Source organism: Salinibacterium sp. 10G20-15 (assembly GCF_057365065.1).
Genome location: NZ_CP195118.1, coordinates 1,832,395 through 1,947,737 on the forward strand (window position 1 = coordinate 1,832,395; position 115,343 = coordinate 1,947,737).

Here is a 115,343-nt window from a genome sequence, read left to right on the forward strand (position 1 = left end):
GCGGGCGCCCGTATTGCGGTTCTTGGTTTGGCGTTCAAGCCAGATTCCGATGACGTTCGTGATTCACCGGCCTTGGATGTTGCGGCACGCTTGGCTGAACTTGGTGCCGCTGTGCGGGCGACCGATCCGCAAGCGATCGAAACTTCGCGCCGCATCCGTCCCGAGCTTGACTATGTGGCGACGCCACTCGAGGCTGCGCGCGACGCGGACGTTGTTCTGGTACTCACCGAGTGGCGAGAGTACCGTGAGCTTGAGCCCGAAACCCTAGCGTCAGTCGTCGCGAAGCGTGCGATCCTCGACGGTCGAAACTGTCTGGACCCGGTGCAGTGGCGCGAAGCCGGCTGGGGATACCGGGCGTTGGGGCGCCACTAGCCCTGGAGCGTCTGGGCCCGAAGGTGCCTCGGTCTGCTCGGCAAACACCCACGTGCGATAACCCCAGAAGCGAAAGATCGTACCAAGGGCTAGGCCGATGACGTTGCTGGAGATGTTGTCGGCCAGCAGTGAGGTAAAGCCCAGAACGTAGTGCGAGACGACGAGGCAGCTGAGTCCGATGGCGATGCCTCCCAGACTCACCAGAGCAAATTTCAGCCCTTCGTGGACGGGATGCTGAAGGGTGGTTCGGCGAAAAGTCCAGTAACGGTTGCCGAGCCAGTTCGCAACGATTGCAACACCGGTTGAAGCGATCTTCGCGACGATGGGTCCTTCGTGCAGCAGTTCGGGTGCGAGCACGGTCGTGCGCAGAATATTGAAGATCGTGACGTCAATTACTACTCCCACGGCGCCGACAACTCCAAAGCGGCTGAGCTGAGTGATGAGTGAACGCACGAATCCGACCGATTGATAAGCAAAGATAGAGGGAGCGGTGAAATTGTAGCTGCGAAGTCTTGCACAATCCTGACAATCAGTCAGGGCTACCTCTGGAGAGTTCATGTCAGTAAAAGTCGGAGTTATTGGTGGCGGCCAGCTCGCGCGCATGATGATCCCGCCCGCCATTAACCTGGGGATCGACATCCGAGTGCTCGCAGAAGCGGAGGGCTCTCCGGCTGCTCTTGCTGCGACCGCCGTCGGTGACTACCGCTCGGTCGAGGAAGTTCTCGCGTTCGCGCGCCTCGTCGACGTCGTGACGTTCGATCATGAGCATGTTCCGCAAGAGGTTCTGGCCGCCATGGTAAACGAGGGCATCGCTGTGCACCCCGGCCCGCATGCTCTTCTCTTTGCCCAAGACAAATTGCTGATGCGCCAGCGACTCGAGCAGCTCGGGCTTCCCATGCCGGCGTGGGCAAAAGTCGCGACCGCCGCTGACGTCGAGGCGTTCCTCGATGCCCATGGCGGCGTCGGTGTTCTCAAGACGCCGCGCGGCGGTTATGACGGCAAGGGGGTCAAGATTGTGCGCGCGGCCTCTGAGGCAGCTGACTGGCTTGACTCTGGCGAGCTCCTCATCGAAGAACTTGTGGATTTCAGCCGCGAACTCGCTCAGTCAATTGCGCGTAATCGTTCAGGTGACGTGGCGTTGTGGCCTGTTGTTGAGAGCATCCAACGCGACAGTGTGTGTGCTGAAGTCATCGCTCCTGCGCCGGGTGTCAGCGCTGAACTCGCTGACGAGGCCGCCGCGATTGCTCGGATGATCGCCGAAGGGCTCGACGTGACGGGGGTGTTGGCGGTCGAACTCTTCGAAACTAGCGATGGGCGCATCGTGATCAACGAGCTTGCGATGCGGCCGCACAACACCGGACATTGGAGTATCGACGGCTGCCAGACCAGCCAGTTCGAGCAGCACCTCCGTGCAGTACTCGACTTGCCGCTTGGTGCCACGGCCCCCCGCGAACCGTGGTCGGTTATGGTGAATATTCTGGGTGGGCCCGTAGGGCAGCAATTTCACGAGCGCATCGGCGCGGCGACAGAAGCATCGCCGGCCACAAAGATTCACGACTATTCGAAGCACTCACGTCCGGGCCGCAAAGTGGGGCATGTCACGGCGTCGGGGTTGACTCTCGATGTTGTTCGCGACGCCGCTCGCGCGGCTGCGGCTCAGTTCGAGTAGTCCCACGCGGTGCTGGCTCGCCGTGTGTTGAGAACAGTGCATCCGAAACCGGCAGATAGGATCCTCATATGTCTTCACCGCTCGTCTCGATTGTCATGGGATCTGATTCCGATTGGTCCGTAATGCAGGGCGCAGCGCAGATCCTCGCCGAGTTTGATGTCGCTTGTGAGGTAGAAGTCGTTTCGGCGCACCGCACCCCTGAGCGAATGATCGAGTTCGGCCGTCAAGCGGCATCACGCGGGGTCAACGTGATTATCGCCGGTGCTGGCGGTGCGGCTCACCTGCCTGGCATGGTGGCATCGGTGACGACACTTCCGGTGGTCGGGGTTCCGGTTCCCCTCGCAAAACTTGACGGGCTTGACTCGTTATTGTCTATCGTCCAGATGCCTGCCGGGATTCCGGTGGCAACGGTCTCGATCGGCGGGGCCACCAACGCGGGGCTTCTCGCTCTTCGCATCATCGGCTCGACAGACGCCGCGGTGGCTGACAAGCTGCAGGCGTATGCCACGGGGCTTGAAGCGATGGTTGCCGAGAAGAATACCGCGCTGCAGCGACTGCTGTGAGTACTCCTAGCTCTTTACGGGCTCCCGACCTCTCATCGACGCCCGTGATGACTCGCCGGGCGTGGTGGCTCGTCGTGCTCAACGTTTTCGTGCCGGGCTCGGCGCAGATCCTTGCCGGCAGTCGACGGCTTGGACGTTTTGCGGTCGTAGTGACGTTACTTTTCTGGTTGTTCGTCGTCATCGCAATCGGTCTATTCTTCGGCGCTCGCGACCTCTTCTTGTCAGCGTTCACGAACGCTTTCGTGCTTGCCATCGTTGAAGTTGTTCTGGTGGCGTACGTGCTCCTCTGGATCGTGCTCGCTATTGATTCGCTGCGGTTGGCTCACCTTAAGCGGGCTAGCGCAGGAGCTCGGCCGTTTGTCGTCGGCTTCGCGCTGATGGCACTCGTGGCGTATTCGGGAGTGGCCGTGGCCGCGGTCAACATTGTGGACTCGGCCCGTTCAACGATTTCAGAAGTCTTCAGCAGTGCAGACTACGAAGAACCAACCGACGGTCGGTACAACATTCTGCTGTTGGGCGGTGATGCCGGTCCAGACCGTGTCGGGTTGCGGCCCGACAGTATCTCGGTCGCAAGTGTGGATGCCGAGACGGGGGAGACGACTCTCATTGGAATCCCGCGCAACCTTGAGTCGATTCCCTTTGTCGAGGGTTCGCCGCTCTATCAAGATTTTCCTTCCGGTTACGACTGCGGTGACGAATGCCTCATCAGCTACTTGTACACCTACGGTGAAGAGAACCCTGACCTGTATCCAGATGCCGAGGCGAATGCGAGTTCTGCGGGCGTCGAAGCAATGCGAGACGCAGTGGGGGGAGTGACAGGGCTGCACCTGCACTACTACGTGCTCATCGACATGAAGGGCTTCGATGATCTCATCGATGCCCTCGGCGGCGTGGTGATCAACGTGACGGAGCGGCAACCTATCGGTGGCGGTGAAGATGAATTTGGCCAGCCCATCAACGTGGATGGTTGGGTCGAGGTCGGTGAACGACGCCTCGGAGGATGGGAAGCGCTCTGGTACGCGCGAGCTCGGCACGGGTCGAACGACTACGATCGCATGCTCCGTCAGCGTGAAGTGCAGGAGGCGATTCTGCGCCAGTTCGAACCCGCGAACATCCTCTCCAAGTTTCGAAGCGTCGCGGATGCGGGCAAGCAAGTGGTGACCACCGACATCCCTAGTGTCATGTTGAGCGTGTTCACCCAACTGGCAACCAACGCTCGGGACATGCCAATAACCACCGTAGAACTTTCACCGCCGGCGATCGACGTCGGTAACCCTGACTTTGACTACATTCGCGAACTCATTTCAGAGTCGACGCAAGCGTCGGAGTCTGCCGACGAATGATTGCAGCGGAAAAGACTCGCCTGATTTAGAGGTCGGCGTGAAGCTGCCAAACTTTTTCTGCGGCTGTCTGCCAGCTGAACAGCTGCGCGCGATCGAATCCTTGGATGCTGAGGTTGCGTGCACGCTCGTCGTCGCCGACGATTTCGGATAGCGCGTGCGCCAGCCGTTCAGGGTAGCTTTCAGCGGGATACCGAGCGACAGCGAGGCTTGAATCTGCGCTAAGTTCCATAATCGCGGGAGCGTCGGAGTGGATGACCGGAACTTGCGCCGCGAACGCTTCGAGTACCGGCAGGCTGAAGCCTTCTGCGGTGCTTGGGTAGGCAAAGACGGTCGCATTGGTGAGTGCGACGGCGAGATCTGCGTCGCCGAGTACCCCGAGGTGGCGTATGCGTCCTGGCTCTATTCCGGCCTCGGCCATAGCGGTTTCGATGTCGTGTTTTCCCCATGCGGGTGGCCCCGAAATGAGGAGCGGAATCTCCGGAGCATCGGGATGTGCCATCGCGGTGATGAGGGCGTCTAGCCCCGTGTGTGGCGCCAAAGTTCCTGTGGTGAGAATGTAGCGCTCGGGTAGCTCCAGCGCATGTGCGCGGGCTTCCGCATTGAAGGGAAGAGCAAGGTGACCGCTAGCGGCACCAGAGATAACGCGAACCCGGTCGCCGAAGTCGACGATCTCACTGAGTTCGTCAGCCAGTGAATGGCAGGTCACCACGATGGCGTCAGCGTACTTGTGCGCCCGCTTGACCATGGCTTTGTTCCACGCTACTTGGGCGTTGGTCAACGACTCTGGACTGGTCCACGCGAGAGTGTCGTGAATCGTGACGACGGTTTGAGTGCCAATATCGTTCACGCGGTCGTGGCGCGAGAGCGGTGCAAACAAGCTGGGGGAGTGAACGAGTCCTTTGCCCGACATCCGTGTTGCGGGAATGGTCGTGACGCCGTGTTGCCAGGCTCTGAGCAGCGCGTCGTGGCTGAGGCGCAGCGTCGTGAGCTCAGCCAAGTGAGGAAACAGCTCGTCGATGACTTCGCTGTTGGTGCTATTGCTTGAAACGATCCCGGCTACAGCACAGTTCGGGGGAGCCACAGTGACGAGTTGCTTTACGAGTTCCTGCGAATAGCGGCGCAGATTGCGCGACGCTGGCGCAGCAATGTCGTCGAGAACGACTCTCAATGTGGTCATTGCCATGGGTTTCCTTTTGTTTGTTATTCACACGCAGCGATTTTGTATAGCCCTACGTCTCCGCTCGTGTACAGGGGCTCCACCGCATCCGAAGTTGCAAGCCGGGTGAGCCCCATGAAGTTGTGTTCGTCGTCGTGAACTTCGCGAGTACCGAAATCTAGCGCATACCCCACTTCGAGGGTCGCGAGGGCATCGCACACGCTAGTGTAGCTAGCGGCATCGCGCAGATGTTCGCCAATTAGCTGAGATTCTGGGGTGTCGAACCCGCCGACGTGGGGGAGCATCGCGCGGCGATCAGAAATGGCATAGACCAGTCCAGCTCCGGTCCACGGATTTCCTGCCACTACGGCACCTTCCGGCACGAAATCGTCAACGTGTTCGAGCACGTCTCGCTCGTCTGCAGTGAGTAGCGGCGCCTCGTTGTCTTCTTCTTCGTCGTCATCTTGGTGGGGGATGTCGTCAATGACGTAGTTGCTTCGAGCCTCAAGCGTTGCCACATGCAGGGAGTATCCCTGAGTCGACAAGAGCAGCAGGATCACGGCGGCGATTGTGTAGGAGCGCTGTCGCGCATCGCTGCCGGTGCCCCTGCTACCCAGGGTGGCGGTTCGAGTGCGGAGGCGGTCGTACAGCTGAACGAGGCCCATCGTGGCAAGGGGCAGTGCTACGACCGGCATGATTGACGCGAGCCGGTGGCTGTCGCCGTACCACGTTCCCACGAGCAGCGATTGGAGGAGAGAGTGAGGCATTGCGGCCGCGGCGATATACAGAATTGCAACGATGCCGAAGTTCACCAGCAACCACCCGAGTTGGCGCTGCTGACGAAGTTGGAGCGCTCCTACGATGACGAGTCCGGTGATGGTGACCGCGATCGGGAGTCCGTTCGTGGCGTTGGTCAGTACCTCGCCGAGGGCTTGCGCGGCGGTACGTGACGGCTTCCAGACGACGCTAACGCGAACGATGAGCCACGCTGCGACATAAGCTGCGAGCACAAGCAGGGTGGCAATGATGAGAGTTCGAACTCTGAACTGCGAAGCGCGCGCGGCGCGAAGTCGGGTGTATTCCCGGTGGGCTCCGACTACGACGAGAATGCTGCTCAGAGCTACAAATGCCATGGTGACGCTTGGATGGGCAAGCGTGATTCCGGGAAGCACGCCGAGCAGAGCGAACCACGCGCGAGAGGTGCGCATTTCGGGTTGATCGCTAAGCCGCGTTGCGATGACGGCGTAAGCGAGCGCGGTCGGAAGCAGGCTCACACCCAGCATGTACGGGTAGAGCACTCCGAAGTCGATGAGGCCGTAGGGAAACGCTCCAAACGCAGCCGACAGAACACCCGCACCCACGATGGCGATGGCCCGTGGTCCGAAAATTGCCCGTGCTAGAAAGACACAAGCAAGGGGCCAATAGACGGCGCCGATGAGAATTGAGACAAGGTTGACAGCGACGGGGATCGTCACGCCGCTGATGTTGGCGATTGCTGCGGTAAGCGCATGCCACCCTGCAGGGTAGAACGAGCCAACACCAGGATCGTCAATGTTGAGACCGCCGAGTGTTAGCGATGACGCATTGCCGCTGTCGATGACGTATCGCACGGCGTTGAGATGAAAGATGTTGTCGTAAGTCTGCGAGATGTTTTCCGGCTCGCCGAACGCCACGATGAATCTCATTGCGATGATCAGCGCGGCTACGCCGGTGCCGAGCGCGGCCCACGTGAGAAGCCGCGCCGGAGGACGAGCGAACGCCGCTTGAGGCCGCAGACGGTGCCACAGCAGTCTGAAAACGACCACGACAACGAGTAACACAAGGGTGACGGCGCCGATGGGGGCGAGTCCCCAAGGCGCACCAAAGAACGGTGCTGTGATCGACGCTAGGGTCACTGTCGTTAACGAGAACGCTGGGGCCGAGCCCAGCAGGGCGAGCCCTCGCAGTCCGAGAGCCCCTGACAGCAGCAGTCCCGGAGCCAATCCAATCGTGAGGACGACAAGGAATGCGGGAATGGTCTCCCACCAGGTCACTGAAGCCCTCCGGGCCGTGATTCGACGTTCTGCACGGGGTAATCCTATCTATAGGAGGTAGCTGCGCCCTGTAAAGTGTTCCTCGTGCGCTCTTCGTCTACGGTGAGTGTTGCCCTTCCCTCCGCGACAGTGAGATCGAGATACCTAAGATGCCGCAAGTTTCCCGTGTAGTTGCGGTGGTGGTGGCTTATAACCGTCGCGAACTGCTTATGGAAGCACTGGCCGCCCTCTGCGCGCAGTCACGTTCTTTAGACGCCATCGTGGTCGTCGACAATGCGTCAGACGATGGTTCGGGTGATGCGGTGCGGTCGAGTTTTCCGCAGGTCGATCTGGTTACCCTCGAGCGCAATACGGGTGGCGCAGGTGGTTTTGCCGCAGGAATGGCTCACGCTCTCGCTGTGCACGATCCCACATGGCTCTGGCTCATGGACGATGACACAATCCCCACGCCGTCCGCTGCAGCTGAACTGCTTGCCGCCGTTGACGCTCAACCTGAGGTGACAATCGCCGGATCCCGCGTGATCTGGACCGACGGACGCGATCATCCGATGAATACCCCGCGGGAGAAGCCATTCGTCAGCAAGACTGAGAGATCAGCGGCGAAGGCGGCAGGGACCCTTGCGGTTCGCAGCTCATCCTTCGTCTCCATGTTCGTCGCGGCGGACGCGGTACGGCGATGCGGTCTGCCCATCGCCGACTACTTCATCTGGAACGATGATTTCGAATTCTCGACACGTATCCTCCGTCGCACTAGGGGCGTTTTCGTTCCCGCGAGTGTTGTGGTTCATAAGACGAAGCTTCTCGGCTCGACCGATCTTGATCCGGGGGAGCGTTTTTTCTTCGAAGTTCGCAACAAAGTGTGGCTGATGCGACTCTCACGCGGGCTCACACCACGTGAGAAGGCGATGTACGGAGCGTCGAGCATCCGTCGCTGGATACGAACCATTCGTCGCTCACAACAGCGATCGGTCTTGTGGTCGGGATTGCGCCGTGGACTCGCGGAGGGCATTCGCACGCGGCCCCAGTCGAATGTAGATTTCTTCGCCGACCTCTCGGTCGTTGCCAAGGCCGTCGCCAGCATCGAGCGATCAGTGAGCACGCGATGACGGCTGACGATCAAGCCTTCTCGTTGCTCTTGCCGGTTTATGCGGGAGACCGGCCCGCCTTTCTTGAGCGGGCGTTTCGAAGTTGCATCGACGAACAGACCCTCAAACCCGCGGAAGTGGTGATCGTGCAAGACGGTCCTATTTCGCGGGAGTTGGGAGCGATGATGACGAAGCTTGTTGAGTCGTCATCCGTTCCCGCCAAGCTGGTGGTTTTGGAAAGCAATCGGGGGCTCGCTCACGCGCTCGAAGTGGGGCTCGCGGAATGTGCGTGCGACGTTGTGGCGCGGATGGATGCCGACGACGTGTCGTTGCCGACCCGTTTTGAGAAGCAGCGCGCTGCAATCGCGGGCGGGCTCGATCTGGTCGGCACGGCCATGTACGAGTTCGCGGAGGATGACGGCTCGGTCATTGGAAAGCGCATTCCTCCTCAAGGCCAGGAGGAAATCGCACGGTACTCGCGCTTTCACGATCCCTTCAACCATCCGACTGTTATGTATCGTCGGTCCGCGGTGCGGGCCGCGGGCGGTTACATCGACGTGGGACTGATGGAAGACTATTGGCTTTTCGCGCGCATGATTGATGCGAGGGCGAAGGTCGACAATTTGCAAGAAGCTTTGCTGATGTATCGAGTGAGCGCGGGAGCGTATACGCGCCGGGGTGGCCTCGGCCAACTCAAGGCAGAGTTGCGTTTGCAGAGGGAGTTTAGAAAGCTGGGGTTCACCACCCCGTTGCAGAATGTTCGTAATGTGATTGTGCGCGGAGGTTACCGTCTGGTGCCTGTCGCGATTCGTCGTATCGCTTACCGTCGGTTTATTGCCCGCGGCTTCCACTCCTAAAGGTTGTACTGTGACTCCAGATCTGCTCGTAGTTGGTTCCGGCTTTTTCGGTTTGACGATCGCTGAACGTGCCGCGAATGAGTTGGGCCTGAAGGTGCTCGTTATTGATCGCCGCTCGCACATTGGTGGCAACGCTTACAGCGAGATCGAGCCTGAGACGGGAATTGAGGTGCACCGCTACGGGGCACATTTGTTCCACACGTCGAACAAGCACGTGTGGGATTACGTGACACAGTTCACACAGTTCACCGATTACCAACACCGGGTGTATACGAACCACGGCGGCGAGGTCTTTCCTCTTCCCATCAATCTGGGCACGATCAACCAGTTCTTCCGTGCCGCTTTTGGGCCGGATGCCGCACGCGCGCTTGTGGCTGAGCAAGCGTCGGAGCTGGGCGATGCCGAACCGCAGAACTTGGAAGAGAAAGCGATTTCGCTCATCGGTCGCCCGCTCTATGAAGCCTTTATTCGCGATTACACCGCGAAGCAGTGGCAGACGGCTCCTACCGATTTGCCCGCCGAGGTCATTAGCCGCCTGCCCGTTCGTTACAGCTACGACAATCATTACTTCAATGACACTTACGAGGGTTTGCCTGTCGACGGCTACACCGCCTGGATTGAACGGATGGCGGATCACCCCAATATTGAGGTTCGACTCAACACTGATTTCTTTGACGAGTCTCAGCCGATTAATAAGCAGACAATGGTGGGCAAGGTTCCCGTTGTGTACACGGGGCCTGTTGACCGTTACTTCGACTTCGTCGAAGGCGAGTTGTCATGGCGCACACTCGATTTCGAGCAGGAGGTGCTTGAGGTGGGGGACTTCCAGGGCACATCTGTCATGAACTATGCGGATGCTGATGTGCCGTTCACGCGCATCCACGAGTTCCGTCATTTTCACCCCGAGCGGGACTATCAGTCGCAAAAGACTGTCATCATGCGTGAGTTTTCGCGTTTCGCGAACCGCGACGACGAGCCGTACTATCCGGTGAACACCCCGGAGGACCGTCAGCGCTTGCTGGAGTACCGCAAGCATGCGGATGCCGAGGTCGGTGTGTTCTTCGGCGGTCGCTTGGGTACATACCAGTACCTCGATATGCACATGGCGATTGCGTCGGCGCTGAGTATGTTCGAGAACAAATTGCGCCCGGTTCTTGCACAGGGTTAGTGCCGCGACCCCGTGCAGCGGGGGAACGCCGGCTGGTTAGATCTTCTCGCGCAGGCGCTCGAAGACGAGATCGTAGAGTTCAGCTACGCGCAGGCTGTCATTGCGCAGTTCGTCGATCTCTTGACGCAGTTCCGCGATTTCTTTCTCGTAGTTGACGATCCTACTGGCGAGGCCGGCGTCTTCGCTGGAGTGCACGAGCACCTTGATGGTGTTTGCAGTGCGTGGCGCGATCTTGTTGAGGATCCGTCCGATTAGGCGTTCCATGATGCTGCCTCCTTTTCAGTGTGGCTGGCGTGCGATCGTCGAATGACGACGGTTGCGGTTCGGCGGTGCCCGTTAGCGGTTCGCCGTTTTCCGGTGTGAAGTAGTTCTGCTGTGAGTCCGTGGGGTGTGATTTCGGCGTGCAGCCAGTCGAGGGGGTAATGCCAGGTGAGGGGGTTATCGCCGCGAAAATGGGTGACCGAGTAGTTGGTATCAAACGTTGTGATCGCGAGGCCGTCGGCATCCATCACGAGTTTCAAGAAGAGGAAAAGATTCGCTCGCCCCTCTTTAGTGAGTCCCGCCAGCAGATTCGTGGCGTTGAAATTCCAGGTTATGCCCTGCCTGACGAGTTCGGCTCCGAATGCCAGCAGCTCTCGGCGGTCATAGATGTTGAGGTAACGAAACTCGATCGAGGAAGAGGTTTTGGCTTCAGTTTGGGCACGGGCGTTCGCGCGCGATAGCGCTTTGTAGCTGTAGTCGATACCGATCACCGCGTGTCCGTGGTTGGCGATGGTGATGGCATCGGCACCATCGCCGGTACCGAAGTCCACGACGGCTGAGTGTGCAGGCAGCGTGGCCAGAATTGTGTCGAGCTCGCGCTTATGGGCGCGGGCGTCTCTGGTTGCAGAGGTCGCTGCTGCGGTATGTCGGGATTCCCAGAACACGCGATTGGTGTTTTGTGAGCCGAACCAGTTCTCGAAGCGTCGCCGCGTGTTCATGGGCGTGACAAATGCGAACGAGGGGTTCGGGATGCTCCACGCCGGTCCGTAACAGATCTCTAGCCAGGCTTCGGGGTCGGCGGGGCCGGGCATGCTGATTCCCGCGAATTCGATGGGTTTGAGGGGCAGGAGCGACTCGATCGGCAAGTGTCCCCGCACGTGAATCGGTTGGCAGAACTCGTTGGCGCTGCGATAGAACGCGGTGAAGATGTCGACGTAGTGGTCGATGCTTCCGTTTTGGGTGAAGTAGGTCAGTTGAAGGTGCGCCGTGGAGTGGCGCACTACGTCGTAGCCGAGGTCTTCTAGCTGGCGCTGCATCCGGTAGCTGGCGAGTGAGATGTCGGCGGGGTCGCTGTGGTCGAGAAGCACGCCGAGGTCGGTGTCATCGTCGTGGGGCAGTATGTCGCCGTCGCGTACAGCACCCAAAAGTGTTCCGCCGGTGATGTAGGCCGTGTATCCGAGTTTTTCGAGGTCCGTGAGAATCTCGTGCGTGTGGGCGATGAGGCGCTCGCGAAAAGAGTTGTCGACACCGGCGACGCTTACTCCTAGGCGACCCCACTTGTTGATGCTGAGCAGGCGACCTTCAGCGTCGCGCACTGAGACGGGCCGTGTAGCGAACCCGAATGTGACGGGGCCACTCGCGAGCAGCTCTCCGCTGCCCGAATCTGCGACCTCTAGCTGGGTACTTCCGCTGAGGTACGGCCGCAAAGCAACGGGCCACTCCAAAGCGACTGTCGGGGAGTCATTCGTTGCCGGCAGTTCTGTCGACCAGACTCGATGCCCGTCGAATCGCACATCTACCGCTTGGCCCGTGCTGTGGGCCTCAAACCGCAGCCTTCTGCGCGATGCGGTGAGTGAACTGGTCAAAGATTTCCGTATCTTAGGTTGCGAGCGAGGCCTGCTCAAGCCTCCGAAAGGGAACGTTGGATGAACGTTTGGAGGCTCTAAGCCTATCGGATACTCACTGATCAACCATGATTCCAACGCTGGAGCATCGGGGTATCTCGGCGCCATTCAGAGTGCAACATGTTAAGGTGCTATTCGCTTGCACTCTCTTCGCAAGGCGCTCCGCGTCACTCCATGTCATCAAGAAATGTAGGAAATGAAATTATTCTCCCGCTCATCGGAACGTGATCGAGGATCATTTGCGAAGCGCTTCGAGCAGGCGAATGGTCTCGAGCTCGTCGCGAATGCGCTTTCCGCCTTCAGCGTTGTGTCACTCTTGCTCGGTATCGAGTTGTGGGTCGCTCTTGCCACCGCGGGGATTTCGTTCGCTGTGATCGTAGCTTTCGGTCTGCCCGCGCTTCGTCGCGGAAGGGGGTGGCGTCAGTACGTGGGGAGATTCGTGCTTTCACGTGTGCTGGTGCTGTTCGCGATCGGCTACGCCTACGTGCGGACAAGCGATGACGTGCTCGTTTGGGTTTCCGTGGGCGTGCTCAGTCTCTTGATCGGCACTGAAGTTAATTGCGCCAAAGTTGCCGCCGGGGCCATTCCTTACGCAGTGAACCTACCTGGTATCTCGGTGCGCAATTTCCCTCTGTTTGGGGTCAATCTGATTTTCCTTGTGAACGTCATCGCTATGTTCGTTCTTGCGGGACTGGCGTGGTGGGGGGTGAATCCGTGGATTGGGATAGCGGTCACGCTCGTGGCTGCCGTTCCCACGGGTGTGGCTCTCGCAGACGGGATCCTTCGTGTTCGAAGCCGTCGGATTGCGGAACGGCAATTGTCGTCTTCGCTCGCGGCAGTGGGTCCCACTTTCGCCGTTCATTGGGATGCTCCCGCGAATACTGACTACCAGCTTGCGATGTGGCTGCCCTATCTTGAGCGTTTGAATAAGCCTTTCATCGTCGTCGCGCGTAACCGGGCAACCTTCGTCGCAGCCAGTAAGCTCACGAGCGCCCCGGTCTTACTCCGAAGCATCGTGGCCGACATGGATGGTGTGATCACACCAACGCTCAAGGCGGTGTTTTATGTGAACTCGAATGCGAAAAACGTGCACATGGCGCGATATACGCACCTCACTCATATCCAGTTGTTGCATGGAGAGAGCGACAAAGCACCGAGCTTCAACCCCGTATTACGAATGTTCGATAAGAATTTTGTGGCTGGTCAGGCAGCGATCGATCGTTTCGCCCGTGCGGGAATTGAGACGGCTCCTGAGTGGTTCTCGATCGTGGGTCGCCCTCAGGTGGAGAATATCGCCGTTGCGCGTGGGACTACTGCCGGTGGCGCGACCAAGACCGTGATGTATGCCCCCACTTGGGCTGGCTATTTTGCAGATTCGAACTACTCGTCGTTGCCGATTGGTGTCGCGATCGTCCAGTCGCTTCTGAACCGGGGCGCTCGCGTTGTCTTCCGTTCTCACCCCTACACGGGTGTGAACGCGGAGCACGCAGCGGCGGCAGAACGCATCAAGGAAATGCTGGCGTCGGACCGCGCTGTGTCGGGGCGTGAGCATTTATGGGGTCCGGCGGCGGAAAAAGATCTCTCGACTACAGAGTGTTTCAATGTCTCTGACGCACTAATCTCGGACGTCTCCAGTATTGTTCCAGACTTCCTTTACTCTGAGAAACCTTTTGCGATCGCGGCGATCGCTGCCTCGGACGATTTCGTCTCAGAGTTTCCGCTGGCTAAAGCGTCATATTTGCTCGCACGTGACGGCTCCAATATCGAACAGGTGCTCGATGAGCTGTTAGAACATGATTCGCTACTCGAAGAACGCCGCAATTGGAAGAAGTATTACTTGGGCGATTTCGCCCCTGAGGGCTATGTAGACGTTTTCCTCAACGAGGCCAAAAAGTACGTTTAGAAATTCTCGCGTTCACGTCGCGTTTTCAGTCTGTTCACCGTCCGTTCACGTTAGACTCGTGCGCAGGCTCGCCGTCGCGAGACCTGTTGCGGAGTTAGAGGAGTTTTTCCGTATGTACAGTCTCATTCTCCTAAACGGAGGAGTTGGAGCGCGGCTTGGGGCCGATTCACCCAAGCAGTTCCTAAAAGTTCACGGTATGCCGGTCTTGGTTTACTCATTAGTTTCAGCCGATGCAGTGCCAGAAATCGATCAGATTGTCCTGAACTACCCGGCCGGCTGGCTCGAGGAGGTCAAGGCGATTGTTCGCGACTATGCGATCGGTACGACGGTGACCTATGTCGAGGCAGGTTCCTCTCGCCACAACTCGGTCGCTCGCATGATCGATTCCTGCTCGAACGACCGGGTTCTCATTCACGAGTCGGCTCGTCCGATGGTGACGGCCGCAGACTTCAGCGAGCTCATCGCGGCGCCGTATGACAACTGCAGTTTTATGTCTCCAATCTCGTTCACGGTGGCGCCGGTTGATCCGCTCGCGAAACGAGTTACGGGCTATTTGGAGCGGGAGAACCTGCGCAATGTGCAGTTGCCGCAAAAATTCTTGCGTGCAGATTTGAAATCGAGCCACGACTTCGCGCTCGAGCGTGGTACCGAATATACGGAAGATGCCACGCTCGTTGCGGCTGCTGGCCACGATGTTCACTTCATCGACGGAGACGAGAGCAATCTCAAGGTCACTGGGCCTGTCGATGTTCAGATTGCGAATGTGTTGTTGCGGAGTAAGCAGGATGCTGATGAATAAGACTGTTCTCATTACGGGCGCATCCAAAGGTATTGGCCTTGCGACTGCGCGTGAGTTCTTGACAAACGAGCCTACGGTCTCAGACATTATTTTGGTCGCTCGCGAGAGTGAGCACTTCGTCGAGAACGTGAAGTGGCTTGAGACGTTGAACGACCGTGGGGCTCGAATTCACACGTACAACGTCGATTTGGGCGATCGCCCGCAAATTATCGCCGCAATGGCAGAGATCAACGCTGCGCACCCGAAGGTCGATATCCTCGTCAATAATGCGGGGTACACCAACCCAGTCGCATTCCAACAAGTCGAGTTTGAGGACTTCGAAAAAACGATCATGGTGAACGTCTACGCCCCGTTCACGGTCATTCAAGAGTTGCTTCACCACGGCAATAAGTTCGATTCAATCGTCAACATCGCTTCGACGGCGGGTATCACTGGCCGAGCAGGGTGGCTAACGTACTCGGCATCCAAGGCGGCGGTCATCAACATGAGTGACGTACTGCGCGAAGAGCTCGCCATTTATGGAACCCGCGTGGTGTCGTTGTCCCCTGGTCGTTGCGCGACTGATTTGCGCAAAACACTTGCTCCCGATGAGGATCCGTCGACGATCATGCAGCCCGAGCATGTGGCTTCGATCGTTCGCACCATGGTCTCTGGCGTCGGCCAGTATCTCGACAGCGCCAACTTGGTAGTTCGCCAATAGAAGTTTCGAAGGTTGTGCAGACCCTGACTCTCGTCAGGGTCTGCGGTGCGCAAAGGTGAGAGGTCTGTTGTGAAGGTTGAATCGGAATTGCGAACCGTCATGGTCATTTTGGCCGGTGGTATCGGGGTTCGAGCAGGCCTCGGGATGCCAAAGCAGCTAGCTCGCATCGCGGGAAAAACGATCCTTCAACACACTCTTGAAGCAGTCCACAGTTCCCCCGAGATTGACGAAATCATCGTGATGATGGAACCGGGGCATTTCGACGCGGTCGAAGAGATTCGCCAGTCCGGCGAGTTTCCGAAGCTTACTCGTGTGTTGGCTGGCGGCGCTACTCGCAACGACACATCGCGCAGGGCTGTAGAGGCTTTGGGCGATGACGAAGTGAAGGTGCTTTTTCACGACGCGGTTCGTCCATTCGTCAGCCACCGCATCCTCAAGGATTGCGTCGACGCTCTTGACACGTACAAAGCTGTAGATGTTGCTATCCCGTCTGCAGACACCATCATCAAGGTCGCCGGTAGCGGTCGAAAGATTCGGAAGATTCCGCCCCGCGATCGATTGCGCCGGGGACAAACCCCTCAAGGATTCATTCTCTCGACGATTCGCGAGGCCTATGAGCGGGCTGTTCTTGACCCGGACTTTGTCGCTAGCGACGACTGCACCGTGGTGCTGAAATATTCACCAAAGACACCAATAGCGGTCGTTTTGGGCGAAGAAGAGAACATGAAGGTTACGGCTGGCATTGATATTTTCATTGCCGACAAGCTCTTTCAGTTGCGTTCTGCCGACCATAGTTCGCTGGAGGCCTCTGAGCGTGAAGAGCAGTTGGCCGGCAAAACAATGGTCGTTTTCGGTGGTAGTGCAGGAATTGGCCGGGGCATCGTTGAGGCCGCGGAACGTTTCGGCGTTCACGTCGCGTCATTCAGCCGTTCAACCACAGGTACAGCGGTTGAGGATCGCGAATCTGTTGCTGCGGCTCTGAGATCAGCTCACGCGGAGTCTGGCCGGATTGACTACGTAGTAAATACCGCCGGTGTTCTGGAACTGGGAAGCGTCGAGCAGTTTGCTCCTGAGCAGGTGCGCAATATCTTGGATGTGAACCTCCTCGGACCGGTCATTATCGCTCAGGAATCGTTGAAGTATCTGCGTGAGACCAGCGGCCAGCTGCTGTTCTTCACCTCAAGTTCGTACACCCGAGGCCGTGCAAACTACGGCATGTACTCGGCGACAAAGGCAGCAACGGTGAATCTGACTCAGTCGCTGTCAGAAGAGTGGGCCGATTACGGCGTGCGGGTGAACTGCATCAACCCGGAGCGCACGAAGACGCAGATGCGTCTTGATGCGTTCGGCGAAGAACCAGAAGGTTCTCTGCTGGAACCGGAGCAGGTCGCAAATGCCTCGATTGACGTGCTTCTTGGAGATCTCACCGGCCAAGTCGTCAACGTGCGTCGCCACGGAAGTTGACTGAACAATAGTTACTCTGTTCAGCGCGCGCTGCCGGAAAAATTTTCCGCCGCTGTCCACCCTGCGTTCAGGCCAAGAGCTGTAGGCAACGACCTCGCTGGAACGGAACGCGTCTTCGGTGATGGCGAGCGAGGTCGCAGAGCGGTCAGGACCTGAGAACCTCTTCCCAGGCGAGAACTTTCTGTGCGATGAAACGAGACTATTGCTGATCGCGCCGGCTCCTCCCGCGACATTAATGCGATCGGGCTTGAGGCGTGCCAACTCTCGAGCAACGACGCTAGAAATCGAGTTCTTTGCGACCAACAGAAGCGGGCCGCCTTGGCCGGCCGCCGCGGAAGCAGCGCTCAGCGCATCGGGGTAGTCACATCAGGTAGCGATGTGAACGACGGGAACACCGGGAGCAAATCGCGATGTGGATATCTGTACCGCAGTCGGATAGCGGTCGCTTCTTGAAAGTCGCGACACCGACGTTGCTGCCTCAGCAGATCTAATCGGAGCTATGCCCGAGAACGCTACCGCCGTCACCAAAACGAGTGCGACCATACTCAGTGCTTTTTTCATCTGTTCCCCCAAACATTAGATCGACCCTATCGCACAGCGGCAATCACCAAGAGTTCACATAGAGTTCAACGCAAAGTGGATTCAGAATGCGGCCGATCACGGTCGGGCAGGGCACACTAGAAGCACAATGACTTCGAGTTCTCTCCCTACAACAATTCAACATGCGGTCTTCCCCGAGAAGCACGGTGATGAATTACTTCCCCTCTACGTGGATGCGGCAGACAGCGATGCGCTTTCTGTCACCGGGCGACACTCACTGACGGTGACCGCCGGCACCAGCATTTCGCTCGCCACATACTTCAATGCGTTTCCTGCAAGTTATTGGCAACGATGGACCACCGTGCAACGAGTTGTGGCGCGAGCTGAGCTGAGCGGGCGCGGCACGGTCTCAGTGATGAGATCGGACTCCACGGGGGCTGCCCATCTTGTGGAAGAGCGAAACATCGAGGGCGCCGAGAGTCTCGCCTTTGACCTGCCCCTAACCCCCTTCGCTGAAGGAGGCTGGTACTGGCTCGACCTAGCGGCACACACCGATCTGCAGCTCGTTCACCTCGAATGGACTGTGGATGAAGCCCCAGTGACTCCAGGGAAGGTGTCGCTAGGTATCACTACCTTCAACAAACCCGACTACTGCGTAGCGACCCTTCAAGTGCTCGCGGATAGCCCCGAGGTTCTTCCAGAGATCGACAAGATTTTTGTCGTTGATCAGGGGAACAAGCAGGTAGCAAAGCAAGAGGGGTACGCGGAGGTTGCGTCGGTGCTGGGAGACAAACTCCAGATTGTCCGCCAACCCAACTTGGGCGGCTCAGGTGGATTCTCTCGCGGCATGATGGAAACGCTCGACAGCCCTGAATCGGCGTTCGTCATGCTGTTGGACGACGACGTAGAGCTCGAGCCCGAGAGCATCTTTCGTGCCACCTGGTTTGCTCGATTCTGCGTGAGCCCTACCATCGTGGGTGGTCACATGCTCGACCTCGGCAAGCGCTCGGTTCTTCATGCCTTCGCTGAGGTGGTTGACCGCGACAAGTTCATGTGGGGTCCCGCTGATCGTGCCCACGAGCGTCACGATTTTGCCCTTCGTTCGCTTCGTGAGACTCCGTGGCTGCACTCACGGCAAGACGGCGACTACAACGGATGGTGGATGTGTCTTATTCCAACGTCGGTGGTGCGTGCAATAGGGCTCTCGCTACCTATCTTTATCAAATGGGACGATGCCGAATACGGACTTCGAGCTCAGGAAGCGGGATTCCCCACAGTATCGTTGCCCGGAGCAGCGCTGTGGCATATCTCTTGGGGAGATAAAGACGACACAGTCGACTGGCAGGCGTACTTTCACGCCCGCAATCGGCTCATTGTCGCTCTGCTGCATTCGAGAGCATCATCGCCCGCACGGGTGCTTGGCGAGTTCAGGAAGATCGACATCAAGCATCTGATTTCATTCCAGTATTACCCGGCTACGATTCGGAATCAGGCGTTTCGAGACGTTCTCAACGGCCCAGAGTCACTTCATGAGCTCATGCCAACGGCGTTGCAGCAATTGCGGGCGCAAGCTGGCGAGTTCGGCGAGATGCAGCACTATGCAGCAGCAAACGTTCCGAACAGTCGGGATGGACGTCATGTGTACGGCGAGGACTCTGTGGCGCCCTCTGGCGCTCTGGCGCTGGCGCTCTTCACAGCGCGAGCGGTGCTGCGTCACTGGTTCACTGACACCCCGGCCAGTCTTCGCACCCAGCCTCAAGTCGAGCTAGCGAAGCGAGAAGCAACCTGGTGGAGAGTGCCACTGCTCGACAGCGTGCTTATCGATACGGCTGACGGAAAGGCTGCGTCATGGTACGTGCGTGACCGCGCCTCGTTCCGGCGTTTGCTCAAGGAGAGTATTTCGCTCAATCGTCAGCTTGCTCGCGAATGGAAAACTCTCCAAAAACGGTACCAAGATCACGCGGATGCCCTGACTTCTGTTGAAGCGTGGTCGGATACCGTTCAGCGTTGAGGAGCAACTGACTAGCCCCACTAAGATTGTTGACGTTGTATCGGTGCGAGCCCCCGCTTGTAGCCGAAGAGATCCGCGAAAGAGAGCTTTAGCTTGTCCGCTACAGGAGATATCGACCTCACGGGGTATACCACTCCCGGTCGTGGCAGAGGGCTCCTCGACGTATTCCGACGCAGCTATCTGCTGCGCCTCTTGGTGCGAAAGGGCGTTTCGACTCGCTACCGCAACTCGGCGTTCGGTTGGGGCTGGTCGTACGTTAAACCGCTAAGCCAGTACCTCATCTACTTCTTCGTGATGGGCATCGTGCTCGGCCGTTCTCGTGGAATCGACAACTTCGCGGTGTACCTGCTCGCCGGCATCATCGTCATCAATCTCTTCAACGAAGCCTTCACAAACGCAACGACTTCGGTCGTCGACAACAAAGCTCTCGTAAAGAAGATCTATCTGCCGCGTGAGCTGTTTCCGGTTGCCGCAGTGATTGTCGCGTTCATACATTTCTTGCCGCAGGTAGTGGTCCTGTTGATTGCGACTATCCTCACGGGATGGCAGCCCGGAATCCTCGAGATAGCCGCAGTGCTGTTGGGTGCGCTCATCGTCATCATCTTCTCGACAGGCCTTGGACTCATTTTCGGTGCAGTAAACGTTTCGTATCGCGACGCCCAGAACCTGGTGGAGATCATCCGAATCTTTGCGACATGGGCGTCCCCCGTGCTTTACGGTTACGACAGTATTGCTGCCGTACTGCCGGGGTGGCTCTACGAGATCTATATGCTCAACCCTCTTACCTCAGCCGTTGAGCTCTTCCACTACGGTTTCTGGTATTCCTCTACCGCAGGCGCGCTACCCACGCCGCCCGACCTCCTACGTAACTCTCTTCTGGCGCTGCTCCTCGCTGTAGTGGTGACCCTCATCGGCCAGATGGTGTTCCGCAAGTTTGAGCGACGATTCGCGCAGGACCTCTAATGACACAATCACTCCGCACTCCAGATTCTCGCCCCAGCATCATCGTCGACGGCGTAAAAAAGACGTTCTTGCTGCGTCACACCCACTCGTTCAAAGAAGCGTTCATCGCCTGGACAAAGAAGAAAAAGATCTCTTCGTCTTTTGATGCGCTCAACGATGTCAGCTTCACTGTAGGAGCGGGGGAGTCGGTAGCGATTCTGGGCTACAACGGCTCGGGAAAATCCACTCTCCTCAAGCTCATCTCCGGCGTACTCGAACCCGACGCCGGTCGCGTGCGTACCCTGGGGCGTGTCGCCGGGCTCATTGAAGTCGGCGCTGGCTTCCACCCCGATCTTTCAGGCCGCGAGAACGTCTACCTCAACGCAGCGATTCTCGGGATGAGTAAGAAGGAGATCGACGCTCAGTTCGATGACATTGTTGCGTTCTCTGAGATTGAAGAGTTCATCGACAGCGAAGTGAAGCACTACTCGTCAGGTATGTTCCTGAGGCTTGCGTTCTCAGTGGCTATTCACGTGCAGCTTGACGTGCTCCTTGTGGATGAAATCTTGGGTGTCGGCGACGCGCCGTTCCGGGAAAAGTGCCGCAAAAAGATTCGTCAGCTTGTTGATGAGGGAAAGACGATGGTCGTCGTTAGCCACGACACCAAAACGGTTCGTGAGCTGTGCGAGCGCGGCATCGTCGTCAAGAAGGGCAAGAAGATCTTTGACGGGCCGGTCACCGAGGCGATCGACGTGCTCAAATCCTCCACCCGCTAAGCGGTGCCGATTACGCGGTAGGTCACATCGGGCCACTGATCGGCCGAGCTGACGCGGCGACCATCGATGAAGCTGCGGATGCCGGGCAGCTGGTCTGCAGCGATCGTGCGGTACTCGGCGTGGTCAGCTTGCACCACGGCAGCGTCAAGGGGCTCACCCCAGTGGTAGGCAGCGAAACCGAGTGCGGCGAGTTCTTCATCGGTGTACAGGGGGTCGTGCACACTCACCACGGCTCCACGGGCCTCGAGGGCGGCAACAGTCGGGAATACGCCCGAGAACGCCGTCTCCTTCACTCCGCCGCGGTAAGCGGCGCCCAATACTGCTACGCGCTGACCGCTGAGGTCGCCATGGGCGCCCTCGAGCATCCCCACGGCATATTCGGGCATGCCGGCGTTCGCTTCGCGTGCCGCGCGCACCACGGTGGCATCGGGGTCGTTCCACAGGTAGAGACGCGGGTAGACCGGGATGCAGTGCCCACCCACAGCGATACCAGGCTGGTGGATGTGGCTGAACGGTTGCGAGTTTGTCGCCTCAATAACCTGATAAATGTCGATGCCGGTTTTGTCAGCAAAGCGAGCGAACTGGTTGGCGAGGCCAATGTTGACATCCCGGTAGGTTGTCTCGGCCAGTTTGGCGAGTTCGGAGGCTTCGGCCGACCCAAGATCCCAGACGCCGTTGGGGCGCTTGAGGTCGGGGCGATCATCAAAGTCGAGAACGGCATTGTAGAAGTCAGCGGCGCGAGCAGCGCCCTCGGCGGAAAGCCCACCAACGAGTTTCGGATACTTACGGAGGTCTTCAAAAACGCGACCGGTCAGCACCCGCTCGGGGGAGAAGACGAGATGGAAGTCGGTACCCTCCGTGAGGCCGGAAACCTCTTCGAGCAGTGGCTTCCATCGGGTGCGCGTGGTTCCCACTGGCAGAGTGGTCTCGTAGGAGACGAGGGTGCCGGGGGTGAGGTGCTCACCAAGCGAGCGGGTCGCGGCATCCATCCAACCAAAATCGGGGTTGGCGTCATTGTCGACGAACAACGGAACGACAAGCACTACGGCATCAGCGCCCGGGATCGCTTCGGCATAGTCGGTGGTCGCGCGCAGTTTGCCGGCGGGCACAAGCTCGCTCAAGTGCTCTTGCAGGTGAGCTTCACCGGGGAACGGCTCGATGCCTTTGTTGATGAGGTCGACGAAGTCGGAATTGATATCGACACCCACAACTTCGTGGCCCTTGGAGGCGAACTGAACGGCCAAAGGGAGGCCAATTTTGCCGAGAGCAACTACCGCAATTTTCACGAAATCGAGTCCTTAGAGTTGTGTGATGCAACGCTTACGCGCAGTCAAGTCTAAAGTGCATTGCCCGGGGATGCTGATGATCACTCTGCTGCGAAGCGGCGCGTTCACCTACCGTTCACCACGCCTCGCTTCGCGGTGTCTCGGTGCTATCGTGATGCGGTGCGTGTACTGATGGCCAGCCCGAGGTTCCCGACCTCCGATCGGGGTGATCGGCGCGACCTCGCCGCGCTCACGAAGGACGGCGGGTCGAGGGGATCATGCGCGTAGCCATCGCGAGTCGTATCTTCGAGCCGGAGCCGAGTGCGGCCTCATTCAGGCTAGCGGCGTTAGCGCGAGCTTTTTCTGATGCAGGTCACGACGTCACAGTCCTCACTGTGACCGCGCCCCCGCAGCGTCACGGTGAAGACGAGGATGAAGCTCGCCCCTACCGAGTGCGACGCAAACCCGTTCTTCGCGATGCAACGGGGTACGTGCGGGGATATCTTCCGTACCTGAGTTTCGACCTCCCACTTTTCTTTAGAATTCTTTTCGGCGCCCGTCACGACCTCGTCATCGCTGAGCCGCCCCCGACAACGGGCTTTTTCGTGCGCGCCGCCGCGGCCCTGCGGCGCACACCATATGCGTACTACGCGGCCGATATTTGGTCGGATGCCAGCGAATCAACAGGAGCCCCGCGACTCATCGTTGCCGCAGTACGCGCCATGGAGCGCTCCGCAATGCACGGCGCTCGCGGAGTGCTCTCCGTAAACGACGGAGTAACTGCACGCATCCGCGAGATTGCTCCCCAGGCAACGGTCCACACCATTGGGAACGGAATCGATACGACTGTTTTTTCCCCCGACGGGCCCGCGCGTGATCTCGGAAAGTACGCGATCTATCCGGGGACTGCATCGGAGTGGCAGGGCGCTGTAGTGTTTATCGACGCATTAGAACGAGTGTTGCCCCATCATCCAGACGCAAAGCTTGTGTTTCTTGGCCAGGGCAGTGACTGGCCCGCGCTGCGAGCGCGAGCTGCCGGACTGCCAGAAGGCGCGGTAGAGTTCGTTCCTACCGTGCCTCCGGCGGAGGCAGCGGTCTGGTTGCGAGGCGCTGCGGTAAGCCTCGCCTCGATTCGGCCCGACGCCGGATACAACTTCGCTTTTCCCACGAAAGTCTTCGCGTCGTGGGCGACAGGAACTCCAGTGATTTTCGCCGGACCAGGCCCCGTGCGGGCCGCTCTGGATCGTCGCGACGCCACGGTGGTGCTCGGGAGCGGATGCGACTACGCGGTGGAACCGATCGAAGCCGCGTTGCGTGAAGTCTTCGATGCTGACCCGAATCCGGAAACGCGCCGCGCCACCGCGGCATGGGCGGCCGACAACGTCAGTCTGGCCTCGGTCGCGCGGCACGCAGTTCAGGCTCTAACGGAGCCGACGCAATGAATGAAGCATGGTGGGTGAGTGATCAACAGAAAGCGGAAGCTGTGGCGCGCTGGCACACTCTAGAGCAGGGCGCACACGTTCGTGCACCAGAGGTAGGGATTCGCTCGTGAAAGATATCTGGACAACACTCGGTCAGCTCTTCACCGTGCTGCCAGCCGGGGCGAAACGCTTCTACATTCGCTACTCGATAGTGACGAGCCTGCTGTCAATTCTTGACGTGCTCGCTCTCGGCTTGATTACCGCGATCATTTCGCCGCTAGCCACGGGTGCTCAGGCCCAACTGCCCATCATCGGAACGATTGACGATGAACAGGTGCTGTGGCTCATTGTTCTCGTGTGTGCACTCTTCATCAGCAAAAGCGGACTTGCCCTTGCGCTCCATTGGCGAGCGACTCGTCGGTTCGCAAAATACGAACTCGAAGTGGGAAATCGTCTCTTCAAGTCGTATACGCAGTCGAGTTGGGAGGCACGGTCGTCACTGTCGACTGCCGAAATCACACGCATCGTCGATAGCTCAATGGCGAACACCAACCTCGGTTTCATCTTGCCGCTATCTCAACTTCCGAACAACGCTTTCACCTTCCTCGCAATGCTCGTTGTTTTGGTTGTCGTGCAGCCCCTCACAGCGCTGATCGCGCTGGTCTACCTTGGCCTCGTGGCGTTGCTCATGGTGTTGGTGATCACTGCGAAGGCTCGCCAAGCTGGGCGAGTGAATCGGCAGTATGCGTATAAGGCCGCGAGCGTCATGACTGAGATGGTTGACGCGATCAAAGAGGTAACCCTCCGCAACAAGCTAGACGAAGCCGGGGCGGTGGTGTCGAGCTACCGCAAGGTGGCGACGAACGCTCGAGCAAACATGTCATTCCTCGGCATTGTTCCGCGGTACTCATTGGAGGCAGCGCTGATCGGTGGGTTCCTCCTCATCGGCGGGGCGGGATTCCTGATCGGTGGCCTCGGAGCGGCAACAGTGTCAGTATCACTCTTCGCTGCCACCGGGTTTCGCATGATCCCCGCATTGAATAACGTGCAAGCCAGCTTCACGAACGCATCGGCAAACATTGTTTACGCGCGAGACGTGATTCGCGAGCTCAGACGAGCACAGCACGATACACACATTGCAGTTTCCGATCGCTCCGAAGGTCCGTTCCCGGAGACTGCGCCCGCGCTCGAACTACGCGATGTGAAGTACCGGTACCCAGGAGCTGAAGAAGACGTGCTCAAGGGAATCTCAGTCACGGTTCCCTTCGGCAAGAGTCTCGGAATCGTTGGGCCCTCAGGAGCCGGAAAGTCGACACTCGTCGACTTGATTCTCGGGTTGAGCACCCCGACAGGCGGATCGATCGTCGTCGGAGGAACCCCCGTTGACGACGTCGTCAAACAGTGGCGCAGCCGAGTAGGGTACGTCCCGCAGCGAGTGTCTCTGTTCAATGGCTCAATCGCGCAGAACGTTGCGCTGACGTGGACCGACGACTTCGACGAGCACCGTGTCATTGAAGCGCTGAGACGAGCACAACTGAGTGAGCTTGTTGAAGAACGGGGAATCCTTGAACCAATCGGTGAACGTGGTGCGTCGATTTCGGGCGGTCAGCAACAACGACTTGGAATCGCTCGCGCACTATATTCCGACCCGCTCGTGTTGGTGTTCGATGAAGCCACGAGTGCGCTCGACAATCGCACCGAGAGTCTCATCACCACAGCGATGAATGAGCTTTCGGGCACCGTCACCTTCGTGACAATCGCACACCGACTATCAACCGTGCGCAACTATGACACCCTGTGCTATCTCGACAAGGGGCGAGTATTGGGGCAGGGGAGCTTCGATGAACTTGCCGCCGCCGTGCCCGACTTTGCGCATCAGGCTCAGCTCGCTGGGTTGCACGAAGGTGAGGAACTGCAATGAATTCACGCCCCGCGATGATCTACCACGTGCCTTTCCCGCTTAACCCTGAGGCTACGAGCGCGAGCGGTATTCGTCCGGTGAAGATGCGGCAAGCTTTTGAAGCGAACGGCTACGAAGTGCTTGAGGTATCGGGGCACCATCGAGAGCGGCAGCAGCGGATGCGGGTGCTGCGCGAGCGCATCGCCTCGGGGCTCACAGTGGAGTTTGTCTATTCGGAAGCCTCAACGACCCCTACCGGCCTAGGCGAAAAAATCACGCCCGCGACGAGCCTGACTCGGGACATTGCCTTTCTGCGGTCGTGCAGGCGAGCAGGAATCCCCGTGGGGCTCTTCTACCGCGACATCTACTGGCAATTCCCGGAGTATGCCGAACGAGTGGGACAGCCCTACACGGCGCTGCTGCGGTGGCGTTACCGTGCCGACTTACGTGGCTATCGCGACGGCGTTAACACGCTTTACTTGCCCTCGATGCAGATGGCGGAATACCTGCCAGCGGCAAATAGGCCGCAGGCGCTCGCATTGCCTCCTGGCGCCGAACGCTGCGATTCACCGTCACCAACCCGTGGAATCTCACTCTTCTACGTCGGGGGAACGGGCAGCTACTACCGCATGCAGGAGACCGTGCGAGGCGTCGAGATGACCGCTGACGCTCGACTTACGATCTGCACGCGTGAGGGTGAATGGAAGGAGTCCGAGCCCCACTACGCTGGTGTGCTCGGTGACTCTACAACGATTGTGCACAAGTCTGGTGCCGAGCTCGAAGCTCTCTATGCCGACGCGCACATCGGTGTGTTACTCATGGAGCCCCTCGAATACCGAGAGTTCGCCGCCCCCATGAAGCTCTATGAATACCTTGGTCACGGCAAACCGATTATCGCGACGAAAGGCAGTCTCGCGGGCGACTTTGTTGAAGAGAACGGGGTCGGCTGGGTCATTCCCTACGGCGCCGAAGAGTTGTCGTCATTGCTTTCCCGCCTCGCGGTGCACCCGCAAGAACTCGCGGACGTTGAAGAACGAGTCCGCATCGTGCGTGAGCAGCACACGTGGGAAGCGCGGGCGCGTCAAGTCGCTACTGATCTCGTCGGACAGTTTTAGCAACTCATGTTGCTGTGTTCGACCGCTCAGAGTCGAGGTTTGATGCCGTCAACGATCGCTTGAACTGCGCGCGTGGCGGCGTCTCCATCGCCATAAGGTGCAGCATCTGTTGCATCGGGAGCGGGTCGCGTGAGCGCCGCTGTGATCTCCTGAGTCGAATTGGCGAGCACATTCCACCCCAGCGCAATGGTCTCGACCCATTCAGTTTCGTGGCGCACCGTGGTGCACGGTACACGCAACAGGAACGCTTCTTTCTGAAGTCCGCCAGAGTCGGTAACGACGCCGGAACTGCTCAGCACGGATGCGATGAGCTCAGGATAAGACAAAGGATCGCGGGCGATGAGTGCCCCTGAGTTCAGCGAAATCCCGTGCTCTTCTGCCTTAGCGCGAACTCGAGGGTGGGCAAGAAGTACGACAGGTTTATCCGCTGCGCCGAGGGCCGCCACTACTTCACGCAAGCGCTCGGGGTCGTTGGTGTTTTCGGCACGGTGGATCGTCGCGACGTAATAGCCGTTCGGCGCGTCGAGATCAGCGAGCGGGTTTGGGGCATCGCCCGCGAGAAGGCTGTCGCGCACTTGGAAGAGTACGTCGGTCATGACATCTCCCACGAGCACCGCGGTGTCGGCCAAGCCTTCATTCGCGAGGTGCTCCATCGCGACCGCAGTCGGCGCGAGGCAAAGGTCGGCAGCGTGGTCAGTGAGTACGCGATTGTGCTCTTCGGGCATTGCTCGGTTGAACGAACGCAGCCCCGCTTCGAGATGAGCGACGGGAAAGTGCAGTTTTACAGCGCTTACTGCCGCTGCGAGAGTCGAGTTTGTATCTCCATAGACGAGAACGCAGTCGGGGTTAAAGCGCTCAAGCACCTCATCCATCTGCGCAAGCATCGCTCCAGTCTGAACGCCGTGCGAGCCCGAGCCCACCCCCAGATGGACATCGGGGGCAGGAATCTTCAGGTCGTGGAAGAAGACGTCGGAGAGCATCGGATCATAGTGCTGGCCTGTGTGCACAATGATGTGCTCGTGGCCGGCGGCGGTGATCGCGTGAGCGATGGGGGCAAGCTTGACGAACTGTGGGCGCGCGCCCACCACACTCATGATCTTCACGCGAATCATTCTACGGTCCAGAGCGTGATCCTGCCCGCGCCCTGTGAGCGCGACTCCCACCGAAATTTCGTTGAGATCGCGCACTACGATTGGCTGCATGCGCGTGCTGGTTGTGACCCCCTGGTATCCCAGCGAAGCGACTCCTGGGGCGGGGGTGTTCACCCTGCGCGATGTCGAGTTGCTCGCTAAAGAACACGATGTGCGCGTGTTGCATCTTGTTCCGCCGTCAGCACCACTGACCGGTGCGGTGCCCGGAGACACGGTGGGGTTTCCCCTCGAGCGCGTTCATTTTCATTTTTCGCGCCCCGATAGCTACTTCGGTGCGATGCGAAAGATCCGCGACGCCGTCGCGGACGCCGACGTTGTGCACACTATGGCGTTCCCGGCGCTGTTTCCGGTAGCTCGTGCCCGAATCGAGAAACCGTGGGTACATACGGAACACTGGTCGGGGCTGGTTACCGACCCACCGAGTTGGTACGCACGCCTGGCCTTAAAGTTCTTGCGAAAAGACCTCGCGCTGCCCGCAGCAGCGGTAGCGGTGGGCCGCGGTCTTGCCGAGACGATGGATGCTCACCGTGAAGTGCCCACGACGGTTATCGGTAATCGCGTACAGCTCCCGGCCGGTGACCGCCTGCCCCGGGCCATTCCACAAAACGGGTCAGAGCCCATCCGACTACTGGGAGTCGGCGGTCTTGTCGCGCACAAAGGACCGCTCGAGGCACTCGATGCTGTCGCCGAACTCGAAAGCGGAGGAGTACCTGCCACGTTGCACTGGGCAGGGGCAGGCAACCTCGAATCCGAGATGCGTGCTCGGGCGGCGAGCCTTGGAATAGCGCACAAACTGACGATCCTCGGCCACGTCGATCCCGCAGCGCTCGGTGACGTGCTGTTAGACGCCCACGTCTTCGTTCTGCCCACGGCAGGGGAGACGTTCGGCGTTGCCATCGCCGAAGCGCTCGGCCACGGCCTCCCCGTTGTTACGAGCGGCTCCGGCGGCCACCTGCAGTTTTTGCCCGCTCGTGCGTCGCGGCTCGCGATGCGAAGCGGGCCCGCTATTGCCTCGGCAGTGCTCGAGTTGCGCGACGATCCCGAACGGTGGTCGGCTCGCGAGATTCATGACGCCGCGGTGGCTCTCTTCTCGGAGGATGCTCGGTCCGAGGCATATCGAAAGGTTTACGAGAAGGCGCTCGCCACCCAGCGGTAAGCACTTGCACTTGCACTTGCACTTGCACTTGCACTTGCACTCGTACGCGTGTGTGACGTGCCGCGCGTGGTTATCAACGCGGTGACGGAACGTTTCGCTATGACGCGCTTTCGCCGAAGGAACGAAAAAAGGCCTCTCGCTCGGTTTCGGCTGAGATCTCTCGGGCAGCCCGGTCGGAGTTCTGCTTCATTCGCGAGAGAGATTCGTGGTCGAGCTGCTCGATGGCGGCGACAAGATCGGATACGTCCCATCCAGCAGCGAGGGCCCCGTTAGCGTACTCGGAGATGACGCTGGTCATCATTGCGCTGGGGCCAATAAGGATGGCCAATCGTGCTTGGAAAGCCTCGAACAGCTTGTTCGGCAGCGCAAATTCAAGGTTGCGATTCAGCGGTCGGTAGAACATCACTTCGATGTCATAGGGGTTGATGTGGTGAGCGATCTCGGCAACAGGGGCCGGATCAACAAACTGAACCCGAAGCTGATGCTGCTCGACAGTACGAGCGTACGCGTCGATCCGTGCTTGCTCGCCGACGAGAATGAGCGTGAGGTGAAAACGTTCGGGCAGCACCTTCATCGCTTCCAGCAGCTCAGGGATGCCTCGAACATCGCTGGCCGCCCCGTGATAAAGCAGTTCGATCCGCTCCGGATCGACAGGGCTCGCGCTGAGCTCGACGTAGGGTGGCGCATTGCGAACGATCGTCAGTGGCTTGATGCCAAATTCGCTCACGTACAGATCAGAGATACCCGATGCGACGGTCGATCGGGTGCTGAAACGGCGGTCGCCAATGTGGGTACGAATCCAGTCGTAGTACGGCGCCGCGAACAGTCGCCACAGGCTGTCACGGGGCACGCGAGGTCGCACGTACTCGTGAATGTCGAGATGGATGCCGCGCTCGACTACTGCGGGAGTGAAGACCTTGCGGTTGCGCACCCAGGGCAAAAAGTGGTGATCGTTGAACAAAATGAGGTCGTACTCGCCCGCAGCAATGCGCTCGCCTACCTCGCGCGGAATGAGTCGGCCGAGCAGCACTGAAAATTTGAGCGCGTGAGGAAGAAGCGTGTAGATGAACAATGAACCAATTTTTGTTTGCGTCCACTGCGGGGGAGCCGAAAGCCCATAGTGCGTGTCGACGCCGGGCACGTGGTGACCGGCCGGGCCAACGGTGTCAACTTCCCAGTCTTTGTCTCGCAGCCAGTCCACCTGACGCAGAACTCGGGGGTCTCGCGTGATGGGCGACATTACGATCACAAGAGCCCGCTGAGTACTGTGCGCCATAGTGCCCCAATCCTACCGGTGCTTGCGCACACGAGAGTCGAGTTCGCTCGACACAGACTGTGCGAAACTAGCTGCATGGCGCAAACGTGGGTTGTTGTTCCGATGTATAACGAGGCAAGCGTCATTGCGTCCGTGATCGAAGAACTGCGCAAATCCCTTCCTCATGTGGTCTGTGTAGACGACTGCTCCACCGACGACTCCGCAGCGCAAGCTCAATCAGCTGGCGCGATCGTGGTGCAGCATCCGATCAATCTCGGTCAGGGCGCGAGCTTGCAAACTGGTTTCGATTTCGTTCGCTCGATTCCCGAGATGACTGAGGTCGTTACTTTCGATGCGGACGGGCAGCATCAGGTTGAGGATGCTCTTGCGATGGTTCAGCGGCTGCGCCAAGAGAAGCTTGACATTGTGATTGGCTCACGCTTTCTCGACAATCGCACCGCGATGAGCGGTCTCAAGAGGTTGGTGCTTCGCCTCGCTACCGGATACACCCGCATGACGACCGGCATGGCGCTCACCGATGCGCACAACGGACTCAGAGTGATTTCTCGTGACATGCTGGCGAAGCTTCAGCTGCGCCAGAACCGCATGGCACACGCGTCTGAGCTTGTTGACCAGATCAGTCTGCATAAGGCGAAGTGGGCGGAGCATCCCACCCACATCGTTTACACCGAGTATTCCAAGAGCAAAGGGCAGTCCGTGCTCAACGCCATCAACATCCTCGTCGAAATTATCTTCAAGTAGGGCATTGTGACCATCATCTTTCAGATCCTCGCGATCATCGCCGTCATTGTTGTCGCGATCGTTATGCTGCGCGGCGGGGGAGCGCGAAATCAAGCAATCCAACGCATCTTCATGCTGCTGTTCATCGTCGCGGCAGGATCATCTATCTTCGTACCGCAAGTATGGACATTCGCGGCGCGTTTGCTCGGCGTCGGACGAGGAACCGACCTCCTGCTTTACATCACCGTGCTGGCTTTCTTGGGGGTCGCCGCGACAACCTATCGTCGTTTCCGTCGCCTCGAGAATGACCTCACCGCAATGGCTCGCCAAGTCGCGTTAGCCCGCGCCGCTGACCAGCCAGACCCCTCCGAGGCCCCGGAACCGCCGGTCGCTGACGGCGAGTAGTGACGGCCGCTTAACGTGCTCCACAACGGCTGCGACCCACAACGGCTGCTGCCCTCAACGGTCGCATGACCACGGCTCTAATGAGCTAGGGCGTTGTGAGTCGGTGATTCAGCCCATCCGCGACAAACTTCTCCGCGGTTGCAACCACCGCAGCACCCTGCGCCAAGGTCACGATCGCACTGGTGTCACCTGACAGGACTGCATCGCGGAAGGCCTCGTGCTCGGCACGCAGTGGTTCCTTCTTGTCGAGAGCGAAGCGCGTCACGTCTCCTTCGCTCACTCCGCGGAACTGCGAAATGTCATCCCACTGGTGATGGCGAACGCCGTTCTCAAAGTAGGTCAGATCGGCAGTGAGCGTATCGGCGACAAGCGAACCGCGTTCGCCGGTGATGATCGTGGTGCGCTCTTTGAACGGGGTGAGCCAGTTAACAGTGTGGCTGACAATCGTGCCCTTGCTGAGCGTGCCCACTGCCACAACCATGTCTTCGTGCTCGCGGCCACTGCGGAACGTGGTTCGCGCGTTGATAGAAACATAGTCCTGTTGCGTTACCCACGCGGTGAGGTCGATGTCATGGGTCGCGAGGTCCTTGATGACACCAACGTCGGCGATTCGGCCAGGAAATGGTCCTTGGCGGCGAGTCGTCACCTGATAAATGTCACCGAGCAGTCCGTCTTGGATGCGTTGGCGTGCCGATTGGAGCGCAGGGTTGTAGCGCTCGATATGGCCGACGCCACCGACGAGCCCGGCCTTGGCGAAGAGATCACGCAATTCGTCAGCAGCCTCAGACGTGGAGGCAACAGGCTTCTCGATCAGTGCATGGATACCTCGGCTGGCGAGCATCGTGCCGATCTCGAGGTGATAAATCGTGGGCGCCGCGACGACGCAATAGTCGAATCCCATGTCGAGAAAGGTGTCGAGATCGCGAACGACTGGCTTGCCCTCAATGTGCGACTGGACGGCATCCGAGGGGTCATAAACGCCCTTGAATTCGACTCCCTCAAGCTCATTGAGAACCCGGCTGTGGTGACGCCCCATGACGCCGAGTCCGAGTACACCTGCGCGAAGCGTCATCAGCTGCCTGCCTTTGCTACATCGTTGACGGCGTTCACGATGGTGTCGCGCTCCGCCTCGGTCAGGGACGGGTAAACGGGAAGCGAGAGCGCCTGGGTGGCCACCTCGGTAGTGACCGGCAGATCGAGGTCGAGCCCGAAAGACGGCAACCGGTGAATTGGAGTGGGATAGTAAACCCCGGTGCCCACTCCACGCTCGGCGAGAGCGGTTGCGAAAGCATCGCGATCCTGATCAACAACCCGGATGGTGTACTGGTGGTAAACGTGCACGGCGTCGGACGCGACCGGGGGAGTCACGACTCCGCTGAGGTGCTCGTCGAAGAAAGCAGCGTTCGCCTGGCGCTGCGCCGTCCAGCCGGCAAGTTTCGCGAGCTGTACTCGGCCAATGGCGGCATGAATGTCGGTCATGCGGGTGTTGAAACCGACGACCTCGTTCTCGTAGCGGCGTTCCATTCCCTGGTTGCGCAGCAGGCGAGCCACCCGCGCGAGTTCGTCGGAGGACGTCGTGATCATCCCGCCTTCGCCCGACGTCATGTTCTTCGTCGGGTAGAACGAGAACGAGCCTGCGATGCCCCAGTTGCCCACGGGAACTCCCGCGATGGACGCTGCGTGAGCCTGCGCGGCGTCTTCGAAGACGAGGAGGTCGTGCTTCGCGGCGATAGCGCTGAGCTGCACCATGAGGGCGGGATGGCCGTAGAGGTGCACGGGCATGATCGCCCGAGTGCGTGGTGTAATCGCCGCTTCGACCGCAGCGGGGTCGATCGAGAAGTAGTCGCGTTCGATATCCACAAAAATGGGAATGGCCCCGGCCAGGGCAACCGCGTTGGCGGTGGCGGCAAAGCTGAATGACGGAACAATAACCTCATCGCCTGCGCCGATTCCGGCGGCAACGAAGGCCATGTGCAGGGCCGACGTGCCCGAATTGACAGCGACGCTCTGAGCACCGCCGACGATCTGAGAGAACTCAGCTTCAAAAGCGGCGACCTCGGGGCCTTGAGCGAGCATGCCCGATCGCATCACGCGATCGACTGCGTCACGTTCGTCTTGGCCGATTTCGGGCCTAGCTGCGGGAATCACTAATCTTGCACCTCAATCAAAAGGTCGGTGTCGGTTTCTTGATAGCGGGCGCCGGTGACCGGGCATTCCCAGTGGTGTGGCGATGTTTGAGTGAGGGGATGACCGGCGGTCCCTACCCAGCCGATGCGGCGAGCGGGGCTGCCCACAACGAGGGCAAACTCGGGAACATCCTTCACGACCACGGAACCAGCCCCGACGAGCGCCCACCGGCCAATCACGAGGGGAGCGATGCAGGTACTGTTGGCGCCGATCGACGCGCCCTCGCGGATGTCGACGCCGACGGGCATCCAATCATCGGCAGATTTGATGGAACCATCAGCATTGATGGCGCGCGGAAAATGGTCGTTAGTAAGCACGACAGCGGGACCGATGAACACGCCACGACCAAGTTTGGCTGGTTCGTATACCAGCGCATAGTTCTGAATCTTGCAGTTGTCGCCCACCTCAACACCGGTGCCAACGTACGCCCCGCGGCCGATTACGCAGTTCTCGCCGATAGCGGCGTTCTCCCGGACTTGCGCGTAATGCCACACTCGCGCGGTTGGGGCTATCGAAGCGTTCGCTGCGACGTCCGCCGTGCTGTGTAGCAGGGGGTTTACTTCGTGCATTCACACTCCAAAGAATGAGGCGCTGGGGACATGCCAATCCTATTCGCTAGCTCTCTGTCTGCAGCACGTGCTGCATCTTTCGCAGTGAGGCGTTCAGGAAATGCGGATGCCCATGCCACTATTGAGAGGTGCGGCCCCTTCTCACTAGTGTGCGATCGTACTTGCCTGAGTGGGTGAGTTCACGGCTTCACGCGCCGCAATTTCGCTACAGTTCACGCGATGTTCCGTCAATGGTCGCCGTGCCCGAAACCCCTATTCGCCTGTTTATAGGCCCCGCGAATTTTGCGGCCCAGGGGTTTCGCATCGCGCGAGCAGCAGAACGCCTTGAGGGCGTCGGCGCAGTGAACATGCAGCGGCTGCTGTCGCGCGGTTACAACTTTCCTGCTGATCTGCAGGTTCCGCAGCGTGTGTATCAGCACTCGCTGCGCTGGCAGCGCAAACATTTCGAGCACGTGGTGCGCAACTTCACCCACGTAATCGTCGAAGCAGAGCTCCCGCTTTTTGGAGGATACTTTGGCGGTGATGTCGTCACCGAGATCGCTGAACTCCGAGCGCGCGGCGTGTCGGTGGCGCTGCTCTCCCACGGCACCGATCTGCGGGGCCCTGATCTTCACGCTTCTCGCGATCCCGCATCTCCGTTTAACGATGCAGGGCATCCTGAGATCGCACGGTTGCGTGCAGTGACAACGCGCAATCGCGCGGTACTCGAGCGCGCAGCTGCTCCCGTTTTTGTGACGACACCCGACCTATTGATGGATTGGCCTGCGGCCGAATGGATTCCGGTTGCGATCGACCCGGCGCTGTGGCGCACCGAGGAGCCGGTTCTGCAGGCGGCGAAGCCTCGAGTGATTCACGCCCCAACGAACCCCTGGATCAAAGGTTCGCACCTCATCGAACCGATGCTGCGCAGACTCGATGAAGAGGGAATCATTGAGTACCGACAGCTGGTCGATGTTCCCGCAGCAGAGATGCCCGCCGTCTATCACGGGGCGGATATCGTGCTCGAGCAGTTCCGCATCGGCACCTATTCGGTAACAGCGGTCGAGGCGCTCGCGGCGGGACGAATTGTGATCGCGCACCTTTTCGATGATGTTCGTGCTCACGTGGAGCGCGCTGTCGGGCGTACGTTGCCGGTTATCGAAGCCACTGTGGAGACTCTGGAGTCAACGCTTCGGGAGATCTGTGCTGATCGCGAGCGTTTTGTGCGCCATGCTGCTCTCGGGCCCGACTTTGTCCGCGACGTGCATGACGGTCGGCGGGCGGCAGCGCTGTTGCACGAGTTCCTTCGTTAGCGCACCGCGCACCGAATTGTTGTGCGACGCGCTCGTGCCACTCAAAGTGGGTCTTCACATTTCTCACATTAGTCATATCCTTTAACAACGCGTGTTTGCTTGGGGGATTGCAGAATGCACACTTTTTCATCGGTTCGAACCGGCCTATTGAGAGCCACCGCAATGATTGGCGCCGTCGCAGTACTGGCCGCCGGCATCGTGGTGCAAGGGCCAGCGGACTCCGCATCCGCCTTTAGCGGCAGTGAATTTGACCCCGGCAACATCATTAGCGACGACGAGTTCTACAACGGTGCCGCGATGAGCGAGAGCCAGATTCAGTCGTTTTTGAATGGCAAGTCGGGAATCCTTAAGACCCTGAGGCAAGACGTCGACACGCGCCCTAAAGATGTGTCATCGACAACGGGAAATCTCATTTGCAACGAGATTAAGGGCGGCAAGAAGCTACTCGCGTCCACGATCATCTATCGCGCTCAAGTTGCGTGTGGAATCAGTGCCAAAGTAATTCTGGCAACCTTGCAAAAGGAGCAGGGCCTCATCACGAACCCCTCGCCGACATCGTGGAACATCAACAACGCGCTCGGGTATGGCTGTCCTGACGATGGCGGGTGCTCTTCTGCCTACGAAGGCTTCGGATATCAGGTGTACACCGGTACCCGTCAATTTAAGGCATACAAAGCGGCCAACTTTGCGAAGCAGCCCGGTACGCACAAGATCGCCTACCACCCCTACAACCACAGCTGTGGAACGAAGACCATAAAGATCTCGAACTACGCCACTGCAGCGCTCTACAACTACACGCCCTATGTTCCGAACTCGGCAGCTCTCGCGAACCTTGGCAGTGTTGGAGACAGCTGTTCGTCCTACGGCAACCGCAACTTCTGGTACTACTACTACTCGTGGTTCGGAAACCCAACCGATATCACCCCGAGTGTTGCCGTCTCGCGGGTCAGCGGCCAGGATCGCTTCATCGTGTCATCCGCACTCTCGAAAAAGTCCTACGCGACTGTCGGGATTGACCGCGTATACGTGGCGACGGGCATGGACTTTCCCGATGCGCTGAGCGCCGCAGCCGCAGCCGCAGCCTATGACGGTCCACTCTTGCTCGTCACGCCGTCTGCCATCCCGTCAAGCACTAGCGCTGAACTCAAGCGGCTGAAGCCGAAGGAGATTGTCGTCGTCGGTGGAACGGGCGCTATCTCGAAGTCTGTGTACAACAGCCTCTCGAGCTACACGGCGAAGATCTCACGAATTTCCGGTGGTGACCGCTACGAATCGTCCCGCCTTATTGCTGAATCAGCGTTCCCGACGGGCACAACCACTTCGGCCTATATCGCAACGGGAACAACCTTCGCGGATGCGTTGTCAGCGAGTTCCGCCGCCGCTGCGGCCGGTAGTCCCGTGATTCTGGTCGCCGGTAAATCCTCAACGCTCGATTCGGAGACCAAAGAGCTCTTGACCCGACTCGGCATTACCTCGGTCACGATTGCGGGCGGCTCCGGTGCTGTCAGCACCGGCATAGAGTCGAAGCTCAAGTCGCTTCTGGGGGCATCGAATGTGTCGCGCATCGGCGGGCAGAATCGGTTCATTGTGTCGGCGTCGATCAATGACGCGGCGTTCGAGAGCGCCGAGACGGTCTACCTCGCCTCGGGCCTCAACTTTCCCGATGCGCTCTCGGGAGCAGCGGTTGCCGGCGCTCAGAGCGTGCCGCTGTATATCGTGCAGCCAACCTGTGTTCCCAAAGCCGTTCTGCAGCAAATGAAGGATCTCGGTGCGAGCAATGTAGTGCTGCTGGGAGGAACAGGCGCGCTCTCGACAAAGGTGGAGAAGTTAGCCAACTGCGCCTCCTAGACTGGCTTTATGCGAGTTCTTGTTACCGGCGGCGCCGGCTATATCGGTGCCCACACCGTTCAATTGTTGGCGGCACGTGGCGACGAGGTCGTCGTGCTCGACAACTTGAAGACGGGAAAAATCGACCGTGTCGGCTCGGCGCGACTCGTAGACCTCGACCTCTCGACCGCGACGGTTGAGCAGATCGAGGGCGCCCTGCGGGAGAACGCTATCGATGCCGTGATTCACTTCGCCGCGCACAAACAAGTGGGCGAATCTGTCGCAAAGCCAGCAATGTACTACGCCGATAACGTCGGCTCGATCGCCAAGCTGGTGATGGCAATGGAGAACGCCGGCGTCAATAAGCTCGTTTTTTCGTCGTCAGCGGCCGTCTATGGCAATGCATCGGGTGCGATCACCGAAGCTGCCCCCGCAGAACCCATCAGCCCCTACGGTGCCACCAAGCTTGTCGGTGAGCAGCTCATCAGCGCAGCCGCACAGGCGTGGCCCTTGAGCGCGGCGAGCCTTCGCTATTTCAATGTCGGGGGAGCAGCTGATGCGCGACTCGCCGATTCGGTGGCGCTGAATCTGATTCCCATCTGTCTCAACCAAATTGAGGCGAACAAGGCTCCCGCGATTTTCGGTGACGATTACGACACTCCAGACGGAACCTGTATTCGTGACTACGTCCACGTCGTCGACGTCGCGGAAGCGCACCTTGCTGTTCTTGACGCCTTGCCTGACGAGCCGGGAAACGTCATCCTCAATGTGGGTACCGGTGTCGGCACGAGCGTTCGAGGGATGGTGGATGCTCTGCTGGCGGTCTCGGGATCGTCGTTGACCGCCGATGTGCAGCCTCGCCGTGCGGGAGACCCCGCCGCGATTGTGGGCGACGTCACTGCGATAAGGGAGTTTGCCGGGTGGTCAGCCCGTTTCACGGTCGACGAGATCGTGGAGTCGGCGTGGCAAGCCCGGCAGAGCGCCCGAGCCTAGACCTCAGCTTTAGATCGCGGATGTCGTGCTGGAGTCGAGAGCGCGTCTCCAGCTGAGTTCTCGAGAGGCTTTCACGCAGCACACGACGAACGTAAGCCAGCCGAAATCGGTGAGAATCGAGCTCTCGGCGAGTGCGCCAAGAATGAGGCTGAGTAGCACGAGTGCTGGCCACGCGAAGACAATACTGCGACGTCTCGAGGCCAGCAGCCACGACCGGGTAAACGCTAGGCCGAGAAGCCCGACAAAAATAAGGAATCCAACCACACCGAGTTGGAACCATACATCGAGGTAGGCGTTGTGAGCGGAGTCGGGAACGCGGGCCCCGAAATTTCCCAATCCGAGGTAGGGAACGACCTCAGGGTCCCAAGGTCCAATCCAACCCCACCCTTCTAGTCGGTGCGTTTCGCCGAGCGTCCACAATTGACGCCACACGCCGAGACGGTAGGCCAGCTCGTCACTGGCATCGAACCACGCCACTATGGCTGTTCGTGATGCCCAACTGATGATCAGGATCGCTGTCGTGAACGTCATCAGCGAAATCTGCCAGTACCGTCGTCGCCCCGAAGGCACGCGTCGTAGGGCAACGAGCGCGGCTGTTGCGGCAGCAATCACGAGGCCGGTGCCCAAGGCGAGCGGGGATTGCGATAGCAACAGGGTTATAGCCGCCGCGATGATCGATCCCACCGCCAGATTGCGTTCCACGGACCTCGTCGCATACTCGATGGCGAAAGTGATGAGCGCGATGAGCGCGATCATCCCGAGATGGTTGCGGGTTCCAAAGATGCCTTGAATCGGCTCGCCCGTCCCGAGATTTCCTTGAATGGAAAGCGCATCGAGGGAGGTGTCGAAAATAAGCCCGGTGAGGATCTCGAAAACGATGGAGACGACGAGGGCGGCTCGAAAAACATCTCCGAACGCGCGCACGATTTGAATGGTGTCGCGCACTAACGCGATGTACATTCCGAGAAGAGTGAGTAGTAATAGGTACAGTGCACTCGCGACGGTTTCAGCGCGATATTGCGACCATGCTGCAGTCAGCCACACCCATACGGTGAAGACAATGAGCGACAGCGGAACGAGCGCGCGCCAGCCGATATCTTTCCACTGCGCCCAGGCTGACAAGGTGACAAGGATAAGCAACACAATGAGCGCCGCGAGGAGTCCAGGCACGCCCAACACGGTGCGCACAAAGAATGCGGATACAGCGGTTCCGATAGTTGCAGTCGTGAGTGCGGCGGACGAACGTGGCGATGAAAGGAGCACCGCGCCGACTTCTATGGCTGTGCTGAGCGAGCTGCGCGAGATCACTGCAGGGCTCCTGACCAGTCGGGGCGTTTAGCTTTCACGGCAATGATGACAAGCAGGTATAAGCCGTATTCGCCTAACAGTCTGCTTTCGGGAAGCGACTGCACCAGCAAGGCGATCATGACGAGAACCGGGGCAAGCGACCCTGCGGTGAAGGCGAGCGGCTTTCCCGGTAGCCGTTGAGGGCGGTCGACAGCCAACGACCACGTGCGTACCAGTGTGGTGAGTGCTGTCGCGGCGAAAACGAGAACGCCAATTACTCCCAGTTGCAGCCAGACGTCGAGCCAGGCATCGTGCGCTTGAACCTGAACAACACCATTTCGCTGAGCGAGGCCGGAGAATGGTTCAGCCCACGGTATCCAGACGCTCACCCAGCCCCAGCCGAAGGCGGGGCGTTGCTGCGCTAGTTCCGTGACGCTGCGCCAGATTTCGGCGCGACCGGTGAGGTCGTCGCTCTTGCTGAGCAGCCCAAAGAGTACGTCGCGGAACGTAACGAGCGCGGCGATGGCGACGGTGACGATAACGAAGAACCCGACCTGGCTTAGGGTGCGCGCCCGAGATGATTCGCGGGAACGGATAAACAGGATCGCGGCCGCGGTGACGATGACGGCAACGAGGGCAACGGTGACGGTGGCGGAGCGAGCCAAAAACAACGTGAGCGCTGCGAGAGCCAGCCACACGAGCGATGATCCCCGAGTGACTGTGCCTCGAGCCCACTGGATGGCGAACGCGATGAGCGCGAGAAGGGCAAGGAAGCCGAGATGATTGGAGTTGCCGACGATTCCCTGGATACGTGCGCCGTCAAGCGCTTCGAATAGCACGTTACGCGACCACTGAAGCATGAGTGGAACGGGCCCGTCGGGGACGACTGTGAGCTCGGGCTGAGGGGCAAGAGGGACGACGGGATGTCGGATGACTGTGGCGACAAACAGCTCAAATGCCGCGGATACCACTAGCAACACCCGAAGCGCTCGAGCGGTGGCGTCGAGGACTTCTTGCCACGAGAAGCTCGTTGCGACGGCGAGCGCTCCCAGCACGGTTAGCCACGTATTGAGTAATCCGAGGGCGGTGGCGCCAGGATAATACGACCACGCTAGTGACAGTGTGGCCAGCCCCATAAAGGCAATAAGCGGGTAGGGGAGCCCGCCAATGCTCCAGCGATCGCGATTAGCGACAAGGATATAGACGGATACAGCAGCGAGTGCCACGGCGAGCGAAGCGAACGCGATCCACCCGACCGAGTAGCGCCAAGCGTCTCCACCCAAGATGACTAGTAGCGAAGCGGTCAGAAACCATGCCCGCGCGCGAGGGCTCGCTAAAAGTCGCATGTCGCAAGATTAGACGAACGCAGCCTTACCTGTGATCGCGCGGCCCACGATGAGCGTGTTCATCTCGCGAGTTCCCTCGTAGGAGTAGATCGCTTCCGCGTCGGCGAAGTGACGCATAACGCCGTAGTCGAGAACGATGCCGTTGCCACCCATGAGCTCGCGGCACCAGGCGACGGTCTCGCGCATCCGGCTCGTCGTGTACTCCTTGGCGAGTGCGGCGTGCTCATCTTTTTGCACTCCCTCGTCGAGCATTTCGGAAACCCGGGTCACCATGCCGATGGAGGCCGTGATATTTCCGAGGCTCTTCGCGAGGTGTTCTTGAACGAGCTGGTGGCTTCCAATGGGCTTGCCGAATTGGATGCGGTCGTTGGCGTACTGAACGGCAGCTTCGTAGGCGCCGATGGAGTTTCCCACCGCGGCCCAGGCAACCTCTGCACGCGTGAGGCGCAGCACAGCAGCGGTCTCGCGGAACGACTGCGACTTCTGCAGGCGGTTGGCTTCGGGAACAACAACGTTCTTGAGAACGATGTCGGCGTTTTGCACGATGCGCAGCGCCATCTTGTTTTCGATGCGAGTGGCGGAGTAGCCGGGAGTGCTGGTCGGAACGATAAAGCCCTTGACCTGGTTGTCTTCTTCGTCGCGCGCCCAAATAATCGTGACGTCGCTGATGGAACCGTTGCCGATCCAACGCTTGGCGCCGTTGATGATCCAGTTGTCACCATCGCGCTTGGCAACAGTCTGCAGGCCTTGAGCGGTGTCGGAGCCCGAGAGGGGTTCGGTGAGACCGAATGCACCCAACAGCTCGCCGGAGGCCAACTTCGGCAGCCACTCGTCACGCTGCTCTTGCGAGCCTGCGACGCCGATCGAACCCATGACGAGTCCGTTCTGCATGCCGACGAGTGTGGCGGCGCTGGCATCTACGCGCGCGAGTTCGAGGGCAACCCAACCGCGGAACACGGCTGAGTTCTTGAAGTGCTGGGTCTCGGCCCAGGGGAGTCCGAAGAGTCCGAGGTCGGCCAGGCCCTTGACGACGACGTCGCGGTTGAAGAATTCTGCCTTGGCCCAGAGGTCGTTGGCTATCGGGCGGACCTCTTTGTCGAGGAACGCACGCAGCTTCACGATCGTTTCTTTTTCCTGATCGGTGAGGGCGTTCTCGTAGCCGTAGAAGTCGCTGCTGAGGGTCTCAAATGACATAGTCGTCGCTCCATTGCTTGTCGAAATCATTGCGAGCCTAAAGCGTGAGTACCCGTCGCTTCTAGACGATTGGTACTTTGGTCTAACGCTGAGAGAAGAGTTGACTGAATGTTTGTAGGCATCACTAATACCCCGCGCGATTACGCGTGGGGCTCCGCCGGCGAAATCTCTACTCTGCTGGGTACACCACCCACCGGCAAGCCCGAGGCTGAGCTCTGGCTGGGTGCGCATCCGGGCAGCCCGAGCGTCATCCTTGACCCCTCCGGTGCCGCTGGAGCGAGCGACTTGCACGAGTGGATTCAGCGCGACAGTGAGCAGGTTCTCGGGGCGGGAGTCGACCGGCTGCCCTTCCTGCTCAAGGTGCTGGCCGCCGGTGCGCCGCTGTCACTTCAAGCCCACCCCACGCCCGAGCAGGCCGCCGTGGGGTTTGCGCGCGAGAACGCTGCGGGTGTCCCGCTCACGGCCAGTAACCGCAACTACAAAGACGCCTCCGCCAAGCCAGAACTCATTCTCGCGGTCAGCGACACCTTTGAGGCGCTGTGCGGTTTTCGGGCCATGGCCCAGACCCGGGCATCCATCGAACGACTAGCAGAACTGGATGCCGCGAGCAGCGCCCCCACGCCGGCCCTGTTCGCCGAGTGGTTGGCTTTCGCTCGCGCTGACTCCGATCTGCGCGCGATGTTCGAGTGGCTCATTTCTGCCGCGCAGCCGGTGCCGGAGCTCGTGGAGCGCGTCACGGCGCTCGCCGAGGCCGACAGCGCGAGCGAAGAGTTCGCGCTTGTTCGCACGCTTGCCGGCTACTACGCCGGTGACCCCGGAGTGCTGATCTCGCTCATGCTCAACCACGTCACGCTGATGAAGGGCGAGGCACTGTTCTTGCCGGCGGGAAACATCCACGCTTACTTGCGGGGGCTTGGCATTGAACTTATGGCGTCATCCGACAACGTGATGCGGGGCGGACTCACGCCCAAGCATGTGGATGTGCCCGAGCTGTTGAGCGTGCTCGATTTCTCAGCAAGCCCTGTTCCGTACCTTGCGGCGGAGCCTCTCAACGAGGGCACCCGAGCCTTCCGGCCGCCGGTGCGTGACTTTCAGCTGGTGGAGGTGCACGAGGCCGCGAACGTCGAGCTCCGTAGCGCGGCCATCGTGTTGTGCGCGGTGGGGGAGTTCACCGTGAAGAATGGCGAGCGCTCGGCAACGCTGTCTCGCGGCGAGTCGATCTTCGTCACGGGTGATGAGGGGGCGTTGAGCATCCGGGGCGCCGGTCAGTTGTTTGTGGCGGCAACCCAATAGCGTGGCGCGGTGCAGTTTCGCGGCGCGAAAGGGCAAGTTCCAGTAGCGTTACTTCGGCCGACGTGTTGGTTCGGAACCTAGGCGGAGCCGGCCGCAAGCAAGAAAGACAACTATGAAGCGCGCATTCATCACAGGAATCACGGGTCAAGACGGCCTGTATCTTGCGGAGCTTTTGCTCTCGAAGGGGTACAAAGTCTTCGGCCTCATGCGCGGTCAGAACAATCCAAAACGAGAACTTTTGGAGCGGGTGATTCCCGACGTCGAGATCCTTACGGGTGACCTCACCGATCTCTCGAGTCTCATGCGCGCCATGAGTGTGGCGAAGCCCGACGAGTTCTACAATCTTGGCGCTATTTCTTTTGTGGCCTATTCGTGGGAGAACGCCCACCTGACGAGCGAAGTCACGGGCATGGGCGTGCTTAACGCTCTTGAGGCTGTGCGCCTCCACACGGCGGCCACGGGCCAGCAGGTGCGGTTTTATCAGGCGTCGAGTTCAGAAATGTTCGGCAAGGTGCAGACCGTTCCGCAAAACGAAGACACTCTGCTGTGGCCGCGCTCGCCGTACGGTGTTGCCAAGGTCTACGGCCACTACATGACGATCAACTACCGCGAGTCGTATGGAATGCATGCCTCGTCAGGGGTGCTCTTCAACCACGAATCGCCTCGTCGCGGCCCGGAGTTCGTCACGCGTAAGGTCACGCGTGCCGTCGCCCGCATCTCCCTCGGGCTGCAAGCGAAACTTACTCTCGGCAACATCGATGCCCAGCGAGACTGGGGTTTTGCCGGTGACTATGTTGAGGCGATGTGGCTCATGCTGCAGCAGGATGAGCCGGACGACTATGTGATTTCGACGGGGGAGACGCAGAGCATCCGGGTGCTGCTCGACCACGCCTTCGCGGCGGTGGGGATCGACGACTGGACGCCGTATGTCGACTTTGATGAACAGTTCATGCGCCCCGCAGAGGTCGACCTTCTCGTGGGCGATGCGTCGAAAGCGAAAGCGAAACTGGGGTGGGAGCCGCGAGTGAAATTCCCCGAGCTGGTGGCGATGATGGTGGACGCTGACCTTCGAGAGCAAAAAGAGCTCGCCGGTTTGCAATGACTCGCGCGCTCATTACCGGAGTCACCGGCCAAGACGGTTCCTACCTCGCTGAACTTTTGCTCGCGCAGGGCTACGAAGTGCACGGGGTCACCCGGGATGCGGGTGAGACGGTCACTCCGGGAGTGGTCGCGCACGAAATTGACTTGAGCACCGACAGCGCCATCGGCGGATTAATCCTTGAGCTGCAGCCGCAGGAGATTTACAACCTCGCCGCCCTGAGCTCGGTCTACCAGTCGTGGCAGAACCCGAAGCTGACCGCGCGACTCAATGGTGCTGCGGTGGCGGAGATGCTGGCGGCGGTCAAAACGATCCACGACCAGGGTGATGTTGACATCCGCTTCGTGCAGGCGTCAAGCGCTGAAATCTTTGGTGCGCCCGCCGTCTCGCCGCAAGACGAAAACACTCCCGTCCGTCCGACAAGCCCGTACGGGGCGGCCAAAGCCTACGCGCACGGTCTCGTCGGCGCGTACCGCACAGCAGGTGTGGCAGCCTCCTCACTGATTTTGTACAACCACGAGTCTCCGCGTCGCCCGGAGACTTTCGTCACGCGAAAGATCACAGCGGCAGCCGCGCGGATCTCTCGCGGTCTTCAAGACACTCTCGAACTCGGAAACATGGATGCTCGCCGCGATTGGGGCTGGGCCCCGGACTACGCTGACGCGCTGGTTCGAGCAGCGCAGCATTCTGAGCCGGATGACTTTGTCGTCGCGACTGGGATCTCGCATTCTGTCCGTGATTTTGTGGCTGCGGCGTTCGAGCGCGCAGGTGTCGAGGATTGGGCAGACCGTGTCACGGTCGCGGGTTCGCTACTGCGAACAGGGGACGCTGCCCTACAACGGGGGGATGCGAGCAAGGCTCAACGGATTCTAGGTTGGACACCGACGGTGGAGTTTGATGAAATCGTGGCGGTAATGGTCGATCACGATCTTGCTGTGCTGACTTAAATTCACGTGACGGCGCGCCATAACCCTGAAGTCTTGGTCGAGGCAATTATGATCTGCGACTTGACTCTCGGGAACTACACCGGTGTAATTATGTAACGCGATTTGATGCAACGCATTGAAAGCGGAGGGGAGATAGACCAGATGGGCAACAGCGGCTACCGCGCGGGAGTTCCCGACGACTGGTTTGTTGACCCCGTACAACTCGGGGTTCCCGGAGTTCGACAGCCTCTCGCCGATGAAGATGACAACGCGCTCTCGTGGCAAACGGACTCTCTGTGTGCTCAGACCGACCCCGAAGCCTTCTTCCCTGAAAAAGGTGGTTCTACCCGCGATGCGAAGAAAATTTGTTCATCGTGTGAAGTGCGCAGTCAATGCCTTGAATACGCTCTTGAGAACGACGAACGTTTTGGAATCTGGGGCGGTCTCTCTGAGCGTGAGCGTCGCAAGCTGCGTAAGCGCGCCGGCTAGCACTTCTACACCGTTTAACGTGCACTCGCCCGAGGCAGACGTGCGACCAGTGACCGCGTATTGGGGTGACTCTCAGACTCGCCGCTCTGCAGCGAGTCGGCTGCAGAAGCACTCCTGCGGCGCATAGTCTCAAACAAATGCAGCCGAGAGTCACCGCAGTACTAGTCGCCCGCAACGGCGCACAGTATTTGCCACGCACCCTTGCCGCCATCGCGGCGCAAACTCGACGACCCGATTCGGTTATTGCGGTCGACGCAGATTCTAGTGATAACTCGCTCGCGATCATGGCAGAGTCCGCTCCCGCTCAGATCGTAGATACTCACGGGCAGCGCACTTTCGGCGGCGCTATTGCTACCGCGCTGCAGACAGCTGCACCACAGGCATCCGAGAACGAGTGGTTGTGGCTGCTCACCCACGACAGCGCGCCAGACCCTCACGCGCTTAGCGCGCTACTCGGAGCGGTTGAAATCGCCCCCTCCGTTGCGGTTGCGGGACCGAAACTCGTCCGTTGGGACGATCCCTCTGTCATTTCTGGTTTCGGGGAGACACTCACCCCGCTCGGCCGTTCGGTAGGGCTTGTCAACGACGAACTCGATCAGGCCCAGCACGATGTGCAAACCGATACCCTTGGTGTCGCCGGTGCAGGCATGCTTGTTCGCCGTCAAGTGTGGACAACGCTCGGTGGCTTCGATCCGAAACTAACTTCGGTGGATGCCGCGCTCGATTTCTGCGTGCGTGCGCGTTTGGCCGGACACCGCGTAGTTGCCGTCGCGGACGCCCGCGTCGCGAGCGCTGGCGGGCCAGAACTCTTCGGTAAACGATCCGTGTCGGCGGCAGCGCACAATCGCTTACAGCGCTTCGCACAGTTGCACCGTCGTCTTGTTTATGCCCCCGGTTTCGCCGTTCCCCTGCACTGGCTCACGCTGTTGCCGCTAGCGATCGTGAGGTCACTGGGCCACTTGGTAGCGAAGCGACCGACCGCGGTTGCTGGAGAGTTCGCTGCCGCCTTCGCCGCCATCTTCGATGGGGGCGTCGTCGCTGCTCGACGCAATGTGAGGCGAAACAAGCGAGTGAGTTTCGCCGCCGTTGACCCGTTACGCATGTCATGGGCAGAGTTGCGCGAACGGCGTGCTCATGAGCGTCATGGCGACTCTCCGGACGCCGTGTTCGACGTTGCGAGACCCAAATTTTTTAGCAATGGCGGAGCGTGGACGGTGCTGCTTGCGGGCATCCTCGGGATGCTCACGTTCTCCCGTTTCGTCGATGCTGCCGCGCTGAGTGGCGGGGCGCTGCTACCTCTCTCGTCTACCGTTGAGGAACTGTGGAACCACATCGGCTACGGCTGGAATGATCTTGCCCAAGAGGCCGTCGCTGCGGATCCTTTCGCAGTGGTGCTTGCCCTTCTCGGGTCGCTCACGTTCTGGAACCCGTCGTTCAGCATCGTGCTGGTGTATCTTGTTGCGCTGCCCCTCGCGGCGCTCTCGGCGTGGTTATGTGCGGCAGCCATCTCTGAGCGAACGTGGGCCCCGACCATCGCAGCAGCAGCATGGACTGTGGCGCCGAGCTTCTTGCTGTCACTGGGCGAAGGACAACTGGGCGCTGTGCTCGCGCACATTCTGTTGCCCTGGCTCGTCTTGACGGTTCTGCGAGCCGCGCATAACTGGGCCATGGCGGCACTCGCAGCATTGCTTTTCGCTGCCATTACGGCTGCCGCTCCGAGCCTGATTCCCGCCCTGCTGATTGCGCTGTTCGCGTGGATTGTTGTTCGCCCGAAGTCCACTCACCGACTCGTGTGGATCGTGATTCCGGCGGCGGCGCTCTTCACCCCGCTCGTGAATCAACACTGGGGGCGGGGCACCTTCTGGGCGATCTTTGCTGACCCCGGAGTTCCCGTAGCCCGCGACACAGCGGCAGGGTGGCAACTGGCGATTGGCAGCGCGGTGCCTGGCTCCAACGGCTGGAATTCACTGCTCGCCACCCTCGGGTTAAATGATCGCTACGGCCCGCTCCTGGTGGCGCTCATGCTCGCTCCATTCGCTGCACTCGCGCTGATGAGTCTCTTCGTGCCCGGCACCCGCCGAGCAGTGCCCTCGCTGGCTCTTGCGTTGGTCGGGTTTGTGACAGCCGTCGCCGCAACGCACATCTCTGTGAGCGCTGCCGGGGAATCTGACGTGAGCCTCTGGGCGGCTCCCGGGCTGAGCCTCTACTGGCTCGGCCTGTGCGGAGCGGTAACGGTCGCGATCGACAGTCTCGATCGGCATGCCACTATGCCTGCCGTCGTGGCGCTGCTGGGCATCCTCGGTCTTGCTGCAGCGCCACTGTGGTCGCTCGCGGCGGGAATGACCGCGGTGGAGAGCAGCAATGGCCGGCTGTTGCCAGCGTTCGTGGCCGCGGAGTCAACCCAGCGCGATGGCCTCGGCACGCTTCAACTGACCGTCACCTCAGACTCCACGCTGTCAGTCGAGCTGCATCGCGGTCGGGGCTCCGGGCTCGACGAACAGTCGACGCTCGCCGCAACGAGCACTGAGCTCTCCGACGCCGAGATCCGCAAGGCCACCTTGGCCGGAAATATTGCCTCGCGCAGCGGTTACGACATTGCGCGCGAGCTCAATGATCTGCAGGTAGCGTTCGTGGTCCTCACGCCGGCCACGAATTCGGATGCTGCAGAGACTCGTCAGCGAGTAATTGAGGCTCTCGACGGTAATAGCCTGCTCAATCCGATTGGTGACACCGCGCAAGGATATCTATGGCACTATCCCGATCTCAGCGAAAAGAATATTCCCGTGGGAGAGAGCAACACAGGAACACGGTGGGGCCAAGTCGTGCTGGCCGGTCAAGGGGTTATTTTCGGGCTGACTCTTTTGTTGGCGATCCCCACGACCCGTCGTCGTCGGCTGAAGGCGGCAAAGGCCGAGAGCGCCGTCACCGTTATTGAGGCGAACGAATGACCGACAACGAACTGACCCCCGACGAGGCTTCGGCCTTGCCTGACGAGCCAACGGGCGCCGAGTTCGACAACGATGTCGAGCTCACGGGAGCCCCGGAGCCGGAGTCGAGCACGCGTCGCCCCGTATCGGCCAAAGCTGCTGCCGCGATCGGCGCTCGCGTTGTCGGCGGAGTTCTCGGCATCGGCGTCGCGGCTGGTGCTGTGCTGGGTTCCACTCTCGTGGAGTTGCCATCATTCACAGCAACTCCGCCCAGCGAACGTGTCGTGCCTGTGCCGACTGCTCAACAACTCACGTGTCCCGGACCGCTCTTGCGACTTTCCGACGAATCAGGCGCCGAGGCGTCAACCGTTTTCACGTTGGGTCAGGCAGTTACTCGATTCTTCTCGAGTACGGGAGCAGTCGAACAATCCCGGATTTCCGCCTCAGATGCCCAGCCAGGGGAGTCCGTTGCGGAGCCGCTCGTGCTGAGCGCGGCTCCGGATGCGCAGGCCCCCGAGGCAGACGTCTTGCTCAGCGGCGCACAGTCCCAAACGGTCGACGTTGGCGACTACGTCGGTTTCGCTTCGGCGGCTTGTCGTGCTGTAGGCGGTGACAGCTGGCTTGTAGGGGGAGCGACGACGACGGGGCGCACGACCCTGATTTCCCTGACGAATCCCACCGAGGTCGCGTCCACGGTGAACGTGGAAATTTTCGATGAGCGCGGTGCGGTAGCGGCCGCGGGCACTACGGGGATTGTGGTGCCTCCCAACGGGCAACGCGTTCTCTCCCTCGCGGGGTTCGCTCCGGGAGTGAGTTCGCCGGTAGTGCACGTCACGAGCAGCGGGGGCCAGATTACGGCAGAACTTCAGCAGTCGATCGTGCGTGGACTCGATGCCGGTGGCGTCGAGATCATCGGGGCTACCCAGCCCCCGGCACGAACAGTGGTGATGCCAGACATGGTTGTCACTGACCTTGAGGCGATTCAAGCTCTTCGAGGAACGGCAGCGCAGACCGATGACGTAATGTCGGCCATCCGCGTATTTGTTCCTGGTGCGGACCCCACGGGGATTTCTGTAACGCTCACCCCGGAAGATCCTGAACGTGACCCCATCCGCTTCACCCTTGATGTGAGTGCGGGAGTCGTTACCGACATTCCTCTCGAAGAACTCGAGACTGGCGCTTATTCGGTTCGCATCGAGGCGGACGAACCTATCGTGGCGGCGGCCCGCACAACTTCGGCGGTCATTGCCTCGGGCGGAGGAATTTCCGCTACAGACTTTGCGTGGTTCACTGCGAGCCCCGCGCTGACACAAGACACTCAGTTCACGGTGGCATCGGGCCTCGACCCAGTGCTTGCTATCGTGAATCCGGAGGACACGGCGGTTATTGTGAGCCTTGTTGCTGCGGACGCTTCTGTCGAGGGACAGAACGCTGACGCGGAGTCCGCCGAAAATGCGGCGGTTGACGAAGTGACGATCGAGGCTGGCGCGACTCTTCGAGTGCCGGTGCCCGACGGGCAGACACTGACGCTGGCGCACAACGGACGAGTTTTTGTTAGCGTCACACAGGCTGAGGATGGGTTCATCTCGGCGTACTCAATTGACCCGCAAACCCCCGGGTCTTCGCCGCTCACCGTATTTCCGTAAGCACGACAGGATTCGCTTTAGAAGTGTCGAAATCGATCCGGTGCTAACTCCCACGGATCCTTGCCGACGTATTCTGCGACGGCGCGAAAGACACAACTTTCGATCAGCATGCGTTTGTGCACTTCGTCGTCCCTGTGCAGTCGAGCCATCCGTTCGATAGGCAGACGGTAGAGGATGATTCGCTTCTCGGCCGGCACAACCTTCCAGCGCTCAACCTTCACGCTTTCAGGGGTGCTGTGGGGCATGAGCCCAATTTCGAACCGCGCCCCCGCAAGCTCCTCTGGCCACATTTCTTTCAGGAACTGGGCGGCTGACGCTACCGTCAACTCGAAGTTTCCGTTGCGGCTACTGAGGAGAGGCAAGTGCGGTCCGGTGACGGCAGCACGGATGCCTCGCCCGTGTCGGTCGCGCCAGTTTCCCCGCACCGAGCGCGTCGTCTCCCGCTTCGTTGATCGTGCCACGCGCTCATTCTACGGCTGTCAGTTGCCGTTCTGCGGTCGCAGAGTCGTAGGCTAGGGCTCACAATGAATCAGCGCCCGTGCAGCAAGGTCGCCTGCAACTCCGAAGCAGTCGCCACCTTGACCTATGTTTACGCCGACTCGATGGCTGTTTTGGGCCCGTTGAGTTACAGCGCTGAACCGCACACCTACGACCTCTGTGCCCGCCATGCGGAGCGACTCTCCGTGCCTCAGGGATGGCAGGTCGTTCGCCATGTAGTTTTGGGGCATGAGCAAAGCTAATCCCATCGATCTCGCCCCCTTCATTAAGGCTTATGACGTTCGCGGCCTTGTGGGAACCCAGCTCACTGACGAGGTAGTCGAAGCGCTCGGTGCCGCTTTTGTTGACGAAGTGGATGCCGCTGGCCACGAGATCATTGTCGGCCACGACATGCGCGACTCCTCTCCCCGTTTCGCCGCCGCTTTTTCCGCGGGTGCGCGCGCTCGCGGGGGCAACGTCGTTCTCATTGGACTCTGCTCGACCGATGAAACGTACTTCGCGTCTGGTTCGCTGAACGCGCCCGCCGCTATGTTCACGGCGAGCCACAACCCGGCCACCTACAACGGCATCAAGTTCAGCCGGGCGGGAGCGCAGGGCATCAGTTTCGAGACCGGTCTGGGGGCGATCCGTGACCGCGCCCAGAAGTACTTGGCCGGGGGAATCCCTACCGTCGACGCCGTGGGGACCCAGCGTGAACTCGACGTGCTCGGCGACTATGCCGGCTACTTGCGTGAACTTGTCGATCTCAGCACCATTCGTCCCGTCCGTGTCGTCGTAGATGCCGGTAACGGCATGGGTGGCATGACGGTACCCGCCGTGCTCTCTACAGCGGCCGGGCTCCCCGAACTGCCCATCGAAATCATCCCCCTGTACTTCGAGCTCGACGGCACGTTCCCGAACCATGAAGCGAACCCGCTCGACCCCGCCAACATTGTCGATCTTCAGAAGGCTGTGCTCGCACACGGAGCCGACCTCGGACTCGCCTTCGATGGCGATGCTGACCGCTGTTTCGTTGTTGACGAGCAGGGCAATCCGATGAGTCCGAGTGCGGTGGCGGCGGTCGTGGCGCTGCGGGAAATTGAGCGCGTGCGGGCTTCGCAACCGGAGGGCGACATCCACGTCATCCACAACCTGATCACGTCGCGCATCGTGGCCGAGACGATCGAGGCCGCGGGAGCGATCCCGGTGCGCACCCACGTCGGGCATTCGCTCATCAAAGACCAGATGGCGGCTACGGGCGCGATCTTTGGCGGCGAACACTCGGCGCACTATTACTTCCGTGATTTCTGGGGTGCCGACAACGGGATGCTCGCTGCCATGCATTTGCTTGCCGAATTCGGTTCGCAGCCTGAGCCCCTCTCGGTGCTCTCGGCTCGCTTCTCGCCCTACGCGGCCAGCGGCGAGATCAATTCGGTGGTGGACGACGTAGCGGCAGCTACCGCGCGCATCCGAGCCGCGTTTGAAGACGAAGCAGAGTTCGACGAACTCGACGGCCTCACTGTTGCCGGCGCGACAGCACCCGGGGAGCCATTCTGGTGGTTCAACGTGCGCCCTTCGAATACGGAGCCGCTTTTGCGCCTCAACGCCGAGGCAGGCTCGCTGCCGGTGCTTGAAGCCGTGCGCGACCGCGCGCTCGCCATCATTCGCGCGTAGCGCGCCCGAGCAGACTGTCAGCCTCCCGAAAGCGCCTCAAACTAGCTCAGTTGATCGCCGAGGCAGGGGCTGGATTCCTATGGCGCACACTACGCGCGGTCGCGGGGGAAACCGCGCGGAACACTCGTGAGAGCAGGCTCTAGCGCGTCGCGTCGAGTTTTCTCATTCGCCAGCGCAGTACTTTCTCGTTCGCGGCGCACGGCGCTCACAGCAGCCAGCAGCACCTCGGGTTCCACGTGCGGTAACGGTGACACATAGGCGGCCGCTTCGTGGGCGAGCGATGTTGCATGGTAATGACGGGTGGCCGGTGTATAACCTGGTGCGGCAACGAGAAAGTGCGAAATGCGTCGGGCGAGAGCATCCGGCATTGTGGCAACGTCAGCGGTGCGCGCCCAGTCCGTCAGCTGACCGGGAAGCGGCACCACGGGGTTTGCGAGCTTGGAGACGCGTTCGTACTGGCTATAGGTGCCGGCCACGAGGTCGCCTAAACGTTGGGCACGAGTGTTAAGCAACGCAACGACGGCGGCCATCCCTCCCGCGGTCATAAAAATTTCGAGAACGCCAAGCAGTGCCCGGATGAAGGCATGCCGAAAGCCGATCGCGCCGCCATCGTTGCGAACAATGCGAGCTCCGATCGCCAGTTTGCCGAGCGACTTGCCGTGGCTCAATGTTTCGACGGCGGTGGGGATCACCACAAGACAAGTCACGGTAGCCGCCACGGTCAGGGCGGTACCAATTGCCTGGTCGAGCCCGGCCGCTGTGGCGAAGGAAAACGCGCCGATCAGAAGCCCGATGAGGGCCGCGCCGTAGACAAGAAAGTCAATGATCGACCCGGCGGCGCGAAGCACGAAACTGGCCGAGCGCAGCTCGAGAGCAACGGCTTCTCCGGTGATGAGTTCATCGGGTTCGTCCCCATACGCGAAGGTGTTGGTCGTTTGTGGGCTCGGCATGACATCATTTAAGCAGATGGATCTCGACTCTTACTCAGCCGCGCATCGCGAAGACTGGGATCGCCTTGCCCAATTGGGGTCTCAGCGGCGACTTTCCGGGGCAGAATCCGATGAATTGATCGATCTCTATCAGTCGGGCGCCACTCATCTCTCCGCCATGAAGACGAGCATGGGGCAATCGGTGCAAGCCGATCGTCTGTCATTGACGCTCAGCCGCGCTCGGCTCCGCTTCACGGGCGCCGCAGCCAATCTCTTCAGTCAGTTGCCGCAATTCTTCATCGCGCAGTTACCGGCAGCGCTCTACCGCGTGCGGTGGATGTCGCTGGTGCTCGCCGGGGCAACCTTCTTTATCGGGTTCCTCTTTGCCTGGTGGGCAATTTCGAACCCGCAGCTGCTGGCCAATTTCGGCACTCCGGCGGAACGCGAAGCTCTGGCTCAAGACGATTTCGTGGGCTACTACTCGGAGTACTCGGGTGGTTCCTTCACTGGCTTCGTCTGGACTAACAATGCGTGGATCGCGGCTCAAGAGATTGCCTTCGGCATCGTCGGCGTCTACGTGCCCTATCTGCTCTTCAACACGGCTCAACAACTGGGCTTCACCGCCGCGATCATGAACGAGTTTGATCGCCTCGACGTCTTCTTTCTCTACATCGCCCCCCACGGTCAGCTTGAGCTGTACGCGATCTTCGTTGCTGGCGCGGCCGGAATGATGATCTTCTGGTCCTGGGTCGCTCCGGGGGCGCGTACGCGGGCTCAGGCCCTGGCCGAGAACGGTCGGGCGCTCTTCACTATCGTCATCGGCATCATCCTTGCGCTCTTAGTCTCAGGCGTTATCGAGGGATACGTCACGCGCCAAGACTGGCCCTGGGTAATCAAGATCGGTATCGGCACAGTCGCGCTCGGTGGCTTCTTGGCTTACCAGTGGATTCTCGGTGGGCGCAGCGTTCGTGCCGGCAACTCTGGCGACCTGAGCGAGTTCGACGCGGGCGCGACCCATATCGTCGCCCACTAGCGATACGGTTCTCGCGACGAACCTCAAGCGCGTCTAGAGTTTTCCGGCTGCCTTCAACGCGATGTAGTGGTCGGCAAGGGCGAGCGGCAGGTCGGCTGGGCGTCGAGAGACCACAGAGGCTCCGAGTTGGTTGATCGCATTAGCCACTCGTGACTGATCGAGCAGGGCACGCTCGGCAGCACCTGCGAGATACACGGCGTCGCGTGAGGAACGATCGAGCGTGGCATCCACAATCGATGGGTCGGTGACCGAGGCCACGACAACAGTGTGCTTCGCTGTGAGTTGCGGCAGCATTGCGAGCAAGCCGTGGGTGGCCCCGGGGGATTCCGCGGTGGTGGCAATCACAACGAGCGCGCGCTGGGTCGTGGCCTGCCGTACAAGGTTCGGCACGGCGTTCCAGTCCATTTCGATGAGTTCGGGTTGAACGGGTGCCATACTGTTGACCATTTTCGACAACAGGTCGGGGCCGGTGGCACCCTGAACGCGGGCGCGAACGCGGCGGTCGTAGATCATGAAATCGACGTGGTCGCCGGCACTCGAGGCGAGAGCCGCCAGCAGCAGCGCAGACTCGAAGGCGGTGTCGATGCGGGGTTCATCTTCGATCCGTGCCGCAGAAGTGCGGCCGCTGTCAACGACAATGACGACGCGGCGGTCACGCTCGGGTCGCCACGTGCGAACCACCAGTTCAGAACGGCGAGCGGTGGCGCGCCAGTCGATCGAGCGAACGTCGTCGCCGCGCACGTAGTCCCGCAGGCTGTCGAATTCGGTGCCTTGGCCGCGGATCATGACGCTCGTCGCGCCATCGAGTTCACGAAGTCGGGCGAGTCGGGAGGGGAGGTGTTTGCGCGAGTTGAACGGAGGGAGCACCGTAAAACTGCTCGGAACGCTCACCGTGGTCTGTCGAGCGATCAGTCGCAGCGGGCCATAAGAACGCACTGTGACGTGCGCGGCTTCTCTGGTTCCCCGACGCAGGGGAGTGAGCACCGTGGTCAGTTCGCGGCGCTCACCAGCGGGGACCGAGAGCGGCACGCGGTTAGCGTGAGCGCCGGCGGATGGTTGCCAGCCGTCTCGTACGATCGCGCGCAGCCGGCGGCGGGTGGGGTTCGTTACTCGTAACGCCGAGCTGGTGGTCTCGCCTAGGCGCACGCGATCGGGAGAGGTGCGCTCGAAGCGCAGAGCACGCACTGACACAGCCACGATCATGTCCACCGTGCCCAGCAGCACCACAAAAAGTACCCAATAGACGAACACGATGGGCGCGCCCGTGACGACGATCGGCACGATGCCGAGCGCCACGAGAGCAACGAACCAGCCAGTAATTGCCATTGTTAGATCGGAACCTGCACTTGCTGCACGATCGATCGCAGAATGACGTCGGCTGACACTCCTTCGAGTTCAGCTTCGGGGCGCAACTGAATGCGGTGACGAAGTACCGGCAGCACCATGTTCTGGATGTGGTCGGGCGTGATGGAGTCCGCACCGGTCAGCCAGGCCCACGCCTTCGCTGCTCCGATAAGGGCGATCGCACCACGGGGGCTCACGCCGAGCTTCACGGACGGGCTTTGGCGAGTAGCGCGCGCAAGGTCAACAGCGTACGCAACCACATCGGGGCTTGCTCCCACTTTCGCGACAGCAGCCTGGGCGGCCGCCAGCATTGACGCATCGAGAACGGGCGCAACGCCGGCTGCGGCGAGATCCCGCGGGTTGAAGCCAGCAGCGTGACGCGTGAGTACTTCGATCTCGGTGTCGCGCTCGGGCAGGTCGAGCACGAGCTTGAGGAGGAAGCGGTCGAGCTGAGCCTCGGGGAGCGTGTACGTTCCTTCGTATTCGATGGGGTTCATCGTCGCGGCAACCATGAACGGCACCGGCAGTTTCAACGACTGGCCGTCAACGGAAACCTGACGCTCTTCCATCGCTTCGAGCAGCGAAGACTGAGTCTTTGGTGGGGTGCGGTTGATCTCATCCGCGAGCAAAATGTTGGTGAAGACGGGGCCTTCGCGAAACTCGAACTCGCCCGACTTGGAGTCGTACACGAGCGAGCCGGTCACGTCGCCAGGCATGAGGTCTGGCGTAAACTGCACACGCTTGGTGTCGAGCTGAAGCGCTCGGCTCAGCGTGCGAACCAACAGTGTCTTTGCAACACCAGGAACGCCTTCGAGCAGCACATGGCCCCCCGTCAGCAGCGCGATGGTGAGGCCCGTGACAGCCGCATCTTGGCCCACCACGGCCTTGCCTACTTCTGTGCGCAGTTGAGTGAATGCGTGCCGCAGTTGCTCGTCAGTCATATCTCGATTCTTCTCTATCTCTGGCTTGGTGCGGTTAAGCGGTTAGGCGGGGCGAATGATCGTGCGCACGCGAGCTTCGAGTGCGAGCAGTTCATCCGACAGGCTGATGAGTTCATTGTCCGAGGCAGGCTCGGCGTCGACCAGCAGGTGTCGGAGCGGAGCGAGAGGCTGCCCGATGAGCGGGGAGATGCGGTTGATAACATCATCGACGGATGCCGTGCTCGGCATTCCGCACAGCCCAGCGATCCTGCCGATGGTTCCGATGCGCAACGAATCCAGCGTATGGAGGCGCGCAGCGGACTGCGCGTACAGTCGCGCGCGCCCCTGCATCGTTTCGCTGGAGCGCACCGTCACCGGCAGTTTCTCGATCACGAGGGGGCCGAAGCGGCGGCCACGCCAGAGCGCACCGACGAGAAGAGTGAGAACGAACAACCACGTAGCGGGCAGCACCCAACGGGGAGCGAGCTCGTCGAGGGTGGCGGTGCCGCCATCGCCCTGGATGTCGAGAAAGCTCGGCGTGTACCAGACAAGAGTGTCGTTCTCGCCGAGCAGGCGCAAAGCGAAGGCAGCGTTGTCGGCGGCCGTGATTGCGCCGTTGGAAAGGGCATCGGTTGCTCCGAGGATGCGTAGTTCGCTGTCGCCGCGGTCAAGGATGATGAGGCCGTACCCATCGTCGTCATTGCCGTAACACGCCGTGATGGCAGAGCTTGGCTCGATCACGCGGTAGCTACTGGGGCCAGCCGTGATCTGCGGAGCAGTCGACGACGAGGGGGCAGAGCATCCGGCGCTCACCGAATCTGAAGAAGCGCCTGCTTGAGCAACTTCGGGAGCGATCTCGAGAAGTTCGTTGAGCACGGGTTCAGCGACGATGACGGTGCTGGCGAGCTCCGCTGCATCCGCCACTTGGCTTTCGGTCAGATAGCCTTCGAAGTTGGTGAAGATGAGGGTGCTGTCGTTGGGGGACTCCAACGCGGCGCGAGTCTCGTCGAGTGTGGTTGTGACGATCACGTTGACACCTTGATCGCGCAGTACCTCTGCAACGGCCTGAGAACCTGCTTCGTAGGGGCTTGTGGGGTCGAGCGGCGGACCTTCGACGGCGTTGCCCGCAAGGTTGAGCGAGACGACGGCGACCACGACCACAACGATGGCGGCGGCGATCCAGTACAGCGCGCGTCGCGTTGTGCTGCGCAAGCGCGGAGTGAGCACGGTGGTGTGCTCGCTGGTCGTCTCCGCAGCGATCGTCGGCGGGGTATTTCGGCTCACTGCGTTGCCTCGGCAAGATCGGGTTTTGCGGCACGGACGCGTGCTTCTAGGGCGCGAATCTTTTCGTACTCCTCGCGCGTCGCCGGCTTGCGCATATAACGCACGCGATCAAAGGTGTCGGCGCTAGCGGCGAAGTCGGTGGCGAGGCCGGGGAATACGTGTGAGGCACGGGCCGCAAACCCATGCCCGGTAGTGCCGGGGGTCATGCTCACGAGAGTGCGCTCTGAAAGACTTCGGGCGATTGCCCGGAACATATCCGCAACTGCGGAGGCGAAATTCTCGCGATTCGCGGCTTGCTCCGCGGCGTCTCGCAACTGCGCTGCAGTGCGATAGTCGGTTTCTCCGAACAGGATGTCTTCGTGCTTACTCTTGCGGTTCAACCGCGGCACACCGTAAACAACGATTGCCGCAACGATGGCAACGACAACGAGCGAGAGCAGCACGATCGAGACAATCGTGGGGATTCCATTGCCGTCGCCTATCGTGAGGCTTGCGAGCCAGTCGCTGAAAGCTTTAGAAATGCGATCGAAGAGCGTCGGCTTCGCGGCTTGATACGGCGCTTTACTGAGTTCGTCAATGAGCCACTGAGTTGCTTCATCCGATTCGGGGTCGACCGGAACCGTATTGAAAACCGTGATCGCGTTGCGGGGGACGAGCGCTGCAATCACGGTGGAGGCCACGAGAGTCGGGGTCATGAAGGAATGTTCGGTCCTGCGGGAGTTGCACGGCTGGGTGTGCTCTCGGCGGTGAGGTAGGGGTCGGGAACAGAGTGGTCGCCCGCGTTGCGGGCTTCGACGAAGCGTGCAAGTTCGAGGTCGAACCCTTCGCGGCGCATCCGCATATCAATGTAAAGCAACGCAGGAGCTGCTGATTGGATAACGATCGTGACGGCGCTGATGACGACCGACAGCACAATCGTCACGATGTACAGCGCGATGAACCCCACAACGGCGGCCTCCTCGTTGCCGGTGGGATTGAGGAGCCCGACCCCGAGGCCCCCGAGGAAGCTCAGGGGCGTTGTGACGACGCTCGATACAACATTCACGATCACGATGATGAGCGCGAGGATTCCGAAGGTGCGCCAGAAGCTTCCGCGGACGAGGGACCATGAACGTCGAATCGCTTGTCGGAGCGGCAACCGTTCAATCATCAGTGCGCTGGGTACGAATGCGAAGAACGTTCCTAACCATGCAGCAAGGAACATCGCAGCGAGGAACCCGCCAATCATGGCGAGCACGCCAAAGATGATGCCTACGGTATCGCCGAGTGAGAACAACAGCACGGAGACGCCGGCGACAACAGCAACACCTAGCAGCACCGCAACCATCACGATGGCGGACCAGCCGATGAGGGCTCCGATTCGACCCTTCGCGGCGTTCCACAGGCCACGGACCCGCAGACGCTCGCCTACGGTTCCTCTCGCAACTTCGAGCGAGACAATTCCTTGCAGAATTGCCCCGCCCACGAGCGATAAAGCTACGGCAAACAGCGCCGAAAGGATGAGTCCAGCGGTTGTTCCCGCTTCAATCGTTGCTGCATCCGCATCGGTTGCGCTTAGCGTGCGTTCGACTCCTGCAAAGCTGACGATGCCGACAAGCACGAGTGAAGCGACGGTCACGACGCTCATGATGAGAAGCGAGAGCCCGAAAGTGGGGCGTGGATTGCGTCGCAACACCATGAGTGATGCGCCAAGAATCGTGCCCAATCCGAGAGGGTGCAACGGAATGAGCCCAGGCTTGGGCGGTGGGGTCCAGCCCGAGGCGGGCGCAGCGTAGTGCGGGGATGCCCCGGCTGATGCGGGCGCGGATGTCGGCGTCACTCCGCCGGCATACGGCGAGGAAGCGTTGGGGGGAGCGAGTGGCTGACCGCCATCGGCACTGCTGCTGTCGGGTGACTGCCAGGGGCTGTTATCGCTCACGTTTCATCCTTGATTAGGCAACTGCGAAAATTCAATCGCCCTCATGTTTTCACACTCGACTACTCTTGTGCCAAAGCTTCTCACTCTGTTAGCCCGAGAGCTAGAAAGTATCGAGGAACAGTGAACCCGCGAATTCTTGTAGTCGATGACGATACTGCCCTGGCAGAAATGATCGGAATCGTTCTCCGCACTGAAGGTTACGAGCCATTTTTTTGCCAGGATGGCGCCCTAGCGTACGACGCCTTCAAGTCGGCCGCGCCCGATTTGGTGCTGCTAGACCTCATGCTGCCGGGAATGGACGGCATCGAGATTTGCTCCCGCATCCGTGAAGAGTCAGGCGTGCCGATCATCATGCTCACGGCGAAGAGCGATACCGCGGATGTCGTGAAAGGTCTTGAGAGCGGCGCTGACGATTATGTTGTCAAGCCTTTCAACCCCAAAGAACTCGTTGCGCGGGTGCGTACTCGACTTCGCCCGGCCAGCGACGCCGCTACGGGCACGCTCACGGTCGGCGATCTTGAACTGGATGTCGCGGGCCATGAAGTTCGCCGCGGTGACACCAAGATAAATTTGACTCCGCTCGAGTTCGAGCTTCTCTTAGCGCTCGCTATGAAGCCGGAGCAGGTCTTTACCCGCGAGATGCTGTTGGAACAGGTATGGGGGTACCACTACAAAGCGGACACTCGACTAGTGAATGTTCACGTTCAGCGGTTGCGTGCGAAGGTTGAGGAAGATCCCGACAACCCGAGAATCGTCATGACGGTTCGCGGTGTTGGCTACCGCGCTGGCGCCTCCGCGTAGGTTTCATGCGCGATTTTGACTGGCGCGGCTGGCTGCGGCGAGGTATCGCCCTGTGGCGCTCGTCACTTCAACTGCGCACTGTGGCAATTACGGTGCTGCTGTCATCCGTCGCGGTGATGGTTATTGCGGGCTACATGTCGCTCAGCGTGGGCGCGAACCTGTTCGATGCGAGCCGTGACCAACTTACGCGCACATCGGTTAACGCAACCCTCGCGGGTCAACAGGTGTTCGATGCTGCGGACGAGGGCTTAGGGGTAGAAGATCTCGATGTGATGATGGGCGATGCCGCGAGAGTCATCGAGAGTGTGGCTTCCAGCACCGGCGGCACGAGTTATGCGATTTTGCGAACCCCCGGTCAGGAGGGCTCCCGGGTTCCATCGGATGTTCAAACCCAGGGACTTGCTTCAGCTTCCCTGATCTCCCCGGAGCTCCGTGATGTGGTTGCGCAGTCCACCGAACAACGAACGTACTGGCAGTCGGTTGCTCTGGAACACGATGACGAAGGCACCGTTCATCCGGGCCTCGTTGTTGGTTCAACGCTCGATATTCGCGGTGCGCAGTACGAGTTGTACTTGGTTTACGACATTCAAGACACTCAGGACACTCTCGTGCTCGTGCAGCAAACGCTTGGCCTCGGAGGCTTTGCGTTGCTCGCACTTATCGGGGTAGTCACATTTGTGGTTGTGCGGCTCGTCGTAGGTCCCGTTCGGCTTGCTGCCGAAACGAGCCAGCGGCTTGCTGCCGGTGAACTCGAGGTGCGTATTCCGGTTCAAGGCGACGACGTGATCGCCACTCTCGCTCGCTCCTTCAACGGAATGGCCACGAGCTTGCAACAGCAAATCACTCGCCTTGCCGCGCTTTCGCAGGTTCAACAACGTTTTGTTTCGGATGTTTCGCACGAGCTTCGTACGCCGCTCACGACAATCCGGCTGGCCGGAGATGTGCTCTACGATCAGCGCGATACCTTCCCGCCTGCCACTGCGCGGACGGCGGAACTTCTCCACACCCAGGTCGAACGATTTGAGCTTCTCTTGGCCGACCTGCTCGAAATGAGCCGCTACGATGCGGGCGCCGTTGACATGGAAACCGAACCTACAAACCTCGTTCGCCTCGTCGAGGACGCCATTGAGAGTCTCACTTCGCTCGCGGCGAGCAAAGGTTCCGAACTGCGACTGGTGGCACCGGGAGGGCATTTCGAGGCGGACGTTGACCCCCGTCGCATCCGACGCATCTTGCAGAACCTGGTCAGCAATGCGATCGACCACGGCGAAGGGCTGCCGATTGTGGTGTGGGTCGACAGCGATCAGGATGCCGTGGCGATTGCGGTCCGTGATTATGGAGTCGGTATGAGTCAAGCAGCCCTAGAACGCGTCTTTGACCGTTTCTGGCGTGCTGACCCGTCGCGACAGCGCACTACGGGAGGCACCGGACTGGGCCTAGCGATTGCGCTCGAAGATGCCGCGCTTCACGGCGGCTGGCTCGAAGTGTGGTCGGATGGGGACAATGGCTCGTGCTTCCGGCTTACGATTCCGCGCGAACGTGGCGCGGAACTGCGTTCGTCGCCGCTCGCGCTGCCGCCGAATGACGAGATCCCGAGCTTGGAGGCGCCCCTTGCCTAAGCTGACCAAGCTTGCCATCCTCTCGATGATCGCTGCCGCGTCTGTTGCGCTCACGGGGTGTGTGGGGGTGCCCATGTCGAGTGAGGTTCAGACGGGGCCGCTCATCGACGAGCAAGACGGTGCTCAATACGAAATCGTTGCCTCGGGGCCAGTAGCTGGCTCCTCTCAGGAACAGATTCTCACGGATTTCATGAACGCTGTACGTTCGCCGGCGCGCGACTACTCGGTCGCCCGAGAGTTCCTCACGGGCGCAGCGAGTGAGACGTGGAACCCCGCAGCGAGCGCGACAGTTCTTGAGCGTGACAAGTTGCCGACGATCGGCCCAGCCCTCGACGAGAATGCGCTGACCTACTCGTTCTCAGCGCAAGCGGTGATCGATGAGCGCGGTGTGTATTCCGAGTTGCCCTCGCCGGTGTCACAGACACTGGCGTTCGAGTTCGAACAAGTCAACGGCGAGTGGCGTATTTCCGCGGCGCCTCCGGGAGTGGTACTGACTTTCCGGGGCTTCGAAGTGAGTTTCGAAGAGCAAGTGCTCTATTACTTCGATCCCAGCTTCGCCTACCTCATCCCCGATTCCCGGTGGTTTGCCGCTCGAGAGTCATCGCAGGCCCGCGCTATTCAAGCGTTGCTAGCCGCTGACTCCGCTTGGGTGCAGCAGGGTGTAGTGCTCACCGCATTTCCGCCTTCTACGACGCTCGGAACGACGAGCAGCCTCACCTCTGGGCGGGCGGTCGTTGATCTCAGCTCTGAGGCGCTTGCCGCTAACACCGTAGCGCGCGACCGCATGCGTCAACAGCTCTCTGCAACGCTTCACACGCCGATTGTGGTGCTCACTGTTGAGGGGCGTGAGTTGCAAGACACGACCTCCGGTCAGAACGCCGCCGTTATTGAACCGGGGTCTGCCGGCCCCCTCGTTGTTGGCACGGGCGATGAGTTGGGGTTCAGCACGAGCGATGGACTCAGTGCCATCCCCGAGATCAGCGACATTCTGGTTTCTGCGGGAGCAACGTCGGCAGCTCTTTCCGGAGATCGGCTGTCCGCGGTATATCGAGCGGGAGACGGCGCTGTTTATTTCGCGTCGGTGGGAGTTGCGCCGCGCCTCCTAGACTCGCGGTCCGGTCTCGTGTCGCCGTCACTCGACCCGTTCCGCTTTGTGTGGTCGGCGCAACGATCAAGCGCCACGTCGTTGACGACTTTCGCGGTAGATGGCACTGAGCATCCGCTGCAGACTTCGTTGCCGGCGGATTCGGACATCGTGTCTCTCGATGTGTCTCGCGATGGTGCGCGCTTGCTGGTGTATCTCTCCACACCCTCAGGGCCCGAATTGCTTGTCTACGGCATCGTCCGCCAGCAGGGCAACGTTCCTGTGCAGCTCGTGGAACCGGTGTCGCTGCCGGTACGATCTGGAACGGCCGTCGATGCATCGTGGGTGGGCTCGAGCAGCGTTGCTACGTTGACGGGCACGGATGATTCTGTTGAAGTCACCGCGTACAGCGTGGGGGGTCCCTCGCGAAGTTTGGGTGACGTCGCGGGGGCTACTCAGCTCGTGACTACGGGCTCGAATACCGACGGACTGCGTGTGCTGGCCGATGGTGAAGTCTGGCGGCCACAGGGCAGTCAAGCGTGGGTTCAGATCGGTCTCGACGCCTCCTTCATGGCGGTGCAGCAATAGTCGTTCTCCACGGATGAGTTGGGGCCGCGACGTCGAGGACGCAGCGGCGGCACGATCGAGGGATGAAACGCCCACAGCAGTCGCCGCGCGGCAACAAGAAGCCGCCGTGGTGGTTCACAGTCGTTCTCGACGCTCTCCGCGACGCGTGGTCGCTTCTGATGCCCGTAGAGTGCGCCGGATGCGATCGAGCTGACCGTGCATTGTGCGAGGAATGCGCCCCCGACCTCGTTGCGCAGCCAGCCATTCAGTCCACTCCGCAACATCTCGTGGTGCACTACGCGCTGCGCTACGAAAATCGGGTACGTCGGATTCTGCTCGCGTTCAAGAACCACCACCGCACCGATCTCGCGCGGCCGCTGGCGGCGGCGTTCGCGCCAGCGCTGCAGCACGCGGTCGCGTCGACAGTCCGCGCGGGATCGCCGTCGGAGCCGCTCGAGCTTGTGGCTGTGCCGAGCACTCGTCGGGCTTTTCGCTCTCGTGGGTACCATCCGATGAGCCTCGTGTTGAGGGCGGCAGGTCTGCGCCACGCCCGGGTGTTGCGTGTTGCCCAAGAAACTCGAAGTCAGAAATTATTGAGTGCACAGCAGCGAGTCAGCAACATCCGCGGGGCGTTCATCGCGACTCGCTCCCTCGCCGGAATCCGCGTAATCATTGTGGACGACGTACTCACGACTGGCGCGACGATCGACGAAGCGGCGAGAGCAGTTTCCGCTGCGGGCGGAACCGTGGTGGCTGCGGCAACCATTGGGTTCACTCCAAGATCGCTGACGGTTCGTGACATTGCCAGCGGCGAGGGCTACGGTATGGAAAAGGGCGCGAAATAGAAGCTGCCTCACGGGGCAGCCGCGCATTATGGCTAGGAGGTCGCCGTGGAAATCACCGTCAACGGACGAAATGTAGGAGTCACGGATCGTTTCCGTGAGTACGCGATCGAAAAGTCTGAGAAGGTCTCTCACTTGGCCGAGAAGGCAATCGCCTTCGAGATCAAGGTGAGCCGACACCACGAAACCAAAGGGTCTAGTGGAGATGACCGCGTTGAGTTGACGTTGATTGGGCCAGGTCCGCTTGTTCGAGCGGAATCTGCTGGTTCAGACAAATATGTTGCTTTCGATCTTGCAATGGCCAAGCTCATTGAGCGCATCCGACAGTCGAAAGATCGCAAGAAGGTTCACCGCGGAAACCACCGCCCTACCTCACTGCGTGAGGCGAGCGCTGGTGGCTTCGCCGTTGTGGATATCACTCCCGCTAGCCCCGATGTGATCGAGAAGGTTGCGACGGGGACGGTACCGATTCAGGACGAAGCGCCCGAGCCGGGCGACGAGGACTACTCGCCCGTCGTTATCCGTCGCAAAGTGTTCCCGTCGAGCCACATGACGGTTGAAGAAGCTCTCGACCACATGGAACTGGTCGGCCATGACTTCTTCCTCTTTGTTGATAGTCAGACCGACCGCCCGAGCGTCGTGTACCGCCGCAAGGGGTGGGATTACGGCGTAATCGGTCTCGAAGAAGAGGGCGAAGAGGCCGTTCAGGGAGGCCGATCGCGCAAGCGCAAGGTGGCCAACGGCTAAGCACACCAAGTTTTTGGCTTGGAGTTGATACGATTACGAACCGGTAACGCGGCTGTGCGCTGAGAGCACGCACCGCGTTACCGCGACGTAAGCGTCGAAAAGACCGCGCTTCGTCGAGCAGTGCCAGCGTCGGACCCGTCCGACAAGAATGGGAGTATTCGGTGGCAAATGTTTTAGAACGCGCTCTTCGCGTAGGTGAGGGTCGACTTCTTCGACGCTTGAAAGGGTACGCGCAGGCCGTCAACCATCTTGAGGACGACTTTAAGGGTCTCACTGACGATGAGTTGAAGAACGAGACCGTTGAGCTACGTGAACGCTACGCAGCGGGGGAGTCGCTCGACGATCTTCTGCCAGAAGCTTTCGCTGCAGTGCGAGAAGCAGCGAGCCGTACTTTGGGTATGCGTCACTTCGACGTTCAGCTCATGGGTGGCGCAGCGCTCCATCTCGGAAACATTGCTGAGATGAAGACCGGTGAGGGAAAGACACTCGTCGCCACCCTTGCCGCGTACCTCAACGCAATCGCGGCACAGGGTGTGCACGTCATTACCGTTAACGACTATCTGGCGAGCTATCAGTCAGAACTGATGGGGCGTGTCTTCCGTGCTCTCGGTATGACTACCGGCTGCATCGTCTCCGGTCAGACTCCCCTCGAGCGTCGTGAACAGTACGCCGCGGACATCACGTATGGCACCAATAACGAGTTTGGTTTCGACTACTTGCGCGACAACATGGCGTGGCAGGCAAGCGACATGGTCCAACGCGGTCACTACTTCGCTGTCGTCGACGAGGTCGACTCGATTCTGATCGACGAAGCTCGTACTCCGTTGATCATCTCTGGTCCCTCATCAGGAGAGGCCAACCGCTGGTTCACTGAGTTTGCGAACCTCGCTAAGAAGCTCGACCCGGAGATTGACTTCGAGGTCGACGAAAAGAAGCGCACCGTCGGCGTTCTCGAGCCCGGTATCGAAAAGGTCGAAGACTACCTCGGCATCGACAACCTCTATGAATCAGCCAACACTCCGCTGATCTCCTTTTTGAACAACTCGATCAAAGCTCGCGCGCTCTTCAAGAAAGACAAAGACTACGTCGTCATGAACGGCGAAGTGCTTATTGTCGACGAGCACACCGGCCGTATTCTGCAGGGTCGTCGGTACAACGAAGGTATTCACCAGGCGATCGAGGCCAAAGAAGGGGTCGCGGTCAAGGCCGAGAACCAGACGCTGGCTACCGTCACGCTGCAGAACTACTTCCGCCTGTACAACAAGCTTTCGGGAATGACCGGTACTGCTGAGACCGAAGCGGCCGAGTTTATGTCCACCTACAAGCTCGGTGTCGTCGCAATCCCCACGAACCGTCCGATGCAGCGTATCGACCAGTCTGACCTCATTTACAAGAATGAGCAGTCAAAGTTTGAACAGGTCGTCGCAGACATTGCTAAGCGCCACGAGCTAGGTCAGCCGGTTCTCGTCGGTACCACGAGCGTGGAGAAGAGCGAATTGCTTTCTCGCATGCTGGCGAAGAAGGGTGTCAAGCACGAGGTGCTGAACGCCAAGAACCACGCTCGCGAAGCAGCCATCGTCGCGCAGGCTGGTCGCCTCGGCGCTGTGACCGTTGCCACGAACATGGCCGGTCGTGGAACCGACGTCATGCTTGGCGGAAACGCGGAGTTCCTCGCGGTGGCCGAAATGAACAGCCGTGGCCTCAATCCTGCAGAGACTCCGGAGGAGTACGAAGCAGCATGGGACGATGTTTTTGCCACGGTCAAGGCCGAGGTGGACAAGGAAGCCAAGAAGGTCATTGACGTTGGCGGGCTCTATGTGCTCGGCACTGAGCGTCACGAGTCGCGCCGAATCGATAATCAGCTGCGTGGTCGTTCCGGTCGTCAGGGTGACCCCGGTGAGAGCCGTTTCTACCTGTCGCTCCAAGATGACCTCATGCGCCTCTTCAACAGTGGCGCTGCTGAAGCCCTGATGGGGCGTTCCTCGGTGCCCGATGACCTCGCCATTGAATCGAAGGTTGTTAGCCGCGCCATCCGCAGTGCTCAGGCACAGGTGGAATCGCGTAACGCTGAGATCCGCAAGAACGTTCTCAAGTACGACGATGTTCTCAACCGCCAGCGTGAAGCGATTTACAGCGACCGCCGTCATATTCTCGAAGGAGATGACCTCAAGGATCGCGTGCAGCGGTTCCTCAAAGACGTCGTGACCGAAGTTGTTGACGTGCACACCGCGGAAGGTCACTCAGAAGAGTGGGACTTTGAGGGGCTGTGGGCTGAGCTCAAGACGATGTATCCCGTCGGGATCACTGTCGACGAGGTGCTTACCGAGGCTGGTTCGCGCGGCAAGATGACGAGCGCGTTCATCGCCAAAGAAATTCATTCGGATGCTGTGATCGCTTACGAGCGTCGCGAACAGCAACTAGGGGAACCCGCGATGCGCGAGCTCGAGCGCCGCGTGGTGCTGAGCGTGATCGATCGCCGCTGGCGCGACCACCTCTACGAGATGGATTACCTCAAAGACGGAATTGGCCTGCGAGCAATGGCTCAGCGCGACCCGCTCATCGAGTACCAGCGCGAAGGGTACGCGCTGTTCCAAACGATGATGGGTCAAATCCGTGAAGAGACCGTTGGCTTCTTGTTTAATCTCGATGTTGAGGTTAACGGCGGAGGCGAATCGACGACTGTACAGGCTCGCGGTTTGGACGCCTCGAATGCGCCCTCAACCCAGCTCAGCTATTCGGCTCCCAGCGCGGATGCGTCGGGAGAGGTCGAGGTTCGCAACGAGCGCGGTCAAGTGGAGCGTGCCGCCACGGCTCAAGCTCAGCAACGCCAGGCTCGCCAGACTCAGCCTGCTCAGGCCCAGCCTGCCGCGGCCGCTCCCTCGAGCGAACGCGGCGCTTTTGGCCAGCGAGCGGAGAGTGCGTCACCTGAGGCTCCGCTCAACCGTTCGCAGCGTCGTGCACAGGAGAAGCGTAAAAAGTAGTGTCTTGCTGAGCTAGCGCTGAGCGCAGATCGTGAAAAACGAATGCCCCACTCAATTTCTGGGTGGGGCATTCGTTGTTTGCGCTCCGCAGGGGTGTGAGGCTACAGAACGTTGATGGCGGTGGCACGCCACCGCTTGTCGAGGCCCTCGAGGCGCACGGCGACGGCGCGAGTACGGGCGCGACCTCGAACGATGACCACGGCTTCGACAGCACCATCACGCGGTTCGCAGAGGCGAATGGAGCCCATCGTGAAGGTGGGGCGTGTGACGGGCTGTCCTTTGGCGCGACGAGCTCGAGCTGAGAGCACTACGCGCTTGAGCAGATGACGATAGACATCGTCGGTAACCCAGCGGGACATCTGCTCGAGATCTCGTGCGCCGGCGAGGACTTCGATTACGCAGCGGGTCAGGTTCTCGACGAGGGGCGCGGGGTCGGGCAGTTCAGCACTGGAGGTCGGTTGGTGGCCAAAGAACTCGTCGGGAACGAATCGAGGCCGAATGACCTTGGAGGGCAGCGTGCCAGCGCGCGGTCGCAACTGGCGGGGTAATTCCACACTCGGTAAGGAGGTGCGAAGTGGCTCGGTACTCATGATCTCCCGGGTAAAAGGTCAAGACGGCGATGTTCACCCCCATAAGGGGGTAGACCACACTTAATCAGTTAAGAGACCAATTGTCTATGACTAATTTTCAATTGTGGATAACATTTCGGAGTTCATGGGTCGTCTCAGTACCGTCAATCCATGCGCTGGGACAAACTCTTTGACGACCTCGAAAGCCAGCTCGAACGCGAGATCACGGCGGACGACCTCGAGATCGACGCTGAGGAAGAACGTCTCCGACTCGGGCGGCTGAGCATCCGGGATCGCATTGTGGCTCTTCACGATCGAAGTACGGCAGAAGCTCCGCTCACCCTCTCTCTGCAGTTGATAACAGGGGCACGAGTAACGGTAAGACCCGTCGTTGTTGGCCGCGATTGGCTATCGGCTGACATCATCGATGACAGTGGACGCCCGGGCCAGTGTATTGTCCCGTTCGGTGCGCTAGCAGGCATCTCCCTAACAGCCAGCCACATCACACCGAGCCTGGCCACAACACCACCGACGGGGCATCCACGTCTCTCGCAGCGGCTAAGCCTGAGCTACGTACTTCGCGACCTCTGCCGTCGCCGACGAGCGGTCTCGCTACTTCTGGTGGCGGGGGAGATCCACGGCACCATTGATCGCGTGGGGCGAGATCACTTAGATCTCGCCATGCACGAGCGCGGAGCGGTGCGTCGAGAAGCGGCAGTCTCTGAATACCGTATGGTGCCCTTCGCGAGCCTTGCGCTCGTCAAGCCTTAAGGCTCCTGCGGAGCTAGCGAGCGCGCTGCTCGCCGAAATTAACCTCGGTAACGGTGGCGATGTCGGACTGGTTCCACAGGCTCATGCGACGAGTCTCCTCATAGAGCGCTTCGATGTATGACTCGAGAACAGAGTTCTCGATGCGCCACTGACCTTTGCTGCCTACTTTGATGGCGGGCAATTCGCCAGAACGCACGAGGTCAAGAACCTCGTGCGGGGAGACGCTGAGCACTTCGGCAGTGTCGGCCAAGGTGAGAAATCGCCCGAGACCCTCTGCTGGATTGATCGCGTTCATGCTTCGATTATGCGCGTATGAAGCTGGGAATAGGGGTGATGTGGATAACTATCGATCTGCATCCACCGCTTGGCGAACGATGGTGCCATGATCAAGTCCCGACTCGTGGAGCGAGCGCTATGAGCCGCCGTTCCGGACGCACTCAGTCCCAAGCTCGCGCGCGAGCCTTCGCCCTCGACCCACGCTTGGCCATTGGCGTTGTACTCGTCATGGCGTCGGTGGTTGGCGTTGTTTCGATCGTAGCTGCAACAGACGACTCCACTGAGGTGTATGCCGCAGCATCCACTGTCACACCCGGCGATCGGGTTCTGAGTTCAGATCTTGTGGTCCGCAACGTGAAACTCAACGAGGCTACTGAGCGCTATATCGCTCGTGGCGAGATGCCCGCTGAGGGCTTCATCGCTACGCGCCCTATTGAAGCGGGAGAACTCGTGCCAGCGTCGTCCCTCGGAAGCCATGATGGGCTCTCGCTCACCTCGGTTGTGGTGTCGCCACAGGGCGGGCTTGCCGGAACAGTAGCGACGGGAGCTGCCGTCGATGTGTGGGCGAGCGCGGAAACCGAAGACGGTGGATATGCCGCTCCGGGAGTGATCATCTCGGGAGCGATCGTCGTGCGGTTGCTCGAAGATGATTCGCTCGTCTCGGCGGCTCAGGGGAGCGCGATCGAACTGCTTGTGCCGCGTTCTCGGGTAGCTCGACTGCTCGAAGCCATGGCAAACAACGATGTGCTCTCGGTGCTTCCCGCTAACCTGCCGGCGAAGGGATAGCATGACCGCGTTCGCTCTTGCTATGCCCGTGGCTCTTGAAGACCAATTCTCATTCGATGCTGCCCAACACGGCCACGAGATCGCGCTGCGCGCAGTGAGTGCGCCGGAACTCGGATCCCGCATTGCCGGTGCACACGCGGACATTGCTCTCGTAGCGGCGGAGGCCCGGTATCTGACTGATCGACTTATCGCGGCCTGTGATCAGGCAGGGGTGCGCCTCATCGCCGTAGCCAGCAGCGAACGAGAACAGCGCTATGCGAGTGATCTCGGTCTCTACGACATCGTGGATGCGTCCGCAGGTTGGAGTGGGCTGGAAGCTCTTCTCGATCAATCCTCGTGGGATGTTCACGCTCCCGAGCGCGAGGGTCCACCCCACGGGCAAGTGATTGCAGTGTGGGGTCCTGGCGGGGCGCCGGGCCGAACATCCATTGCCATTTCGGTTGCTGCTGAGCTAGCAGCACTCGGCTACAGAGTGGCGCTCGCCGACGTCGACACCCATGGAGCATCGGTGGCGCCCGCTTTGGGGATGCTCGACGAAGCGCCCGGATTTGCGGCGGCGTGCCGCCTTGCGGGAACTGAGACTCTCACCACCGAGGAGCTCGAACGCATCGGGCAACGCTATGAGTCGCCCGTGGGATGGTTCTGGGTGCTCACCGGTATTGGTCGCCCGAGCCGATGGCCCGAACTTTCTTCTGAACGTGTCGGAACTACGATCGCGCAGTGTCGACAGTGGGTCGACTTCACGGTGCTCGACACGAGCTCGAGTCTGGAGAACGACGAAGAGATTACGAGCGATCTCTTTGCACCGCGCCGAAACGCCGCAGCAGTAACAGCCGTTCGTGCCGCCGATCATGTGATCGCCGTCGGCTCGGCTGACCCTGTGGGACTGTCGCGATTCTTGCGAGCCCACGTGGACTTGCTTGAGACCGTAACGACCCGCAGCGTGAGCGTTGTCATGAACAAGATTCGGGTGAGTGCCAGCGGTATGAATCCCCACGGTCAAGTGACTCAGACGCTATCGAGGTTCGGTGGCATCGAGCATCCAATTCTCGTGCCCCATGATCTCGCGGGATTCGACGGCGCGGTGCTCAGCGGAAAGACACTCCTGGATGCTGCCCCGCGCTCCCACGCGCGAGTCGCTATTCGAGATCTTGTGCAGTCTCGCCTTGTCCCTGAAGAACCTGAGCGAGCACCGCAGAAGTCATTGTTCGGCAGGATGTTGGCGCGCGGGTAACCTGTAAGGGTGTCGACACTCAGTGATCTAGTCCAAGAACAAGGCCGCTCTAGTGAGGCGGACATCGAATGGCTGCACATGCTCGTCGGCGACTGGCAGCTTCTCGCCGACCTTGCTTTTGCTGACATCGTGTTGTGGGTTCCCAGCGATGACAATCAGTTCGTCGCTGTCGCGCACGCCCGCCCCAGCAGTTCGGCCACGCTGTTCTACCGTGACTTTGTTGGCCAGCAGATCAAGCCCGAGTGGCTCGCGCAAGTCACCGAGGCGTACGAAACATCTCGTATCGTCGATACCGCGGCTCCTGCCTGGTACGAGGAAACGCCCACGCGGGTGCGCGCGGTTCCGGTAATGAGAAGGCTTAGTGCCTCAGGCAATGCAACGACTGAAACTCCGATTGCGGTCATTACCCGCCACACCAATTTGGGCGATGCGCGTACGCCGTCCCGTCAAGAACTCACCTTCAACGGTTGTGCGAATGATCTGTTCGCGATGATCGCCGCGGGAGATTTTCCTGATATGGGCGCTCCCGCTGCTCCGCGCCGCGGAGCCCCTCGTGCTTCCGACGGCCTGATTCGTTTAGATGTCGATGGCCTTGTTACTTTTGCGAGCCCGAACGCTTTGTCGGCGTTCAATCGCATTGGGTTTTCGGGAGAACTCGAGGCGGAGTCGCTCGCCGAAGTGACAACGACCCTGATTGCCGGCCAGCCTGAAGTAGATGAGGCGCTGCCGCTGGTCGTGACCGGTCGTGCCCCTTGGCGAACCGACATTGAGGCCCGCGGTGTCACTGTGTCGCTGCGCACGATTCCTATTCGGGATCGAGGGGAGCGGGTCGGGGCGATCGTGCTTTGTCGCGATGTCACTGAAGTGCGGCATCAGGAACGTGAACTGATCACCAAGGATGCCACGATCCGTGAGATCCACCATCGAGTGAAGAACAACTTGCAGACGGTGGCGTCGCTGCTGCGGATCCAAGCGCGCCGAACGCACAGCGAAGTTGCTCGCGAAGCACTTGGGCAGGCTATGCGGCGCGTGGCTGCCATTGCGGTCGTGCATGACACTCTCTCCGAGGGCCTGAACCAGAACGTCGACTTTGACGTCGTTTTTCACCGCGTCTTGAAACTCATCGCCGAAGTGGCGTCAAGCCACAACACAACCGTGCACCCAACATCCGTTGGCAGTTTTGGCACCCTGCCCAGCGAGTACGCGACACCACTTGCACTGGCGCTCACTGAACTCGTAACGAATGCCGTCGAGCACGGTCTCGCAGGAAAGGCGGATGGCACGGTCGAGATTGATGCCCGACGTACCGTCGACAAGTTGACTGTGCAGGTGCGCGATAACGGTATTGGTCTGGGTGAGGGAAAGGTGGGCGAGGGGCTCGGTACGCAAATTGTTCGCACTCTTATTCAGGGTGAGTTGAGCGGAACGATTGACTGGCACACTTTGATGGGCAGCGGTACCGAAGTGACGATCGATATCCCGTTGACCTGGCTGACTCGCGCCAAGTAGACCTGAGCCGGTCGCGAGCGAGCTGCCGGGGGAGCGGCGTTGTTGCTGAGTGCCACGTGTCGTGGCGCGAAACGATGTCGGATAGGGCGACGACTAGTGGAGCGGAACGATCCCTAGACAAAGCGAGGCCGATCGTCGTGGAGCCCGATCCCTCGACGACGTCGGGGTAATTCGGTCTTTCACAGCCGATCGGCCTACTGTAGAGACTCGGTGGAGAGCCCTCCGCGAGATCGCGGCTCGCTGCTCGTTAGGAGGCGCGACGTGCGCGAGCCGCGCGACGCTTGAGCGCGCGACGCTCGTCTTCGCTGAGGCCACCCCAGACGCCGGAGTCTTGGTTGGTCTCGAGTGCGTACTGCAGGCACATTTCGGTTACGGAGCAGCGACCACAGACGGCTTTTGCTTTTTCGATCTGGTCAACTGCCGGACCGGTGTTTCCGACCGGAAAGAAAAGCTCCGGGTCAGCGGTGAGGCATGCAGCGTTATCGCGCCAGTCCATTTGTTGCTCCTTACAGTGTGTTGCGATGCTCGAGCGCGCAAAAAAATTACGCCCTGATCGGCGTCGAGCTTGAGAAATTATGTGGGTCTCGCTCGCAACACTGGGAGCCAGAAATCAACCTCAACTAGAATCGCATATCGTCAAAGCCAAAGCAATGGTTTTTCAGCGATTTAACGGGGAGCGAATGGTAGACGAACTTGTCCCAGAAGAAAAAATGGGACGTCATCATCCGTATCTGATTGCTCTCGCGGTAATTATTTTTTTGGAGAGCGCCCTGCTTTTTGCTGGGTTGGCCTACTTGATTTTTGAATTAGGCGCGGAGACCCCGCAGTCGTACCCCAGCGCGATTGCACTCGCAGTGTTAACGGCCATGGCGGCCATGTGGGTCGCGGTGATTGGGGTTAACACACTACGCCAGCAAGCATGGATTCGCGGTGCCACGGTGGTGTGGCAGGTGCTGCAAATCTCAGTGGCCATCGGCAGTTTTCAGGGCGTCTTTGCGCGCCCCGATATCGGGTGGTTACTGCTAGCGCCGGCCATCGTGGTGTTGGTATTGCTGTTCACGAAACCGGTGCTCGAGGCAACCACCCGTCGCGAGGGTTAGTCGAGTCCGAGCTTCTTGCGCAACGAAGCGACGTGGCCGGTTGCCTTTACGGCGTACAGCGGTAGTGAAATTTCTCCCTGCTCGTCGATGACGAAGGTGGAGCGGATGACGCCCACGACTTGCTTGCCGTAGAGATTCTTGTGCCCCCAGGCTCCATAGGCTTCGTGCACCTCGTGCTCGGGGTCGCTGAGCAGCGGAAAGGTCAGCGCCTCTTGCTCACGGAACGCGGTGAGCTTCTCGGGGGTATCGCGAGAAACACCCAGCACGACGTACCCCTCAGACTGCAGCGAGCCGAGCTGATCTCGGAAGTCGCAGGCTTGCTTGGTGCATCCCGGAGTCATGGCGGCAGGATAAAAATAAAGAATCACTTTCTTGCCGGAAAACTGGCTCAGGGATACTAAATTGCCGTCCTGATCAGGTAGTGTGAAGCCCGGCGCCGGGGTGCCGATGGCTAGTCGAGTAGATTCAGCGGTCATTGTGCTCCTTAGTCGCTTTCACTCATGGTAACGTTGTTCCTCGGTTGTTCCGGAAGGGAAAACCAAGCCACGCACCTCTAGCTCAATTGGCAGAGCAACTGACTCTTAATCAGTGGGTTCCGGGTTCAAGTCCCGGGGGGTGCACTTCCAGAAAACCCCGCAATCGTCACGATCGCGGGGTTCTTCGTTTTAATGCGAGGGATAGTTTTTGCGGCGAGGGCTATTCACCAGGCCCATTCGATATCGCCTATCGCGGCGCTAGTCAGTGACCACAGACGCTCGCGAGCGCTCAGGTCGCGAGCGGAACGCGGAATGGGTACTGCGGTGTCGTTTTCGTCGACGTAGACGGCACCGAGCGGTGTCACGCGGGTCGCAGCGCGCACGTACGTCGCCGCAAGAGTGTCAGGTGCCGCTGCTGCCGCGTTCTTGGGAGCGTAGAGGGCGCGAAGGAGTGCCGGTTGGTGAGCAAGACGGGCGGGGTCGAGCCGGACAGCAGGAACTCGAATGCAACTGATGTCGACGTGGGCGGGCACGCGTTCCGCTAGCGTTACCGCGGTCATAACTTGAGCCAGTTTGGAGTGATAATACGCTTTCGTTGGGCTGTACCACGACGCGGAATCGATCTGATCGAACTTAATCTGAAGCCAGGGCATCGTGATGAGTCCCTTGCTCGCAACGAAGACGACGCGCGGGTGTGTAGCTGCGGCTAGGAGTGGGCTGAGTCGAGCGGTGAGAGCGAACGGCCCGAGATGATTCGTCGCCCAGAACAGTTCGTGGCCCTCAGGTGTGAAGCGAGGTGATTTCTGGGCGAGATCGAAAATGGCCGCGTTGTTGATGAGGCCATCGAGTTCGCCGTGTGCCGCGATCTCTGCCGCCGTGCGCTGAATCGACGTTGGGCTTGAGAGGTCGGCAGGGATTATCCGCACGTTCGAGGCTCCGCGTGTGGCGTCGCGAATGGCGTCGCGCGAGCGTTGCGCATCTCGAACGAGCGCAAGAACCGTGTGGCCAGCAGCTGAAAGTTGAGCCGTCGCGCGCAACCCGATTCCTGAGTTTGCGCCGGTGATCGCGATGGTGCGTGGGGACGACATTGTTGCTCCGTTCCTTTGCACCAGCTTAGCGAGGCACGATTAGCCCACGCGGTGGCACGTCCTCGTTCCTAGGGCAACCACGGCATCGGGTCGACACGCGTCTCGAACACGTAGACCTCGAAGTGAAGGTGCGGGAAGGTCGAGTAGCCGGTGTTGCCAACCGAACCGAGGAAGGTGCCGGCGCTGACCCATTGACCAGCAACAACGGCGTCGGAACCTTCGATCATGTGAGCGTAGAGCGTCTTGATGCCGTTGCCGTGGTCAATGATGACGTGGCGACCCCAGCCGCCACCGTCCGAGACGCTTTCGACTGTGCCGGGGGAGGCGGCGACGATCGCTGATCCTTCCGGTGCCATGATGTCGATACCGCCGTGGAACTCGTTTCCATCTCGGTAGCCGAAGCCGTCATTGATAGGGCCATTGGCGGGAAAGAGCTCGAGAGTTCCTGTCAGGCCGGAAGCCGTCACGACAACCTGTTGCTGCACTTGTTCGACGTCGAAGCTGTCACGCACAATCGGTGCCGCTTCACGGGTCGTCGGAGAAGCGAAGGACTGTATCTCGTCTTCGGGCGAGTTTCCGTCGCCTTGTCCGAACTGGGGCATTTGGGCGAGTGTTGCCGCGTCCGCGACGAACACTTCGTGGTCGACAGCGGGAAGGATGGCTGCGGGGACGGCGCCGCCGATGAGAATCGCCCCGACGGCGAGCATGGTCAATGGTCGTTTCAACAGCGTTCCTTGGTTTGGGTCAGAGAAGTGCGGCTGAGTTGGGGAGAGGCACCATCTGGTTATGGCGTTGCGCGTACGGGGGTGACAGGCGCAAAGCCGGATGAGTGCGAACTTCAGCACACTCGCCGAAACCGCTTCGATGCGGTTAGACAGGCGAGTAAGTCAGCAAAAATAACGGAGAAACCTGAGAACGACACTCAGGAACCAACAAATCACTGACTTCGCCCTATATCCTTTGGGGGCAAACGTTCTAATTCTTCACTGGGGAGGGGTCCGCATGGGCACCAGCTCGCGTCCAATTATCGGCCTCACGTCCTACCTGGAGCAGGCCCAGACCGGTGTCTGGGACTTGCCCGCATCCTTCTTGCCCAAGATCTACTTTGAAGCGGTGACGGATGCCGGGGGCATTGCGGTGTTGTTGCCGCCTCAGCCCGTGGATGCTGAGATCGCTCACTCGCTCATCCGCGGTCTCGACGGTTTGATTCTCACCGGCGGTAAAGATGTGGATCCCGCGCGCTATGGTCAGGATCCCCACCCGACGACGGATGTTCCGCGCAAGGATCGTGACGCTTTCGAGGATGCTCTGCTGCGCGCGGCTATCGACGAGAACCTGCCATTTTTGGGGATTTGTCGTGGAGCCCAGATGTTGAACGTTACGCTCGGCGGCTCGATCATCCAGCACCTGCCGGAGGTGATCGGCTCAACTCGGTACGGCGCGGGCGGCGGCACCTTCCTCGTGAATGAGGTCGCTGTCGAGCCTGGCAGCGAACTCGCGTCATTGCTTGGAGGCGACAGCAGCGTGGCTGTGAAGTCGTACCATCATCAAGCAATTGGCGATCTGGCTGAGGGGCTTGTGGTTTCCGGGCGCGGTGACGACGGCGTTATTCAGGCTGTCGAATTGCCGAGTGTCGACTTTGGGGTCGCCGTTCAGTGGCATCCCGAAGAGGATGCCAAAGAGGATGCCCGACTGTTCCGTGGGGTTGTCGAGGCGGCGGCTCGCTATCGCGCTCGGCGTTCAGGCGCTCGCGAGTAAAGCCCGCGTGGAAGGTTAGTTTTCGAGCTCGTAGGAATCTTCGGCTTCTTTTGCGATGGTGCCGATAGCGATAGCGACGGTGAGGCCCCAGCTGATCCACATGAGGATGAGGCGCCAGTCGCGCGGGCCCTGCTTTGTGGTCTGGAAGATGCTCCAGCCGCCAGCGATCGCGCTGAGGAGACTGCCATTGAACAAGTATTTGCGCATTTTTCCTCCGGGGGTTGGTGCGTTAACGCTAGCGTGAGATGCTGAGCGCGACCAGCGGGCGGGGCTGCGTGGGCTGTGAGCCCCCTTCGTTCCCGATGCACTGCATGTTGGATGCTGCTTATTCCGGAGGCCTGGTGTGTTCCCATTCTTGGAGGCGATTGCGCAACTGACCGATCGGTCAGTTATTCTCGAACGGTGTCAAGCCAACAAGATCTCCAGCGCATCGCGCTCACGGAGTTTGCTATCGCGGGGTACACAGGTACCTCCATTCAACGAATTGCCGAGCTCGCGGGGCTGTCAAAGTCGAGTGTGCTCTATCACTTCACCTCAAAAGAGGCACTACTCGAAGCGGCCGTGAGTCCCGCGATCGATCGCCTCGACACGCTGCTCCACACCCTCGAAACGGAGGGTGTTGGCGACGACTATCGCGCCATCTTCGTAGCGCAGTTTGTCGACTTCATTTTCGACTGTCGCCAAGAAGTGCACCTGTTCATCAACCAGGGCCCATCGCTAAGGGGGCTCGGCGTTATCGACCGCGCTAACGAGACCGTTCGCGGGCTCGCGCACTATTTTGCCGCGAGCACCTCTAGCCCACACGACAAAATGCGCTTCGGTATCGCTCTCGGCGGCTCCGCATACATGCTGTGCACCGCGGACAACTTCGAGATGCCACTCGAATCGGATGACGAAACCCGCCAAGCCTTGGTCGCGATCATGAGCGAACTTCTCGCGCCCGTTCGCGCTGAATAGTCGCCCGACCCGACCCTCGACCTACAGCACCCAGAATCGGAGCACCCGTGGCAACACTTCTCTACCGACTCGGTCGATTCTCGTACCGTCATCCGTGGCGTGTTCTGGTGGTCTGGCTGCTGCTCGTGGGCGGAACCCTCGGCGGAGGCATCGCGCTGGGAGGCCAAACTCAAGAGTCGTTCGAGATCCCTGGCACCGAGTCGCAAGCCGCTCTCGACCGGCTCGAGGCGGTGTTCCCCTCGGTGGCGGGAGCATCCGCAACAGCCGTCATTGTTGATGACGATGGTTCACGCATCGAAAGTTCCGAAGCAGTGATCGAGCGGATCACGGCCGCTATCGATCGCATTGACGGTATCGATTCGGCGGTGAGCCCCTTCGATGAGTATGCGGGCAAGGCCATTTCTGACGACCACAGCATGGCGATCATCCGAGTGCAGTTTGACGGCGTCGCGACCGATGTCACCGTGGCGACCCTTGAAGAACTCGTCGATACCGCCACCATCGGTGAGGATGCCGGACTGCGCGTTGAGTTCGGCGGCCAGGTCTTTCAAGACACGTCATTCGGTCTCACCGTCACCGAAGTGATTGGTGTTGTATTCGCTGGCCTCGTGTTGGTCATCACGTTCGGATCCCTGCTTGCCGCCGGGATGCCGCTGCTGAGTGCCCTCATCGGCGTCGGAATCGTGATGGGGCTGATCACGACCCTCTCCGCCTTCACGACCGTGTCGAGTTCCGCGCCGCTGCTCGCGCTCATGATCGGGTTAGCGGTCGGAATCGACTACGCCCTGTTCATTGTGTCGAGGCATCGGGCACAGCTCGCGCACGGCGAAGAACCCGAAGAATCAGCCGCGATGGCGGTCGGAACGGCCGGGAGCGCCGTGATCTTTGCCGGAGTCACCGTCATCATCGCGCTGCTCGGATTGCTCGTTGTCGGCATTCCATTCCTGAGCGTGATGGGCATTGGTGCCGCCGTTGCAGTCTTCATCGCGATGGGGGTTGCCACGACCTTGTTGCCCGCCCTGTTGGGGCTGGCGGGAGCGCGAATGATCCCCAAGACCGGCTCGCGGGCGCAGCGACGCTTCACGGCATCCGCCGACGAAAGCCGCAGCATGGGCGCACGCTGGGTGCGCGGTGTCACGAAGCACCCGTGGCTGGCGACGATCGCCGTCGTAGCGATTCTCGGCACGGTGGCGATTCCGGCCGCGAGCCTCACGCTGAGCTTGCCCGATGGCGGTTCGGAGCCCGAAGGCTCTACCCAACGCGAAGCGTTTGACCTCGTGACCGAAGGCTTTGGCCCTGGCTACAACGGCCCGCTCGTTGTCGCCCTCGACATCACTCAGACGATCGACATTCAGGATGACCTCGAAGCGATCGCGGCCGATCTTGAGAAGCTCGATGACGTCGACTTCGTCTCGCAGGGCTTCCCCGATGAAGGACTCGACACGGCGATCATCCAGGTCACTCCGTCCAGCTCGCCGGACTCTGAAGAAACCAAAGCGCTCGTGCAAACGATTCGCGATCTCGCTCCTGAAATGGAGCGCAAGTACGACATCCCGATCTTCGTGACGGGTACCACCGCTATCGGTATCGACATTTCTAACCGGCTCAGCAACGCGCTGGTGCCTTTTGGTCTGATCGTGGTGGGGTTGTCAATCCTGCTGCTGATGATGGTGTTCCGCTCGGTGCTGGTGCCGATCAAGGCGGCGGTGGGCTTCTTGCTCTCCGTCGTCGCGTCGTTCGGCGTTGTGGTGGCGGTCTTCCAGTGGGGATGGCTCGGCGACCTCATCGGCGTCGACAACCCCGGCCCCATCCTGAGCTTCATGCCCATTCTGTTGATGGCGGTGCTCTTCGGCTTGGCCATGGACTACGAAGTGTTCTTGGTCTCGGGAATGCGGGAAGAGTTCGTGAAGACCGGCAAAGCGCTCTCCTCTGTGCGCCACGGCTTCGCGAGTAGCGCCCGGGTCGTTACCGCCGCCGCACTCATCATGTTCTTCGTCTTCTTTGCCTTCGTGCCCGAAGGCAGCGGAACGATCAAACCCATCGCCCTCGGCCTTGCCGTTGGTATCGCCTTCGATGCCTTCCTCGTGCGGATGACGCTCGTTCCCGCCCTCATGGCGCTCTTCGGCAACGCCGCCTGGTGGCTACCGGCATGGCTCGACAAACTACTTCCCAACGTGGACATCGAGGGCGAGCAATTACGGGAGCACCGTCACGAATTGGAGTGGGCATCCACCCAGTCCGCGCTCTCGATGAGCGCTGAATACCTTGTCGCGGGCACAGCCCAGCGTGGCCTTGGTCCAATCTCACTGGCGGTGCCCCGTGGCGCCGTCGTGATTGCATCGGGAGACCGCCACGACCGCCGCATCATGGGAGCAACGCTTTCGGGCATCCTTCCTCCCGTCTCGGGAATGGTGCAAGTGCTCGGGTACCCGCTGCCTTCGCACTCAGAGCAGGTGAACAAACGAGTTGCCCTCTCCGAAATCGGAGGAACGCCGTACAGCGAAGATGCCACGTCGATGGATGCCATGCTGCGTGAACGCATCGAAATGACCCAGCACTGGAGGCGCACTCCGCGCACTTCGGCTACCGTTGCGAGCTGGATTTCGCGCGTCAACGACGTGCTCGCCGACGTAACCGCTCGCCGCACAATTCCCATCGCGCCCGACACCAACGTCAACGCCCTGCCTCAGTTGGAGCGGTCGATTGCGCTCGCGGCGATCGGTCTTGCCGAAGGCACCGATGTCGTGTTCTTCGATCGCTTCGATCAGTTCGCCGAAGCGGAGGATGAGGCTGTGTTCCTCACCGCCGTCACACGACTGGCTGACCCCAGCGTGACCATCCTGTTTGGCACCGGAAGACCGGTGACCGCTGCCAGTGAAATCGATCGCGGAGACCGTGCCGTGATTGTCGTCGATCTCTACCTGCTTGCCCCGGAAGGACTCCTTCGATGAGCACCTCATACCCCACCGCGATTCCGCGTCGACGCTGGCTAACCATCATCGGTTTCGTTGCGGTCGCGGTTCTCCCGCTTGCCTTCACCGGACTCTTCGTTGCCGCCGCAGGCGACGGCGAGAGCGCGATCGACAACATCCCGGTTGCTCTCGTGAACAACGACGAATTGCAGACCACGACCACGCCAGAGGGCGAAGAGCAGATTGTTTTCGCTGGTCGCCAGCTCGTCACAGAGCTCACCGGAGCCGATGGCTTCGAATGGACGATCACCAACTCAAGCGATGCCGAAGAAGCGCTCGCCCGTGGTGACGTCTACGCGATCCTCACGGTGCCCACCGAGTTCTCGGAGTCGATCCTGTCGCTCTCGACCGACGCCCCTTCGCAGGCCCAGATTTCAATTCGCACTGACGATTCGCACAGCTACCTCACCGGCTCGGTGGCTCAGGTCGTCGGTCAATCCATGACCGATACCTTTGGGCGTGCGATCACCTCTCAGTACATCGACGGAATCTACGCGAGCGTGGGTGAACTCGGGGGAGCGCTCTCCGATGCCGCCGACGGCGCTACCCAGCTAGCGGATGGCGCGACAGACCTTTCGACCGGGCTCACCAGCTACACCGAGGGTGTCGACTCTCTGTCATCCGGTCTCGCTGATCTCAACTACGGCGCTTCAAATTTGTCGGGGCTCACGACCGGAGTCAGCGAGTACACCGCCGGCGTTTCGCAGCTTGCCTCCACTCTCGCGGCGATCAACCCCGCCATCCAAGCGCAAATTACTGATCCGCAACTGAAGGGCACGCTTCAGGCTGTCGTTGACGGCCTCAATCAGGCCTCCGCAGGCGGCGGAACGCTGAAGACTCAAACGGCGGATGCCGTTGGCGGCATTCAATACGGAATCTCCCAGAGCGCGTCGGGGGCTTCGCAACTCGCTGAGGGATCTGGGCCGCTCACCACAGGAGCGAAAGAGCTAACCTCGGGGGCCAAGGAACTCTCCACTGGCTTGAGCGAGGGCGCTGCTCTCGTGCCGACCGCCGATGACGTTTCCGACACCGCTACGAACGCCGAGATTGCCGCTGAGCCAATTACGTTGGCGGTCACGACCGATAACGAGGTGTCTGAGCCCGCGCACGCAATCGCTGCCTTTTTCATCCCGCTCGGGTTGTGGCTGGGAGCGCTGGCCGTGTTCTTGGTGCTGACGCTTCCCTCGTACCGTTCGCTGTCATCCACGGCTCGCAACGGGCGCATTGTGGCGGCAACGTTGATCCGGGCATCCGTGGTCACCGTCGTGCAAGCGGTGCTGCTCGTGCTGTTGTTGCACGTGGTGGTGGGAGTCGAGTGGGCGCTCGCTCCCGCGACGGCCGGTTTCGCGGTGCTGATGGCGCTGGCGTTCGCGGCGTTCCACTACTTCTTGATCGCAGCGCTGGGGCGCGGAGGGCTCGTGATTTCGCTCTTCTTGCTCGCGATTCAGCTGACCTCTACAGGCGGCGTGTATCCGATCGAGGCCGTGGCGGCGCCGTTCCAAGCAGTGAGCCCGTTCTTGCCGCTGACCTATGCCGTTGAGGGGATGTACACGATTGTGTCGGGCGGTAGCCCGCAATCCGCGATCACCGCCGCCTTCGCTCTGCTGGCGCTCGGCGTGGTGAGCGTCGCGCTGTCAGTGTTCGCGGTGAAGCGCATACGAAAATTGGCCGCGACCGGAGCTATCCTGTCGGCGGCCGACTCTCGAGCGCACTAAGCGAGCGACGGGTGATGCAGGGAAAGTGACTAGCTAAAGAGTCCCTCGCGAATCGTGTCCCGCCGCAGACGGCTTAGCGGATGTCTCGGTTCCGTCACAGAAAAGAAATGGTCTAGTAACGCAATCCTCAGCCGGATTGCAGGGCTCGCTGGTAACTTAGCTCCATGACGGAATCACAGAAGAATTCTTCTCCTGCTGAATACGACTTCGTGGTGGTTTCGAACCGGCTCCCCGTGGATTGCACCATCGAAGACGACGGTTCTCTCACGTGGAAGCGCTCGCCAGGTGGTCTCGTTACTGCTCTCGAACCGATCATGCAGAAAGCCGACGGCGCGTGGGTTGGTTGGGCAGGTAAGCCCGACCTCGATGTCGAGCCTTTCCAGAATGACGGCATCCAGATCATCCCCGTTCCGCTCAGCACTCAAGATATCGAGGAGTACTACGAGGGATTCAGCAACGATACCCTCTGGCCGCTCTACCATGACGTCATTGCGCCTCCGGCCTATCACCGAGAGTGGTGGGACGATTACGTTGCTGTGAACCAACGGTTTGCGGATGCCGCCGCTGCGAACAGCGCGGAAGGCGCGGTGGTGTGGGTTCAGGATTACCAGTTGCAGCTCGTGCCGCGCATGCTGCGTGAGAAGCGCCCCGACCTCACGATCGGATTCTTCAACCACATTCCTTTTCCGCCCTATGGAATTTTCGCGCAGCTGCCGTGGCGCACGCAGATCATCGAGGGGATGCTCGGTGCCGATGTTGTGGGTTTCCAGCGTTCGTCTGATGCTTCCAATTTCTCTTCGGCGGTTCGTCGTCTCACGAATCATCCGACCAAGAATCCCGCTATCGAAGTCACGATCGAGGGGCAACCGACCCGCCGTGTCGTCGCTAAGGCTTTCCCGATTTCGATTGATGCACGCAGCTTTGAAGAGCTTGCTCGTGACCCCGCGATCCAGCAGCGTGCCCGTGACATTCGCAAGGGTCTCGGCAACCCGAAGACTGTCATGTTTGGCGTCGACCGCCTCGACTATACGAAGGGCATTCGCCACCGGTTGAAGGCATATGGCGAACTCTTACGTGACGGCGCCATCGAGGTGGGCGATGTTGCGCTTATCCAAGTTGCGAGCCCCAGTCGTGAACGCGTTGAGGCTTACATGCACTTGCGAGATGAGATTGAGCTCACCGTGGGTCGCATCAATGGAGAATTCAGTACCTTGAGTCATGCTCCGATCAACTACCTTCACCAGGGCTTCCCTCGTGAAGAGATGGTTGCGCTGTATCTCGCCGCCGACGTATTGCTGGTTACCGCCCTGCGCGACGGCATGAACCTCGTGGCGAAAGAGTATGTGGCCGCTCGCTTCGACAACGATGGGGTGCTGATTCTGAGCGAGTTCGCCGGGGCCTCCGAAGAGTTGCGTAAAGCACTTCTTATTAACCCGCACGACATTGACGGTTTGAAGAGTTCGATGCTTCGAGCAATCAATATGCCCAAGGCTGATCGTGCAACTCGGATGCGTTCGATGCGCAAGCGTGTACTTGACCACGATGTCGAGCGCTGGTCGAACGCGTTTCTCAAAAATTTGGCGGCGACGCGTTCCGATCGTCACCGCCGTATAGCCCCGCTCGAGATGGCCGAAGAGGTTGAGTGGACCATCGAACGAAAGCGAGTCAAGAAGCCGTGACCTATTCGACTGCCTCCGAGATCGAGGCGGCTGTTGAGCAGCTCGTCACAGCCCGCACTCTGCTGATTGCGCTCGATTTCGACGGCACCTTGGCGCCTGAGGTCGATGATCCGCTGGAGGCCCGCGCTATTCCCGCAGCCCACGAGCAATTGCTGCGGATGCTCGACTTCGCCGACACTCGTGTTGCTCTGGTTTCAGGGCGGGCACTCGACAGTCTCGAGCACGTCGCCCATCTCGGTGACCGCGTCTTGTTTGGCGGATCGCACGGGCTCGAGTATCGCCTCGACGAGGGCGACTCCCCGTTACCGATGAGCGCCGAGAACACGGCGGCCCTCGAGAAGCTTGATGCGCTTATGCACGAGCTTGCCGACAGTGCTGATGGCGCATGGGTCGAACTAAAGCCTGCCGGTCGTGCGCTCCACGTACGTATGTCCAGCACCGAAGATGCCGAACGCTTGACACACCAAGCAGTTACGCGAGTCGAGGCTGAGATTCCCGGCCTTACGACGCGCTTTGGCAAGAACATCGTCGAATTTGCCATCCACGACGCTGACAAGGGTGACGCGATCAAACGTCTCCGTGAGTACACCGGTGCGGATGCCGTTTTCTTTGCCGGCGACGACACCACCGACGAGGATGCGATCGTTGTTCTTGGCCCGGACGATCTTGGTGTGCGAGTGGGGGATGCTCCCTCGGCAGCACGGTTGCGGGTGGCGGGAACTGCCGAAATTGCACAGGTTTTGGCGATTCTGGCCGATCGTCGGGAAGCCGTGGTATCGGCGCGGGCAAACTGAGGTTTCGCGAAGCCCTAAACTCGAAGCATGTCTGAGAGCAATTCGATCGATATCAAGCCACGTTCACGCACTGTCACTGACGGAATTGAAGCGACAACGTCGCGCGGAATGCTTCGCGCCGTGGGCATGGGAGATGCAGACTGGGAGAAGCCGCAGATCGGTATTGCGAGCTCGTGGAACGAGATCACTCCCTGCAATCTCTCGCTCGACCGTCTTGCGCAGGCCGCAAAGGAGGGCGTGCACGCCGGCGGGGGATACCCCCTGCAGTTCGGCACCGTCAGCGTTTCCGACGGTATCTCGATGGGGCACGAGGGGATGCACTTCTCGCTGGTGAGCCGCGAGGTCATTGCTGACTCGGTTGAGGTCGTGATGGAAGCCGAGCGCCTCGATGGTTCTGTCACGCTCGCCGGTTGCGACAAGTCGCTGCCGGGAATGCTGATGGCGGCGGCTCGACTGAACCTCTCCTCCGTGTTCCTCTACGCCGGTTCGATCGCTCCGGGCTGGGTCAAGCTCAGCGATGGCACCGAAAAAGACATCACGATCATCGACTCCTTCGAGGCTGTCGGCGCGGTCAAGGCTGGCCGGATGACCGAAGCCGATGCCAAGCGCATCGAGTGTGCTTTCGCTCCCGGCGAGGGCGCCTGTGGCGGCATGTACACGGCCAACACGATGGCAAGCGTGGCGGAAGCGCTGGGAATGAGCCTTCCGGGCTCGGCGAGCCCCGCCTCCGCCGACCGTCGTCGCGACTACTTCGCGCACCGTTCGGGCGAAGCCGTCGTAAACCTGCTGCGCCTGGGTATCACCTCGCGCGACATCATGACCAAGAAGGCCTTCGAGAACGCCATTACTGTTGCGATGGCCCTCGGTGGTTCGACCAACGTAGTGCTGCACATTCTTGCGATCGCCAGTGAAGCGGAAGTTGAGCTCACGCTCGACGATTTCAACCGCATCGGAGACAAGGTGCCGCACTTGGGCGACCTCAAGCCGTTCGGTAAGTACGTCATGAACGATGTCGATCGTCACGGTGGACTTCCCGTGCTCATGAAGGCGCTCCTCGAAGAGGGCCTGCTGCACGGTGACGCGCTCACCGTCACCGGAAAAACTGTTGCCGAGAACCTCGCCGAGATGGATATTGATCCTCTTGACGGTGAAGTTTTGCGCACCTTCGATAACCCCATCCACCCCACCGGTGGCCTCACGATCCTCAAGGGTTCGCTGGCTCCCGAGGGTGCCGTGGTGAAGACCGCTGGCTTCGATCTCGCAGAGTTCGAGGGCCCTGCGCGCGTCTTCGAACGCGAGCGTGAAGCTCTGGATGCTCTCACCGCGGGCACTATCGAGGCGGGCTCGGTTGTGGTCATTCGCTACGAAGGCCCCAAGGGTGGCCCCGGTATGCGTGAAATGCTGGCGATCACGGCGGCTATTAAGGGCGCTGGACTCGGAAAAGATGTACTACTCTTGACGGACGGACGATTCTCAGGCGGCACAACCGGGCTGTGCATCGGCCACATAGCTCCCGAAGCAGTAGACGCAGGTCCTATTGCCTTCGTGCGCGATGGTGATCTGATACGGGTCAATATCGCAGCTCGCTCGCTCGACTTACTTGTCGACTCCGCTGAGCTCGAAGCCCGCCGAAAAGGCTGGGCCCCCCTCCCTCCGCGTTACACGCGAGGCGTTCTTGCCAAGTATTCGAAGCTTGTGCAGTCCGCTGCTCGCGGCGCGGTCACCAGTTAGCGCCAGCTCACCATTCGACTTAAAGGATTTACACATGTCCTCTGAACCCGCACCGCGGCCGAAGAGCACTACGCCGGAAATTGTGACCGGCTCAGGTGCAATTCTGCGCAGTCTGGAAAAGTTGGGCGTGAAAGACGTCTTCGGCTTGCCCGGCGGCGCCATCATGCCCTTCTACGACGAACTCATGGCATCCACTGCTATTCGTCACATTTTGGTTCGCCACGAGCAGGGTGCTGGTCACGCTGCGGAGGGCTACGCTTCGTCATCCGGAAAGCTCGGTGTCTGCATTGCGACGTCGGGTCCGGGTGCTACGAACCTTGTGACGGCCATCGCGGATGCCCACATGGATTCCGTGCCGCTGCTCGCGATCACCGGTCAGGTCTTCTCGACCTCCATGGGAACCGACGCTTTTCAAGAGGTCGACATTTCGGGCATTACGATGCCGATCACGAAGCACTCGTTTCTCGTCTCTAAGCCGGAAGACATCCCGGCTACCCTCGCGGCGGCGTATCACATCGCAACGACGGGGCGTCCTGGCCCGGTTCTCGTCGACGTCACTAAGGACTGCCAGCAGGCATCTGCCCCTTTTATCTGGCCGCCCAAGGTCGACCTGCCCGGCTACCGCCCCGTCATGAAGGCGCACGGCAAGCAGGTTCAGGCTGCAGCGCAGATGCTGGCTGAGGCCGAGCGCCCCGTGTTCTACGTCGGTGGCGGCGTTGTTCGTTCCGGTGCGTCTGCTGAACTCCTCGAATTGGCAACTCTTGTCGGCGCGCCAGTCGTGACCACGCTGATGGCTCGCGGTGCGTTCCCCGATTCCAACGAATTGAACCTCGGGATGCCGGGAATGCACGGCTCTGTGCCTGCGGTTCTCGCGATCCAAGAGTCCGATCTTCTCATTTCGCTCGGCGCACGTTTCGACGACCGCGTTACGGGTAAGCCGAGTGAGTTTGCGCCTCTCGCGAAGGTCGTTCACGTTGACATCGACCCCGCGGAAATCGGCAAGATTCGTGCGGCTGAAGTGCCGATCGTGGGTGACGCAAAAGACGTCATCATCGACCTAACGGCGGCATACTCCGACACGATCACCACGACGAAGCCCGACTACACCGAGTGGTGGGAGCGCCTCAACTCGCTGCGCAACCAGTTTCCGCTTGGCTTCACAGAGCCGGATGACGGACTGCTGTCACCGCAATACGTGATCCAGCGCATCGGTGAAATCACGGGCCCCGAGGGCATTTTCGCTGCCGGTGTCGGTCAGCACCAAATGTGGTCTGCCCAGTTCATCAAGCACGATCGTCCCAACTCGTGGTTGAACTCGGGTGGCGCGGGAACCATGGGGTACGGTGTGCCCGCTGCTATGGGCGCTAAGGTCGCGAACCCCGATCGCCCCGTGTGGGCGATTGACGGCGACGGTTGCTTCCAGATGACCAATCAAGAATTGGCTACCTGCACGATCAACAAGATCCCGATCAAGGTCGCGGTTATCAACAACTCCAGCCTCGGAATGGTTCGCCAGTGGCAGACGCTGTTCTACGACGGACGCCACTCGTTCACCGACCTCAACACCGGTCACGACACCGTCATGATCCCCGACTTCGTGAAGCTGGCCGACGCCTACGGTTGCCTCGCCATCCGCGTCACGAAGAAAGAGGAAATCGACCCCGCCATCAAGCTGGCGCTCGAGACCAATGACCGCCCCGTGGTCATCGACTTCGTGGTGAGCCGCGACTCGATGGTGTGGCCGATGGTGCCCCAGGGCGTCGGAAACTCGAGCGTGCAGTACGCCCGCGACCATGCCCCCGAGTGGGAAGAGGAGTAAAGCGATGAGTCACGTACTTTCTCTGCTCGTAGAAGACAAGCCGGGTCTGCTGACCCGCGTTGCCGGGCTGTTCGCTCGTCGCGGGTTCAACATCCAGTCGCTGGCTGTGGGCTCGAGCGAAATCGAAGGCCTCTCGCGCATCACCGTTGTGGTGGATGTCGAAGAACTCCCCCTGGAGCAGGTCACGAAGCAACTCAACAAGCTCATCAACGTGATCAAGATCGTGGAACTCGACCCTGAACAGTCGGTAACCCGCGAGCACCTGCTCATCAAGGTGCGCGTCGACAACACGACGCGCTCACAAATTCTCGAAGCGGTAAACCTGTTCCGTGCCCGTGTAGTTGATGTCGCATCCGATGCGCTCGTCATCGAAACCACGGGTGACTCGGGCAAGATTCAAGCATTCTTGCGAGTGCTCGAGCCCTACGGGATCAAAGAAATCGCTCAGAGTGGATTGCTGGCCATGGGCCGCGGTTCCAAGAGCATTACCGACCGCGTTTTCAAGAACTAACAGAACAACAACTAAGGAGAATCACAACTGTGACTGAGATCTTTTACGACAAAGACGCTGACCTCGCGCTCATCCAGGGCAAGAAGGTTGCCGTTATCGGCTATGGCTCACAGGGCCACGCTCACGCACTCAACCTGCGCGACTCCGGTGTTGAGGTCAAGATCGGCCTCAAGGAGGGCTCGAAGAGCACCGCGAAGGCTGCCGACGCTGGCTTCGAGGTGCTCTCGAGTGCCGAGGCAGCCAAGTGGGCTGACGTTGTCGTGATCCTTGCTCCCGACCAGCACCAGCGTGGCCTCTACGCCGCCGATATCAAGGACAACCTTGAAGCCGGCAACACGCTCGTCTTCGGTCACGGCTTCAACATCCGTTTCGGTTACATCGACGCTCCGGCCGACGTCGACGTCATTCTCGTCGCGCCCAAGGGACCGGGTCACACCGTTCGCCGCGAATACGAAGCCGGCCGTGGCGTTCCCGTGATCGTTGCCGTCGAAAACGACGCCAGTGGTTCCGCTTGGGACCTCGCATGGTCGTACTCCAAGGCAATCGGTGGACTTCGCGCCGGTGGCATCAAGACCACGTTCACCGAAGAGACTGAGACCGACCTGTTCGGTGAGCAGGCTGTTCTCTGTGGTGGAACCTCGCAGCTCGTTCAGTACGGCTTCGAAACCCTCATCGAGGCTGGCTACCAGCCGCAGATCGCTTACTTCGAGGTGCTTCACGAGCTCAAGCTCATCGTTGACCTCATGTGGGAGGGCGGCATCGCCAAGCAACGTTGGAGCGTTTCTGACACCGCTGAGTACGGCGACTACGTTTCGGGCCCCCGCGTCATCGATGAGTCGGTCAAGGAGAACATGAAGGCTGTTCTCGCAGACATTCAGTCGGGTGCCTTCGCAGACCGCTTCATCAAAGACCAGGATGCTGGCGGAGCCGAGTTCCTCGCCCTGCGTGAAAAGGGCCAGAACCACCCCATCGAAGCAACCGGCAAGGAGCTGCGCGCTCTCTTCGCTTGGAAGCAGCAAGACAACGACTACACCGACGGTTCAGCAGCACGCTAACTTTCGCTCGTCACACCACCGGCCGTTCCGCTTCTGCGGGGCGGCCGGTGGTCGTTAACGCGGCGCGAACGTGGGAAGCAGCTAGGTGACGCTGTGCCGAGACTTCGCGCATCACTAAAGCGGCGGCAGCGTGGTGCCGTGGTTGGGCCAGCGCAGGGTCGGTTCTGCCTTCGGGACGGGGCCTGGCGTTCCCGAGGCAACCCAAATGATGAACGCCAAGAACTGCTCAAGCCGTGAGCCGATGAAGGCGGCGGCGACGAGGGGAGCGTAGAGCGCACCAAGATAGGTCGACGCGAGCATGAGGTTGGCATCCTTGCCCCAGACAACGGCGAGCACGGCGGGCGCTGCGGCGAGCAGGAACCAGAGCGGATGCACGGCAACGCCCAGCGCAACGGCTGCCACGAGTGCCGCTATTCCCAGCGCTAGCTGCGCGATGATGAGCCAGCCGAGAACCCCACCGTGGCGGGCGTAGCGTTCGATGCCGACGGCGGTCCACATGACACGCGCACGCAACTGGTGAACGCCGCTATCAACGAGGGCGACACGGAACGTCTCATCGGCCACGCGGCGCAGCGCCAGGCGCTCGCCAGCGGGGGCAAGCCGAGTCTGGTGAGTGAGGTGGTCATGCAGAATCGCGGCGAGAGTCTGCTTGCCATAGCTGGCGATAAGCCCCCACAGAAACGGCGGAACCGAGGCGAAGTCTGTGCTGTTGCCCTCGGTAGGCGGCAGCGAAGCATCGTGCGCCGGAACCTCGATCGCCGTGCCACCAGGGCGCGGGTCGCGCCAGCAAAACGCTTCGGCGACCTGAAAGTCGCGGTCCAATCGGTAGACCAATGGCAAACTGCGCAGCTCATTCCCGTGGTGATCCGTGAATGGCATGCTGAACTCCTCCGTTGATCGAGACTCTGCAGACTAGTCTGTCGGAGTGACGACGAACGTGCAGCGCAAATCCCCCCAATCCCGCGACTTCGCTTTCGTGGGAACGCTGCCGAAAGCCCTTCGATTCGTCGGAGTACTTCGACTGATCGCCTCGGCGCTCGTGCTCGCGAGCATCGCTACCCAAGTGATCGACGAGTCCATTCACAACGACTTTGTGGCGGTGGAGTACTACAGCTACTTCACTATTCAGTCGAGCCTGATCAACGTCGTGATTCTTGCGCTGAGCGGGCTGGTGGCCGTGCGCCTGCGGGCCGAGTCGAGCCTATTGGGCGTGCTGCGAGCATCCGTCGTCTCGTACGCGGTCGTGACCGCCGTGGTCTACAACGTGCTGCTGCGCGGGCTGCCCGACGAGGGCTACGTGGGGGTTCAGTGGCCCAACGAAGTCATTCACGTGTGGGTGCCGCTGTTCTTGCTGCTTGACTGGCTGTTCTCGCCGGCACGACCGGTGTTGCGGATGCGCGACGTGCGCATTGTGGTCATCTACCCGATCGCGTGGTTGGCCTTCACGATCGTGCGCGGCTTGCTCGACGGCTGGTTTCCGTACCCCTTCTTGGAACCCAATGGTCCCGACGGGTGGGGTGGCGTGCTCGTGTACGTTCTTGGCATCGCGGCGTTCATCATCGCGATCGCGGTCGGCCTGATCGCGATTAGCCGAGCTCGGTGGGCGCGCTGGACCATCAAGGATCGTCTGACGACGTCGGGGCGGTAGCTTCTGCGGCACTCACGCGAGGCGAAACGACGTCGGGTTCGTAGAGCTAACGAGCTAGCCCGTGGGCCACTCGTCGAGAGGCGAGTAGGCGAAGAGGTGGCGATAGTCGGCGAGCTCGGTGATGGCCGTTGCGTCGGCTGCGCGCTCGAACGGCTCAGTGGAGAATTCGCCGGCGAGAGCGTCATAGTTCGTGGCCCGGTTCAGCAGTGTTGTGCCGATCTGGGCTGCGATCTTGATCGCCTCGCTCGTCACGATGGAGGCCACGACGCTCACGGCGCCGGGAAAAATGCCGTGCATCACGTTGGTGTCAATCGTCGCGGTCTCGGGCGGCAGCGGGTACAGGTCTCGGAAGCCCGCGCCACGAGCAGGCCACGACACTCCGGCCTGAGCCCAGAACTCGCAAGCGACGCCCCACACGAGCGGGATGCCGGTAATCTCCGCGGCATCCGCGGCCAGGTAGTGAGTGGCGTAGTTGTCGCTGCCGTCGACGACGAGGTCGTAGTCCGCAAAAAGCTCAAGAGCGTTGTGCGGAGTGAGCTTGGCATCGATCGCAATGATGGTGGTCGCGGGGCTGAGATCGGCGACGCGTTCAACGGCCGACACGACCTTCTTGTGGCCGACATCCAATAGACGATGGATGTGTTGGCGGTGCAAATTACTGAGCTCAACACGGTCATCGTCGATGACACCAACGGTGCCGACGCCAGCCGCGGCGAGCGACGGAATGACCGTACTGCCGACGCCACCCGCGCCAATCACGAGCACGCGAGAGCGCGCCAAATTCTTTTGCGCCGCCTCGCCGAAGTTGGTTAGAGCAAGCTGGCGGCTAAACCGCTGATCCATGAATTGATTGTTCCACTGTGAGGGTGATATTCGGGTGAGAACCCGACCCGTCAATGCTGTTTAGCCGCGAACTGGGGGTTCTGGGAGCGTGCACCGAGCCCTGTTCGGGGTGAGTGCACGCCCCACGTGTTCGTGCCACGTGTTCGGGCCTTCGGCCGCAACGCTTCGCAGCGCTAGCCGAGTGGCAGCGAACTTGACGGCAAGAAGTTGAGATTCACACCGTCGCCCTGCAGCACGAGGCTGCCACCGGTGGGGATGGCGGTTGACGTGGTCTCGAGAGCGGCAAGGTATCGCGTTTCGAAATCAGTGAGGGCTGGGTCAGTGCACGCTCGTTTAGTAGAAATGACCGGGCCAACGGTGAGCTCGTCTGGGGCTCCGGCCAGCGTCGCGGAGTAGTTGTTGCAGGTCGATTCCCCGGCAAGCCCGTCGCTCGTAATGGTGAGCGTGACGGTCACCGGGTCGTCAAGCGTGAGAGCGCCAGAGGGGTCGCTGCCGTCGGCATACAGCCACGTGCCCTCGATGCCTTCGATGGGCATCGCATCGCCGGGCGTCTCTTCAACACTCTGACCGGGACCGGGCCCGTTATCGATCAATGGCTCGTCTGAACTATCTTCCGGACCGGCACAGGCTGCCAGCGCCAGCAGGCTGAACTTTGCGAACATCGATTTTGTGATCATTGTTTCCTCCTACCTAGGTAGACGAAGGTGCTGCCGCTTTCGTTGTGCCGTGCTCGAAATTCTTAGAGCGCTGCGAGCAAGACCAGCACAATGAGCGCCAGCTGCCCCAAGTAGCGAGGCCAGAATGGCAGCGCCGCTTTGCCGAAGCGATCCGGATGCTCGGCCGCATAAGCATTGGCCGGGAACACGGCAATCAGAAACACGATGAGCGCGATCGCGGTAATAAAGCGGGTCGGCTCCCACAGCAGGCCCAGTCCGCCAGCGATCTCACAGAGTCCCGTAATCGTGACGAGAGCAGCGGGGGAGGGAATCCACGGCTGCCGCAAAACGGGTGGGATCATGGCCCGCATCGTGCGGGCAGGAGCGGCCACAAAGTGGCTAACGCCCATCGCGATAAACGCGAGCGCGAGGGCGATACGCAACACCCACTGGGCGATCTGTACGGCATCCATCATGGGTCTATCGTCGCACTGAGTTGTCACATGGCAACGGGGCCGTCCCGTCGCCGCTAAAGTTGCAGTAGTTGTCTACTCCAGCAGCCTTCGTTGTGTTAGCGCGAAGTCCCCGCGAATTGAAGGATCAGATCTGTGGCTAAGCCGATCGTCGTGATCGCCGAAGAACTTTCCCCCGCAACAGTTGACGCCCTCGGGCCCGACTTTGAGATTCGAAACGTTGACGGTACTGACCGTGATGCGTTGAAGTCTGCGCTCTCTGACGCGCAGGCCGTTCTCATCCGTTCAGCAACCCAAATGGATGCCGATGCTCTCGCCGCCGCGCCTGGCCTGAAGGTCATCGCGCGCGCCGGTGTTGGCCTCGACAACGTGGACATCAAGGCGGCTACCGCTGCCGGTGTCATGGTTGTGAACGCTCCTACCTCCAACATCATCTCGGCCGCCGAGCTGACCGTCGGGCACATCTTGAGCCTCGCGCGTCACATTCCGGCTGCCTCCAGCGCTCTCGCGCAGGGGCAGTGGAAGCGCTCGCAGTACTCGGGCACCGAACTCTTTGAGAAGACGATCGGCATCATCGGCCTTGGCCGTATCGGTGGTCTCATTACTGAGCGGATGCAGGCCTTCGGCACGAGCATCATCGCGTATGACCCCTACGTCACGGCCGCTCGCGCGCAGCAGATGGGCGTCACGCTCGTCTCGCTCGACGAATTGCTCGAGCGTTCGGACTTCATCACGATCCACATGCCCAAGACTCCTGAGACGACGGGCATGATTTCGACCGAGCAGTTTGCTCGCATGAAGTCGAGCGCGTACATCGTCAACGTGGCCCGTGGTGGCCTCATCGATGAAGACGCCCTCTACACGGCCCTCAAGTCGCGTCGCATCGCCGGCGCCGGCCTCGACGTTTTCATGAGCGAGCCGCCCACGGGCTCGCCGCTTCTCGACCTTGAGAACACCATCGTCACGCCTCACCTCGGCGCTTCGACCGCTGAAGCCCAAGAGAAGGCTGGCGTTTCGGTAGCCAAGTCTGTTCGTCTCGCCCTCGGTGGCGAGCTCGTGCCCGACGCCGTCAACGTTGCTGGTGGAATCATCCACCAGACCGTGCGCCCTGGCATCCCGCTCATGGAAAAGCTCGGCCAGGTCTTCTCTGGTCTCTCCGACAGCCCCGTCACCAACGTCGACATCGAGGTTCGCGGCGAGATCGTCGAACACGATGTCAACGTGCTTAAGCTCGCTGCGCTCAAGGGCATCTTCACGAACGTGGTGTCAGAGACGGTTAGCTACGTCAACGCACCGCTGCTCGCTGACCAGCGTGGCCTCACCGTCCGCTTGATTACGGATGCTGTGAGCCCCGAATACCGCAACCTGCTGACCATCCGTGGTTCGCTTGCTGACGGCTCGCAGGTTTCTGTTTCGGGAACCCTGGTCGGAAACAAGCAGCTCGAGAAGATCGTTGAAATCAACGGTTACGACATTGAGGTTCCGCTCGCGGATCACCTCATCGTCATGATGTACGAAGACCGCACCGGAATCGTTGCCGTTTTCGGCAAAGAGTTCGGCGACGCCAACATCAACATCGCCGGCATGCAGATCGCGCGCGAAAGCGAAGGCGGCAACGCTCTCTCCGTGCTCACGGTCGACTCGCAGGCATCCGCTGATGTTCTCGCGACCGTCGGGGAGCGCATTGACGCTCGCTACGTACACGCCATCGACATCGTCGACGCTTAGTTACTTCGTTCGCGCCGGTCTCGGTGTGAGCAACACACAAGGCGCGCCCCGAGCAATCGGGACGCGCCTTGTGAGCGTTAAGTGTCGTGGTTGTTAGAAAGTTTCGTCTGATCGCGTTGAGGTGCGACGCTCGCTGACGGTGCCGTTCGCACCGTCGGTGCCGTTGTGCACGGTGGTGACGGAGGTGCGGTTGCGCAGTGTCAGCACGAGGCCGATGATGAGCGTGACCACTCCCGCACCCATCAAGATGTAGCCGATGAGGTCAATGTTGACTCCTTCGACTTGGAAATCGAGCGCGAAAGTAAGAATCGCGCCGATTACTACGAGGACAATTCCGGTTCCAATACTCATGAGCCCAATTTTAGCGCGTCTCATTCAGCCTGCAATCAGGCAACATTCAGGAAAGTCATGACGGGCGCGCATCCGCCCCGGCGTAACCCGCTGCCTCGACGCCGCGAGTAGCCCCGCAGCGGTACTGTATTTACATGCCTTCTCAGATAAACCTTGCAGTCATTCCCGGTGATGGTATTGGGCCCGAAGTTGTGGCCGAGGCCCTCAAAGTTTTGAAGGCAACCGGGGTGGATGTTTCCACCACCGAGTTCCCCTTCGGAGCCAGCCACTACCTCGAGTCGGGCACCATTCTCGAAGACTCCGACGTGGCAGAGCTCGCGAAGCACGACGCGATTCTGCTCGGTGCTGTCGGGGGAGACCCGCGCGATCCTCGCCTCAAGGGCGGCATCATCGAGCGAGGCCTGCTGCTCAAGCTGCGGTTCGCGCTCGATCACCACGTAAACCTGCGCCCCACCACGATCTTCCCCGGTGTCACATCGCCGCTGGCCGAGCCCGGCGCCGTCGACTTTGTTGTCGTGCGCGAAGGTACTGAGGGCCCCTACGTGGGCAATGGGGGCAGCATCCGCACGGGCACGCCTCACGAGATCGCGACTGAGGTTTCGCTCAACACGGCCTACGGCGTCGAGCGCGTTGTTCGCTTCGCTTTCGAGCACGCCATGTCTCGCCCGCGCAGGAAGCTCACGCTCGTGCACAAGACCAACGTTCTCACCTATGCGGGTGGCCTCTGGCAGTCCACGGTCGACCGTATTTCTGCTGAGTACCCGGATGTCGCGGTCGATTACCTGCACGTTGACGCAGCGACTATCTTCCTCGTGACAAAACCGAGTACATTTGACGTCATCGTCACTGACAACCTTTTCGGTGACATCCTTACAGACCTCGCAGCAGCCATCAGCGGCGGCATTGGTTTGGCCGCCTCCGGCAACTTGAACCCGAGCGGGGAATTCCCCTCCATGTTCGAGCCGGTTCATGGCTCAGCGCCCGACATTGCGGGCAAACAACTCGCTGACCCTACGGCGGCAATCCTGTCGATTGCATTGCTGCTCTCACAGTCCGGTCACACGGATGCCGCGGCTAAGGTCACGGCGGCCGTGGAAGCCGATCTCAGCACTCGCGGCACCGCCGCACGCTCGACGTCTGAGATTGGCAGTGCAATTGCCGACGCTGTAGCGCAGAATTAACCCACCGCCATTGTGGCTGTACGTCATTAAGGACATTTGATGAAGAATCTGCTGGCTGATCGCCCCCTCACCTTCATGGTGAAGAAGAACCAAGAACCCCGCTCGGTCGAAGAGCGTGACGCGATTCTGGCTAACCCTGGCTTCGGTGTGAGCTTCACCGACCACATGGTCGACATTTGTTGGTCAGAGATGGGCGGCTGGCACCGACCCCGCGTGCAGCCGTATGGTCCGATTCAGCTCGACCCGGCGGCATCCGTTTTGCACTATGCGCAGGAGATCTTTGAGGGACTCAAAGCCTTCCGTCACCAAGACGGATCGATCTGGTCCTTCCGCCCCGAGGCGAACGGTGCACGGTTGCAGCGTTCCGCTCGTCGCATGGCGTTGCCCGAACTTCCGGTTCCGGCGTTCATCGATTCGCTCAAACAGCTCATCGCGGTTGACGGCGACTGGGTGCCGAGCGCTCCCGAGACGAGCCTCTACTTACGCCCGTTCCTGTTCGCAAAAGAGGCATTTCTCGGAGTGCGCGCGGCAAAGAAGGTCAACTATTACGTGATCGCAAGCCCGGCTGGCGCCTACTTCACCGGTGGCGTTGCTCCCGTTTCGATCTGGATCTCCACGAACTTCACGCGCGCAGGCAAAGGCGGAACGGGTGCGGCCAAGACCGGCGGCAACTACGCCTCATCGCTTATCGCGCAGCAAGAAGCAGCAGAGCAGGGGTGCGCCCAGGTTCTGTTCTTGGATGCCGAAGAGGGCAAGTACATCGAAGAGCTTGGCGGCATGAACGTCGTTCTCGTCAAAAAAGACGGAACGCTCATCACGCCGCAGTCCGAGTCGATCCTTGAGGGCATCACTCGCGACTCTGTTTTGCAGCTCGCGGAAGACCGCGGCCACAAGATCGAGCGTCGCCGAGTCACTCTTGAAGAGTGGCGGGAGGGCGTTGAGTCAGGCGAGATCACTGAGATGTTCGCGTGCGGTACCGCAGCGGTCATCACGCCCATCGCCATGCTCAAGGGTGACGGTGTGGAATTTGGGTCGGCGGATGCTCCCGCCGGCGAACTGACGATGTCGCTGCGCGAAGAGCTCACCGATATCCAATATGGCCGTCGCGAAGACAAGCACGGCTGGATGATGAGGCTCGACGCATGAAGGTAGCTCGTTTCAGTGCTGGCGCAGGCGCCCGCTACGGAATCATCGACGGCGACGAGATTGTCGTTCTGACCGGTGACCCGATGTTCAACGGCTTTGAGACCACTGACGAGCGCTTGCCGCTCTCGGACATCAAGTTGCTGGCGCCGGTCATCCCGCGTTCGAAGGTCGTGGCGTTCGGTCGCAACTATGCCGAGCACGCTAAGGAGCTCGGCAACGAGGTTCCGGATGCTCCCATGATGTTTATCAAGCCGAACACGTCTGTCGTGGGTCCCGGCGATGCCATCATGCTGCCGACGCAGTCTGAAGAAGTGGCGTTCGAGGGTGAGCTTGCCGTGATCATCGGCAGCATTGCTAAGAACGTGGCCGAGGCCGACTTTGAGAGCGTCATCTTTGGCTACACGATTGCCAACGATGTCACCGCTCGCGACCTTCAGAAGAAGGATGGCCAGTGGTCACGCGCCAAGGGCTTCGATACGTTCTGCCCGCTCGGGCCCGTGATCGAGACTGAATTCGTGGTGGGTTCGCAGAGCATCCGTACCACGGTGAACGGTGACCTCAAGCAAGACGGCACCGTTGACCAGATGATCCACTCAGTGGCAGCGCAAGTGGCGTACGCCTCCGCGGCGTTCACGTTGCTGCCCGGCGACATCATCCTCACCGGTACGCCTGCTGGCGTTGGCCCGATCGTGAACGGCGACACCGTCGACATCACGATCGAGGGTATCGGCACGCTGAGCAACCCGGTTCGTTCTCTCACTAAGTAGGCGCAGTCGCAGAATCGCCTGCAGAGGGCGGTTCTGCGACTTAGAATGGTGGCAATGTCTGCGCCATTTTCTACTGCAACCGCTTCCGACGTTCGCGTTCGGTTTTGTCCGTCACCGACGGGTACGCCCCACGTCGGGCTGATTCGTACTGCCCTGTTCAACTGGGCTTACGCACGCCACATGGGTGGCAAGTTGGTGTTCCGTATTGAAGATACGGATGCCGCTCGCGACAGCGAAGAGAGCTACTTGCAGCTTCTCGACGCCATGCGCTGGTTGGGGTTGGACTGGGACGAGGGCGTAGAGACTGGTGGACCGAACGGTCCTTATCGCCAGTCGCAGCGCACCGACATCTACCTCGAGGTCATCGAGAAGCTGAAGGCTTCCGGTCACCTCTACGAATCTTTTGCGACCGGTGAAGAGATCGAGGCCCGCAATGTGGCCAACGGTCGCGACCCCAAGCAGGGCTACGACAACTTTGAGCGCGACCTCACCGCTGAGCAGATCGCCGCATTCAAAGAAGAGGGCCGTAAGCCGGCTTTGCGTTTGCGTGTTCCCGACTCCGACTTGAGTTTTGACGACCTGGTCCGTGGCGACATCACGTTCCCCGCCGGTTCGTTCTCTGACTTTGTTGTGGTGCGCCCGAACGGTGCGCCGCTGTACACGTTCGTGAACCCGGTGGATGACGCGTTGATGGGCATCACGCACGTGCTGCGCGGTGAAGACCTGCTCTCGAGCACTCCGCGCCAGATCGCCCTCTACACGGCTCTTATCGAGATCGGCCTGACGGATGCGATCCCGCGCTTCGGCCACCTTCCTTACGTGATGGGTGAGGGCAACAAGAAGCTCTCGAAGCGCGACCCCGAGTCGAACCTGTTCCACCACCGCGACCGCGGGTTCATCCCCGAGGGTCTCATCAACTACCTCTCGCTGTTGGGCTGGTCGCTTGCGCCTGACCGCGACGTGTTCTCGATCGAAGAAATGATTGCCGCGTTCGACGTGGTGAACGTGAACCCGAACCCGGCCCGTTTCGACGTGAAGAAGGCGGAGTCGCTGAATGGCGACCACATCCGTCTGCTCTCGGCGGAGGAGTTCGCTGGTCGTCTCGTGCCCTACCTCGTTGCTGCCGACGTCATTTCGGCTGAGCCGACCGAGGCTGAGCTCGCGACGCTGGCTGCTGCCGCGCCTCTCGTGCAGGAGCGCATGCAGTTGCTGGGCGATGCGCCTGCCCTGTTGCAGTTCTTGTTCACGGCAGATGCCGACCTCGTGGTTGAGGCCGACGCAATGCCGAAGGCTGAGGGCCCCGAGGTTCTGGATGCCGCTATTGCCGTGCTGACCGATCTCGATTCCTGGACTCACGATGCCATTGAGGCAGCGTTGCGCGCCGAACTCATCGAGGTAAAAGAGATGAAGCCGCGACTGGCTTTCGGACCCTTGCGGAGCGCGATCGCTGGTCGTCGCATCAGCCCGCCGCTCTTCGAGTCGATGGAACTGTTGGGCAAGGAATCGTCACTGGTTCGCCTGAAGGCGTTGCGCGCCCAGCTATGAGTGAGCAGTTCGACTGGGATGTTGTCATTGTCGGCGGCGGACCGGCCGGACTGAGCGCTGCGCTGAATCTGGCGCGAGCGCGTCGACGCACTCTAGTGCTCGACAGCAATCGCCCCCGCAACTCGGCGACGTTCCACTCTCACGGCTTTTTGAGCCGCGATGGTATTTCTCCTCTTGAGCTTCGCAAGATGGGCCGTGAGGAGCTAGAGCAGTATCCGAACGTTTCGTTCGAGCGCACGATTGTGGAGGGCATTGAGCCTCTGGTTGGCGTTGGCGGGCCGGATGCCGCTGATGCTGCCGATGATGGAGCTGTCGACGGCGCCTCGGCGACCGCTGGCGCAGGCTTCACCGTCACGCATCGCGGGGGCGCGGTCACGACCCGCACCGTGCTGATCGCGACTGGGTTGCGTGAGGTACTGCCGAAGTTGCCGACGCTGCGCGCGTTCTATGGCACGAGCATCCATTCGTGCATGGAGTGTGATGGTTACGAGTATGCGGACAAGCCGATTGCGCTGATTGGGCACACGGATGACTTGGCGGAGCGCGCACTGCTGCTTTCGCAGTGGAGCCGCGACCTCATTGTCTTCACGCAGGGCGTTGGCCATGTGAGCGATGCTGATGAGGCGATGCTCGCGGAGCGTGGTGTTCGCGTGGATCGTCGTGAGGTGGCGGATGTCGCGGGCGACCGTGATGGCCTGAACGGCGTGGTGCTTGTCGACGGCGAGACGGTCGCGCGCGAGGCCGCGTTTGTGCGCCCCGACTATGAGACGGCGCTCGACTTTGCGGCGGGCTTGCAGCTCGCACTCGACGCGGAGGGTCTGATTGTCGTGGACGCTGCCGGCCGTACCAGCGCGACAGGCGCCTATGCGATTGGTGATGCCACCCCGCCCGGCCCCCAGCAGCTCATCGTTGCCGCGGGCGACGGCGCTGAGGTTGCCGCGGTCATCAACCGCGACTTGCTCTAGCGTCGACTTTTTCGGCGAGTTCCCGAGGATTTTCGGAAGCTTTCGCGGCTCGAGCGGGGGAGTGAACCACAGCCGGCTCAGGATGCGCTAAAGTAGTAAATCGGTTCGGCTGCGGCTGAACGCTGTGGGGTATGGTGTAATTGGCAACACGGAAGATTCTGATTCTTTTGTTCTTGGTTCGAGTCCAGGTACCCCAGCAAAACATCGAGGGAGCAACTCTCTCCCAGCCCGGCTCACGCCGGGCTTTTTCTTTGCCGCTTCAAACCTGAACGGCCCGTCAAGCTTATGTGACCCTTGCAGATCCTCATGCGGGCCCAAAACGCGAGTCATCCTTTGGGTTCTGGATATTTTGATTCACTCCACCGCTAGTCTGAAGTGAAGCTGTGTATGAAATTCACAATCTAGCGCGACGAGCAAAGGGGCTGGCATCATCAAGCGTTGTCTACGCGATTCTCACAGAGGATACTTTTCTCTCACGCCAGCAGTCGAAACTCGCCAGTTCAGTGATTCGAATTGGCGCGCTTTATTGCCGGTAAAGCTTAACTCCATCGAAGAACTCCAATACGCTATCGGGGGTTGCTCCCCGTCAGCGTCAGAGGGCTGGAGCCGATGAGCGAGCCAAAGTTAGTCGCAACGTCCACCGCTGGAGAGCCTCTGCTCATGAGTTCGTACCCATTGTTTCTTGATGAGCCCACGGACGTTGACCTCCTGTCGTTCGACGCGGTCGCGTCAACGATCGTTGACGCCGTGCGGGACCCGCGTTTAGATCCAATCGCCCTTGGGCTTTCGGGCGCTTGGGGGAGCGGGAAAACGTCGGTGCTTCGAATCATCGGCAAACAACTTCGAGTACCAGACGGGGAATCCTCAGATTGCTTAGTGATCGAAACCGACCCGTGGAGATACGACCCGCAACTAGGGATTAAGGAATCACTTATCGGGGAGATTCTTTCCGCAATTGAGGGTGCCCTACCGGACGAGGGGCCCGGTGCGGTATCAAAAAATTTGGTCAGAAGATTAATGCGACGCGTCGATTGGACTAAGGCGATGAAGCTAGCCGCCACATCCGCCATCACAGTGTCGCTGCCATCGCTCGATAATGTCTTTGAACTCGTGAGGCCCAAGAGTGCGGACGATAGCGGTCCAGAGCCCATCACAGATATGACGCAATTTCGTGTCGAGTTCGCTGCTCTGTTGGGTTCTGATGGCTTGAAAGAGATCAAGACAGTCGTCGTGCTAGTGGACGATCTTGACCGATGTCTCCCTGAAACCGTTATCGAAACGCTCGAAACTATCCGTCTCTTCGTTTCGGTGCCCAAAATGTCGTTCGTTATCGCTGCAGACGAGGAGCGAGTCGCTGACGCGATTGCGACGCGGTACCCGTCGGCAGGCTCAGACGGCGGCGAATCACCCGCACGGTTATACCTTCATAAGATCGTCCAGACTTCTGTGCCGGTGCCAGCTCTAAGCGATTTTGATACCGAAGCATACTTGGTGCTCCTTCAAATTCGGGCTTTAGTCGACGAGACCGACTATCCGTCGATCGTCGCGGATGTTGCCGAAGCACGTCGGAGTGCGGTATCACTCGAAACAGTAGCGTCGCTTCAGCGAACAGAATTCGCGGAACAACGTAACAATGCAGCCCGGATTCGCCCTATCATTCACGAAAAGACCCGCGGAAACCCACGCAGAATTAAGCGATTCCTGAACGACCTGTCGGTGCGACTGAGTATCGCTGCAAAGCGAGGCATCGATCTAGACGAGGCGACGATCGCGAAGTTGATGGTCCTAGAGCAGTATTTCCCGGGGGATTTCAAAACCGTTACCGATTGGCTTCGCGAACGTGTCCTCAGGGGAAATCTAGAAGCGCTCGAGTCGTTAGCGGGCACTCCAGATGTCATCGATGCAATTGAATCTGAACCAATCGAGCCCAGCGCCGGAACCAGTCAGCTCGATGAAACAAGCGCGAGCGTAGAGGCTCCTTCACTAAAAGAGGGAAAAGATGAAGATGAATCCAGCTCTCAATTCAGTGACGGCCTTATCCGATGGGCTCGGCTTTCGCCGTCACTCGCGAAGAAGGACATAGCGCCGTACCTCGTTTTTGCCGCGAGTTTTTCGAACCTTTTCATCGCGTCAGAATCGCTTCCAGAATCGATTCGCGACATGGGCACCCAGCTGTTGTCTCGATCACCCGGGGAAGCTCGCCGTGTGACCGATGCCATGTTGAGGAGTCTGCAAGCGTCCGAGGCTGTTCGTCTTGTGTCGTACATTGGCGGGGTTATCGTTGATGAGCCTCAGAAGCAGACGACTGGAATCGTGGCTATGTTGCGGATTGCGCGAGTGCAGCCGACAACAGACTCGGTCGTAAACGCGTTAAAGCGTATCAAGCCGAAAGACTTCAAAGTGGGCGCTATCGTGGCACTGAAAACAGATGATCCACAGCCGATTTTGACGCAAGTCGAGATAATTGTCGAAGCTAGCGGCAGTGCAGAGTTAAAGAATGCGCTTTCTGCATCACGGGAAGTTTTCTAGAGATGGGCACAAGCTCGTCATATAAAGGGTCGACGAGTAAGGTCTCACGCACACTCCGCGATCAGGTCGACGGATGGGCACAGTCACAAGTGGATGGGAGACCTACATCGATCCCCCAAAACTTAGTTGCCTACGCGTTGAAAATTCCTCTGTTCCCGAGGGGCGCTTCATCAGGTGCGGACAACGCGAAAAAACAGAGTTCACCACAACGTGATGCACGCGCTTATGCGTCCACAGCCGGCCGTGCGGCAACCTTGGCAAGAGCTTTCAGAACAGGAGATCGTGAAGCGCTTGCTAAGGCTGGTCTTGATTTCGATCAGATCTCAAATATGCCTTCTCGCTCCGAAATGGTACGCGCGATTCTCGAGGTCGTATGCGAGGCGCAGACCGGGAGCGATATACCTGCGGAGGAGCAGCGGGAGATCGCTGCGCTGCTACTCAACTGGATCCTCGACACGGAGGTCAACCCGGCCCCGCCGGAGGCTGCGGCAACGGCTGAGTATGCAATCGGCCTCATTATCGCGGAGGTATTTTTGTCGGAAGCGGGAGAGTTCACCTCGACCGTGGGTGTCGATCGAGAACAATTCATCGAAGGCGTATATGAAACTAGCCAGCAGCTAGCGGCTCGTGCAAACCTCGAGGAGTCGGCGGCGAGTCAAGAAGCGATAAATAAGGCGATTGAGAAAGGTCTCCGGTTTCTTCGCCGGACGTACCCGGGAGGTGGCAACTAGTCGTGTTCGAGTATCACCTCTCCGTATTGCCACCTAACGATCTGTCGTGGTGGGATGCGGACTCCACGTTCTATTGGCACAGCGCATCGAGCATGCCGTACTTTCATGCGAATTGCGGTCCGCAGCTCGGTAGATTTGGTTTGGTAAACAGCTTCAACACTGATCTCGTTCGTATTGCCGCGGGAGTTCTCGCAGCGGATCGATCTGCTACTCGCTCTGGACGCCTCGCGGCATGGAACCAGCGGGAGATTAAGCTCAAAGTCGATGTTTTTCAAGCGGAGCCGTGGGGTAACGTCAAAGCGGATTTTGAGAACTTGCTTGGATTCTTGACCGGCGATATTTGGACTTTGGATTTCAACGAAGAATCGGGTGCGCCCGAGCAAATTGGGCGAGTTGGGATTGATGCGAACCGAGTAGTTCTCCTGAGTGGGGGAGCCGACTCAGCGACTGGAGCCTTACTCTCAGGACTAGACCTCGCAGCACGAAACGAAAAGCAGATTTTGGTGTCACACTGGTCCTCCACGAACTTGGCGCCTCTTCAATCTAGGGTTGCCGGAGATATCGAACGCCTCGCAGCAGGCAGCACCGCGGATCACCTGAAAATTCGCATAGCGCGCGGCCGGCATACGCCCTCTGGCGCAGCTTACGGACGTGAAAACTCAACCAGATCCAGGTCATTGCTGTTTATCGCTCTCGGTCTCGCGATTGCCTCCGTCGATGAGATCCCACTTTGGCTCCCGGAGAATGGGTATGCCTCGATCAACCCGCCACTTTCGAAGAGCAGAAGAGGCAGCCTCTCCACTAAGACCACGCATCCAAAGTTCACCACCGATCTCGCGACGATTCTAAAACGGGTTGGAGCGCACGATGATTTCACGAACCCCTTTATCGCGATGACCAAAGGCGAGATGTTTATGAAGGTTAGGGATGAATTGGGGCGGGAGGGGTCGGGAAAGTTTCTTTCGGGAACAGCGTCGTGTTCGCACACCGGGGCGAGAACTTATGGCATCTCTCCCAAGGTGTCCTGTGGTGTGTGTTTCGGCTGCGTCCTGCGTCGTGCATCATTCACCGCAAGTGGCCTCCACGATGAGACGATTTATCTCGAAGCGCGTGGCTCAAAACAGATGGACTGGCTCGCGGAGAAATCGGTAATCCCCGCCATGCGTGACTTTCTTAACGAACCATTCGGAGAGGAGGAACTCGCTCGTCTTCGGATTCCATCAAGTTATTCGCTCGCGGAAGTCAACGATCTTGTTCAACGGGGACGAGCAGAGCTGCGGGGACTCTGGCAATGAGAATCCAGCCACCCCTTGATGTCCACGCTCATATAGACAAGGAAATTGATAATAAGGAACTCCGTAGTCTCGGAGCGTTCACGTTCGCGATGACGCGATCGATCAAAGAGTATTCCGAGGTTCAAGCACGACGCGACATTCGCACTGTATGGGGCGTTGGAGCTCATCCAGGATTAGTGCGAGTCAACAAAGCCTTTTCGCAGGGCGATTTCAGGAATTCTCTCAAGACGACTCCTGTCGTCGGTGAGGTTGGTCTCGATGGGGCGAGCCGCGTTCCGCTTGAGGCACAGGCTCGACTGCTTCGAGAGGTTCTTCGCGAACTTCAAGCGGCACCGCGACTCATCAGCATGCACAGCGCGGGTGCTCACTTCCAAATTCTGCGAGAGCTGCATCAAATTCCCGTGGCCGGGGTGATATTGCACTGGTGGACGGGCTCTTTAGAGCTAACTGAGGAAGCGGTTAGGTTGGGCTGCTATTTTTCCCTACCGCCAGCAATGATGTCGTCTTCCGAGGTATTGAGGTTAATACCGCTCGACCGCGTGCTGTCTGAGACTGACCACCCATATGGAGATCGGTTCACGCGAGTCGAAAAGCGACCAGGGGGAACCGAAGAAGTGGAGTTGAAGCTCGGCAAGTTGCATGAGTTGGAACCCCTTGAAATGAGAATGCAGATTTGGCGCAATCTACGTTCGCTCGTCGACGAAGTTGGAGTACGTCATCTATTCGGTCCTGAATGGCAGTCGGCATTCGAACACTTAGATTAGAAATCTCAGGTTAAACCTGAACGCAGTCAACGGCTGAGTTGCGCGTTTTCTCCTACTGCTGTCCTCGGGCTCTATGCCCGGAACTGAGGAAAGCGTTGAAAACATTTGCGCCGAAACGAACTTTTGACGTTCTGAAAAGGAAGTCAAAGTGGTGGCTCTTATTGAGTCTCCACGGAATGTCTCAGGGCGAGGTTGCGCTCCTCGAGCAGCGTCTGCATGTAGCGCCGCAGAAACAGCTTCTCGACGAGACGCCCGAGTGGCCCGAAGGGGGCCGCGAAGGTGAGGCGATCCTGCATATGGGTGCGGCCGTCGATCTCGGTGAAGAGATGCTCGTGGTGGTAGGCGGCGAAAGGGCCGCGGACTTGTTCATCCGCAAACCGATGCGGAGCATCCACGTCAAAAATTCGGATCGTTAGGCGCAGCGGCAGGCCGAAGTGGCGTGCCGACCAGGTGACGACATCGCCCTCGACGAACTGGCCCGAGGTGCGGCCCGCAACAACCTTCTCGCGGTGGTGTGTCATCGAATCGAGGTGCAGGTTCACGCTCAACGACAGCGCGCACACCTCGGCGATAGGGGCATCGAACACCGTGTCGAGCACGATCAACTGCGTCATGATCTGAGCCTACGTCGAGTTGCAACAATCTCGTTTTTCTATGCGCTCGGCTTGCCACGCATCTCGAGCGTGATCTGAGTCGCGTCGAGATTGTCGAGCGCATTCTCAAGCAGGTCGGCGTCGAAGATGCCGTTGTCGCGCGCATCGAGAAGAGCCGTACGTTGAGCCCGGATGACGGCGATGCGGTGGTTCTTATCCGCCTCGAACTGCACGCGGCGCGACTCAAAATCGTCCCCTTCGGGAGCGGTCGTGTCGCCAGCCAACGGCTCGGTATTCGCGGTGGCATCCTCGGCGACGGGGGTCGCATCAGCAGTGGGGGTCGCCCCGGCCACCGCATCTGCACTCTCGTTCAATAGAGCAAGGAGGCGGGTGCGCTCCGCGGCCGTACGTTCGTGCACTGTTGCCTGGTCAGAGGCGGGGGAGATGCGCCGCACCAAAGCGCCGATCGTGCCACCCTGCACTAGTAAGGAGAGCGCGGCCACCACGAACGCGATCAGCACGAGCGTGGATCGCAGCGGGGTGTCTGACGGCAGCGACTGGGCAGCTGCGACAGTAATGGCGCCGCGCATTCCGGCCCACACCACCGTCGTGCCCTCACGCCATCCGAAAGGCTCGCGGGCAAAATAATCAATGTCGGCAAGCGAGCGCGTGACCAGAGAAGTGACGCGGCGCAGATAGCGTGGTGACTTCGTCGGGCTGAGGCCGCTCGGATGCTCGGGAGCCTCCAGAATCTCGTTCGGTGAGCCCAGCCGCTCCTGAATGACCTCCATGCGCGGCTTCATCTTGGCGTGCCGCTGGGAACGCCGTGCCAAGAACCACAACAGCGGAGCCACGAAAGCAACGCGCACGAGAACGGTGATGATCAGTGCCCCGATGGCGATCACAACCGCGGTGCGAATACCCGCGTCATCGTTTTCGACATCGGTGAGGATGCCCGAAATTTGCAGGCCCATGAACAAGAAGATGGCACCCTCGAGCACCAGCTCGATCATGCGCCAATTCTGGGCATCCGACAGCCGGTTCTGGGGCGACAGCACACGAGCCGCCCGGATGCCGGTAACGAGCCCGGCGACAACAGCGGCGACCAACCCCGAAGCACCCAGAAGCTCGGCCGGAATCGCGGCCACAAACGGCACCGTGAACGACATGACCGTATTCACCGTGGGATCGGTGACGCGTTTGCGGATCACCAAATTGAGCCAGCCGACGACACCACCGATCAGCAGCGCGACGACCACGGAATAGGAGAACGACGCGGCAAAGTTTCCGAAACTGAAGGTCGCCGCCGTCGCGACGATCGCTCCGCGCAGCAGGGTGAGGGCGGTGGCATCGTTCAACAGGCTCTCGCCATCGAGCATGGCAATCACGCGTTTCGAGACCGGGGTCTGCTTGATGATCGACACGGCTACGGCATCCGTTGGACTGATCACAGCGCCGAGCGCGAGACCCCACGCAAAGCTGAGCCCGGGAAGGACGAGCATGAAGAAGAAGCCGAGGATCACGGCGGTGCCGATCACGAGAACCACAGAGAGCCCGCTAATCGCGCCGAATTCGCGGCGAAAGTTCATCGTGGGTAGCGAGACCGCCGCCGAGTACAACAGCGGTGGCAAAATGCCCTGCAGGATCAGCTCGGGGTCGATCTGAATGTCGCTGAAGGCCGGAACCACCAGACTAGCCACGACACCGATGGCCACCAGCACGAGCGGCGACGCGACGCCTAAACGCGGACCGAGGAGGGTGGCAGTTGCGATCACCACAAGCGCGGCCACCATCACGATCAGCAGTTCAGTCATGCATCTAATCTCTCAGCACAATTTATCGAAACCCTGACAACGCTGTGCTGCGAGCCTTACGACACCAGCGGGATTACCGCGACCTTGCCCTTCGCTCCGGCCACGATCAGCACATGAGCGGCCTCGACCCCGTCGAGGGCGGCGACGACAGCCGCAACATCCGGCTCTCTTGTCACAGGCTCGGCTCGCTGCAGCACCGCGACTCGCGCGCCGGTAGCCGCGCGGACGGCTTCGAGCAGTTCAACATTGGTGCCCGACGACACGAGAGTGACGCGACCAATGCGGTGCACCGGCTCGGTATCGACATCGACTGCCCGATCCTTGTGCCAAATCATGAAGTGATACGTGGCGACGAGTCCGGTTGCCGTAAGCAAGCCGAGCGCCTGTCGTGATCGCTCGATGAAGCTCTCGCCGCTGCCGCCATCGAGCAAGAAGGCGAACAACTGGAAGCCGATCACGAGCAACGTGATGAGCGCTACGAGAGCACTCAATCCGAAGATGATGACGAGGAAGACACGACGGCCGGGAGTGGCAACGCGCTCCGGCAGAGAGGCCTCACGGGGACGCCACGTCAACCACCAGAGCGCTCCGCCAACGACGAGTGCGCTGAGCCCCGCAAGCAGCAGACTGCGGATGTTGCCCGCAAGCAGCGGATCGCTCGATGTCGCGAGCAGAGCGTTGATCGTGACCCCGAAGCCGGATGCCGCGAAAGCCAGCGAAACACCCGCTGTCGAGAGCGAGGTTGCTGCACGCACTCCAGTGGACCGCTCAGCGACGATGCGTGAGTGGTACGTGAAGACCAGCGCGCCGACCGCCGCTCCCGCGATCGCTGTTCCCAGCGGGTCGAGCAGGCTGGCAATCGGCTGCTGCAGTCCGGTAGCGAGCTCGAGGAGGATCGACAGCAGAATGATGAGCCCGAACGCGAACACGGCGAGCGAGCCGATTCCCGTGATGAACACGAGAAGCACCGTGCTGAAGCCAAAGGTGTGGTTTCGCACGCCCAAGCGCCCCCAGTGCCACCGCCACAACAGGGCGCCGCCGATAGCCCAGACGAGAGACTGCGCGACGATCTGCCACAGCGGATCGCTCACCACGACCGAGCGCGAGCCGGCATCCGCGGCGGCATCGATGAGCTGGGCGAGCGCGGAGACGAGGCCTCCGGCGCCGTAGGTCAAGCCAATCAGGGAGGCGAGGGCGGGTGTTGCGCCCTGAAGGCGCGTCGGGCCCTTGGCGGGGTGCTGCCACATCCAGTAATGCCAACCCCACACGAGCGCCCACACAATGCCGACCGCGAGCCCCGCAGGGTTCCAGCCGTAGCGAATGGTGTCGGCAAGCCAGGAGAGCAGAGCAATGGTGAAAACGAGCAAAGCAACCGTCGACATGACCACGAGATAGACGGGCCAGAGAATGGATGCGCGGTCTCGCGCCATCGTGCCGTCACGCCAGATCAGCCACCAGAGCAGGGCAGCGAGGGGGCCGGCGACCAGCGCGGAGGCGAGAGAAGTCGCGAGCCCGTAATTGTCGTAGCTGACCTCGATGCGATTGAGGGTGAAGAGACGATCGAGCAGCCCGCTGAGACCGCTCGCCGCAATAATCACCGTCGCGGCGAGGAGCGCATAGGTGATGAAGCGGCGGACGGTTTGCACGCCGCCCACTGCGGGAGTTGCTGCCGGAGAACTAGTTGTGGAGGTCATCCGCGGAATCCTTGTTCGTAGCAGTACGTGAGCTCCCAGGGCGTGGTTTCGATCTTCCAGTCGCCACCTTCCCTCACCAGGGTGAACAGATCGTCGTAGCCGTAGCTCGAACCGCCAAAGCTACCGGTGCCCTGTTCGAGTGTGACGTTCACTACAGCGGAGGTGCCATCAATAGTGGTGGAGCTGACGGTCATCCGCAGTCCTTGAAGCGGGTTTCGGTCGGCTTGCTCGCATTCGTCGAGAACGCCTGCAGAAACGAGGCTGCGTGCCGTTTCGAAGTCGCTGGCGACCATGGCACGCGAGTACGACTGAACGACGCCCTCGGGCGTGGAGGGGTCGATATCGGTGGGCCCACCGCGCGTGAACACCACGACGATGGCAATAACCACGATGGCGGCGATCACGGAGAGAATTACCGCCAACGTTCGATCGGGTCGAGCAGCTTGCTGAGTCATGGGCTAAGCATCTCTCAGAAATGACCACAAATCTATTCGGTGGAACCTCTAATTTTTGGTTCGTCAATGGGGTGAAGCCCGCAACTCGCTCGTGCGTTGTGGAACGAGAGCGCTGCGGGCTTCACCTGCCGTTGGGGTGATCGAGGCGATCGCCTCACCAACCGCTATGGCTGATTGCGGATGATGGAGATCGGACCGGAGTGTTCGGTCACGTTCGTGAGTTCGCGAGCTTCAGCATCCGGGGCCTCAGCGGGAACGGGATCGTCGTCACCGAGCACGTTGAGCGACTCGGTACTCTCGGCGCGGTCGATGGTTGTGGCCAGCGGAACTTCCTTGATGAACATCAAGAGCACAGCAGAGAGAAGCACGAGCGGCACCATGTAGAGGAACACGGGAGCGAGCGAGTCGTTGTACGCGCCGACGATGATCTCGCGAACGGCATCAGGAAGGTCGCGAACGGCGGCGGGCGTCAAGGAGTTGGTGTCTCCCGTCGCCCCAGCGGCTGCAGCCGGAAGGCGAGTAGCGAGCAGTTCGGTGAGGCGAGCGACGAAGAGGCTACCGACCACCGCCGTACCGATGGAAGCACCGATCTGGCGGAAGTAGTTGTTCGATGAGGTCGCCGTTCCCACTTGAGCGTTCGGGAACGTGTTCTGAACAATGAGCACGAGCATCTGCATGCTCATGCCGAGGCCGAGACCCATCACCGCGAGGTAGCTGCAGAGAATCCAGATCGGCAGCTCCGGCGTCATTGTGGAAAGCAGCGCCAGGCCTGCTGCGATCACGAACGAACCCGTAAGCGGAAGCCACTTGTAGCGACCCGTGCGGCTCACGAGCTGGCCAGCGATGATCGAGGTGACGAGCATCGCGCCCATCATCGGGATCATCAAGAAGCCGGCCTGAGTGGCATTCACTCCCGTGACCATCTGCAGGTAGGTCGGCATGTAGGCGAGAGCGCCAAACATGGCGATACCCGTGATGAGTCCGGATGCCGTGGTGAGAACGAAGTTACGTTCCTTGAACATGTGCAACGGCATGATCGGCTCGGCAGCGGCGCGCTCGACCATCACGAACGAGAAGCCGGCGACGATTGCCAGAGCAATGAGGCCGAGGATGATGAGCGAGTCCCAGTCGTACTGAGTTCCGCCCCAGGTCGTAACGAGAACGATCGCGGTTGACGCGATCGCCAACAGAATCATGCCGGCAACGTCGATTGTGGGTTTGGTGCGCGCGTTCTTGGGTAGCTTGAGCAGCATCACGGCAGCGAAAATTGCGACGGCACCGAGCGGAAGATTCATCCAAAATGCCCAGCGCCATCCGATGGACTCCGTGAACCAACCCCCGAGGAGCGGGCCAGCAACGCTAGCGAGGGCAAATACCCCACCGATAGCTCCCATGTAGCGACCGCGCTCGCGGGCCGGGACTACATCGGCAATGATCGCCTGGGACAGGATCATGAGACCGCCGCCGCCGAGGCCTTGAACAGCGCGGCCCAGAATCAGCCAGGTCATGTCGGGGGCGAGGCCGCCGATGATCGAGCCGACCATGAAGATGGAGATCGCGCCGATAAAGAGACCCTTGCGGCCGATGAGGTCGCCGAGCTTGCCGTACACCGGCATCATGATGGTGGCGGCCAGGATGTAGGCGGTCGTCACCCACAGCATGTGGTTCACGCCGTCGAGTTCGCCCACGATGGTGGGCAAAGCGGTGCTGAAAATGGTCTGATCGAGCGCCGAGAGCAGCATGGTCACCATGAGGCCGGCGAACAACAGCAGAATGCTGCGTTTGGTTGCCGGGTCGCTCGTGGTGGTGCCGTCAACGGCGGCGCCGTCAGTCGCGGTTGCGGGAGGTTCGTTCGTGGTTGTCATTGAAGTGTGTTCAGTGTTTCTCGTGTAAGTCCGATCGAGCGAAGGTACATGGAGTCGATGTCGGCGGTAGCGCCGGCAGCGATCCATTCCTTTACTGCGATTCGAACGGATGCGACGCAAGTGGCTACGGCAATCTCGGCGACGTATTCGGGGTCGCGGGGGAGCGTAGTTTCTCGCTTGTTGAGGAATTCGACAACGGCAGCAGCCATCGTGCTGTTCAGTTGCGTGAATTGGTGAATCTGGCGGCTCAATAGACGCGGGTGCTCTTGCACGAGCGCCATCCGTTGAGCTTTGAGCTGGGTGCGGGCGGCGATCGGGCCAAAGATTTGGAACATGGTGGAGACGATCGCAGCGACTAGATCATCGGTTTCTGCGGAGGCGACTCCGGCGGCAATTGCGCGCTGAACTTCGCCCATGTCTTGAGTGCCGAGGATCGCGTCCTCTTTGCTGTCGAAATAGTTGAAGAAGGTGCGCGGCGAGATGCCGGCGCGGTCGCTGATCATGTCGACCGTGGCGCCGTCGAGCCCCT

Annotated in this window: 103 protein-coding genes, 2 tRNA genes and 1 pseudogene (2 of these 106 only partly in view); 66 read left to right on the forward strand and 40 right to left on the reverse strand. The window is 60.2% G+C overall.

Going from position 1 to position 115,343, the window contains the following annotated elements; genetic code table 11:
• Positions 1-372, forward strand: partial view of a UDP-glucose dehydrogenase family protein gene (locus ACR3YK_RS08840; protein WP_486174524.1) — the 3' portion only. Its footprint begins 930 nt before the window's first position; only the last 372 of its 1,302 coding nucleotides appear in the window; the start codon falls outside the window, past its left edge; the stop codon is at positions 370-372.
• Here ACR3YK_RS08840 and ACR3YK_RS08845 read toward each other — a convergent pair.
• A complete protein-coding gene (locus tag ACR3YK_RS08845) occupies positions 271-930 on the reverse strand; it encodes a GtrA family protein (protein ID WP_486174525.1) in 660 nt (219 codons plus the stop codon). The two genes, ACR3YK_RS08840 and ACR3YK_RS08845, sit on opposite strands and share 102 nt — an antisense overlap.
• On the opposite strand from ACR3YK_RS08845, the gene ACR3YK_RS08850 reads away from it, so the two are divergent.
• The 3 genes from ACR3YK_RS08850 (at position 929) to ACR3YK_RS08860 (ending at position 3,947) form a co-directional block, all read left to right on the forward strand.
• Positions 929-2,041 (forward strand): 5-(carboxyamino)imidazole ribonucleotide synthase, encoded by a 1,113-nt coding sequence (locus tag ACR3YK_RS08850; protein ID WP_486174526.1) that lies wholly within the window; start codon positions 929-931, stop codon positions 2,039-2,041. The genes ACR3YK_RS08845 and ACR3YK_RS08850 overlap by 2 nt on opposite strands.
• A 68-nt stretch (positions 2,042-2,109) precedes the next feature.
• A complete protein-coding gene (purE, locus tag ACR3YK_RS08855) occupies positions 2,110-2,604 on the forward strand; it encodes a 5-(carboxyamino)imidazole ribonucleotide mutase (protein WP_486174527.1) in 495 nt (164 codons plus the stop codon).
• The gene (locus ACR3YK_RS08860; protein ID WP_486174528.1) at positions 2,601-3,947 is read left to right on the forward strand and encodes an LCP family protein; all 1,347 of its coding nucleotides are present in this window, start codon (positions 2,601-2,603) and stop codon (positions 3,945-3,947) included. The genes purE and ACR3YK_RS08860 overlap by 4 nt, the downstream gene beginning before the upstream one ends.
• Before the next feature lie 25 nt (positions 3,948-3,972).
• Here the strand turns inward: ACR3YK_RS08860 and ACR3YK_RS08865 are convergent, their stop codons facing one another.
• Both ACR3YK_RS08865 and ACR3YK_RS08870 read right to left on the reverse strand, forming a co-directional pair.
• On the reverse strand, positions 3,973-5,130 hold the full coding sequence (locus tag ACR3YK_RS08865; RefSeq protein ID WP_486174529.1) for a glycosyltransferase family 4 protein: 1,158 nt from the start codon (positions 5,128-5,130) through the stop codon (positions 3,973-3,975).
• A 17-nt stretch (positions 5,131-5,147) separates the two neighbouring features.
• On the reverse strand, positions 5,148-7,136 hold the full coding sequence (locus tag ACR3YK_RS08870; RefSeq protein ID WP_486174530.1) for a DUF6541 family protein: 1,989 nt from the start codon (positions 7,134-7,136) through the stop codon (positions 5,148-5,150).
• 149 nt (positions 7,137-7,285) lie between these two features.
• Between ACR3YK_RS08870 and ACR3YK_RS08875 the strand changes: the two genes are divergently transcribed.
• The 3 genes from ACR3YK_RS08875 to glf are packed head-to-tail and all read left to right on the forward strand — an operon-like array spanning position 7,286 to position 10,246.
• The gene (locus ACR3YK_RS08875) at positions 7,286-8,242 is read left to right on the forward strand and encodes a glycosyltransferase (protein WP_486174531.1); all 957 of its coding nucleotides are present in this window, start codon (positions 7,286-7,288) and stop codon (positions 8,240-8,242) included.
• Positions 8,239-9,078, forward strand: coding sequence for a glycosyltransferase (locus ACR3YK_RS08880; RefSeq protein WP_486174532.1), 840 nt, complete (start codon positions 8,239-8,241; stop codon positions 9,076-9,078). The genes ACR3YK_RS08875 and ACR3YK_RS08880 overlap by 4 nt, the downstream gene beginning before the upstream one ends.
• 10 nt (positions 9,079-9,088) lie before the next feature.
• Positions 9,089-10,246: a UDP-galactopyranose mutase gene (glf, locus tag ACR3YK_RS08885; RefSeq protein ID WP_486174533.1), complete on the forward strand. Its 1,158-nt coding sequence runs from the start codon at positions 9,089-9,091 to the stop codon at positions 10,244-10,246.
• A gap of 36 nt (positions 10,247-10,282) precedes the next feature.
• Here glf and ACR3YK_RS08890 read toward each other — a convergent pair whose 3' ends face one another.
• Positions 10,283-10,510, reverse strand: a complete 228-nt coding sequence (locus tag ACR3YK_RS08890) for a DUF6752 domain-containing protein (protein WP_486174534.1) — start codon at positions 10,508-10,510, stop codon at positions 10,283-10,285.
• On the reverse strand, positions 10,498-12,093 hold the full coding sequence (locus tag ACR3YK_RS08895; RefSeq protein ID WP_486174535.1) for a LicD family protein: 1,596 nt from the start codon (positions 12,091-12,093) through the stop codon (positions 10,498-10,500). Before ACR3YK_RS08895 ends, ACR3YK_RS08890 begins: the two co-directional genes overlap by 13 nt.
• Positions 12,094-12,328: 235 nt before the next feature.
• Between ACR3YK_RS08895 and ACR3YK_RS08900 the strand changes: the two genes are divergently transcribed.
• The 4 genes from ACR3YK_RS08900 (at position 12,329) to ACR3YK_RS08915 (ending at position 16,998) form a co-directional block, all read left to right on the forward strand.
• Positions 12,329-14,035, forward strand: a complete 1,707-nt coding sequence (locus ACR3YK_RS08900; RefSeq protein ID WP_486174536.1) for a CDP-glycerol glycerophosphotransferase family protein — start codon at positions 12,329-12,331, stop codon at positions 14,033-14,035.
• Between the two features lie 112 nt (positions 14,036-14,147).
• Positions 14,148-14,834 (forward strand): IspD/TarI family cytidylyltransferase, encoded by a 687-nt coding sequence (locus tag ACR3YK_RS08905; protein ID WP_486174537.1) that lies wholly within the window; start codon positions 14,148-14,150, stop codon positions 14,832-14,834.
• Positions 14,827-15,534, forward strand: a complete 708-nt coding sequence (locus tag ACR3YK_RS08910; protein WP_486174538.1) for an SDR family NAD(P)-dependent oxidoreductase — start codon at positions 14,827-14,829, stop codon at positions 15,532-15,534. Before ACR3YK_RS08905 ends, ACR3YK_RS08910 begins: the two co-directional genes overlap by 8 nt.
• Before the next feature lie 69 nt (positions 15,535-15,603).
• On the forward strand, positions 15,604-16,998 hold the full coding sequence (locus ACR3YK_RS08915) for an SDR family NAD(P)-dependent oxidoreductase (protein WP_486174539.1): 1,395 nt from the start codon (positions 15,604-15,606) through the stop codon (positions 16,996-16,998).
• 207 nt (positions 16,999-17,205) lie between these two features.
• On the opposite strand, the pseudogene ACR3YK_RS08920 reads toward ACR3YK_RS08915, so the two are convergent.
• Positions 17,206-17,346: pseudogene (locus ACR3YK_RS08920) on the reverse strand (hypothetical protein); the annotation flags it as partial.
• Positions 17,347-17,686: 340 nt separating this feature from the next.
• Between ACR3YK_RS08920 and ACR3YK_RS08925 the strand changes: the two are divergent.
• From ACR3YK_RS08925 to ACR3YK_RS08935, 3 genes are all read left to right on the forward strand, one after another.
• Positions 17,687-19,549: a glycosyltransferase gene (locus ACR3YK_RS08925; RefSeq protein WP_486174540.1), complete on the forward strand. Its 1,863-nt coding sequence runs from the start codon at positions 17,687-17,689 to the stop codon at positions 19,547-19,549.
• Between the two features lie 93 nt (positions 19,550-19,642).
• Positions 19,643-20,512, forward strand: a complete 870-nt coding sequence (locus ACR3YK_RS08930; RefSeq protein WP_486174541.1) for an ABC transporter permease — start codon at positions 19,643-19,645, stop codon at positions 20,510-20,512.
• Positions 20,512-21,267: an ABC transporter ATP-binding protein gene (locus tag ACR3YK_RS08935; protein WP_486174542.1), complete on the forward strand. Its 756-nt coding sequence runs from the start codon at positions 20,512-20,514 to the stop codon at positions 21,265-21,267. The genes ACR3YK_RS08930 and ACR3YK_RS08935 overlap by 1 nt, the downstream gene beginning before the upstream one ends.
• Here the strand turns inward: ACR3YK_RS08935 and ACR3YK_RS08940 are convergent.
• Positions 21,264-22,553: a nucleotide sugar dehydrogenase gene (locus ACR3YK_RS08940; protein WP_486174543.1), complete on the reverse strand. Its 1,290-nt coding sequence runs from the start codon at positions 22,551-22,553 to the stop codon at positions 21,264-21,266. The two genes, ACR3YK_RS08935 and ACR3YK_RS08940, sit on opposite strands and share 4 nt — an antisense overlap.
• Positions 22,554-22,810: 257 nt before the next feature.
• Here ACR3YK_RS08940 and ACR3YK_RS08945 point away from each other — a divergent pair, with 257 nt between their 5' ends.
• The 3 genes from ACR3YK_RS08945 (at position 22,811) to ACR3YK_RS08955 (ending at position 26,968) form a co-directional block, all read left to right on the forward strand.
• Positions 22,811-23,974, forward strand: a complete 1,164-nt coding sequence (locus tag ACR3YK_RS08945) for a glycosyltransferase family 4 protein (protein ID WP_486174544.1) — start codon at positions 22,811-22,813, stop codon at positions 23,972-23,974.
• Between the two features lie 106 nt (positions 23,975-24,080).
• Positions 24,081-25,874: an ABC transporter ATP-binding protein gene (locus tag ACR3YK_RS08950; RefSeq protein ID WP_486174545.1), complete on the forward strand. Its 1,794-nt coding sequence runs from the start codon at positions 24,081-24,083 to the stop codon at positions 25,872-25,874.
• Positions 25,871-26,968 (forward strand): glycosyltransferase family protein, encoded by a 1,098-nt coding sequence (locus ACR3YK_RS08955; RefSeq protein ID WP_486174546.1) that lies wholly within the window; start codon positions 25,871-25,873, stop codon positions 26,966-26,968. Before ACR3YK_RS08950 ends, ACR3YK_RS08955 begins: the two co-directional genes overlap by 4 nt.
• A gap of 26 nt (positions 26,969-26,994) precedes the next feature.
• On the opposite strand, the gene wecB is transcribed toward ACR3YK_RS08955, so the two are convergent.
• The gene (gene wecB / locus ACR3YK_RS08960) at positions 26,995-28,071 is read right to left on the reverse strand and encodes a non-hydrolyzing UDP-N-acetylglucosamine 2-epimerase (protein WP_486174547.1); all 1,077 of its coding nucleotides are present in this window, start codon (positions 28,069-28,071) and stop codon (positions 26,995-26,997) included.
• A 97-nt stretch (positions 28,072-28,168) separates the two neighbouring features.
• On the opposite strand from wecB, the gene ACR3YK_RS08965 reads away from it, so the two are divergent.
• Positions 28,169-29,275 carry a glycosyltransferase family 4 protein gene (locus tag ACR3YK_RS08965; protein WP_486174548.1) on the forward strand — a complete coding sequence of 369 codons (1,107 nt, stop codon included), beginning with the start codon at positions 28,169-28,171 and terminating at the stop codon, positions 29,273-29,275.
• A gap of 97 nt (positions 29,276-29,372) precedes the next feature.
• Here the strand turns inward: ACR3YK_RS08965 and ACR3YK_RS08970 are convergent, their stop codons facing one another.
• Positions 29,373-30,551, reverse strand: coding sequence for a glycosyltransferase (locus tag ACR3YK_RS08970; RefSeq protein ID WP_486174549.1), 1,179 nt, complete (start codon positions 30,549-30,551; stop codon positions 29,373-29,375).
• Between the two features lie 75 nt (positions 30,552-30,626).
• Between ACR3YK_RS08970 and ACR3YK_RS08975 the strand changes: the two genes are divergently transcribed.
• Entirely contained in the window at positions 30,627-31,292 is a 666-nt protein-coding gene (locus ACR3YK_RS08975; RefSeq protein WP_486174550.1) for a glycosyltransferase family 2 protein, read from the forward strand.
• 6 nt (positions 31,293-31,298) lie between these two features.
• On the forward strand, positions 31,299-31,676 hold the full coding sequence (locus ACR3YK_RS08980; protein WP_486174551.1) for a DUF2304 family protein: 378 nt from the start codon (positions 31,299-31,301) through the stop codon (positions 31,674-31,676).
• An 85-nt stretch (positions 31,677-31,761) separates the two neighbouring features.
• Here the strand turns inward: ACR3YK_RS08980 and ACR3YK_RS08985 are convergent, their stop codons facing one another.
• Genes ACR3YK_RS08985 through ACR3YK_RS08995 form a run of 3 tightly spaced genes read right to left on the reverse strand, consistent with a single transcriptional unit; the run spans position 31,762 to position 34,432 of the window.
• The gene (locus ACR3YK_RS08985; RefSeq protein ID WP_486176399.1) at positions 31,762-32,751 is read right to left on the reverse strand and encodes a Gfo/Idh/MocA family protein; all 990 of its coding nucleotides are present in this window, start codon (positions 32,749-32,751) and stop codon (positions 31,762-31,764) included.
• A complete protein-coding gene (locus tag ACR3YK_RS08990; RefSeq protein ID WP_486174552.1) occupies positions 32,748-33,824 on the reverse strand; it encodes a DegT/DnrJ/EryC1/StrS family aminotransferase in 1,077 nt (358 codons plus the stop codon). Before ACR3YK_RS08990 ends, ACR3YK_RS08985 begins: the two co-directional genes overlap by 4 nt.
• On the reverse strand, positions 33,824-34,432 hold the full coding sequence (locus ACR3YK_RS08995; protein ID WP_486174553.1) for an acyltransferase: 609 nt from the start codon (positions 34,430-34,432) through the stop codon (positions 33,824-33,826). Before ACR3YK_RS08995 ends, ACR3YK_RS08990 begins: the two co-directional genes overlap by 1 nt.
• 239 nt (positions 34,433-34,671) lie before the next feature.
• Between ACR3YK_RS08995 and ACR3YK_RS09000 the strand changes: the two genes are divergently transcribed.
• The 3 genes from ACR3YK_RS09000 (at position 34,672) to galE (ending at position 38,544) form a co-directional block, all read left to right on the forward strand.
• Positions 34,672-35,724 (forward strand): glycosyltransferase, encoded by a 1,053-nt coding sequence (locus tag ACR3YK_RS09000; RefSeq protein ID WP_486174554.1) that lies wholly within the window; start codon positions 34,672-34,674, stop codon positions 35,722-35,724.
• A 114-nt stretch (positions 35,725-35,838) separates the two neighbouring features.
• Positions 35,839-37,572, forward strand: coding sequence for a cell wall-binding repeat-containing protein (locus tag ACR3YK_RS09005; protein WP_486174555.1), 1,734 nt, complete (start codon positions 35,839-35,841; stop codon positions 37,570-37,572).
• A gap of 9 nt (positions 37,573-37,581) precedes the next feature.
• Positions 37,582-38,544 carry a UDP-glucose 4-epimerase GalE gene (gene galE, locus ACR3YK_RS09010; protein ID WP_486174556.1) on the forward strand — a complete coding sequence of 321 codons (963 nt, stop codon included), beginning with the start codon at positions 37,582-37,584 and terminating at the stop codon, positions 38,542-38,544.
• Positions 38,545-38,553: 9 nt separating this feature from the next.
• Here the strand turns inward: galE and ACR3YK_RS09015 are convergent, their stop codons facing one another.
• From ACR3YK_RS09015 to ACR3YK_RS09025, 3 genes are read right to left on the reverse strand one after another with little or no spacing between them, the layout of a single operon-like run.
• Positions 38,554-39,852 (reverse strand): O-antigen ligase family protein, encoded by a 1,299-nt coding sequence (locus ACR3YK_RS09015; RefSeq protein ID WP_486174557.1) that lies wholly within the window; start codon positions 39,850-39,852, stop codon positions 38,554-38,556.
• Positions 39,849-41,177: an O-antigen ligase family protein gene (locus ACR3YK_RS09020; RefSeq protein ID WP_486174558.1), complete on the reverse strand. Its 1,329-nt coding sequence runs from the start codon at positions 41,175-41,177 to the stop codon at positions 39,849-39,851. Before ACR3YK_RS09020 ends, ACR3YK_RS09015 begins: the two co-directional genes overlap by 4 nt.
• A gap of 9 nt (positions 41,178-41,186) precedes the next feature.
• A complete protein-coding gene (locus ACR3YK_RS09025; protein WP_486174559.1) occupies positions 41,187-42,371 on the reverse strand; it encodes an acyl-CoA dehydrogenase family protein in 1,185 nt (394 codons plus the stop codon).
• A 108-nt stretch (positions 42,372-42,479) separates the two neighbouring features.
• Between ACR3YK_RS09025 and manA the strand changes: the two genes are divergently transcribed.
• The 6 genes from manA to ACR3YK_RS09055 all read left to right on the forward strand — a co-directional run bounded on the left by manA (position 42,480) and on the right by ACR3YK_RS09055 (position 50,751).
• Entirely contained in the window at positions 42,480-43,664 is a 1,185-nt protein-coding gene (gene manA / locus ACR3YK_RS09030; RefSeq protein ID WP_486174560.1) for a mannose-6-phosphate isomerase, class I, read from the forward strand.
• 112 nt (positions 43,665-43,776) lie between these two features.
• On the forward strand, positions 43,777-44,766 hold the full coding sequence (locus ACR3YK_RS09035) for a GDP-mannose 4,6-dehydratase (RefSeq protein WP_486174561.1): 990 nt from the start codon (positions 43,777-43,779) through the stop codon (positions 44,764-44,766).
• On the forward strand, positions 44,763-45,710 hold the full coding sequence (locus ACR3YK_RS09040) for a GDP-mannose 4,6-dehydratase (protein ID WP_486174562.1): 948 nt from the start codon (positions 44,763-44,765) through the stop codon (positions 45,708-45,710). The genes ACR3YK_RS09035 and ACR3YK_RS09040 overlap by 4 nt, the downstream gene beginning before the upstream one ends.
• A gap of 141 nt (positions 45,711-45,851) precedes the next feature.
• Positions 45,852-46,178: a WhiB family transcriptional regulator gene (locus ACR3YK_RS09045; protein ID WP_486176400.1), complete on the forward strand. Its 327-nt coding sequence runs from the start codon at positions 45,852-45,854 to the stop codon at positions 46,176-46,178.
• Between the two features lie 137 nt (positions 46,179-46,315).
• Positions 46,316-49,126: a glycosyltransferase family 2 protein gene (locus ACR3YK_RS09050; protein WP_486174563.1), complete on the forward strand. Its 2,811-nt coding sequence runs from the start codon at positions 46,316-46,318 to the stop codon at positions 49,124-49,126.
• Positions 49,123-50,751 (forward strand): DUF5719 family protein, encoded by a 1,629-nt coding sequence (locus tag ACR3YK_RS09055; protein ID WP_486174564.1) that lies wholly within the window; start codon positions 49,123-49,125, stop codon positions 50,749-50,751. The genes ACR3YK_RS09050 and ACR3YK_RS09055 overlap by 4 nt, the downstream gene beginning before the upstream one ends.
• A gap of 17 nt (positions 50,752-50,768) precedes the next feature.
• Here the strand turns inward: ACR3YK_RS09055 and ACR3YK_RS09060 are convergent, their stop codons facing one another.
• A complete protein-coding gene (locus ACR3YK_RS09060) occupies positions 50,769-51,212 on the reverse strand; it encodes a metallopeptidase family protein (protein ID WP_486174565.1) in 444 nt (147 codons plus the stop codon).
• Positions 51,213-51,275: 63 nt separating this feature from the next.
• Here ACR3YK_RS09060 and ACR3YK_RS09065 point away from each other — a divergent pair, with 63 nt between their 5' ends.
• The gene (locus tag ACR3YK_RS09065) at positions 51,276-51,491 is read left to right on the forward strand and encodes a DUF3499 family protein (protein ID WP_100388473.1); all 216 of its coding nucleotides are present in this window, start codon (positions 51,276-51,278) and stop codon (positions 51,489-51,491) included.
• Positions 51,478-52,902: a phosphomannomutase/phosphoglucomutase gene (locus tag ACR3YK_RS09070; protein ID WP_486174566.1), complete on the forward strand. Its 1,425-nt coding sequence runs from the start codon at positions 51,478-51,480 to the stop codon at positions 52,900-52,902. The genes ACR3YK_RS09065 and ACR3YK_RS09070 overlap by 14 nt, the downstream gene beginning before the upstream one ends.
• Before the next feature lie 89 nt (positions 52,903-52,991).
• Here the strand turns inward: ACR3YK_RS09070 and ACR3YK_RS09075 are convergent, their stop codons facing one another.
• Complete coding sequence (locus tag ACR3YK_RS09075; RefSeq protein WP_486174567.1) at positions 52,992-53,852, reverse strand: RDD family protein; 861 nt, start codon at positions 53,850-53,852, stop codon at positions 52,992-52,994.
• Positions 53,853-53,868: 16 nt separating this feature from the next.
• Here ACR3YK_RS09075 and ACR3YK_RS09080 point away from each other — a divergent pair, with 16 nt between their 5' ends.
• Entirely contained in the window at positions 53,869-54,864 is a 996-nt protein-coding gene (locus ACR3YK_RS09080) for a stage II sporulation protein M (RefSeq protein ID WP_100388476.1), read from the forward strand.
• A gap of 33 nt (positions 54,865-54,897) precedes the next feature.
• Here ACR3YK_RS09080 and ACR3YK_RS09085 read toward each other — a convergent pair whose 3' ends face one another.
• The 5 genes from ACR3YK_RS09085 to ACR3YK_RS09105 are packed head-to-tail and all read right to left on the reverse strand — an operon-like array spanning position 54,898 to position 60,330.
• Entirely contained in the window at positions 54,898-56,190 is a 1,293-nt protein-coding gene (locus ACR3YK_RS09085; protein WP_486174568.1) for a DUF58 domain-containing protein, read from the reverse strand.
• A 2-nt stretch (positions 56,191-56,192) separates the two neighbouring features.
• Positions 56,193-57,149: an AAA family ATPase gene (locus ACR3YK_RS09090; protein WP_486174569.1), complete on the reverse strand. Its 957-nt coding sequence runs from the start codon at positions 57,147-57,149 to the stop codon at positions 56,193-56,195.
• A 42-nt stretch (positions 57,150-57,191) separates the two neighbouring features.
• Positions 57,192-58,412, reverse strand: coding sequence for a DUF4350 domain-containing protein (locus ACR3YK_RS09095; RefSeq protein WP_486174570.1), 1,221 nt, complete (start codon positions 58,410-58,412; stop codon positions 57,192-57,194).
• On the reverse strand, positions 58,409-59,107 hold the full coding sequence (locus tag ACR3YK_RS09100) for a DUF4129 domain-containing protein (RefSeq protein ID WP_486174571.1): 699 nt from the start codon (positions 59,105-59,107) through the stop codon (positions 58,409-58,411). Before ACR3YK_RS09100 ends, ACR3YK_RS09095 begins: the two co-directional genes overlap by 4 nt.
• Positions 59,104-60,330, reverse strand: a complete 1,227-nt coding sequence (locus tag ACR3YK_RS09105) for a DUF7847 domain-containing protein (protein WP_486174572.1) — start codon at positions 60,328-60,330, stop codon at positions 59,104-59,106. Before ACR3YK_RS09105 ends, ACR3YK_RS09100 begins: the two co-directional genes overlap by 4 nt.
• A 120-nt stretch (positions 60,331-60,450) precedes the next feature.
• Here ACR3YK_RS09105 and mtrA point away from each other — a divergent pair, with 120 nt between their 5' ends.
• The 6 genes from mtrA to secA all read left to right on the forward strand — a co-directional run bounded on the left by mtrA (position 60,451) and on the right by secA (position 68,971).
• Positions 60,451-61,131 (forward strand): MtrAB system response regulator MtrA, encoded by a 681-nt coding sequence (mtrA, locus tag ACR3YK_RS09110; RefSeq protein WP_486174573.1) that lies wholly within the window; start codon positions 60,451-60,453, stop codon positions 61,129-61,131.
• 5 nt (positions 61,132-61,136) lie between these two features.
• Positions 61,137-62,750, forward strand: a complete 1,614-nt coding sequence (gene mtrB, locus ACR3YK_RS09115) for an MtrAB system histidine kinase MtrB (RefSeq protein ID WP_486174574.1) — start codon at positions 61,137-61,139, stop codon at positions 62,748-62,750.
• A complete protein-coding gene (locus ACR3YK_RS09120) occupies positions 62,743-64,422 on the forward strand; it encodes an LpqB family beta-propeller domain-containing protein (protein ID WP_486174575.1) in 1,680 nt (559 codons plus the stop codon). The genes mtrB and ACR3YK_RS09120 overlap by 8 nt, the downstream gene beginning before the upstream one ends.
• Before the next feature lie 62 nt (positions 64,423-64,484).
• The gene (locus tag ACR3YK_RS09125) at positions 64,485-65,246 is read left to right on the forward strand and encodes a ComF family protein (RefSeq protein WP_486174576.1); all 762 of its coding nucleotides are present in this window, start codon (positions 64,485-64,487) and stop codon (positions 65,244-65,246) included.
• Between the two features lie 45 nt (positions 65,247-65,291).
• Positions 65,292-65,990, forward strand: a complete 699-nt coding sequence (gene hpf, locus ACR3YK_RS09130) for a ribosome hibernation-promoting factor, HPF/YfiA family (RefSeq protein ID WP_486174577.1) — start codon at positions 65,292-65,294, stop codon at positions 65,988-65,990.
• A gap of 161 nt (positions 65,991-66,151) precedes the next feature.
• A complete protein-coding gene (gene secA / locus ACR3YK_RS09135; protein ID WP_486174578.1) occupies positions 66,152-68,971 on the forward strand; it encodes a preprotein translocase subunit SecA in 2,820 nt (939 codons plus the stop codon).
• A gap of 101 nt (positions 68,972-69,072) precedes the next feature.
• On the opposite strand, the gene ACR3YK_RS09140 is transcribed toward secA, so the two are convergent.
• Positions 69,073-69,561 (reverse strand): Rv3235 family protein, encoded by a 489-nt coding sequence (locus ACR3YK_RS09140; RefSeq protein ID WP_486174579.1) that lies wholly within the window; start codon positions 69,559-69,561, stop codon positions 69,073-69,075.
• A 150-nt stretch (positions 69,562-69,711) separates the two neighbouring features.
• Here ACR3YK_RS09140 and ACR3YK_RS09145 point away from each other — a divergent pair, with 150 nt between their 5' ends.
• Entirely contained in the window at positions 69,712-70,311 is a 600-nt protein-coding gene (locus tag ACR3YK_RS09145; protein ID WP_486174580.1) for a hypothetical protein, read from the forward strand.
• Between the two features lie 13 nt (positions 70,312-70,324).
• On the opposite strand, the gene ACR3YK_RS09150 is transcribed toward ACR3YK_RS09145, so the two are convergent.
• Positions 70,325-70,606 (reverse strand): helix-turn-helix domain-containing protein, encoded by a 282-nt coding sequence (locus ACR3YK_RS09150; protein WP_486174581.1) that lies wholly within the window; start codon positions 70,604-70,606, stop codon positions 70,325-70,327.
• Between the two features lie 119 nt (positions 70,607-70,725).
• Between ACR3YK_RS09150 and ACR3YK_RS09155 the strand changes: the two genes are divergently transcribed.
• The 3 genes from ACR3YK_RS09155 to ACR3YK_RS09165 are packed head-to-tail and all read left to right on the forward strand — an operon-like array spanning position 70,726 to position 74,116.
• A complete protein-coding gene (locus tag ACR3YK_RS09155; RefSeq protein ID WP_486174582.1) occupies positions 70,726-71,373 on the forward strand; it encodes a CpaB family protein in 648 nt (215 codons plus the stop codon).
• A 1-nt stretch (position 71,374) separates the two neighbouring features.
• On the forward strand, positions 71,375-72,607 hold the full coding sequence (locus tag ACR3YK_RS09160; protein WP_486174583.1) for a CpaE/TadZ family protein: 1,233 nt from the start codon (positions 71,375-71,377) through the stop codon (positions 72,605-72,607).
• A gap of 9 nt (positions 72,608-72,616) precedes the next feature.
• Positions 72,617-74,116, forward strand: coding sequence for a sensor histidine kinase (locus ACR3YK_RS09165; RefSeq protein ID WP_486174584.1), 1,500 nt, complete (start codon positions 72,617-72,619; stop codon positions 74,114-74,116).
• 247 nt (positions 74,117-74,363) lie between these two features.
• Here the strand turns inward: ACR3YK_RS09165 and ACR3YK_RS09170 are convergent, their stop codons facing one another.
• A complete protein-coding gene (locus tag ACR3YK_RS09170) occupies positions 74,364-74,612 on the reverse strand; it encodes a WhiB family transcriptional regulator (RefSeq protein WP_009772809.1) in 249 nt (82 codons plus the stop codon).
• A gap of 184 nt (positions 74,613-74,796) precedes the next feature.
• On the opposite strand from ACR3YK_RS09170, the gene ACR3YK_RS09175 reads away from it, so the two are divergent.
• Positions 74,797-75,216 carry a hypothetical protein gene (locus ACR3YK_RS09175; RefSeq protein WP_486174585.1) on the forward strand — a complete coding sequence of 140 codons (420 nt, stop codon included), beginning with the start codon at positions 74,797-74,799 and terminating at the stop codon, positions 75,214-75,216.
• Here ACR3YK_RS09175 and bcp read toward each other — a convergent pair.
• Entirely contained in the window at positions 75,213-75,692 is a 480-nt protein-coding gene (bcp, locus tag ACR3YK_RS09180) for a thioredoxin-dependent thiol peroxidase (protein WP_486174586.1), read from the reverse strand. The genes ACR3YK_RS09175 and bcp overlap by 4 nt on opposite strands.
• Before the next feature lie 71 nt (positions 75,693-75,763).
• Between bcp and ACR3YK_RS09185 the strand changes: the two genes are divergently transcribed.
• Positions 75,764-75,836 (forward strand) — tRNA-Lys (locus ACR3YK_RS09185).
• Positions 75,837-75,916: 80 nt separating this feature from the next.
• On the opposite strand, the gene ACR3YK_RS09190 is transcribed toward ACR3YK_RS09185, so the two are convergent.
• Complete coding sequence (locus ACR3YK_RS09190) at positions 75,917-76,780, reverse strand: SDR family NAD(P)-dependent oxidoreductase (RefSeq protein WP_486174587.1); 864 nt, start codon at positions 76,778-76,780, stop codon at positions 75,917-75,919.
• Positions 76,781-76,848: 68 nt separating this feature from the next.
• Positions 76,849-77,505 (reverse strand): M23 family metallopeptidase, encoded by a 657-nt coding sequence (locus ACR3YK_RS09195; RefSeq protein WP_486174588.1) that lies wholly within the window; start codon positions 77,503-77,505, stop codon positions 76,849-76,851.
• Positions 77,506-77,782: 277 nt separating this feature from the next.
• Between ACR3YK_RS09195 and ACR3YK_RS09200 the strand changes: the two genes are divergently transcribed.
• On the forward strand, positions 77,783-78,538 hold the full coding sequence (locus ACR3YK_RS09200; protein WP_486174589.1) for a gamma-glutamyl-gamma-aminobutyrate hydrolase family protein: 756 nt from the start codon (positions 77,783-77,785) through the stop codon (positions 78,536-78,538).
• Positions 78,539-78,553: 15 nt separating this feature from the next.
• Here the strand turns inward: ACR3YK_RS09200 and ACR3YK_RS09205 are convergent, their stop codons facing one another.
• Entirely contained in the window at positions 78,554-78,745 is a 192-nt protein-coding gene (locus tag ACR3YK_RS09205) for a hypothetical protein (protein ID WP_486174590.1), read from the reverse strand.
• A 195-nt stretch (positions 78,746-78,940) separates the two neighbouring features.
• On the opposite strand from ACR3YK_RS09205, the gene ACR3YK_RS09210 reads away from it, so the two are divergent.
• The 9 genes from ACR3YK_RS09210 (at position 78,941) to ilvC (ending at position 91,771) form a co-directional block, all read left to right on the forward strand.
• The gene (locus tag ACR3YK_RS09210; protein ID WP_486174591.1) at positions 78,941-79,495 is read left to right on the forward strand and encodes a TetR/AcrR family transcriptional regulator; all 555 of its coding nucleotides are present in this window, start codon (positions 78,941-78,943) and stop codon (positions 79,493-79,495) included.
• A 47-nt stretch (positions 79,496-79,542) separates the two neighbouring features.
• Positions 79,543-82,446 (forward strand): MMPL family transporter, encoded by a 2,904-nt coding sequence (locus tag ACR3YK_RS09215; protein WP_486174592.1) that lies wholly within the window; start codon positions 79,543-79,545, stop codon positions 82,444-82,446.
• Complete coding sequence (locus tag ACR3YK_RS09220) at positions 82,443-84,182, forward strand: YhgE/Pip family protein (protein ID WP_486174593.1); 1,740 nt, start codon at positions 82,443-82,445, stop codon at positions 84,180-84,182. The genes ACR3YK_RS09215 and ACR3YK_RS09220 overlap by 4 nt, the downstream gene beginning before the upstream one ends.
• A 164-nt stretch (positions 84,183-84,346) precedes the next feature.
• Positions 84,347-85,861, forward strand: a complete 1,515-nt coding sequence (gene otsA, locus ACR3YK_RS09225; RefSeq protein ID WP_486174594.1) for an alpha,alpha-trehalose-phosphate synthase (UDP-forming) — start codon at positions 84,347-84,349, stop codon at positions 85,859-85,861.
• Positions 85,858-86,655: a trehalose-phosphatase gene (otsB, locus tag ACR3YK_RS09230; protein WP_486174595.1), complete on the forward strand. Its 798-nt coding sequence runs from the start codon at positions 85,858-85,860 to the stop codon at positions 86,653-86,655. Before otsA ends, otsB begins: the two co-directional genes overlap by 4 nt.
• Before the next feature lie 27 nt (positions 86,656-86,682).
• A complete protein-coding gene (ilvD, locus tag ACR3YK_RS09235) occupies positions 86,683-88,386 on the forward strand; it encodes a dihydroxy-acid dehydratase (protein WP_486174596.1) in 1,704 nt (567 codons plus the stop codon).
• Between the two features lie 34 nt (positions 88,387-88,420).
• Positions 88,421-90,205: an acetolactate synthase large subunit gene (locus ACR3YK_RS09240; RefSeq protein WP_486174597.1), complete on the forward strand. Its 1,785-nt coding sequence runs from the start codon at positions 88,421-88,423 to the stop codon at positions 90,203-90,205.
• Between the two features lie 4 nt (positions 90,206-90,209).
• Positions 90,210-90,716: an acetolactate synthase small subunit gene (gene ilvN, locus ACR3YK_RS09245; RefSeq protein ID WP_486174598.1), complete on the forward strand. Its 507-nt coding sequence runs from the start codon at positions 90,210-90,212 to the stop codon at positions 90,714-90,716.
• Positions 90,717-90,745: 29 nt separating this feature from the next.
• Positions 90,746-91,771, forward strand: a complete 1,026-nt coding sequence (gene ilvC / locus ACR3YK_RS09250) for a ketol-acid reductoisomerase (protein ID WP_486174599.1) — start codon at positions 90,746-90,748, stop codon at positions 91,769-91,771.
• 114 nt (positions 91,772-91,885) lie between these two features.
• On the opposite strand, the gene ACR3YK_RS09255 is transcribed toward ilvC, so the two are convergent.
• On the reverse strand, positions 91,886-92,650 hold the full coding sequence (locus ACR3YK_RS09255; RefSeq protein WP_486174600.1) for a DUF1353 domain-containing protein: 765 nt from the start codon (positions 92,648-92,650) through the stop codon (positions 91,886-91,888).
• Between the two features lie 46 nt (positions 92,651-92,696).
• Between ACR3YK_RS09255 and ACR3YK_RS09260 the strand changes: the two genes are divergently transcribed.
• Complete coding sequence (locus tag ACR3YK_RS09260) at positions 92,697-93,419, forward strand: Pr6Pr family membrane protein (RefSeq protein ID WP_486174601.1); 723 nt, start codon at positions 92,697-92,699, stop codon at positions 93,417-93,419.
• A gap of 54 nt (positions 93,420-93,473) precedes the next feature.
• On the opposite strand, the gene ACR3YK_RS09265 is transcribed toward ACR3YK_RS09260, so the two are convergent.
• From ACR3YK_RS09265 to ACR3YK_RS09275, 3 genes are all read right to left on the reverse strand, one after another.
• Positions 93,474-94,262: a HesA/MoeB/ThiF family protein gene (locus tag ACR3YK_RS09265; RefSeq protein WP_486174602.1), complete on the reverse strand. Its 789-nt coding sequence runs from the start codon at positions 94,260-94,262 to the stop codon at positions 93,474-93,476.
• A gap of 173 nt (positions 94,263-94,435) precedes the next feature.
• Positions 94,436-94,939 (reverse strand): META domain-containing protein, encoded by a 504-nt coding sequence (locus tag ACR3YK_RS09270; protein WP_486174603.1) that lies wholly within the window; start codon positions 94,937-94,939, stop codon positions 94,436-94,438.
• Between the two features lie 62 nt (positions 94,940-95,001).
• Entirely contained in the window at positions 95,002-95,394 is a 393-nt protein-coding gene (locus ACR3YK_RS09275; RefSeq protein ID WP_486174604.1) for a DoxX family protein, read from the reverse strand.
• A 132-nt stretch (positions 95,395-95,526) separates the two neighbouring features.
• Between ACR3YK_RS09275 and serA the strand changes: the two genes are divergently transcribed.
• Positions 95,527-97,119 carry a phosphoglycerate dehydrogenase gene (gene serA, locus ACR3YK_RS09280; protein ID WP_486174605.1) on the forward strand — a complete coding sequence of 531 codons (1,593 nt, stop codon included), beginning with the start codon at positions 95,527-95,529 and terminating at the stop codon, positions 97,117-97,119.
• A gap of 93 nt (positions 97,120-97,212) precedes the next feature.
• Here the strand turns inward: serA and ACR3YK_RS09285 are convergent, their stop codons facing one another.
• Positions 97,213-97,470 (reverse strand): DUF6458 family protein, encoded by a 258-nt coding sequence (locus ACR3YK_RS09285; protein WP_486174606.1) that lies wholly within the window; start codon positions 97,468-97,470, stop codon positions 97,213-97,215.
• 134 nt (positions 97,471-97,604) lie between these two features.
• Here ACR3YK_RS09285 and ACR3YK_RS09290 point away from each other — a divergent pair, with 134 nt between their 5' ends.
• The 10 genes from ACR3YK_RS09290 to ACR3YK_RS09335 all read left to right on the forward strand — a co-directional run bounded on the left by ACR3YK_RS09290 (position 97,605) and on the right by ACR3YK_RS09335 (position 108,393).
• Positions 97,605-98,651, forward strand: a complete 1,047-nt coding sequence (locus ACR3YK_RS09290; protein WP_486174607.1) for a 3-isopropylmalate dehydrogenase — start codon at positions 97,605-97,607, stop codon at positions 98,649-98,651.
• A gap of 39 nt (positions 98,652-98,690) precedes the next feature.
• Positions 98,691-99,797, forward strand: coding sequence for a branched-chain amino acid aminotransferase (locus ACR3YK_RS09295; protein WP_486174608.1), 1,107 nt, complete (start codon positions 98,691-98,693; stop codon positions 99,795-99,797).
• Positions 99,794-100,564, forward strand: a complete 771-nt coding sequence (locus ACR3YK_RS09300) for a fumarylacetoacetate hydrolase family protein (RefSeq protein ID WP_486174609.1) — start codon at positions 99,794-99,796, stop codon at positions 100,562-100,564. Before ACR3YK_RS09295 ends, ACR3YK_RS09300 begins: the two co-directional genes overlap by 4 nt.
• 54 nt (positions 100,565-100,618) lie before the next feature.
• Positions 100,619-102,109, forward strand: coding sequence for a glutamate--tRNA ligase (gene gltX, locus ACR3YK_RS09305; protein ID WP_486174610.1), 1,491 nt, complete (start codon positions 100,619-100,621; stop codon positions 102,107-102,109).
• Entirely contained in the window at positions 102,106-103,074 is a 969-nt protein-coding gene (locus ACR3YK_RS09310; RefSeq protein WP_486174611.1) for an NAD(P)/FAD-dependent oxidoreductase, read from the forward strand. The genes gltX and ACR3YK_RS09310 overlap by 4 nt, the downstream gene beginning before the upstream one ends.
• A 125-nt stretch (positions 103,075-103,199) precedes the next feature.
• A tRNA-Gln gene (locus tag ACR3YK_RS09315) sits at positions 103,200-103,271 on the forward strand.
• Between the two features lie 463 nt (positions 103,272-103,734).
• Positions 103,735-105,603, forward strand: a complete 1,869-nt coding sequence (locus ACR3YK_RS09320) for a KAP family P-loop NTPase fold protein (RefSeq protein ID WP_486174612.1) — start codon at positions 103,735-103,737, stop codon at positions 105,601-105,603.
• 137 nt (positions 105,604-105,740) lie between these two features.
• Entirely contained in the window at positions 105,741-106,334 is a 594-nt protein-coding gene (locus tag ACR3YK_RS09325; protein WP_486174613.1) for a hypothetical protein, read from the forward strand.
• Positions 106,335-106,336: 2 nt separating this feature from the next.
• Positions 106,337-107,629 carry a hypothetical protein gene (locus ACR3YK_RS09330; protein WP_486174614.1) on the forward strand — a complete coding sequence of 431 codons (1,293 nt, stop codon included), beginning with the start codon at positions 106,337-106,339 and terminating at the stop codon, positions 107,627-107,629.
• Complete coding sequence (locus ACR3YK_RS09335; RefSeq protein ID WP_486174615.1) at positions 107,626-108,393, forward strand: TatD family hydrolase; 768 nt, start codon at positions 107,626-107,628, stop codon at positions 108,391-108,393. The genes ACR3YK_RS09330 and ACR3YK_RS09335 overlap by 4 nt, the downstream gene beginning before the upstream one ends.
• Before the next feature lie 158 nt (positions 108,394-108,551).
• Here ACR3YK_RS09335 and ACR3YK_RS09340 read toward each other — a convergent pair whose 3' ends face one another.
• The 6 genes from ACR3YK_RS09340 to ACR3YK_RS09365 all read right to left on the reverse strand — a co-directional run.
• Positions 108,552-109,007, reverse strand: coding sequence for an SRPBCC family protein (locus ACR3YK_RS09340; RefSeq protein WP_486174616.1), 456 nt, complete (start codon positions 109,005-109,007; stop codon positions 108,552-108,554).
• 38 nt (positions 109,008-109,045) lie between these two features.
• Positions 109,046-110,800 carry a cation:proton antiporter gene (locus tag ACR3YK_RS09345; RefSeq protein WP_486174617.1) on the reverse strand — a complete coding sequence of 585 codons (1,755 nt, stop codon included), beginning with the start codon at positions 110,798-110,800 and terminating at the stop codon, positions 109,046-109,048.
• A gap of 56 nt (positions 110,801-110,856) precedes the next feature.
• Entirely contained in the window at positions 110,857-112,494 is a 1,638-nt protein-coding gene (locus tag ACR3YK_RS09350; protein ID WP_486174618.1) for a DUF5671 domain-containing protein, read from the reverse strand.
• The gene (locus tag ACR3YK_RS09355) at positions 112,491-112,949 is read right to left on the reverse strand and encodes a nuclear transport factor 2 family protein (RefSeq protein WP_486174619.1); all 459 of its coding nucleotides are present in this window, start codon (positions 112,947-112,949) and stop codon (positions 112,491-112,493) included. The genes ACR3YK_RS09350 and ACR3YK_RS09355 overlap by 4 nt, the downstream gene beginning before the upstream one ends.
• Before the next feature lie 164 nt (positions 112,950-113,113).
• Entirely contained in the window at positions 113,114-114,814 is a 1,701-nt protein-coding gene (locus ACR3YK_RS09360) for an MDR family MFS transporter (RefSeq protein WP_486174620.1), read from the reverse strand.
• Positions 114,811-115,343 carry the 3' portion of a TetR/AcrR family transcriptional regulator gene (locus ACR3YK_RS09365; protein WP_486174621.1) on the reverse strand. It continues 94 nt past the right edge of the window, so 533 of the gene's 627 nt are visible here — the last part of the coding sequence; its start codon lies beyond the right edge, outside the window — the gene reads right to left on this strand; it ends in the stop codon at positions 114,811-114,813. The genes ACR3YK_RS09360 and ACR3YK_RS09365 overlap by 4 nt, the downstream gene beginning before the upstream one ends.

Excerpts from the sequence above, each read along its gene's own strand:
- ACR3YK_RS08880 (WP_486174532.1), top strand. The coding sequence starts at position 8,239 with ATGACGGCTGACGATCAAGCCTTCTCGTTGCTCTTGCCGGTTTATGCG.
- ACR3YK_RS09150 (WP_486174581.1), bottom strand. The coding sequence starts at position 70,606 with ATGAACGCGATCAATCCAGCAGAGGGTCTCGGGCGATTTCTCACCTTG.
- ACR3YK_RS09045 (WP_486176400.1), top strand. The coding sequence starts at position 45,852 with ATGGGCAACAGCGGCTACCGCGCGGGAGTTCCCGACGACTGGTTTGTT.
- ACR3YK_RS08865 (WP_486174529.1), bottom strand. The coding sequence starts at position 5,130 with ATGGCAATGACCACATTGAGAGTCGTTCTCGACGACATTGCTGCGCCA.
- ACR3YK_RS08890 (WP_486174534.1), bottom strand. The coding sequence starts at position 10,510 with ATGGAACGCCTAATCGGACGGATCCTCAACAAGATCGCGCCACGCACT.
- ACR3YK_RS08945 (WP_486174544.1), top strand. The coding sequence starts at position 22,811 with ATGCGCGTAGCCATCGCGAGTCGTATCTTCGAGCCGGAGCCGAGTGCG.
- ACR3YK_RS09125 (WP_486174576.1), top strand. The coding sequence starts at position 64,485 with ATGAAACGCCCACAGCAGTCGCCGCGCGGCAACAAGAAGCCGCCGTGG.
- ACR3YK_RS09310 (WP_486174611.1), top strand. The coding sequence starts at position 102,106 with ATGAGTGAGCAGTTCGACTGGGATGTTGTCATTGTCGGCGGCGGACCG.
- ACR3YK_RS09175 (WP_486174585.1), top strand. The coding sequence starts at position 74,797 with ATGGTAGACGAACTTGTCCCAGAAGAAAAAATGGGACGTCATCATCCG.
- ACR3YK_RS09300 (WP_486174609.1), top strand. The coding sequence starts at position 99,794 with ATGAAGGTAGCTCGTTTCAGTGCTGGCGCAGGCGCCCGCTACGGAATC.
- ACR3YK_RS09140 (WP_486174579.1), bottom strand. The coding sequence starts at position 69,561 with ATGAGTACCGAGCCACTTCGCACCTCCTTACCGAGTGTGGAATTACCC.
- galE (WP_486174556.1), top strand. The coding sequence starts at position 37,582 with ATGCGAGTTCTTGTTACCGGCGGCGCCGGCTATATCGGTGCCCACACC.
- ACR3YK_RS09070 (WP_486174566.1), top strand. The coding sequence starts at position 51,478 with ATGAGCAAAGCTAATCCCATCGATCTCGCCCCCTTCATTAAGGCTTAT.
- ACR3YK_RS09355 (WP_486174619.1), bottom strand. The coding sequence starts at position 112,949 with ATGACTCAGCAAGCTGCTCGACCCGATCGAACGTTGGCGGTAATTCTC.
- ACR3YK_RS09080 (WP_100388476.1), top strand. The coding sequence starts at position 53,869 with ATGGATCTCGACTCTTACTCAGCCGCGCATCGCGAAGACTGGGATCGC.
- ACR3YK_RS09290 (WP_486174607.1), top strand. The coding sequence starts at position 97,605 with ATGCCTTCTCAGATAAACCTTGCAGTCATTCCCGGTGATGGTATTGGG.
- ACR3YK_RS09085 (WP_486174568.1), bottom strand. The coding sequence starts at position 56,190 with ATGGCAATTACTGGCTGGTTCGTTGCTCTCGTGGCGCTCGGCATCGTG.
- ACR3YK_RS09145 (WP_486174580.1), top strand. The coding sequence starts at position 69,712 with ATGCGCTGGGACAAACTCTTTGACGACCTCGAAAGCCAGCTCGAACGC.
- ACR3YK_RS08875 (WP_486174531.1), top strand. The coding sequence starts at position 7,286 with ATGCCGCAAGTTTCCCGTGTAGTTGCGGTGGTGGTGGCTTATAACCGT.
- ACR3YK_RS09075 (WP_486174567.1), bottom strand. The coding sequence starts at position 53,852 with ATGCCGAGCCCACAAACGACCAACACCTTCGCGTATGGGGACGAACCC.
- ilvN (WP_486174598.1), top strand. The coding sequence starts at position 90,210 with ATGAGTCACGTACTTTCTCTGCTCGTAGAAGACAAGCCGGGTCTGCTG.
- ACR3YK_RS08925 (WP_486174540.1), top strand. The coding sequence starts at position 17,687 with ATGACTTCGAGTTCTCTCCCTACAACAATTCAACATGCGGTCTTCCCC.
- ACR3YK_RS09090 (WP_486174569.1), bottom strand. The coding sequence starts at position 57,149 with ATGACTGACGAGCAACTGCGGCACGCATTCACTCAACTGCGCACAGAA.
- ACR3YK_RS09055 (WP_486174564.1), top strand. The coding sequence starts at position 49,123 with ATGACCGACAACGAACTGACCCCCGACGAGGCTTCGGCCTTGCCTGAC.
- purE (WP_486174527.1), top strand. The coding sequence starts at position 2,110 with ATGTCTTCACCGCTCGTCTCGATTGTCATGGGATCTGATTCCGATTGG.
- otsA (WP_486174594.1), top strand. The coding sequence starts at position 84,347 with ATGACGGAATCACAGAAGAATTCTTCTCCTGCTGAATACGACTTCGTG.
- ACR3YK_RS08845 (WP_486174525.1), bottom strand. The coding sequence starts at position 930 with ATGAACTCTCCAGAGGTAGCCCTGACTGATTGTCAGGATTGTGCAAGA.
- bcp (WP_486174586.1), bottom strand. The coding sequence starts at position 75,692 with ATGACCGCTGAATCTACTCGACTAGCCATCGGCACCCCGGCGCCGGGC.
- ACR3YK_RS09205 (WP_486174590.1), bottom strand. The coding sequence starts at position 78,745 with ATGCGCAAATACTTGTTCAATGGCAGTCTCCTCAGCGCGATCGCTGGC.
- mtrB (WP_486174574.1), top strand. The coding sequence starts at position 61,137 with ATGCGCGATTTTGACTGGCGCGGCTGGCTGCGGCGAGGTATCGCCCTG.
- manA (WP_486174560.1), top strand. The coding sequence starts at position 42,480 with ATGTTTGTAGGCATCACTAATACCCCGCGCGATTACGCGTGGGGCTCC.
- ACR3YK_RS09190 (WP_486174587.1), bottom strand. The coding sequence starts at position 76,780 with ATGTCGTCCCCACGCACCATCGCGATCACCGGCGCAAACTCAGGAATC.
- gltX (WP_486174610.1), top strand. The coding sequence starts at position 100,619 with ATGTCTGCGCCATTTTCTACTGCAACCGCTTCCGACGTTCGCGTTCGG.
- ACR3YK_RS09240 (WP_486174597.1), top strand. The coding sequence starts at position 88,421 with ATGTCCTCTGAACCCGCACCGCGGCCGAAGAGCACTACGCCGGAAATT.
- ACR3YK_RS09295 (WP_486174608.1), top strand. The coding sequence starts at position 98,691 with ATGAAGAATCTGCTGGCTGATCGCCCCCTCACCTTCATGGTGAAGAAG.
- ACR3YK_RS09005 (WP_486174555.1), top strand. The coding sequence starts at position 35,839 with ATGCACACTTTTTCATCGGTTCGAACCGGCCTATTGAGAGCCACCGCA.
- ACR3YK_RS09160 (WP_486174583.1), top strand. The coding sequence starts at position 71,375 with ATGACCGCGTTCGCTCTTGCTATGCCCGTGGCTCTTGAAGACCAATTC.
- ACR3YK_RS08965 (WP_486174548.1), top strand. The coding sequence starts at position 28,169 with ATGCGCGTGCTGGTTGTGACCCCCTGGTATCCCAGCGAAGCGACTCCT.
- ilvD (WP_486174596.1), top strand. The coding sequence starts at position 86,683 with ATGTCTGAGAGCAATTCGATCGATATCAAGCCACGTTCACGCACTGTC.
- ACR3YK_RS08975 (WP_486174550.1), top strand. The coding sequence starts at position 30,627 with ATGGCGCAAACGTGGGTTGTTGTTCCGATGTATAACGAGGCAAGCGTC.
- ACR3YK_RS09360 (WP_486174620.1), bottom strand. The coding sequence starts at position 114,814 with ATGACAACCACGAACGAACCTCCCGCAACCGCGACTGACGGCGCCGCC.
- ACR3YK_RS09050 (WP_486174563.1), top strand. The coding sequence starts at position 46,316 with ATGCAGCCGAGAGTCACCGCAGTACTAGTCGCCCGCAACGGCGCACAG.
- ACR3YK_RS09350 (WP_486174618.1), bottom strand. The coding sequence starts at position 112,494 with ATGACCTCCACAACTAGTTCTCCGGCAGCAACTCCCGCAGTGGGCGGC.
- ACR3YK_RS09270 (WP_486174603.1), bottom strand. The coding sequence starts at position 94,939 with ATGATCACAAAATCGATGTTCGCAAAGTTCAGCCTGCTGGCGCTGGCA.
- ACR3YK_RS08910 (WP_486174538.1), top strand. The coding sequence starts at position 14,827 with ATGAATAAGACTGTTCTCATTACGGGCGCATCCAAAGGTATTGGCCTT.
- ACR3YK_RS09335 (WP_486174615.1), top strand. The coding sequence starts at position 107,626 with ATGAGAATCCAGCCACCCCTTGATGTCCACGCTCATATAGACAAGGAA.
- ACR3YK_RS08970 (WP_486174549.1), bottom strand. The coding sequence starts at position 30,551 with ATGGCGCACAGTACTCAGCGGGCTCTTGTGATCGTAATGTCGCCCATC.
- ACR3YK_RS08935 (WP_486174542.1), top strand. The coding sequence starts at position 20,512 with ATGACACAATCACTCCGCACTCCAGATTCTCGCCCCAGCATCATCGTC.
- ACR3YK_RS08905 (WP_486174537.1), top strand. The coding sequence starts at position 14,148 with ATGTACAGTCTCATTCTCCTAAACGGAGGAGTTGGAGCGCGGCTTGGG.
- ACR3YK_RS09035 (WP_486174561.1), top strand. The coding sequence starts at position 43,777 with ATGAAGCGCGCATTCATCACAGGAATCACGGGTCAAGACGGCCTGTAT.
- ACR3YK_RS09340 (WP_486174616.1), bottom strand. The coding sequence starts at position 109,007 with ATGACGCAGTTGATCGTGCTCGACACGGTGTTCGATGCCCCTATCGCC.
- ACR3YK_RS09265 (WP_486174602.1), bottom strand. The coding sequence starts at position 94,262 with ATGGATCAGCGGTTTAGCCGCCAGCTTGCTCTAACCAACTTCGGCGAG.
- ACR3YK_RS09255 (WP_486174600.1), bottom strand. The coding sequence starts at position 92,650 with ATGCCATTCACGGATCACCACGGGAATGAGCTGCGCAGTTTGCCATTG.
- ACR3YK_RS09170 (WP_009772809.1), bottom strand. The coding sequence starts at position 74,612 with ATGGACTGGCGCGATAACGCTGCATGCCTCACCGCTGACCCGGAGCTT.
- ACR3YK_RS08955 (WP_486174546.1), top strand. The coding sequence starts at position 25,871 with ATGAATTCACGCCCCGCGATGATCTACCACGTGCCTTTCCCGCTTAAC.
- ACR3YK_RS09220 (WP_486174593.1), top strand. The coding sequence starts at position 82,443 with ATGAGCACCTCATACCCCACCGCGATTCCGCGTCGACGCTGGCTAACC.
- ACR3YK_RS09345 (WP_486174617.1), bottom strand. The coding sequence starts at position 110,800 with ATGACTGAACTGCTGATCGTGATGGTGGCCGCGCTTGTGGTGATCGCA.
- ACR3YK_RS09275 (WP_486174604.1), bottom strand. The coding sequence starts at position 95,394 with ATGATGGATGCCGTACAGATCGCCCAGTGGGTGTTGCGTATCGCCCTC.
- ACR3YK_RS08900 (WP_486174536.1), top strand. The coding sequence starts at position 12,329 with ATGAAATTATTCTCCCGCTCATCGGAACGTGATCGAGGATCATTTGCG.
- ACR3YK_RS09025 (WP_486174559.1), bottom strand. The coding sequence starts at position 42,371 with ATGTCATTTGAGACCCTCAGCAGCGACTTCTACGGCTACGAGAACGCC.
- ACR3YK_RS09155 (WP_486174582.1), top strand. The coding sequence starts at position 70,726 with ATGAGCCGCCGTTCCGGACGCACTCAGTCCCAAGCTCGCGCGCGAGCC.
- ACR3YK_RS09100 (WP_486174571.1), bottom strand. The coding sequence starts at position 59,107 with ATGACCCCGACTCTCGTGGCCTCCACCGTGATTGCAGCGCTCGTCCCC.
- ACR3YK_RS09065 (WP_100388473.1), top strand. The coding sequence starts at position 51,276 with ATGAATCAGCGCCCGTGCAGCAAGGTCGCCTGCAACTCCGAAGCAGTC.
- ACR3YK_RS09200 (WP_486174589.1), top strand. The coding sequence starts at position 77,783 with ATGGGCACCAGCTCGCGTCCAATTATCGGCCTCACGTCCTACCTGGAG.
- ACR3YK_RS09020 (WP_486174558.1), bottom strand. The coding sequence starts at position 41,177 with ATGCGACTTTTAGCGAGCCCTCGCGCGCGGGCATGGTTTCTGACCGCT.
- ACR3YK_RS08850 (WP_486174526.1), top strand. The coding sequence starts at position 929 with ATGTCAGTAAAAGTCGGAGTTATTGGTGGCGGCCAGCTCGCGCGCATG.
- ACR3YK_RS09040 (WP_486174562.1), top strand. The coding sequence starts at position 44,763 with ATGACTCGCGCGCTCATTACCGGAGTCACCGGCCAAGACGGTTCCTAC.
- ACR3YK_RS09320 (WP_486174612.1), top strand. The coding sequence starts at position 103,735 with ATGAGTTCGTACCCATTGTTTCTTGATGAGCCCACGGACGTTGACCTC.
- ACR3YK_RS08995 (WP_486174553.1), bottom strand. The coding sequence starts at position 34,432 with ATGCACGAAGTAAACCCCCTGCTACACAGCACGGCGGACGTCGCAGCG.
- ACR3YK_RS09285 (WP_486174606.1), bottom strand. The coding sequence starts at position 97,470 with ATGAGTATTGGAACCGGAATTGTCCTCGTAGTAATCGGCGCGATTCTT.